Source organism: Rhodococcus sp. NCIMB 12038, from assembly GCF_002165735.1.
GTDB lineage: Bacteria > Actinomycetota > Actinomycetes > Mycobacteriales > Mycobacteriaceae > Rhodococcus_F.
The window spans coordinates 1-115,343 of record NZ_NHML01000034.1; the positions used below are offsets into that span (position 1 = coordinate 1).

Here is a 115,343-nt window from a genome sequence, read left to right on the forward strand (position 1 = left end):
CAGCAAGGGCCACGTCTACGACGCCCAGGTCCGCGAACTCGCCGAACGCGGCGCGGACGTCGTCGGTGGTCACCGTGCGGATGGTGGCCNNGNCGTCTGCGCCGCGTTCGGCGAGTTCGCGGACCTGGGCGTCGTAGACGTGGCCCTTGCTGAGTGCGGCCTGGAAGATCGACGGGTTGGTGGTGACACCGACGACGGACTTGGTGGCGACGAGTTCGGCGAGGTTGCCGGACTCGATGCGGTCACGGGAGAGGTCGTCGAGCCACACCGAGACGCCGGCTTCGGAGAGCTTCTGGAGGTTGGGGTTCTGAGTCATGGCGTTCTATCCCTTCACGCGTGCGAGTGAGCGCTGTGCGGCTGCGGTGACGGCTTCGGCGGTGAAGCCGAACTCGCGGAACAGGGTCTTGTAGTCGGCGGAGGCGCCGAAATGCTCGATGGAGATGATTTCGCCCGCGTCACCGACGAAGCGGTACCACGGCATGGAGATGCCGGCCTCGACGGCGACCCGCGCCTTGACCGTCGGGGGGAGCACACCGTCGCGGTAGGCCTGGTCCTGGGCGTCGAACCACTCGACGCAGGGCATGGACACCACCCGGGTGGGGATTCCGTCGGCCTCGAGGGCCTCGCGGGCCGCGACGGCCAGCTGCAGCTCGGAGCCGGTGCCGATGAGCACGACCTCCGGTGCCCCGGTGGACGCGTCGGCGAGGACGTACCCGCCGCGGGAGACACCCTCGTAGCTGGTGCCCTCGAGGACCGGCAGGTCCTGGCGGGTCAGGGCGAGACCGGCGGGAGCGCGGGTGGCCTCGTCGGAGCCCTTCTCGAGAACGGCGCGCCATGCGTGCGCGGTCTCGTTGGCGTCGCCCGGTCGCACGACGTACAGGCCGGGGATGGCGCGCAGCGCCGCGAGGTGCTCGATCGGCTGGTGGGTGGGACCGTCCTCGCCGAGTCCGATGGAGTCGTGCGTCCACACGTAGGTGACGGCGGTCTTCATGATCGCGGCCAGCCGCACGGCGGGACGCATGTAGTCGCTGAAGACGAGGAACGTGCCGCCGTAGGGGCGGGTCGGCCCGTGCAGGGCGATGCCGTTGAGGATCGAGCCCATGGCGTGCTCGCGGACACCGAAGTGCAGTGTGCGGCCGTACGGTTCCGCGTTCCACATGCTGGTGGAAATGGACTTGGGACCGAACGAGTCGGCGCCCTTGATGGTGGTGTTGTTGCTCTCCGCGAGGTCGGCGGAGCCGCCCCACAGCTCGGGCAGCACCGGTCCGACGGCGTTGAGGACGGCGGCGGACGCCTTCCGGGTGGCGAGACCCTTCGCGTCGGGCTCCCACGTCGGCAGGACGTCGGCCCAGCCGGCGGGCAGGTCGCGTCCGATCAGGCGGTCGAGCAGCTTCTTGCCCTCGGGGGCGCGCTGCGTCCACTCGTCGTACTGGGCCTGCCATTCCTTGTGTGCCTGCGCGCCGCGCTCGACGACCTTGCGGGTGTGCGCGATGACCTCGTCGGCGACCTCGAACGTCTTGTCCGGATCGAAGCCGAGCGCCGTCTTCACGGCCGCGACCTCGTCGGCACCGAGGGCGGCGCCGTGTGCCGCGCCCGTGTTCATCTTGTTCGGTGCCGGGAAGCCGATGATCGTGCGGAGCAGGACCAGCGACGGCTTGTCGGTGACCTCGCGGGCCTTGTTCAGGGCCTCCTCGATGGCGACGACGTTCTCGCCGCCCTCGACGATCTGCACGTGCCAGCCGTACGCCTCGTAGCGGGCGGCGGTGTCCTCGGACAGCGCGATGGCGGTGTCGTCCTCGATGGAGATCTTGTTGTCGTCGTAGATCAGCGTCAGGTTGCCGAGCTGCTGCACACCGGCGATGGACGACGCCTCGGAGGTGACGCCTTCCTCGATGTCGCCGTCGGAGGCGATCACGTAGATGTGGTGATCGAACGGGCTCTCGCCGAGCGCGGGCTCGGGGTCGAACAGGCCGCGCTCACGGCGGGCGGCCATGGCCATGCCGACGGCGGAGGCCAGACCCTGACCCAGCGGTCCGGTGGTGATCTCGACGCCGCGGGTGTGGCCGTGCTCGGGGTGGCCGGGGGTCTTCGAGCCCCAGGTGCGCAGCGACTCCAGGTCTTCGAGTTCCAGCCCGTAACCGGCGAGGTACAGCTGGATGTAGAGGGTGAGGCTGGAGTGTCCACAGGACAGCACGAACCGGTCGCGGCCGATCCAGTCGGCGTCGGTGGGGTCGTGGCGCATGACGCGCTGGAAGAGGGTGTAGGCGAGGGGGGCGAGGCTCATCGCCGTGCCGGGGTGGCCGTTGCCCACCTTCTGCACTGCATCGGCGGCGAGCACCCGGATGGTGTCGACGGCCTTGGTGTCCAGTTCGGTCCAGTCGGCGGGATGAACCGGTTGCGTGAGGACGTGGATGTCGTCTGTGATCGACACGGGCAGAAGTCTCCTGACATGGGTGAACGTGGAGCCTGAGGATGCGTGGGCCTCTTGTGCGACTCCAGCCTAGTGCGCGGTCGTATCCGGGTCGATTCGGTTCGCGCATTACGGCGGTCTACCATCGTTTGTAGTAGAACGGCCGGCCGTCGCGAAGGACTTCGGGAGCAGTCGCCGGCATTCGGATGTGGAATTACGCGTGGTGCGAGGAGAGAACGTGCGGACAGGGCATCAGCCGAGCGGACACGGCTTCGGCAGCCCCAGCCCCGCCCCCCGCGCGACCGGCACCGACACGGTGCTGGGTCGCGCCACGGGCAAGGTCCTGGCCTACATCGCGTTGACCAAGCCGCGGGTGATCGAACTGCTGCTGGTCGCGACGATCCCGGCGATGCTGCTGGCCGACCGGGGCAACGTCGACATCCTGCTGATCCTCAGCACGCTGTTCGGCGGGTGGATGGGTGCGGCGAGCGCGAACTCCCTCAACTGCGTCGTCGACGCCGACATCGACAAGGTCATGAAGCGCACCGCGCGGCGGCCGCTGGCCCGCGACGCGGTGCCGACGTCGCACGCGTTCGTGTTCGGCATGACGCTCGGTATCGCGTCGTTCCTGTGGTTGTGGTGGCGGGCGAACCTGCTCGCCGGGTGCCTGGTCGTCCTGACCATCGCGTTCTACGTGCTCGTGTACACGATGGTGCTCAAGCGCCGGACCTGGCAGAACGTCGTCTGGGGCGGCGCCGCGGGCTGCATGCCCGTCATGGTCGGCTGGTCGGCGGTCACCGGATCGCTGAGCTGGCAGCCCATCGTGCTGTTCCTGGTCATCTTCTTCTGGACGCCGCCGCACACGTGGGCGCTCGCGATGCGCTACAAGGAGGACTACAAGGCGGCCGGTGTCCCGATGCTGCCGGTGATCGCTACCGAGGAGCACGTCACCAAACAGATCCTGCTGTACAGCTGGGCGATGGTCGTCACCTCGCTCGCGCTGGTCCCCGCCGCGGGCGTCGTCTACGCCGCCGTCACCCTCGTCGCCGGCGCCTGGTTCCTGCTCATGGCCCACCAGCTGTACCGCAGCGTCCGCGGCGGAGCGGCCGTGAAACCGCTCCGCCTGTTCCTGCAGTCCAACAACTACCTGGCCATCGTCTTCGTCGGGCTCGCCGTCGACTCGGTGCTGGGACTGCAGACCATCGGCAGCCTGCTGAGCTGAGGCTGCGCCTCGGTTCAGCCTGCCGAGCTGAGGCTTCGCCTCAGGGCACCAGCACGATCGATCCCGTCGTCGCCCGCGCCTCGAGGTCGCGATGCGCCTCCTCCGCCCGCTCGAGCGGGTACTCCGCTCCCACCCGGACCGTCAGTGCGCCGTCGGCGAGGGCGGAGAACACGTCCCCGGCCCGCCACGTCAGTTCCTCCCGGTTGCGGATGTGGTGTGCGAGGGTGGGCCGGGTGAGGAACAGTGAACCCGCCGGGTTCAGCCGCTGCGGATCGAACGGCGGCACCGGCCCGCTCGCCGCGCCGAACAGCGCGACGGTTCCCCGGATTCGCACCGACGCGAGACTGGCCTCGAACGTGGACGCGCCGACACCGTCGTAAGCTGCCGCGACGCCCTCGCCGTCGGTCAGTTCCCGCACCCGGGCCGCGATGTCGTCGTCGTAGCGCAGCACCTCGTGTGCCCCGGCGTCACGCGACAACTGCTCCTTCGCGTCGGAGGACACGGTGGTGATCACCCGGGCGCCCAGCGTCGTCGCCATCTGCGTGAGGATCAGACCCACTCCGCCCGCACCGGCGTGGACGAGCACGGTGTCGCCGGACCGGATCGGGTACGTGGAGTGGGCCAGGTAGTGGGCGGTCATGCCCTGTAGCAGCGCGGAGGCGGCCTGTGGGGCGGGCACGGAGTCGGGAACGGCGATCGCGGCCGCCGCGGGCACGGCCACCTTCTCCGCGTAGCTGCCGGGAGCGGCGCACCAGGCCACCCGGTCGCCGGGTGCGAAATCCGTCACGTCGCCGCCGACGGCCTCCACGACGCCGGAGCCCTCGTCGCCGGGAATGTAGGGCAGCGGCCGCGGGTACAGCCCCGTCCGGAAGTACGTGTCGATGAAATTGATGCCGATCGCGTCGGTGCGAACGAGCAGATCCGTCGCTCCGATCCCGGGTTCGGGAACCTTCACCGGTTCGAGGACGTCGGGACCACCGGGACGGGAAACCTGGATAGCGCGCATGGTTTCAGTTCTACACGGCGCGGCCTGCCGCACGGAGCCTGGCGGACACGCCGCGTCTACCGCCCAGTATTCTCGGACCATGAGTACCGACACCCATGCGGAACAGGCCCCCTCGAGCCCGGCGCCCTCGCTGCCGTCCCACACGGTCGACGCGATCAAGAAGTTCGTCGCCGAGCACGGCGGTTCGGCCAGCGCCGTCATCCAGCCCATCGGGCTCGCCGGCGTCCGGATCACCCTCGTCGGAGCCGACGGCACCCTCGGTGACCAGGTGGTCGCGGATCTCGCCACCGCGAACGCCGTCGTCGCCTCGCTCGACGACGTCACCGTCTCGGAGTGGGACCGCGCGATCACCAGCATCGTCACACCCCGCAAGGGTCACTTCCAGAAGATGGCAGGCTGGGTCGCCCGGCAGACCCGGTTCCCGAAGGCCCGCAACGAGCGCTAGACGCTCGCGGTGTCGGGCAGTGTGACGTACTCGCGGGTGCGTCCCGCAGCCCACACCGCCGCGGTGGCCGCGGTGCACAGCCCGGCCCCCGCGACGTGGAACGCCACCAGAGCGGCGGGAACGTCCGTGAAGAACTGGACCAGCCCGATCAGCGCCTGCGCCACCACCAGCGCGAGCAGAACCTGCACCCGGACCTTCACCGCGCGCGTGGCGCCGACGGCGTACAGGCCGAAGCACAGGCCGACCAGCAACGCCAGGTAACCCACCAGCAGTTGTGCATGCAGGTGCACGAGCGTGACGATTTCCACCTCGAGGCGGGGAACGACGCGGTCGAGACTCTTGTCTCCCGCGTGCGGTCCCGCACCCGTGACCAGCGTTCCGGCGGCGAGCACCCCGGCCAGCGCGACAGCCGACAGTGCTGTGAGCCAGCGCAGCGGTGCCGGGATCACGTCGATCGCCGGGGCGTCGTCCGGCTCGCAGATCTTCGCGTACATCACGGTCGCCAGCCACACCATCGCCATCGAGGCGAGCAGGTGCACCGCGACCGTCCACCACAGCAGTCCGGTGAGCACGGTGACACCGCCGATGACGGCCTGCACGACGGTGCCGAGAGGCATCATCCACGCGTAGACGAGGACCTCCTTGCGGCGGCGGGCACGGGTGACCGCGAGGACGATCAGGGCCGCGGCCACGACGACGACGAACGTCAGCAGCCGGTTGCCGAATTCGACCGCCTGGTGGACGACGGCGACCTCGCCGTGCCCGACCGGCACGAAGCTGCCGGGGAAGCACTGCGGCCAGGTGGGGCAGCCGAGGCCGGACGCCGTCACCCGGACCACGGCCCCGGTGACGGCGATGCCGCCCTGCGTGAGGATCACCGCGAACGCGATGACACGCTGCACGGTCAGCGACGGAAGGGGGAGACGGTCTACCAGGCTCAGAAACCCGCGATACAGCACGGCATCGATGGTAGAGGGCGGTCAACTACACCGTGTCGTTGGGCTGGTGGCGGCGCGGCCGACTCCGTGCTACTCGCCGCGAATGCGCAGGATGCCGGTCACCGTGCCCTGCCAGAAGTCGCCGGTGTCGGTGACGAGTCCGGACATCTGCAGGGTGTCGTTGACCGCGGTCCCGGGGAGTGGGCTGGTGTGCTCGACGGAGCCGTCGGATGGGTCGATCGCTGCGAACGCGAAACCGTCCAGCGGTGTCGTGACGTCGAACCCCTGACGGATCACGGTGTACAGCAGACCGTCGCCGGTCGACAGGTGCGGGACCGCGGCGCTGCGGACGTCGTTGCTCCACACCTGGTGGCAGCCGATCGGGTCGATGTCGACCCGCGTCATGCCGCCGGTGAAGGGCGCGTTCGTGGGCACGGCCGGTCCCGCCCCGTCCGGAACGGTGGGATACGGGTAGCCGTACGTCCCGGCGACGTACACCGAGTTGCCGATGCCGATCGGTGAGTTCTCACTGCCGCCCGGGTTGCCGAGCACCGGGAGGCTGCAGATCTCGTCACCGGAATCGGCGCGGAACACCCGGAGATTCACCTGCGGGTCGGCGTTGTCGACGATCGCGACGAAATCGCTGCCCGTCGACGGTCCGAAGTAGGTGGGGGTGGAGCCGGTGCCGTGGCTCAGCTGCCCCGGCTTCCGGTCCGGTCCGCGGTCGTACTCGCGGCGCCAGTCCATTCGGACCTCGCCGTCGCGGAGCGCGAACTGGTACAGGGCGTGCGTGGTCGCGACCGCGGCGCCTGCCGGAGAGGTGGAGATGCTGTTCTGCACCTGCTCGCCCGCCGCCAGCGGCAGGGTGTGCGCGACACCGCCGCGATCCACAGCTCCGACGACGCCGCCGCCCGTCGCGAACCAGACATTGCCCTGCCAGTCCGGCGTCAGCCCGGTCACGTTGTCGCCCTGGGGAACACTGCCGGACAGGTCGACGTGCGAGTCGACGGCGATCCGCCACCGGCCTGCGGGGTCCTTCGAATGTCCGAGGCGCAGTAGCTGACGGTTGCCGTCGACGACGACGAGGCGGTTGTCGTTGTCGAGGAACGCGTACACGCCGCCGAGCAGGCTGCCCTTCGCCAGCGCGAACGTGGCGAGCGAGCCGCCGAACGGCGCCGCGGGGGCCGCGGGGTCGATCAGGTGCACGGTGGGAACCTGGCCGGCCACGGACGTGCACAGGGCGACGACGAGCCGGTCGGAACCTTGCAGGAGGGTCGGGCACGCCGACACCAGCGGGTACGCGGACAGCGTGACGGGGCCGGTGCCGGGACCGGGCAGCGGCGTCACGTCGGTGGACCCGGCGTCGCCGTGCATCGTGGACGTGCCCGCGGGTCCGAGGAACGGATTCGGCGACGCGGGCGGACCCCACTGCGGTGCGGCGCCCGCGGGCAGCGCGCCACCGCAGAGGACGGCGAGCAGGACGGCGAGAACGGTGCCCGCGCGGCGGGCCGTGGTTCGACGGATCACGTGAATCGGAACGTCCGTGCCGCCAGGGCCCCCGCGGCCGCGCCCCACACGGCGAGGACCACGACGCTGAGCAGGTCCACCGATCCGGTCAGTGCGGCGTCGAGCGCGTGCGCGAGCGCTCCGGACGGAATAAGCCGGGCCCCGGTGTGGAGGAGCCAGGGGAGGTCGCCGGTGGCGAACACCACACTGCCGACACCGACCATCACGAACCACAGGATGTTGGCGAGGGCGAGGACGATGTCGGCGCGGAGGGTGCCGCCGAGCAGCAGGCCCATCGCCGCGAACGTCACGGTGCCCAGGGCGATGATCACGGCGCCGAGGACGAGTCCCCACGCACTCGGACGCCAGCCGAGAGCCAGCCCGATCGCACCGAGGAGGACGGATTGCAGGGCGACGACGATGACCACCGCGGCGCTCTTCCCGGCGATGATTCCCCACGTCGGCAGTGGCGTCGCGCCGAGCCGTTTGAGGGCGCCGTAGCGGCGGTCGAAACCGACCGCGATCGCCTGCCCGGTGAACGCGGTGGACATCACGGCCACCATCATCACGGCGGGCACCACCTTGTCGACCCGCGATGTTCCGAGGTCGCCGATGGGCAGCAGGCACAGCCCGATCAGCAGCGTGATCGGGATGAACATCGTCAGCAGCAGTTGTTCGCCGTTGCGCAGGAGCAGTTTCAGCTCGAGTGCGGTCTGCGCCCGCAGCATGACCGCCGCGCTGCTCGGGCGGGGATCGGGGGTGAATGTGCCCGGGGCGAAACGATTCTCCGTCAGACGGTCACTGGTGCTCATCGTCATCCCCTCAGTTCCCGGCCGGTGAGTTCGAGGAAGACGTCCTCGAGGCTGCGCTGGTCGACGCGGATGTCGCTGATCAGGGCGTCCAGATCGGCGCACCACGACGCGACGGAGGCCACCACCTTCGGGTCGATCGGCCCTTCGACGAGGTAGGTGCCCGGTCCGGACTCGGCCACCCGGAAGCCGTCGGGGAGGGTCCGTGCGAGTGGTCCGGTGTCCAGACCGGCGGGTGCGGTGAGCCGCAACTGGCCTTCGGCGCCGCGGCTGGTGACCTCGGCGGGCGTTCCGGCGGCGACGATCGACCCGTGGTCGATGATGACGAGCCGGTCCGCGAGTTCCTCGGCCTCGTCCATCAGGTGCGTCGTCAGCAGCACGCTGACGCCGTCGCGGCGCAGCGCGTCGATCAGTTCCCACACCAGCAGGCGGGCCTGGGCGTCGAGTCCGGCGGTGGGTTCGTCGAGGAAGACCAGTTCGGGGCGGCCGACCAGCGCGCAGGCCAGGGACAGTCGTTGCTGCTGCCCGCCGGACAGCCGGCGGTACGGGGTGCGCCGCGAATCCTCGAGGCCGAGGCTGCGCAGCAACCAGTCGGGGTCGAGGGGGTCGGCCGAGTAGGCGGCGACGAGGTCGAGCATCTCGCCTGCGCGGGAACCGGGGTACGCGCCGCCGCCCTGCAGCATCACACCGATCCGGGCCCGGACGGCGCCGGCATCGGCAATCGGGTCGAGTCCGAGGACGCGGACGGTGCCGCTGTCCGGGCGGACGAAGCCCTCACACATTTCGACGGTGGTGGTCTTACCCGCGCCGTTGGGACCGAGCAATGCGACGACCTGTGCCGGTTCGACGGTGAGATCGAGCCCGTCGACGGCCCTCACACCGTCGAAGGTCTTCACCACGCCTTCCAGGCGTACAGCAGGTTGCGCCGATCCGGGCGTTCGCGAGGTCACGGGGAATCAGCGTAAGCCCTGGCCGGGTGTGACCCGGCCGGTGCCCCGGCTTTCCGCGCCGGCGTCGTCCCGGGGCGGATCCTGCGGTTCCGGCACGGCCGGCTGCCGGCCCGGACCGACCCGCCACGGGAGGCGGTTGCGGGTGATCACGATCAGCGTTCCGGCCGTGAAGATGGTGGCGATGGCGGCCTGGACGATGACGAAGGGCTGGTACTCGCCGCCGTTCGGCATCAGGATGACGCTGACGATGGACGAGAAGACGATCGCGGGGACGCGGAATGCGGGCGCCGTGGCCCAGGCGGCGAGCGGCAGGACCGCCCACAGCAGATACCAGGGCTGCACCACGGGGAACAGCAGGACGACCGCGCCGAGGGACAGTCCGAGCGCGCCGACCGCGTGGATGCGGCCGACGAGGGTGGCGACGAGCATCCGGAGTGTGATGAACGCCGCAGCGACGGCGGCGATCGGCCGGGTCAGGCTCAGCACCGCCGTCGTGTGATCGCCGAGGCCCAGCAGGACCCCGGCCAGTCCGGTGCCCAGGCCGAGGAGCGTGGGTATCGACATCCAGCTGCGCACCGCGTTCGCCGTGCCGAGCGTGTGCACCCAGCCGATGCCGAGTCCGCTGGACGTGCTGATGACGAGTGTGACCACCAGGGCCACGCCGCCGAGCAGGGCGGCCGCGTAGAGCACCGCTTTCGGGGTTCCGCCCCATCGCCTGGCCAGCGCCATCCCGACGAACCCCAGCGCGAGCAGGGACGGGATCTTGATCGTCGACGACAGGGCGATGAGCGCCGCCCCGGACAGCAGCAGGAGGAGTGACTGCCCTCGGATCGGTTCCGACCGTTCGACGGCCCGCAGCGCCAGTTCGATCCCGGCCAGCATGAGGCCGAGCATCAGCGCCTCGTTGTGGATCCCGGCGACCAGGTGGAACAGCAACAGGGGATTGGCGGCCCCCAGCCAGAGGGCGCTGACCTCGGCGACGCCGCAGCGGCGCGCCAGGCGGGGGAGCGCCCACACGATCATGGCCACGCCGGCGAGGGCGAGCAGCCGGTGCAGGAAGATCCCCGCGACGATGTTCTCGCCGGTCAGCCAGCTGATTCCGCGCCCCATCCAGAGGAACAGCGGGCCGTACGGCGCCGGTGTGTCCCGCCAGATCGTCGGCACGGTGCGGGTCAGGACGTGATCGACGCCGAGAGCGCCCGCGGGACCGATGGCGTAGGGGTCGAGCCCGCGGGCCGCGATCTCGCTCTGCGCGAGATACGAGTACACGTCCTTGCTGAACATCGGCGGTGCGACGGACAGCGGGATGATCCACAGCAGGAGGGTGCGGTCGAGCTGGGACCGGTTGAGGCGGCGCACCGCCCCGGACTGCAGACTGCCGATCGCGAACCGTCCGAGCAGCAGCCACGCGAGCACGATCATCACGGTGCCGGTCATGGTGAGCGTCAGCGCGACGCTGGGGATCCGGGCGGGAAGTCCGATGATGCGCAGCCCCTGGACGGGGTTCTGCAGTACCGGCTGGGCGCCTGCGCCCAGTGCTCCCACTGCCATCAGGACGGCGCCGGTCGCGCCGAACCGGCGGATGCCGCGGAGCTGGGCGGTCTCCTGCCCGTTCAGGCCTGCGGTCTCCGGTTCGTCGCCGTGCAACGCGGCCGCCACCGACGAGCGCGGGGTGGGGCCGTCGATGCCCAGCGCCCGCCGGAAGAGCTCGGCCGGATGTCGGAGAGCGGCGCGAGCCGTCAAGGTCGGCTCCGCGCGGGTCGGCTCCGGGTTCTCGGGGGTCTGCGGCACACAAGGCAGCGTAGCGGTGCGCCGAACACGGCCGGTTCGGCCAGTATTCCCGCGCCCGGGCGGCACATAATCACAGGTGTAAGGCAGGGCACCCTTAGTAGACCTGCGATCGGAATTCCGTCACACTGGTGTTGTGAAAACGGATACGACACCACGTGCAACGAAGGAAAGCGCAGTTCACGCGCCTTCTTCGGCGGCGCCTGTCGCAACCGCGTCACCCGTCGCCGTGGGCCACGAAGGGCACACCCGCGCGGCCGTCGTGAAGCTCCTTCTCGAGGAGGGGCCGATCACCGCGTCGGAAATCGGAACCCGCCTGGGCCTGAGTGCCGCCGGCGTCCGCCGCCATCTCGACGCACTCCTCGACTCCGGCGAGGCGCGCGAGGCGTCCTCCGTCGCCGTGCGTCACCGCGGACGGGGACGGCCCGCCAAATACTTCCAGATCACCGCCAAGGGCCGAGGCAGGCTCGGTCACGCGTACGACGACCTCGCGGGCGCGGCCATGCGCCAGCTGCGGGAGGTCGGGGGAGACGCCGCGATCACCGAGTTCGCTCGTCGCCGAGTCCAGGCCATCGTCGGCGACGTCACCCCGGCCGCGGATCAGAGCGCCGAGGGCCTCGAAACCACCGCCGACGCCATCGCCGACGCGTTCACCACCGCCGGATTCGCGGCCTCGACCCGCCCGGTGGGCAACGGGGTGCAGATCTGCCAGCACCACTGCCCCGTCTCGCACGTCGCCGAGGAATTCCCGGAACTGTGCGAAGCCGAGCAGGCAGCGTTCGCCCAACTGCTCGGCACCCACGTCCAGCGGCTCGCGACCATCGCCAACGGCGACTGCGCCTGCACCACCCACGTTCCACTCGTCCCGCCGTCCGGTCCCAAATGAACGTTTCACCGATAGATCGCTTCACCGATAGATCCTCTAGTCAGCAATTCCACCGGCGACCAGCCCTCGCCGGTCTCGTAACAAGACTCCGGAAGGAGCTCGCATGACCGTCACATCAGACCAGGTGACATCCACTGCGTCGGCCAACGCCGAGCCGCTCACGCAGGAAGAGACCATCGCGTCACTCGGGCATTACGGGTACGGCTGGTCCGATTCCGACGAGGCCGGTGCCAGTGCGCAGCGCGGTCTGTCCGAAGACGTCGTGCGCGACATCTCGGCGAAGAAGAGCGAACCGGACTGGATGCTCGACATCCGCCTGCGTGCGCTGAAGACCTTCGACAAGAAGCCGATGCCGAACTGGGGATCGGACCTCGAGGGCATTCACTTCGACAACATCAAGTACTTCGTGCGCTCGAGCGAGAAGCAGGCCGAGAGCTGGGAAGACCTGCCCGAGGACATCAAGAACACGTACGACAAGCTGGGCATCCCCGAGGCCGAGAAGCAGCGCCTCGTCGCCGGTGTCGCGGCTCAGTACGAGTCGGAGGTCGTCTACCACTCGATCCGTGAGGACCTCGAGTCGCAGGGCGTCATCTTCCTCGACACCGATACGGGCCTGAAGCAGCATCCCGATCTGTTCCGGGAGTACTTCGGCACGGTCATTCCGGCAGGCGACAACAAGTTCTCCGCGCTGAACACGGCCGTGTGGTCGGGTGGCTCGTTCATCTACGTCCCGCCGGGCGTGCACGTCGACATTCCGCTGCAGGCCTACTTCCGCATCAACACGGAGAACATGGGCCAGTTCGAGCGGACCCTGATCATCGTCGACGAGGGCGCCTCCGTGCACTACGTCGAGGGCTGCACCGCGCCGATCTACAAGTCCGACTCGCTGCACTCCGCGGTGGTCGAGATCATCGTGAAGAAGGGTGGCCACTGCCGCTACACGACCATCCAGAACTGGTCGAACAACGTCTACAACCTGGTCACCAAGCGCACCAAGGTGGAGGCCGGCGGATCCATGGAGTGGATCGACGGCAACATCGGGTCCAAGGTCACCATGAAGTACCCGGCCGTCTGGATGATGGGCGAGCACGCCCGCGGCGAGGTTCTCTCCGTGGCATTCGCCGGTGAGGGCCAGCACCAGGACACCGGTGCCAAGATGCTGCACCTCGCGCCGCACACGTCGTCGACCATCATCAGCAAGTCGGTGGCCCGCGGCGGCGGACGCGCGTCCTACCGCGGACTCGTCCAGGTCAACAAGGGCGCCCACGGCTCCAAGTCGACGGTCAAGTGTGACGCCCTGCTGGTCGATCAGATCAGCCGCTCGGATACCTACCCCTACGTCGACATCCGGGAGGACGACGTGACCATGGGTCACGAGGCCACCGTGTCGAAGGTGAGCGACGACCAGTTGTTCTACCTGATGAGCCGCGGGCTCACCGAGGACGAGGCCATGGCCACGGTCGTGCGCGGCTTCGTCGAGCCGATCGCCAAGGAACTCCCGATGGAGTACGCCCTGGAACTGAACCGCCTGATCGAACTGCAGATGGAAGGGGCGGTGGGTTAGTGACCACGCCAGAAACTGGTGTCCAGAATCTCGGAGTCACGGGAGCCGTCGCGGGCGAGAATCCGCGGATAGCGCGGACGTCGACCGGCTCGCCGATCGCCAACAAGGGCGAGGTCTTCACGTCGTTCGACGTCAAGGCGTTCGAGATCCCGGGTGGTCGTGACGAGGTCTGGCGGTTCACCCCGCTGCGCCGTCTCCGCGGACTGCACGACGGAACGGCCGTGGCGAACGGCGCGGCCGGCGTCGACGTCGCAGGCCCGGACTCCGTGAAGGTCGAGACCGTCGGCCGCGACGACGACCGGCTGGGCAAGGCCGGGGTTCCCGCCGACCGGGTGGCCGCACAGGCGTACTCGGGTTTCGAGACGGCGACCGTCGTGACCGTCGGCCGTGAGGTCGAGGTCGCCGAGACGATCAACATCACGATCACGGGCCCGGGCGAGGGCAAGGTCGCCTTCGGGCACCTGCAGATCCGGCTCGACGCGTTCGCGAAGGCGACCGTCGTCATCGACCAGCGCGGCAGCGGCACGTTCGCCGAGAACGTCGAATTCGTGCTCGGCGACAGCGCCCACCTCACCGTCGTCGCCGTCCAGGACTGGGCGGACGACACCGTGCACGTCGCGTCGCATCACGCGCGGCTCGGCCGGGACGCGGTCCTGCGGCACAACGCCGTCAGCCTCGGCGGCGACCTCGTCCGCCTCTCCGCGACCGTCAAGTACGACGGCCCCGGCGGCGACGCCGAACTGCTGGGTCTGTACTTCGCCGACGCGGGACAGCACTTCGAGCAGCGACTGCTGGTGGATCACTCGCAGCCGCACTGCAAGTCCAACGTGGTCTACAAGGGTGCCCTGCAGGGTGATCCGGAGTCGGGCAAGCCCGACGCCCACACCGTGTGGGTCGGCGACGTGCTGATCCGTGCGGCGGCCGAAGGTACCGACACGTTCGAGCTGAACCGCAACCTCGTCCTCACGGACGGAGCCCGCGCGGACTCGGTTCCGAACCTGGAGATCGAGACCGGCGAGATCGTCGGTGCCGGCCACGCCAGCGCCACGGGTCGATTCGACGACGAGCAGTTGTTCTACCTGCGCGCCCGCGGAATCCCCGAGGACGCGGCACGGCGACTCGTCGTGCGCGGCTTCTTCCACGAGATCATCAACAAGATCGCCGTCGCCGAGATCCGCGAGCGTCTCGAGGCTGCCGTCGAGGCCGAACTCGCCGCAGTCGGCGTCTGAGCCGCGCCGCCGGACCATTACTTCCCATTTCTTCGAAGGATCACAATGTCTACCCCTGACGCTTCCACCCCCGAAACCTCGGTCCTGGAAATCAAGGACCTGCACGTCGACGTCGCGAACACCGACGAGAACGCCGAACCGATCAACATCCTCAAGGGTGTGAACCTGACGGTTCGGTCCGGCGAGACGCACGCGATCATGGGACCCAACGGGTCCGGCAAGTCGACGCTGTCGTACGCCATCGCGGGTCACCCCAAGTACCAGATCACGTCGGGCTCCATCACCCTCAACGGTGAGGACGTCCTCGAGATGAGCGTCGACGAGCGCGCCCGCGCGGGACTGTTCCTCGCGATGCAGTACCCCGTCGAGGTCCCCGGCGTCTCGATGTCGAACTTCCTGCGCACCGCGGCCACTGCCGTCCGTGGCGAGGCCCCGAAGCTCCGCCACTGGGTGAAGGAAGTCAAGGAGGCGCTGACCGAACTCGACATCGACCCCTCGTTCGGTGAGCGCAGTGTCAACGAAGGTTTCTCCGGCGGGGAGAAGAAGCGCCACGAGATCCTGCAGCTCGGCCTCCTGAAGCCGAAGATCGCGATCCTCGACGAGACCGACTCCGGACTCGACGTCGACGCCCTGCGCGTCGTCTCCGAGGGCGTGAACCGCTACAAGGAGCGCGAGCACGGCGGAATCCTGCTGATCACGCACTACACGCGCATCCTCCGGTACATCAAGCCGGAATACGTCCATGTGTTCGTCGGCGGTCGCGTCGTCGAGTCGGGCGGGCCGGAACTGGCCGACGAGCTCGAGGCGAACGGCTACGAGCGCTTCACCCAGGCTGCAGCAACGCAAGGAGCATAAACGCAGATGACCACCTCGGTGCGCGTATTCGACGTCACCCGGATCCGGGAGGACTTCCCGATCCTGGCGCGTACGGTCCGTGACGGAAAACCGCTGGTGTACCTCGATTCGGGTGCCACCTCGCAGCGCCCGAACCAGGTGCTCGACGCCGAGAGGGAGTTCCTCACCACCTGTAACGCCGCCGTGCACCGAGGCGCTCACCAGCTCGCCGAAGAGGCCACGGACGCGTACGAGAACGCGCGTGCGGCGATCGCCGAGTTCGTCGGCGCCGACAGCGACGAACTCGTGTTCACCAAGAACGCGACGGAGTCCCTCAACCTCGTCACCCACGTCCTCGGCGACGATCGCTTCGAACGGCACCTCGGTCCCGGCGACGAGATCGTCATCACCGAGCTGGAGCATCACGCCAATCTGGTTCCGTGGCAGGAGCTTGCGCGCAGCACCGGTGCCACGTTGCGCTGGTACGGCGTCACCGACGACGGCCGCATCGATCTCGACTCGCTCGAGCTGACCGATGCCGTCAAGGTCGTGTCGTTCACCCACCAGTCCAACGTGACCGGGGCGGTGGCACCCGTCGAGGAACTGGTCCGCCGCGCCCGCGCGGTCGGCGCGCTGGTGGTGCTCGACGCCTGCCAGTCCGTCCCGCACATGGCGGTGGACTTCCACGCGCTCGGAGTCGACTACGCGGCGTTCTCCGGGCACAAGATGCTCGGCCCGTCCGGCGTCGGTGTCCTGTACGGGCGCCGCGAACTGCTGAACGCGATGCCGCCGTTCATCACCGGTGGCTCGATGATCGAGAGCGTCACGATGGAACGCACCACCTACGCGCCGCCGCCGCAGCGGTTCGAGGCCGGCGTTCCGATGACGTCGCAGGTGGTCGGTCTCGGCGCAGCGGTCCGGTATCTCGACGAGATCGGGATGGACGCGGTCGCCGCGCACGAGCACACCCTGGTCGAGGCGGCGCTGGCAGCGCTCGGCGCCATCGACGGCGTGCGCATCATCGGACCCACGACCGCGGAGGATCGCGGCGGGGCCGTGTCGTTCGTGGTCGACGGAATCCACGCCCACGATCTCGGCCAGATCCTCGACGACGAGGGCGTCGCCATCCGTGTCGGCCACCACTGCGCCTGGCCCCTGCACCGGCGTTTCGGTGTCGCGGCGTCGGCGAGGGCGTCGTTCGCGCTGTACAACACGGTCGACGAGGTCGCCGCTCTCGCGGCGGCGGTGCGGCGTGCCCAGGAGTTCTTCGGGGAGGTTCCTGCATGAGAATGGAACAGATGTACCAGGAAGTGATCCTGGACCACTACAAGCATCCCCACGGCCGCGGTCTTCGTGAGCCGTTCGGCGCTGAAGTCCACCACGTCAACCCCACGTGCGGCGACGAAGTGACGCTGCGCGTGGAACTCGCCGACGACGGCACGGTGGTGGATGTGTCGTACGACGGCCAGGGCTGCTCCATCAGCCAGGCGTCGACGTCGGTGCTCACCGATCAGGTGGTGGGAATGCCCGTCGAGCAGGCGCTGCAGACCGTTGCCGCGTTCAACGAAATGGTGAGTAGCCGCGGTACCGTCGAGGGGGACGAGGACGTCCTCGGGGACGGCATCGCCTTCGTCGGCGTCTCGAAGTACCCGGCCCGCGTGAAATGCGCGTTGCTGGGATGGATGGCATTCAAGGACGCGGTTGTTCAGATAGTGGACGACCGGGTCGTGGACGAACAGGATTCGGCCGTTCCGACAGCAGACGGCGAACCCGCTCGAATCGGAGGACAGGCATCATGAGCGAGACGCAGACGCCGCAGGCGGACGCCACAGCCGCACCGGAGCAGGCGCCGGCGGACCAGGGCGGCGAATCCGCGCCCGCCGCATCGGGTGTGATCACCGACCCGAAACGCCTGGAGGAGCTCGAGGAGGCGATGCGTGACGTCGTCGACCCCGAACTCGGCATCAACGTCGTCGATCTCGGCCTGGTGTACGGCATCACCGAGGCCGAGGACGTCGTGACCCTCGACATGACCCTCACGTCGGCGGCCTGCCCGCTGACCGACGTCATCGAGGACCAGTCGCGCGGTGCGCTCGTCCGCAGCGGTCTGTGCAACGAACTGAAGATCAACTGGGTGTGGCTCCCGCCGTGGGGCCCCGACAAGATCACCGAGGACGGCCGCGAGCAGTTGCGCGCCCTCGGATTCACGGTCTGACCACCCACCACCATTGACACGGAGGGGCTCGGCGAGATGGTTCTCGCCGAGCCCCTCCGTGTCGGTTCAGGCGCGTTTGCGCCGCGTCGGTTCAGGCGCGTTTGCGTTCGGAGGTGGACGACTTCGCGGTGGCCTTCTTCGCCGCGGTCTTGGCCGGGGCCTTCTTCGCCGGCTTCTTCTTGGCGGGTGCGGCCTTCTTCCCGGCGGCATCGACGCTGCGCTGCAGTGCGGCCACGAGATCCACCACTTCCGCGTCCTCGCCGCTCTTCTCGACCTCGGCGACGGGAATGACCTTCTTGCCGCCCGACTCGATCATCTCGTCGAGCAGTTCACGCAACTGCACCTGGTAGTCGTCGGTGAATTCGGTGGGGTCGAAGTCGTCGGCCATGCTGTCGACGAGAGTCTCTGCCATCGCGAGTTCCTTCGCCTTCGGCTTCTCGACGTCGTCGAGTGACGAGAACTCGGCCGCGCGTACCTCGTCCGGCCACAGCAGTGTCTGGATCACCAGCACCCCGTCCCGAGAGCGCATCGCGGCCAGTCTGGTGCGCTGACGGAGCGTGAAGTGAACGAGGGCGGTCCGGTCGCTGTTTTCGAGGGCCGTCGCGAGAAGGACATAGGCCTTCGGAGAGCTGGAATCCGGTTCGAGGAAGTAACTCTTCTCGAACAGAATGGGATCGATCTGTTCGGTCGGCACGAACTGCAGAACGGGAATCTCGTGTTTCTCGGCGGCGGGTAACTTGCCGAAATCGTCGTCGGTCAACACCACCCGGACGCCGTCGTCGGAGTCGTAGGCCTTGTCGATATCGGCATATTGGACGACGTTGCCGCATTCGGAGCACACGCGGTTGTATTTGATCCGGCCGCCGTCCTTGGCATGGACCTGGTGAAATCTGATGTCGTGATCTTCGGTTGCCGAATAGACCTTGACCGGCACGTTCACGAGTCCGAACGCTATCGAGCCCTTCCATATCGACCGCATGCGTTCCATGATGGTCTCCTTTTCGCATTCTCGCGACAGTTCATCGAACTTCCCGGCGGAGCGTGGAACGGAAAATCACACCGCGGATATCGCCGGAGGATGCGAGAAACATCCGGCCCATCGCCGACAGGGTTCCGCGCAGATTCGACCGTTCGGACAGATATGCGGCCTGGAGTCGTGGCGGCAGATCGAAGAAATGGTCGAAGAATTCGGGGACGTGTTCCGGCCCCAGATCCAAGAGGACGCGAAGCCCGACCGATCGCAGCGACGCCACGGTCCGTGCCTTCCACGGCCACAGTCGTGCGTTCGACCCGTCGCGAAGGTCCCGGGCCAGGGCGTCTGCGTACAGAAGTGACGCGGCGACGCTGTAGCCGGTGCCGGGGTGCATCAACCCGGCGCGGGCTCCGAAGCGCACCTGGTCCGAGCTGTGGGAACGACCGGCCTCCGGTGGGGGCTCCACGGCGAATCTGACGCGCTCGACGTCCGCATGAGACGGCACGGCGACGCCGCGCGCCCGGAGTCGGTCGTGGAGCCTGGTGGCGAGTTCGGAGATCGGCAGTGGGGGCCGGCCGACGAGGCAGGTCTCCTCGAGCAGGAACCGGTCGCGGGCGAGCGGGACCCCGTAGAGGAAGGACGGCGTGTCCGTGGGGGGCGTGCCGTTGTCGCGGCGCCAGTCCATGAATACTGCGGCCTCGCCGCCCAGCGCATGCGCGGCGGTGCCGGGATCGACGACGACTCCGTACGCCGTCTGCTGGGCGAGGTCGGGGCTGTCGCCCGTGCCGCGGGCGTCGACGACGACGTGCGCGTTCAGCGTCGAGCCGTCGTCCAGTTGGACGGAGGTGGGGGACAGGTCGACGGCTCTACCTGCGATAATAGTTCCGCAATTGGCACCGAGTATTGATTGCAGCCTCGATGTATTCAAAACACAGTAGGTGCGATCGATGATGTGGCGGCGGGTTGTCCACGCCGCCGGGCGGTCGGTTCTCGTCGCGACGGCATCTCGCGGGAGCCAGCCGGGGAGTTCGTCTTCCCAGGCGGCGTACGTAGCGGTCCACGATCGGCGGGGGAGCGGATCGATCGACACGACTGCCGACCCGAGGGCAGTGGCGCGGTGGGCGAGGGCACGGCCGGCGGGGCCGAGGCCGACGATCGCGACGTCCCAGATCGGCGGACGGGGAGTGGCTGTCACGTCGCCAGCCTGTCACGGCCGTCGCGCAACGAGGGCAGGGCCGGAGGTCGCCGGGGGATCGGATGCGGCGGCCGACGTTAGCGGGATCACGGACGGGCGTGGTCCGAGTGGGCCGCGGTCGGGTAAAATTGCTGGTTCGTGTGTTCTTTGCGCAGTTTTTCTCATTCAGCGCCTGTGTCATTTTCCTAGGAGTCTTGTTGATCACCGCTACCGACCTGGAAGTTCGAGCTGGAGTGCGGACGTTGCTGTCTGCTCCCGGACCGGCTTTGCGGGTACAGCCCGGCGACCGCATCGGGCTGGTCGGCCGTAACGGTGCCGGCAAGACGACCACCCTCCGCATCCTCGCCGGGGAGGGAGAGCCGTATGCGGGCGCCGTGGTCCGCACCGGCGACCTCGGGTACCTCCCGCAGGACCCGAAGGAAGGCGACCTCGACGTCCTCGCGAAGGACCGGGTGCTGTCCGCGCGCGGTCTCGACTCGCTGCTGCGGGACATGGAGAAGCAGCAGATCCTGATGTCGGAGGTCGTCGACGACGCCGAACGCGACAAGGCGGTCCGCAAGTACGGCAACCTCGAGGACCGGTTCTCCGCCCTCGGCGGATACGAGGCCGAGAGCGAGGCGGCACGCATCTGCAACAGCCTCGGATTGGCCGACCGCATCCTCGGTCAGCAACTGCACACCCTGTCGGGTGGTCAGCGCCGCCGTGTCGAACTGGCGCGCATCCTGTTCGCCGCGTCGGACGGCAGCGGTGGACGGTCGGACACGACCCTGCTGCTGGACGAGCCGACCAACCACCTCGACGCCGACTCGATCACGTGGCTGCGGGGATTCCTGCAGAACCACGAGGGCGGTCTGATCGTGATCAGCCACGACGTCGATCTGCTCAACGACGTCGTCAACCGGGTGTGGTTCCTCGACGCCGTGCGCGGCGAGGCCGACGTGTACAACATGAGCTGGAAGAAGTACCTCGACGCCCGCGCGACCGACGAGCAGCGTCGCCGCCGTGAGCGCGCGAACGCGGAGAAGAAGGCGAGTGCGTTGCGCACGCAGGCCGCGAAGCTCGGCGCGAAAGCCACCAAGGCCGTGGCGGCGCAGAACATGGCGAAGCGCGCCGACAAGCTGATGTCGGATCTCGACGCGGAACGCGTGTCCGACAAGGTGGCCCGGATCCGGTTCCCCGAGCCGGCCGCGTGCGGCAAGACGCCGCTGATGGCGGAGAACCTGACCAAGGTCTACGGCTCGCTCGAGATCTTCACCGGCGTGGACCTCGCGATCGACCGTGGGTCACGCGTCGTCGTTCTCGGCCTCAACGGTGCGGGTAAGACGACGCTGCTGCGCATCCTCGGCGGTGTCGAGACGCCGGACGCCGGCGGACTCGTCCCCGGTCACGGCCTGAAGATCGGCTACTTCGCACAGGAACACGACACTCTCGACGACAATGCGTCGGTGTGGGAGAACATTCGCCACGCGGCGCCGGACACGGGGGAGCAGGAACTGCGTTCGCTGCTCGGTGCGTTCATGTTCACCGGCCCGCAGCTCGAGCAGCCGGCGGGAACCCTGTCCGGTGGTGAGAAGACCCGCCTCGCGCTCGCCGGGCTCGTGTCGTCGGCGGCGAACGTCCTGCTGCTCGACGAGCCGACCAACAACCTCGACCCCGTTTCCCGCGAACAGGTGCTGGACGCGCTCCGCAGCTACACCGGGGCCGTCGTGCTGGTGACCCACGACCCGGGTGCCGCCGAGGCGCTCGACCCGGAGCGGGTCATCCTCCTGCCAGACGGCACCGAGGACCACTGGTCGCAGGACTACCTGGAACTGATCCAGCTCGCCTGAACACCTCTCCGTAGATATCGCCGTCGCTGCGCTCTACCGTGGAAACCACCGTCGCTCGCCGACTGGAGGAGTTCATGGCTGACATCGGGGTCTTCGCCAAGAGCGCTCGGATCACGGGACCGTCGCGCGCCGATCTGCAGGCGGAGCTGAAACAGCGCTACCAGGCCGGGGCGAGCATTCGTTCCCTCGCCCGGGAAATGGGGCGATCGTACGGGTTCGTCCGCAACATTCTCGCGGAGTCCGAGGTGGAGCTCCGCGGACGAGGCGGAGCTCACCGTCGTAAGACCTGACCGGTGCCGGTGGGAGTGCGGGGTCAGTCGCGGCGTCGGACGGATTCCTCGACGAGGTCGAGCACGGCCGACAGGTTGTCACCGGCGTGCCCGGAGGCGATGCGTGCGACGAGACCGTCGAGCACCAGATCCAGGTAGCCGATGAGGACGTCGGTCGGCACGTCGTCGCGGAGGCGGCCCGCGGACTTCTGCCGCGCGAGGCGCGCCATCGTCGCCTCGGTCAGTTCCGCCGACCGTTGCGACCAGCTTCTGCGGAAATCGGCATCGTTTCGCAGCCGCCGGGCGATTTCGAGTCGGGTTCCCAGCCAGTCGAACTGGTCGGGCTGCGCGAGCATGTCCCGCATCACCTGGACGAGACCCTCGTGGGCGACCACGTCGGCCATCCTGGTCGCGTCCTCGTGGGCGAGCGCCAGGAACAACCCGTCCTTGTCCTTGAAGTGATGGAAGATCGCCCCGCGCGACAGTCCGGTCACTTCCTCGAGCCGGCGGACGGTGGCGCCGTCGTAACCGTATTCGGCAAAGCATCGGCGGGCGCCGTCCAGGATCTGACTGCGCCGGGCCGCGAGATGGTCTTCACTGACCTTGGGCAAAGTGCCTCCTTCGTCGGCCTGTGCACTGTTTTCGGCCCTTCGCGAGAAAGGTGACCTCAAGCACTGAGCGCGCACGACCAGTCATTCAAGACGGTGAGATCCGCTCGAAGTGGTCGTGCGCGCTCAGTGCCGGTTCAGGCCGGAAACACGCACAGGCGCGGAGCGCCTAGAGCGCCTAGGGCGCCTAGCCCTTGATCATGTTGCGGAGCACGTACTGCAGGATGCCGCCGTTGCGGTAGTAATCCGCTTCACCGGGGGTATCGATGCGTACGACTGCGTCGAACACGACCTTCTCGCCGTTCTCCCGCGTTGCCGTGACCTTCATGGTCTTCGGGGTGACGCCCTCGTTGAGCTTCTCGACGCCTTCGATGTCGAAGGTTTCGGTGCCGTCGAGCTTCAGCGACGCAGCCGACTCGCCGGCCGGGAACTGCAGCGGAACGACGCCCATGCCGATGAGGTTGGAGCGGTGGATGCGCTCGAACGACTCGGTGATGACGGCCTTGACGCCGAGGAGGCTGGTGCCCTTGGCGGCCCAGTCACGCGACGATCCGGAGCCGTACTCCTTGCCGCCCAGGACGACCAGCGGGATGCCGGCCTTCTGGTAGTTCTGCGACGCGTCGTAGATGAAGGCCTGCGGGCCGCCGTCCTGCGTGAAGTCGCGGGTGTAGCCACCGGAGACGTCGTCGAGGAGCTGGTTGCGCAGACGGATGTTCGCGAACGTTCCGCGGATCATCACCTCGTGGTTTCCGCGACGCGAGCCGAGCGAGTTGTAGTCCTTGCGCTCGACGCCATGGGAATCGAGGTACTGCGCGGCGGGGGTGCCGGACTTGATCGGACCTGCCGGGCTGATGTGGTCGGTGGTGACCGAGTCGCCGAGCAGGGCGAGGACGCGAGCGCCCTTGATGTCCTTGACCGGAGCCGGATCCTTCGGCATGCCGTCGAAGTACGGAGCCTTGCGGACGTAGGTCGAGTTCTCGTCCCACTCGAAGGTGTCACCCTCAGGGGTCGAGAGGTTCTGCCAGCGGCTGTCGCCCGCGAAGATCGTTGCGTAGGACTTGCGGAACATGTCCTGGCTGATCGCCGTCTTGATGGTCTCTTCGATCTCCTGCGTGGACGGCCAGATGTCCTTCAGGAACACGGGGTTGCCATCGCTGTCGTCGCCGAGGGAGTCGGTTTCGAAGTCGAAGTCCATGGTTCCCGCAAGGCCGTAGGCGATGACGAGCGGCGGGGAGGCCAGGTAGTTCATCTTGACGTCGGGGGAGATGCGTCCCTCGAAGTTGCGGTTGCCCGAGAGCACCGCGGTGACCGACAGGTCGTTGTCGTTGATGGCCTTGGACACTGCCTCGGGCAGCGGGCCGGTGTTGCCGATGCACGTGGTGCATCCGTAGCCGCCGAGGTAGTAGCCGAGCTTCTCGAGGTACGGCCAGAGGCCGGCCTTCTCGTAGTAGTCGGTGACGACCTGTGAACCGGGTGCCATGTTGGTCTTGACCCACGGCTTGGTGGCGAGGCCCTTCTCGACGGCGTTACGCGCAAGCAGCGCAGCGCCGAGCATGACCGACGGGTTGGACGTGTTGGTGCAGGAAGTGATGCCGGCAACGACGACGGCGCCGTGATCGAGAACGAACTCGCCTGCGTCGGACTTGACGGTAACCGGCTTGCTCGGGCGGCCTTCTGCGCCGTTGGCGGCGGAGAGAACGTCGACTGCTCCGTCATCGGCAAACGACAGAACTGCGGGGTCGGACGCCGGGAAGGATTCCTCGACGGCCTCGTCGAGCTGGGTGTGCTCGGTCGGATAGTTCTCTTCCACGTAGTTGTGGATGTCCTTGCGGAACGCGGTCTTCGACTCCGACAACAGGATTCGGTCCTGGGGGCGCTTCGGGCCGGCGATCGACGGAACAACGGTTCCCAGATCGAGCTCGATGTACTCGGAGAAGACGGGCTCCTTGTCGGGATCGTGCCACAGGCCCTGTTCCTTGGCGTAGGCCTCGACGAGGGCGAGCTGCTCGTCGCTGCGGCCGGTGAGGCGCAGGTAGTCGATCGTCTCGCTGTCGATCGGGAAGATCGCTGCGGTGGAACCGAATTCGGGGCTCATGTTGCCGAGGGTTGCGCGGTTCGCGAGCGGAACCTCGGCAACACCCTTGCCGTAGAACTCGACGAACTTACCGACCACGCCGTGCTTGCGGAGCATCTCGGTGGCGGTGAGCACGACGTCGGTCGCGGTGACGCCGGGCTTGATCTCACCGGAGAGCTTGAAGCCGACGACGCGGGGGATGAGCATGGAGACCGGCTGACCGAGCATGGCTGCCTCGGCTTCGATGCCGCCGACGCCCCAGCCCAGCACGCCCAGGCCGTTGACCATCGTGGTGTGCGAGTCGGTGCCGACACAGGTGTCGGGGTATGCCTGGCCGTTACGTGCCATGACGGTCGGTGCCAGGTATTCGATGTTGACCTGGTGAACGATGCCCATTCCCGGGGGGACGACCTTGAAGTCGTCGAATGCGCCCTGGCCCCAGCGGAGGAACTGGTAACGCTCGCCGTTGCGCTCGTATTCGAGGTCGACGTTGCGCTCGAGTGCATCGGCCTGGCCGAAGATGTCGAGAATGACCGAGTGGTCGATGACCATGTCGGCGGGGGAGAGCGGGTTGACCTTGTTGGGGTCGCCGCCGAGGGCGGTGACCGCCTCACGCATGGTGGCGAGGTCGACGACGCAGGGAACGCCGGTGAAGTCCTGCATGATCACACGAGCCGGCGTGAACTGGATTTCGATGCTCGGCTGAGCCGAGGGATCCCAGCCTGCAATTGCGCGGATGTGATCCGCGGTGATGTTGGCTCCGTCTTCGGTGCGGAGAAGGTTCTCGGCGAGAACCTTCAAGGAGTAAGGCAATTTCTCGGTGCCGGGGACGGCCGCGAGTCGGAAGATCTCGTAGGAGTTCTCACCGACCTCGAGGGTTCCCTTTGCTCCGAATGAATCAATACTGGTGCTCACGTCAGCTCCACTCGTCTATGTGAGGGTCGCCACCGACGGGGCTGTGTCGACGGCTGCAGGCACTGCGGGCACGGCTGATCCGTGTGCGCTGTCGTGCTAGCGATGACGGAATCGGCCCCTACCGCGGTACCTCCGGTAGTCTAACAGTACGCTTGTCCTGTGAGAATTCGGGGCGGAAACGGGCCTGTGCCCCCGGCGATTCTCCACTATCGCGGCGGGACGCGGCCGGACGGAACGGAACTTCGGGGACACCTCACGTAGTGTTCACGCGAGGCTTACGTTCCTACAGCAAACCCGGATGAGAGATGCCTGCCCCTATCGCCACCGCACTTCCTGCCAGTGTCACGGTTCCCGTCCATTCGGCCCTCCCGTTGTCGACGGACCTTCCGGAAGACATCGACGTCTCCGACGTGGTCGCGGACGTGTCCGACGACGGTGTGTCGGCACCGTCCGACGAGACCGGTGAACTCGCCGCCGTCGTCGACCGCGCGGCCGAGCACGGCATCAAGCTGAGCATCGTGGTGCTGGACGAGGATCCCGGCCGCGACTCGCAGCTGCGCGACCTCGCGACCGAGGTCGGAGCGGAGGAGGGCGGCACCGTTCTGGTCCTGAGCCCCAGCTGGGTCGGCACGTACAGCGACTCGATCAGCCGGGTGCTGCTCGAATCGGGTCAGGACCGCACGTACACCGGCGACGCGGTGGTCTCCGCGAATCACTTCGTCGACGAGGTGGTCGAGCCGGGGCCGCCGTGGGCCCTGTTCACGGCCGTCATCGTGGCGATCGTCGTCATCGCGTCGGCCGCGACGTTCTTCGCGAAGTCGCGCCGGGCGTCCGCCTCGAACGGCGGCGGCACCGCGAATAAGGGTGACAGTGCCCCGGGTGCCGGCACGACGTACGAGCGACAGAAGCCCTGACGCCTTCCGAATTCCCCGGATAACTCGGCGGCAATTTCACGGTTCGCCCGTGTGAGGCCGCTGCCTGCGTCGATGCGCGTAAATAGCGCCGACGATTCACAGTTCGGCATTTCCGCTGGTCAAATTACTCATGTGTTATTTGTGACTAAAGTTTCCATAGAGTCCGGAAGTGTCGTACGGTGCATTTGGCGCTCTTGGGGAAGAAGTGTCGCAGGCTGGTGATTGACGTCCAGAGTGACGGCGTTCCGGCGTAGTTCGGTGTCGCCGAAACACGGAAGGTGTGGCTGCCGCAATTTCTCCCCACGACGAGCACAGCGCGGCCTGCGCGATCGGTGCAGAACCGAGGGAGAGAGTTGTGAAGCGACAAGCACGAGCTGGAGTGGGGCACCGTAGCTTCTCCCGCAGGCGCGCTCGCGCGGCGCGCCTCCTGATCGGACTGGGCATCGTCGGCGCCCTGGTCGGCAGCACGCCCGGCCTGGCCGCCGCAGTACCGCCCCCGCCGCCGAATCCGTCCGACTCCGACATCGCACAGGCCCAGACCCAGGTGTCGGCGGGCCTCGGGCAGGTCAGCGAATTGATCAACCAGGTCGCCTCCGCGGATCAGCAACTCGCCCAGCTCGACAACGAGGTCGCCATCAAGCGCGAGGACGTGAACCGGGCGCTGGTCGACCTGCAGAACGCCCGCAGCGCCGCCGATCTGGCCGCCAGCGTGGTCGGGGCGTCCCAGCAGGCGCTGCGCGACGCCGGCGCACAGATCGAGCTGGCGCAGAAGGACTTCGACAAGTACGCCCGGTCGAGCTACACGCAGGGCACCAACGTCTCCGCGATCTCGACGTACCTCGGCGCCCAGGGGCCCGGTGACGTCCTGGACCGCGCGCAGGTTCTGAAACTTCTCGCCACCAGCCAGAACGCGGTGCTCGAGGGTCTGCAGCGCGCCCGGACCGCCCAGGCCAACAAGGATTCCGCCGCGCGCGAGGCGAAGCAGCAGGCGGACGTGGCCGCCGACCAGGCAGCGTCGAAGAAGTCGCTGGCGGAGCAGGCGATCGCGATCGCCCGGTCGGCGTTGCAGGACCAGGCGGCCAAGAAGGCGCAGATCGAGAGCAACCGGGCGGCCGCGCAGGCCCAGCTCGACGCCGCCCGCGGGAACGTCGCGGGGCTGGAGGGGCAGCGTGAGGCGTACGCGACGTGGGAGGAGCAGAAGCGCGCCGAGGACGCGCAGAAGGCTGCCATCGCCGCCGCGGCCCGGGAGGCCGCGACGCAGGCCGCCGCGCGGGTCGCCGCCAACGAGGCGGCACGCCAGCGGGCCGCGGAACTCGCCGCGGGGCAGCGGGCGCACACCACGATCGAGGACGATTCGGAGGACGAGGACTCCGCCACGACCACGCCGAAGTCCACCCCTAAGTCGAAACCGTCGACCAGCGGTGAGGACCTGACGGGCAGTGAGGCCATCGAAACCGTCATCGACCGCGGCCTGTCCCAGATCGGTGTGGAGTACGCGTGGGGCGGCGGCGACGAGGAAGGCCCCACCCTGGGTATCCGCGACGGCGGTGTCGCCGACAGTTACGGCGACTTCAACAAGGTCGGTTTCGACTGCTCCGGTCTGATGATCTACGCGTTCGCCGGGATCGGCATCTCGCTGCCGCACTACACCGGTTATCAGTACACCGCGGGCGAACAGGTTCCCTCGGAGGAGATGCAGCGCGGCGACATGATCTTCTGGGGCCCGAACGCCAGCCAGCACGTCGCTCTGTACCTCGGAGACGACCAGATGCTGGAGGCGCCCGAGTCGGGAGACGTCGTCAAGATCTCCCCGGTGCGATGGGACGGCATGACCCCTTACGCTGTCCGTATGGTGTCGTGATCCATGATGTCGATGAAGTAGTCCGCGGTGCGGATCGTGCTTGGTTGCGGCGGGGGTTGCTTGCACCTGGAATAGTTGAGCAAGTACGTGAACGGGCGGAACGATCTAGGTGAAAGCGGTGGATTCTTGGTGACCTCACGTGATGATGCGGTATCGGAGGGTGCAGCCCGGAAGGAGTCGCCCGCGAAGGCCGCTCCCGAAGGTGTGCAGAACGGGGGTGCGGCCAACGGATCGGGTCCCCAGAACGCCACCGCGCCGAAGGCACCCTCACAGGATTCGGGCCCGCAGACCTCGATGACGAAGTCGGTCGCGCCCAGTCTCGCCGCCGACGTCCAGACGCTGGAACGCGCGATCTACGAGGTCAAGCGCGTGATCGTCGGGCAGGACCGGCTGGTGGAGCGGATCCTGGTCGGTCTGCTCGCGAAGGGGCACGTGCTGCTCGAGGGTGTGCCGGGTGTGGCGAAGACCCTGGCCGTCGAGACGTTCGCGAAGGTGGTCGGCGGGTCGTTCTCGCGCGTCCAGTTCACCCCGGACCTGGTGCCCACCGACCTGATCGGTACGCGCATCTACCGGCAGGGGCGGGAGGAGTTCGACACCGAACTCGGCCCCGTCGTCGCGAACTTCGTGCTCGCTGACGAGATCAACCGCGCACCGGCGAAGGTGCAGTCGGCGCTGCTCGAGGTGATGGCCGAGCGGCACGTCTCGATCGGCGGCAAGCGGTACCACATGCCCGACCCGTTCCTGGTGATGGCGACGCAGAACCCGATCGAGAACGAGGGTGTGTACCCGCTGCCGGAGGCGCAGCGCGACCGCTTCCTGTTCAAGATCCTCGTCGACTACCCGACGGTGGAGGAGGAGCGCGAGATCGTCTACCGGATGGGTGTCGACGCGCCGGAACCGCATCAGGTTCTCGATCCCGAGGAACTGGTCCGGCTGCAGAAGGTCGCGAGCGGTGTGTTCGTGCACCATGCGCTCGTCGACTACGTGGTGCGGGTCATCGCGGCCACCCGCACGCCGGCGGAGTTCGGTCTCCCCGACGTCGACGGCTGGATCGCGTACGGCGCGTCTCCGCGTGCGACGCTGGGCATCATCTCCTCGGCGCGGGCACTGGCGTTGCTGCGCGGGCGTGACTACGTCGTGCCGCAGGACGTGCTGGAGGTGATCCCGGACGTGCTCCGTCACCGTCTCGTGCTGTCCTATGACGCTCTCGCCGACGAGGTGAGCCCGGACGACGTGATCTCCCGTGTGCTGCAGACGGTGGGTCTGCCGCAGATCGCCGCGCAGCCGACGGCCGTGCCGGCCGCTCCCGCCGGTCACAACGGACCGCCCGTCCCGTCCACGTCGGTGCCCGGACCGACGGCGATGAGCCAGCCACGGTGAGTGCGCGTACCGCCGGTGCGCAGAGTTCCGGCCCGCCGCCGTCGTTTCGCTCCGGCGAACTCCGTGATCCGAAATTGTCCGCCGCGCTGCGGACACTGGAACTGACCGTCCGCCGCCGCCTCGACGGTGTGCTGCACGGCGACCATCTGGGCCTGATCCCGGGTCCGGGCTCCGAGCCGGGTGATGCGCGCGAGTACCAGCCGGGTGACGACGTCCGTCAGATGGACTGGTCGGTGACCGCCCGGACGACACACCCGCACGTCCGGCAGTCGGTCGCGGACCGGGAGCTGGAGACGTGGCTCGTCGTCGACCTGTCGGCGAGCCTGGACTTCGGTACCGCCGGATGTGAGAAGCGGGACCTGGTGGTGGCCGCTGCCGCCGCCGTCACGCATTTGACCAGTGGCGGCGGCAACCGGATCGGGGCGATCGTCTCCACCGGCGCCCAGACCACCCGGATCCCGGCCCGCGGCGGCCGGATCCACGCGCAGGCGATGTTGCGTCAGATCGCGACCACCCCGCACGCCCCGGACGGAGTGCGGGGCGACCTGCAGGGGGCGGTGGAGTCGTTGCGCCGGCCGCAGCGCCGCCGCGGTCTGGCCGTCGTCATCAGTGACTTCCTGGGACCGATCGACTGGGAGCGGTCGCTGCGGGCCATCTCGGGGCGCCACGACGTACTCGGTGTCGAGGTGCTCGACCCGCGAGATCTGGAATTACCCGACCTGGGGGATGTAGTGCTGCACGATCCGGAGTCCGGACGGACCCGCGAGTTCACGACCACGCCGCAACTGCGCGCCGACTTCGCGCGCGCCGCGGACGAACACCGCCTGCAGGTGGAGCAGTCGTTGCGGCGCTGCGGTGCCCCGCTGCTCGGTCTGCGGACCGACCGGGACTGGATCTCGGACGTGGTGCGGTTCGTGTCCGCCCGGAAACACAGTTACGGGACCGCGACGAACCAGAGGTCCCGCCGGTGAGTCTTTCGCAGTTCACCTCACCGTGGTGGTTGCTGTTCCTCCTGGTCGTCGTGGCGTTGGTCGTGGGATACGTGTGGGTGCAGCGGCAGCGGCAGAAGCACACCCTGCGGTTCACCAACTACGCGCTGCTCGAGAAGGTCGCACCGTCGCGGCCGGGCCGGGCCCGGCACATCCCGGCGCTGCTGATGGTGCTGGCGCTGGTGTTCTTCAGCGTGGCGCTGGCAGGCCCGACGGAGGACAAACGGGTTCCGCGGAACCGGGCCACCGTGATCCTCGTCATCGACGTGTCGTTGTCGATGAAGGCGACCGACGTGGAACCGACCCGGCTGGCCGCTGCGCAGGACGCCGCGAAGTCGTTCGCCGACGGGCTCACCCCCGGCATCAACCTCGGTCTCGTCGCGTTCGCGGGCACCGCGTCGGTGCTGGTGTCGCCGACCACCAACCGGGAGGCCACCAAGGTCGCGATCGACAATCTGCAGCTGAGCGAGCGGACCGCCACCGGTGAGGCGATCTTCACGTCGCTGCAGTCGATCGACACGCTGGCCGCGGTGCTCGGCGGCAGTGACCAGGCGCCGCCCGCCCGCATCGTGCTGCTCTCCGACGGCAAGCAGACGGTCCCCGAGAACCCGGACGATCCACGCGGCGGGTTCACCGCGGCCCGGCAGGCGAAGGACAAGGACGTTCCCATCTCGACGATCTCGTTCGGCACCAGCTACGGCAAGGTCGAGATCGAGGACGAACGCATCCCGGTACCCGTCGACGACCCGTCGCTGCGGGAGATCGCGAATCTCTCCGGCGGCAGCTTCTTCACGGCGTCGAGCCTGGAGGAACTGCGGGACGTCTACGACACCCTCGAGGAGCAGATCGGGTTCGAGACCACCCGCGGCGACGCCAGCCGCCCCTGGCTCGTGCTCGGTGTCCTCTCCGCCACGGCGGGGCTGATCCTCGCACTGGTCCTGCGCCAACGGCTGCCGTGATCTGCGTTCCGGCGGAGTTCCCGGCACCAGCGCCCTGCTGACGGCCGCCCCGCGTTTCCACTCCTGTACATCTGAACAGATAGGTTTATCCGCATGTCTACCCCAGAAACTACCGACGCGTCGGTGAGGACGGTGTCTACTCCCCGGTCGGTGCTCGTCACCGGCGGCAACCGCGGGATCGGCCTCGCTGTCGCGCAGCGCCTCGCGGCGGACGGGCACAAGGTCGCGGTCACGCACCGCGGCTCGGGTGTGCCCGAGGGCCTGTTCGGCGTCCAGTGCGACGTCACCGACACCGAGTCGATCGACCGCGCCTTCAAGGAAGTGGAGGCACACCAGGGTCCGGTCGAGGTCCTCGTCGCGAACGCCGGCATCACCGACGACACGCTGATCATGCGGATGACCGAGGAGCAGTTCACCTCCGTCGTCGACGCCAACCTGACCGGCGCGTTCCGCGTCGCGAAGCGCGCCACCCGCTCGATGCTGCGGTCCCGGTTCGGCCGGTTCGTGTTCCTCGGGTCGGTCGTCGGCCTCGCCGGCGGTCCCGGCCAGGTCAACTACGCGGCGTCGAAGGCCGGTGTGGTCGGCATCGCGCGGTCGCTGACCCGCGAACTCGGGTCCCGGTCGATCACCGCGAACGTTGTGGCCCCGGGATTCATCGACACCGACATGACCGCGGTCCTCGACGACAAGTACAAGGACATGATCACCGGCGCCGTCCCGCTGCAGCGGCGGGGCAAGCCCGAGGAGGTCGCCGCGGTGGTGAGCTTCCTGGCCTCCGACGATTCCGCGTACGTCTCCGGCGCGGTGATCCCCGTCGACGGCGGCCTCGGCATGGGCCACTAGAACTCCCACACCACTTCCCGGACTTTTCTTCACAGGAGGACACCTCATGGGCGGATTGCTCGAAGGTAAGACCATTCTCGTCACCGGCATCATCACGGACGCGTCCATCGCGTTCCACGTCGCCAAGGTCGCCCAGGAACAAGGCGCCAAGGTGATCATCACCGGATTCGACCGGCTCCGGCTGATCGACCGCATCGCGCAGCGGCTGCCGCAGCCGGTGCCGCCGGCCCTCGAACTCGACGTGCAGAACCCCGAGCACCTCGCGAGCCTCGCCGACCGCATCCGCGAGATCGCGCCGGAGGGTGTCGACGGCGTCGTGCACTCCATCGCGTTCGCGCCGCGGTCCTGCCTGGGCAGCCCGTTCTTCGACGCACCGTGGTCCGACGTCGGCGTGGCGTTCGAGGTGTCGGCCTACTCGTACGCGTCCCTGTCGAAGGCGCTGCTGCCGGTGCTCAACGACAACGCGTCGATCGTCGGCATGGACTTCGACCCCGCGCGCGCAGTGCCGTTCTACAACTGGATGGGCGTCGCCAAGGCCACCCTCGAGTCGGTGAACCGCTATGTCGCCAAGGAGGTCGGCGAACGCGGTATCCGCTCCAACCTCGTGGCGGCCGGCCCGATCAAGACCCTCGCCGCCAAGGCCATCGCCGGCACCGCCACCGACGACGCCAAGCAGATGAACGAGCTGAACACGGCGTGGGACGAGCGCGCGCCCATCGGCTGGAACGTCGACGACCCGGAGCCGGTCGCGAAGACCGTGTGCACCGTGTTGTCCGACTGGCTGCCCGGCACCACCGCGTCGATCATCTACGTCGACGGCGGCGCCCACGCGATGGCCGGCTAGGGCACTACCCGGGGAGTGCGCCCCGAACGGCACCACGGAAGATGGGGATCATGAGCGCTGTGAATTCGACGGACGGTTCCGGTTCCCGGTTCGACGCCCTTCTTCTGTTGTCGTTCGGGGGTCCGGAGAAGCCCGAGGACGTGCGTCCGTTCCTGGAGAACGTCACCAGGGGCCGGGGGGTGCCGCCCGAACGTCTGGACGCGGTCGCCGAGCACTACCTGCATTTCGGGGGTGTGTCGCCGATCAACGCCCTCAACCGCGACATCATCTCCCGCGTCGAATCCGAATTGGCAAGCGCCGGAATCGATCTGCCCGTCTACTTCGGTAACCGGAACTGGCATCCGATGGTCGAGGACACGGTCGCCCGGATGGGCGCGGACGGCGTCCGCTCGGCCCTGGTGTTCCCGACGTCGGCGTGGGGCGGGTACTCGGGGTGCCGGCAGTACCACGAGGACGTCTCCCGGGCGCGGGCCGCGGCCGGGGACGGGGCGCCGCACCTGTTGAAGCTGCGCCAGTACTACGACCACCCGCTGCTGATCGGGGCGTTCGCCGACGCCGTCCGCGCGGCCGCCGCGCAGCTCCCCGCCGAGCACCGGGCAGACGCCCGGCTGGTGTTCACCGCCCATTCCGTGCCGGTCTCCGCGGACGTCAACGCCGGTCCGCCCGCGGAGGGCGGTCGCCTCTACAGCAGGCAGGTGGCCGAGGCCGCCGCGCTCACCGCCCGGGCCGCCGGCTTCGACGACTTCGATCTGGTGTGGCAGTCCCGGTCCGGGCCACCCCAGGTGCCGTGGCTCGAACCGGACATCTGCGACCACCTCGACGCCCTCGCCGGCGACGGCGTGCGCGCGGTGATCGTGTGCCCGGTGGGATTCGTCTCCGATCACCTCGAGGTGGTGTGGGACCTGGACACCGAGGCGCGGGACAAGGCCGCCGAACTCGGAATCGACTTCGTGCGCGCGGCCACACCCGGGACGGACCACCGGTTCGCGGAACTCGTCGTCGAACTCGTCACGGAGCAGCTGACCGGTGCGTCCGCTGCGCGGCTCGGAACCGAGCCGCTGCTCGGGTCCACCCTGGACGGCGCGTCCTGCGCGGTCGACTGCTGCAAGGCCGTCGTCAGGCCGTCAGGCCGTCCCGCGCACACGCATTGACGGCGGCGGTGCGCGCCGAGCGCACCGCCGAACGCAGCGGCCGCAGCAGATCCTCGAGGGTGGCCGCGCCCGACGCGGACACCGTGCGGGCCGGGGCCATCTGCTCGGCGACGGTGAGGATCGCGGCCACCTGATCGGCCGAGTCCAGGATCCGCAGCGCCCGCGGCGCGATCGTCGTCGGATACCGGTGCAGCGCGGACTTCGCCAGCGCATCGGCGATCAGTGCGCGCGGATCGGCGCCGAAACCGGAGTCGAGCATGTGCAGGGCCTCGAGCGCGGCCGCGGCGTCGCGCACCGCCTCCCGCATCGTGAACTCGGCCTCACCCAGACCGGTGTGGTGGGCGTCGAGGGGGAGCCGCTCGATCGTCGACACCGTCCACCGCAGCACGTCGGGACCCTCGACGTGCGGGACGAGCCCCGTCCCGGGACGGCCGGGCGGCCCGACGAGGACACCCTCGCCGGTGCCGGTCGCGGCGGACGCGAACCCGGTGCCCGCGGGCAGCCCGCGCACGTCCCCCGGCCCGGGCAGGACCAGCCGGATCTCGGTCTCGGGTTGCGACAGGGAACGGCGCATCGTCTGCAGCAGCGCCGTCACTCCGGCGTCCTGCGGGTCGGGCCACGGCAGCCCGGTGCGCCGGGCCGTGTCCTGATCCTCCGCGCAGGCGAGATGCATCGGCGCCCACGCGTGGAGGGCGTCGATGACGTCGTCGGGTGCACTGTTCCCGGCGAGCCAGGAACTGGCCCACACGGTGAGAGTGGCGCTGGGTGAAGTCACGATAAACGAGCATATGTCGGCGTGGCGGCGTGTGTGTAACGGCGCCGCTGGCATAGCGTCAGCGCCCGTGAGCGGAGGCGACAGATACGGCGACATCTTTTCCGGACACCCACGCGCGAGCAAGCCGGTGACGCCGACGGTCCCGGCCGAGCGGGACCTCGTGGTCGAGGACGCGGGCACCGGGTTCTGCGGTGCGGTGGTGGGGTTCGAACGCACCTACGACGGCGATTTCGTCCGGCTCGAGGACGGGGCGCGGCGCACCCGGTTGTTCGCCATGCGGGAGGCGGCGTTCCTGATCGACGGGAAGCCGGTCACCCTGGTGCGGCCCGCGGCCAAGCCCGCCGGTCCGGCGGCCACCCGGTCGGCGTCGGGGTCGACGAAGGTGGAGGGACTGCGGGCCCGGACCGCGCTGGCCAGCCGGATCTGGGTGGAGGGCGTGCACGACGCCGCCCTGGTGGAACGGGTGTGGGGGCACGACCTCCGCGTCGAAGGGGTCGTCGTCGAGCACCTCGAGGGTCTCGACAACCTCGGGGAACGGCTCGCCGAGTTCCGCCCCGGACCGGGACGGCGGGTCGGGGTGCTCGTCGACCACCTCGTCACCGGATCCAAGGAAACCCAGCTCACGCAGGGGCTGGGGCCGAACGTGCTCGTCACCGGGCACCCGTTCATCGACGTGTGGGAGGCGGTCCGCCCGTCGGCGGTGGGCATCTCGGCCTGGCCGAAGATTCCGCGCGGTGAGGACTGGAAGACCGGGGTGTGCCGCGAGTTGGGCTGGGGGACACCGCGCGACGGGTGGCGCCGGGTGTACTCGGCCGTCGACACGTTCCGCGACCTGGAGGCGCCGCTGATCGGGGCGGTCGAACAGTTGGTCGACTTCGTCACCGTCGGTTCCGGAGATTCTGGTTAGATGGTGTTGTGGCTGCATTGATTTGGCTGGTAGCGGGGGTGCTGCTCGCCGCCGCGGAAGCGTTGACGGGGGACTTCTTCCTCCTCATGCTGGCGGGCGGTGCGCTGGCCACTGCCGGGGTCACCGCGATCACCGACTTCCCGGTCTGGGTCGACGCGGTGATCTTCGGAATACTGTCCCTCGCCCTGATCCTCGGGGTGCGCCCGGTGTTGTTGCGCAAGTTCGAGACACCGCCGCCGACCCCGACGGGCATCGCGGCGCTCACCGGCAAGCAGGCCCTGGTGCTCGAGGAAGTCGCCGAGCACGCGGGGCAGATCAAACTCGGCGGGGACGTGTGGACGGCCCGCCCGCTCGACAGCACGGAAGTGTATCCACCGGGAACGACCGTGACGGTAATGCAAATTGACGGCGCGACCGCCGTCGTATGGAGGGGACCGTAGATGGCAGCACTCATCGTGTTGATCGTGCTCGTGTTGTTCGTTGTGCTGGTGGTGGCCAAATCGGTGGCGCTGGTGCCGCAGGCCGAGGCCGCGGTGATCGAGCGGCTCGGCCGGTACTCGCGGACCGTGTCGGGTCAGCTGACGTTCCTGATCCCGTTCGCGGACCGCATCCGGGCCAAGGTGGATCTGCGCGAACGGGTGGTGTCGTTCCCGCCGCAGCCGGTGATCACCCAGGACAACCTGACGCTGAACATCGACACCGTGGTGTACTTCCAGGTCACCAACCCGCAGGCCGCGGTGTACGAGATCAGCAACTACATCGTCGGTGTCGAACAATTGACCACCACCACGCTGCGCAACGTCGTCGGCGGCATGACGCTGGAGGAAACGCTCACCTCGCGTGACTCCATCAACGGGCAGCTGCGCGGGGTGCTGGACGAGGCCACCGGCCGCTGGGGTCTGCGCGTCGCCCGCGTCGAACTCAAGAGCATCGATCCGCCGCCGTCGATCCAGGAGTCGATGGAAAAGCAGATGAAGGCGGACCGCGAGAAGCGGGCCACCATCCTCACCGCCGAGGGGCACCGGGAGTCGGCGATCAAGACGGCAGAGGGCGACAAGCAGTCCCGCATCCTCGCCGCGGAGGGCGCGAAGCAGGCGTCGATCCTCACCGCGGAGGGTGAGCGGCAGTCCCGGATCCTGCGGGCGCAAGGCGACCGGGCCGCCAAGTACCTGCAGGCGCAGGGTCAGGCGAAGGCGATCGAAAAGGTGTTCGCCGCAATCAAGTCCGGCAAACCCACCCCCGAACTCCTCGCGTACCAGTACCTGCAGACGTTGCCGCAGATGGCGCAGGGCGACGCGAACAAGGTGTGGCTGGTGCCCAGCGACTTCGGCGACGCCCTCAAGGGTTTCGCGAAGACCCTCGGCGCGCAGGGGCAGGACGGGGTGTTCCGGTACGAGCCGTCCACCACGGAGGAGGATCTGCCCAAGCCCGAGGACGATTCGGAAGAGGTCGCCGACTGGTTCGAGACCAAGTCCGACCCGGCCATCGCGCAGGCCGTCCGCGCTGCGGAGGTCGAGGCACGGCAGCCCGTCGACGGTCCGGGACCGCTCACCAAGCCCGGCGGCGCCGACGAGCATGCGCCGCTGTATCCGGGGGGAGCGCCCGGGCAGTTGCCGCCGCCCGTCCCCCCGCACGGCGGCTGACCACCCCGCCTGTTCTGACGCCGCCTACCCGGCCGCGGCGTAGCGGCGCAGCAACGGCCGGAGCACCCGGAAGAGCTGTTCGGGTGCGTGGTCGAGGTAGAAGTGATCGCCCGCCAGGAGGTGCACCCCGGACAGCCGGGTGGTGTGCCGATCCCAGGCACGTAGTTCCCGCTCGCCGACCAGCGGATCGGAGTCCCCGCCGAACACGTGCGCCGGGCAGGTGAGCGGCGGGTCTGCGGCGTCGCGGTAGCCGGTGCACAGGCGCAGATCGTCCCGCAGCGCGGGAAGATGGTGGGCCGGGAACTCCGGCAGGTCCGGGAGGCCGGCGGGAACACCCCCGGCGGCGCGCAGCATCGCGATCAGGGTCGCGTCGTCCAGGTCGTCGACCGGCGGCAGCGGCGCGGGCAGGTGCGGGGCTGCGTACCCGGACAGCAGCAGCGCCCGCGGGAGAGGGCGACCGGTCGCGCGTCGACGGCACGCGAGCCGGTACGCCACCAGCGCCCCCATGCTGTGCCCGAAGAACACGTGCGGCGCCGTGAGCTGTTCGTCGAGTTCGCAGTCGAGTGCGGCGACGAGGGATTCGACGTCGGTGAACCCGGCCCTGCCTCCGCGCCCGGGCAGGTGCACCGGCCGCACCGACACGTGCGGGTTCAGGGCGCGGTGCCAGTGCCGGTACGTCGTGGGCCCGCCGCCGGCGTGCGGGAAGCAGAACAGCTGGAGCGGCATGGCGTTACGCGGCCGCGGCGAGCGCGGCGAATTCCTCGGCGAGAGCCGCCACGGTGGACCGGATCTGGTCCTCGGTGTGGCAGGAGGTGACGAAGAAGCGCAACCGCGCGAGGTTCTCCGGCACCGCCGGGTAGAGGATCGGGTTGACGTTGATGCCGCGCCGGAGCAGCGCGCCCGACAGCGCGAGGGTGCGCTGCGAATCCCCGACGATGCAGGGGATGACCGGGGTGTCCCGGCTGTCCCCGGTGTCGATTCCGGCGTCCGCGGCGAGTTGCAGGAAGAGCCGGGAGTTCCGACGCAACCGGTCGAGGGCGTCGGGTTCGGCGCGCATCTGCCGGATCGCCGCGAGGGACGCCGCGGCATTCATCGGCGTCATCCCGACGCTGTAGACGAAGCCGGGCGTCGTGTACTTCAGGAAACGGATGAGTTCGGCGCTGCCCGCGACGTAGCCGCCGCAGCCGGCCAGCGCCTTCGACGTCGTGCCCGACCACAATTCCACGTCGCCGCGGTCGACGCCGAAGTGCTCGCCGATGCCGCCGCCGGTGGCGCCGAGCACTCCGATGCTGTGGGCCTCGTCGATCATCATCAGCGCCTGGTGCTTCTTCTTCACCGCGATCATCGCGGGCAGGTCCGGGATGTCGCCGTCCTGGCTATAGACGCCCTCGATGAGAACGAGGACCCGCCGGTACTGCGAGCGGATCGCGGTGAGCAGGGCATCGAGTGCGGCATGGTCGTTGTGCGGGAACGGCCGCCGGGTGGCGCCGGACAGTGCGCAGCCCTGCAGGATGCTGTCGTGCGCGAGGCTGTCGTGGACGACGAGGTCACCCTCCCCGAGGAGGTGGCCGATGACCGTGACGTTGGTGGCGTGCCCGCTGACCAGGGCGATGGCGTCGTCGGTTCCCAGCAGCCCGGCCAGTGCGGCCTCGAGTTCGCGGTGCACCGGTTTCTCCCCGGACAGCACGCGGCTGGCCGAGCAGGAGCTGCCGTACCGGGCGACCGCGTCCTGGACCGCGGAGACGACGGCCGGGTGCCCGGACATGCCGAGGTAGTTGTAGCTGGAGAAGTTGAGAACCTCCTCGCCGCCGATCGTCGACGTGTCCCGGGTGACGCCGTCATTGACGAGGAAGTACGGGTTGGTGACGCCGAGCCCCTCGGCGGCGGTCAGCCGTGCGTCGAGCGCTTGCACCTCCGGGAAGTCGGCGATGCGGAACTCGGGTGCCACCGCCGGTTCCGGATTCGGGACGGGCGCCACGGTGCGCGGCGACCCGGGGATACGGTGCGCCGTGACGCGGTCGATCACCTCGCCGAGCGTGCGGCCCGGTGTGAACCAGTCCGGTTCGACGACGAGCCCGGGGAAGGCGCGGCGCAACCCGCCGAACAGGTCGGTGATCATGATCGAGTCGAATCCGAGGTCGCCGGCGATCGTCTGCGTCGCCGTCAGCGCGGCCGCGGGAAATCCGCTGACCCGTGCGACTTCCGCGCGCACCCGGGCCGCGGTGTCGCCGGTCGCCGCCGCGTGACCCGGCCCGGTGTCCGGCGGCGACGCCGGGGCGGACAGGACCGTCCCGGGGACCCCGGCGGCGGCAGCGAGTACGGCGGCCTGCTCCCGGAAGAGGGCGATCAGATGGTCCATGGTGGTGTCCTCGGTCTCTGCAGTGACAGTGGGTTCGGCTGTGACGGTGGGTACTGCGGGTTCGGTGGGTGCGTCCTCGGGTGTCCAGAAGCGGGCGGTGGTCGCGAACGGGTAGCCGCGCAGTCGCCGGCGGACCCGGGCGCCCGGCTCGTACAGCGCATCCCACGCCGGGTCGTGGCCGTCCCGGTACAGGGCGGCGACGGTAGCGGGAAGCTCGTCGCCGGTGGCGGCCGGGCCGGGGCACGGCGCCAGGTGCCGCGCCGGCGAGCCCGGATGGGCGCGGGCGGTCAGCGACAACAGGATTCGTGCGGGGCCCACCTCGATCAGGTGGGTCGGATCGCAGGCCAGGGCGGCCGCGGTAGCGTCTGCGAACCGCACGGTCGCCGTGATGTGGTCGGTCCAGTAGGCCGCGTCCATCGGTTCGCCGACGTCGAGGAGCCGACCGCGGGTGGTCGAGAAGATCGGGATCTCGGCCGGGCTGTACGTGCAGGCGGCGGCGACCTCCGCGAACGCGTCCCGGATCGGCGCCATCGCGGGGGAGTGGAAGGCGTGCGAGACGGTGAGCCGGCGGACGGGGACTCCGGCCGCGGTCAGCGCGGCGCCGATCCGGTCGACCGCGTCTGCCGCCCCGGACAGCACCACGTCCCGCGGCCCGTTCACCGCCGCCAGTGCGGCCGCGGGTTCGCCGGCGAGCAGGCCGGCGACGTCGTCCGCGGTGGCCCGTACCGCCAGCATCGTGCCGCCGGCGGGCAGTTGCTGCATGAGCCGTCCCCGCGCGACGATCAGCCGGCACGCGTCGTCGAGGCCGAACACGCCGGCGTGCGCCGCGGCCGCGTATTCGCCGACGCTGTGACCGAGCAGCCACGCCGGTTCGATGCCCAGTTCCCCGAGCGTCCGGGCCAGCGCGTATTCGACCGCGAACAGGGCGGGCTGCGCGAACTCGGTGCGGTGGATCTCGTCGCCGGCACCGAACAGCACGTCCCGGACCGAGCGGCCCAGATGCGGCGTCATGCGCTCGTCCACGTCCGACAACGCCCGCCGGTACGCGCCGTGGTTCTCGTGCAGGGCTAGGGACATTCCCGGGTACTGCGCGCCCTGACCGGTGAAGAACCAGCCGACGCTGACGGGGCGGGCCGTCCCGGACAGCGACTCGAGCAGGTGTTCGTCACCGGCCGCCGCGCGCAGCGTCGCGGCGACCTCGTTCCGGTCGTGGGCGGGGAGCGCGAGACGGTGACGCCCGGATGCCTTGACCGTGTTGGTGCTCCAGCACACCCGGCCCAGTTCGGCGTCGGTGTGGGCGAGCAGGTCGTCGGCCAGGGCGGCGGCGCTGCGGGCGAGGCCGTCCCGGTCGTTCGACGACACGGTGAGCACGCCGCCACCGGTGCTCGCCGCGGGCGGGTCGCCGGCGGGTGCCGCGGTCAGCAGCAGGTGGGCGTTGGTGCCGCCGAGGCCGAAACTGCTGACGGCGCCGTGCACGTCGCCGCCGGGTAGTGGCATCGGCTCGGACAGGATCTGAAGACCGTTGTCCGCCAACCGGAGTCGCGGGTTGACGTCGGCCGCGCCGCGGCTGGGCGGCACCACCCGGTGGTGCAGCGCCAGGGCTGCCTTGATCAGTCCGGCCACCCCGGCCGCGCCCTCGGTGTGACCGAGATTGCCCTTGATCGACCCGATCGCGCACGGCTGCGGGCGGGGCACCGCGTGGACGTGACCGAGGGCCTTGATCTCGATCATGTCGCCGAGCACCGTCCCGGTGCCGTGCGCCTCCACGAACGCGACCTGTGCGGGCGTGACACCCGCACGCCGGTACGCCTTTTCGACGACCTGCTGCTGGGCCCAGCGGTTGGGGGCGGTGATCCCGTTGCTGCGGCCGTCGTTGTTGACGGCGCTGCCCTTGATCACGGCGTAGATCGGCAGGCCCTCCGCCTGCGCGTCCGCGAGCCGGCGCAACACGAGTACCGCGACACCCTCGCCGCGGCCGATTCCGTCGGCCGCCCCGCTGAACGGTTTGCACCGGCCGTCCGGCGCGGACAGCCCGGCCTGCGTGTAGAAGACGTTCACCGTGGGGGTCAGCGTGAGATTGACGCCCCCGGCGAGAGCCTGGTCGCAGTCCCCGGACCGCAGCGCCGCGCAGGCCAGGTGCACCGCGACGAGCGACGACGAGCAGGCGGTGTCGATCGCCATGCTCGGGCCCTGCAGGTTCAGCTGATAGGACACCCGGTTGGCGGTCATGAAATAGCCGTTGCCGCTGCCGAGTTGCGGAGTGATGCGCAGCAGGTCGCGCATCTGGAGACTCCACTCGTTGGCCATGACGCCGACGTACACGCCGGTGTTCGAACCGGCCTGGGCCCGCGGATCGAGTGCGGCGTCCTCGAACGCCCGCCACGCCGACTGCAGCAGCAGCCGCTGTTGCGGGTCCATCGCCGCGGCCTCGCGGGGTGCGATGCCGAAGAAGTCGTGGTCGAAGGCGTCCGCGTCGGCGAGGAATCCGCCGCTGCGGTTGTTGACCGAGCCGGGACCACCGGCGGCGTCGAACACGGTGTCCGCGTTCCAGCGTCCGGCGGGGACGTCGGTGATGCCGTCGCCGCCGCCCATCAGCAGCGTCCACAACGCGGTGGCGTCGCGGGCCTGCGGGAAGCGGCAGTCGAGGCCCACGATCGCGACGTCGGTCATGAGGCCTTCCGTTGCCGCAGTGTGGTTTCGGCGACGACGAAGACGGCCAGCTCGGCGATCGTCGGATAGTCGAACACCACGGTCGGATCGAGTTCGAGGTCCCACCGGTCCTCGATCTCGCCGCACAGGCTCACCGCGGACACCGATTCGATTCCCAGCTCGGCGAGGGGGAGGTGCGGATCGACGTCGCACACCGGCCGTTCGGTGTGGTCGGCGACCCGGCCTGCGAGCCAGTCGATGACGGGGGCGAGGTCGCGGCGGGTGATCTGCTGGGGGACGGGCATCGGGTTCTCCTGGTCGGTGATCGGGGTCAGGCGGGCACGGCGGTGATGGTCCGGAGGCGCTGCACCGCCGGGTCGATGTCCTCGTGCAGGACGGCGTCGACGCGGGACCGGAGGAACGAGGCGCGCATCGATCTGCGCTGGACCTTCCCGCTGGTGGTGCGGTGCACGCCGCGGCGGTCGACCAGCACCACGCTCGGCGCGTGGACGTCGAAGGTCCGGGCGACGCAGAGCCTGATCCGGCGGGCGAGTGCGGGCAGTGTCAGGTCGTCGATCAGCGCGGTCCTGACCTCGTGGATCACCAGCAGCCGCTCGTGCTGCCCGGTGTCGAGCGAGAACACCACCCCGGCGGAACCGGTGAGCGCCGGATGCAGGTCCCGCACGGCCTCCTCGACGTCCTGCGGGTACAGGTTGCGGCCGTTGACGATCAGCAGGTCCTTCAGGCGGCCGGTGACGTAGAGGTGCCCGTCGTCGAACACCCCGAGGTCGCCGGTGCGCAGGTACGGTCCGTCGCCGTCGAGGGCGGCATGGAACTTCTCCGCGGTCTCGTCGGGCCGATTCCAGTAGCCGGCGGCGACGCTGCCGCCGGAGATCCAGATCTCCCCGACCCGGCCGGGCGGTTGCTCCCGGCCGGTGTCCGGGTCGACGATGCGGATGTCGCACCCGAACGGCCTGCCGCTGCCGGCCAGCCGGGCGCCGCCGGCCTTCGGGGCCAGCTCGTGGCCCTCCAGCGCAGCCGCGTCGACATCGAGATATCTCGGGGCGCAGCCGACCTCGCTCGCGGTGGCGAGCAGCGTCGCCTCGGCCATGCCGTACGCGGTCAGGAAGGCGCCCGCCCGGAAGCCGACGGGCCCGAGCCGGTCGATCACGGCGTCGAGGGTGCGAGGCCGGATGGGTTCGGCCCCGTTCAGGGCCACCCGCACCGAGGACAGGTCCAGTCCGGTCAGTTGGTCGTCGGGGATCCGGCGGGCGACGAGGTCGTACGCGAAGTTCGGGCCGAGGGTCATGTCGGCGCGGTACCGGTCGATCAGCTGCAACCAGCGCACCGGCCGTTTGAGGAAGGCCGTCGGCGACATGAACGCGAGGTTGCCGCCGGCGTAGAGCGGCGACAGCAGCATGCCGATGAGGCCCATGTCGTGGAAGTGCGGGAGCCAGCCGGCGACGGTCACCGTGTCGTCGCCACCGGTGGCGACGGCGATGGCGGCCGCGTTGTGCAGCAGGTTTCCGTGGGTCACCATCACGCCCTTCGGTTCGCTGGTGGAACCGGAGGTGTACTGGAGGAAGGCCAGGGTGCCCGCGTCGAGGACGGGCAGGCGCCAGCGGTCGGGGTGACCGAGTTCGGCGGTGTCGGTGGTGGCGACGGAGACCGTGGCGTCGAGCCCGGACTCGCGGATCCAGCTGTCGAGCGGTTCGGCGACCGCGGACGTGGTGAGCACGAGGCGCACGTCGGCGTCCGCGAACATCGTTGCGACCCGCTGCATGCTGCGCGCGTCGTGCGGGACCGGGGCGGGCACGGCGACCACCCCGGCGTAGAGGCATCCGAGAAACGCGCGGAGGAAGTCGATTCCGTCGACGTACAGCAGCATCACCGGGTGTGCGGACTCGGGCCGCGTCGACAGCCACACCGCCAGCGCGCGGGCGTCGCGGTCCAGTTCGCGGTAGGTCACCGCCTCGGCGACGAGTTCCCGGCCGACCTCACGGTGGTAGACGTAGGACCGGTCGTCGCCGTACACGGCGACCTGGGCGCGGACGTGTGACACGAAATCGGTAGGCACGGATGTTCTCTCCCTCGGACTGGACGAGTACGACTCTCGTCCGCGCCGAGGCGGGAACCCAGCACCCCCAGGGCTGGTCTCGCGCACCCCCGGGGTGAAGGTTTCCGGACCCGGAGGGGTTACGTGATGAGGGCGCGTCCCGTTCCGCACACCGCGATCGCCCAGAGCACGCTGGTGAACGTGCCGATGATGAATTGTTCCGACGCGTGCGGTTCGCGCAGTTCCGGGTAGCGGGCCAGTCCCTTGACCGCCAGGACGACGGCGATGCCCTCCGGCCAGGCGGCGAGGATCGAGACGGCGACGGCGGCACGCTCGAGGAGGCCGATGATCCGTCCGCCGCGCAGCGGGCCGGCGTCGGGCCGCGGGTCGGATCCGGCGTCGGGCTGGCGGCGCGCGATGCGGAACGCGGCCAGTACGAGGGGCGCCCCGCCGGTGGTCGCGGCCGCGACGCACAGGACGAGGGTCGCGGCGAGGGCGAACCCGGTGACCGGTGCGGCGGCGGACGCGGCGACCGCCGCGACGGCCAGGGCGAGCACGACCACGATCGGCGCCGCCCACTGCGACATCCAGCGGGGGGCTCGGGGTGCCGCGAGCACCAGCGGTGCGAGCGCGGCGACGCCGAGGGCGAGGAGGGCGAGGGTCGTCACGTGTCCGCCTTGCGTAGGAGTCGTTCGGCCAGTCGTCGTCCCGCGGTCTCGACGTGCCAGCCCGCGGTGGAGAGGCGTTGGGAGACGGCCTGCTTGCTGATGCCCAGCGCGCGGGCCGCTTCGGTCTGGGTGGCGCCGCGGCGCATCTGCTCGACGGCCTCGCGGCCCTCCTCGGTGCGGCGCGCGACGAGGACCGCGACGAGGGCGAGCGCGGTGTCCGCGTCGGCGGCGGCGTCCGGGTCGGTGCCCTCGACGGCCACCCGGCCGGGGGCGCTCTTGGCGCGGTCGACGGCGATCCGCGCGGACTCGAACGCGGGGCCGCGTCCGGCCCGGGTCTCGGCGGGGAGGGGTTCCTCGACGGGTCCGGCGCCGATGCCGATGCTCCAGTGTTCGCGGGCGACGAGGTCGAGGGCGAGGTCGACGACGGTCGCCGGGTCCGCGACGACGGCCTGGACCTCGTCGCCGGCGGTCCGCTGGAACGGGCGGACGAGGTCGCGGTTCGCGAATTCGGTGAGGAGTTGGGCGACACGGTCGATGTCGCGGCGACTGCCGCGCTGGTCGACCGTCAACACGAACATGAGTCAAGGTTAGAAACTGGATATATCGATGTCAAGACTCAAAGCTTGACTTTGAGAGATCAAGGCTGCGGGATTGACTCGTCCTCGGCGGGGCGGTCGACGGCCGGTTCCGGCACCTCGTCGCCGGAACCGTCCAGCGGCCGCCGGGAATCCACCACCAGCCCGGCGATGCCGAGGGCGATACATACCGCGGACAGCACCAGAAGTCCCGGCTTCGTCTCCCCGGTGAGGGCGTCGCCGAGCACGACGATGCCGACGGTTCCGGGCAGCACACCGATCACGGTGGCCAGCACGTACGGGACCAGCCGGATCGAGGACACGCCGGCGCAGTAGTTCACCACGGAGAACGGGACGAACGCGATCAGCCGCAGCGACCCGACGGCGAGCCAGCCGCGCCGGGCGATCCGCTCGTCCACCCGCCGGATCGTCGGGTTGGAGATGCGCTGCCACACCACGTCCCGGCCGACGGCACGCACCAGGTAGAGGGCGAGCACCGCGCTCAGTGTCGAGGCCAGCACCGCGATCGCGATGCCCAGCCACGCGCCGAACAGCAATCCGGCACTGAGCGTGAACACCGTGCGCGGGAACGGGAACACCGTCACCACCGCGTGCACGGCGAAGAAGACGAGAGGGAAGGCGGGACCGACGGAGTGCGCCCATTCCCGCACCTGCAGCACGGACGGATGCGGGGCCAGCAGCGCCACGACGACCAGCGCGACTGCCAGTACTGCGACGCCGATCACCCTGCGGTCCCCGAGGCGTCTCTTCACAGGGCACCAGGCTACCCGGGAGACCGGTGCGGGGCGCCGCGCGCCGGTCAGGGCAGGCGGCGGCGCCCGGTCACGGTCGCCTCGACACACACCCGCCCGCCCGACGTCCCGGCCACCCGGGTCGCCGCCACCGCGCGGCCCGCCCGGATCACGTCCGCGGTGAACGTCGTGTCGCAGTCCAGGGGAACCGAGCGGAAATAGTTGATCCGCACGGACGCGGTGTCCATGTCCGCGCCCTGCCTGCTCAGGGCCGCGCTCGCCGCGAGGTCCATCGCGCAGGCCTGGACGCCGCCGTGCACGAACCCGAGTTTGTTCGCGATCAGCGGGTTCGCCGGCACCACCACCCGGGCACCGGCGTCCTCGATCCGCCCGCCGATCCAGTCGAGCGGCGCGACCCCCGGTTCCGGGAAGTCGGGAAGGGGCGCTCCGTCCGGCGCCGGCGCAGGCAGGTCCACGAAGTTGCCCCACAGGGTGCCGGTGGCGATCAGGGTGCCCGCCGCATCGTGGACGCTCGCGGTGGAGGTGCCGCCGTCGGCGGTGACCGCGAGGAGCCGGCTCTCCGCCCGCAGCGTCGGGCCCTGCCACCGCCGGGGCGTGACGACGTCCATCGACAACTCGGCCGTGACCAGGCCGTCGCGTGTTCCGCGCCGGTCCCACACGGTGAATCCGAGGAGGTCGTCGAGCAGCACGGTGAGGACGCCGCCGTAGGAGATGTCGGCGGTCTTCGCGGCGAGCGCGGAGATGTCCATGCTCATACGATTGAGTGGTTCGCCGCGGTCGTCGACGTCCCGGGTCGGTGCACCGAGCCCGAACAGCCGCTGGGTGTTCGTGCGACCGGTCACCGCCGGTTCGTGCGCAATGCTCATGACCTGAGGTTATTCATCGTGTGGTGATCCTCACGATAGGGGGCGCCGAACTGCGGCTAGCATCACAGTCACACAACGTATTGATCGATCGCTCATCAGGGAGAGGAAGCCGACACCGTGTCACTAGCTTCAGAAACCGAGGAAGCTGCGCGGGCATACGCCGACTGGCAGCACTCCGTGGCCGGAGTCCTCGCGAAGTCGCGTCGGATCGACGCCGCGGAACTCGGTCCGGAACCCCAGAAGCTCCTCGAGACCGTCACCTACGACGGTGTCACCGTCGCACCGCTGTACAGCCCCCGCGACGAGCGCCCGGAGCAGCCCCTGCCCGGCACCTTCCCTTACGTGCGCGGCGCCGACGCCACCCGCGACGTCAACGCCGGCTGGCTGGTCAGCGCCCGCTTCGGTGACGGCGCGGAGGCGGCGGACGTCAACCGCTCCGTCCTGGACTCCCTGGAGAACGGTGTCAGCGCCCTGTGGCTCGCCGTCGGCGGCGCCGACCTTCCCGTCCGGTCCCTGGAGACGGCCCTCGACGGTGTGCTCCTCGACCTGGCCCCGCTGACCCTCGACGCCGGCACCGACGCACCGCTCGCGGCGCGGGCGCTGTTCGCGCTGCTCGACGCGCGTGCCGCCGCCGGAGACGGGGTCACCGACCGCACCGCGGTGCGCGTCGACCTCGGGGTCGCACCGCTCACGAGCGCGTTCGCCGGCACCGCCGACGTGGAACTCGGTGACGCGGTGACCCTCGCCACCGAGGCCGCCGCCCGGTCCGAGAGCGTGCGGGCGATCGCCGTGGACGGCACCGCATTCCACGACGCCGGCGCCTCCGACGCCGAGGAACTCGGCGCGTCGATCGCGGCCGGTCTCGAGTACCTGCGGGTGCTCACCGCGAGCGGACTGACCATCGGGCAGGCGCTCGGGCAGCTCGGCTTCCGGTTCTCGGCCACCGACGACCAGTTCCAGACCATCGCCAAGTTCCGTGCCGCGCGGCTGGTGTGGGCGCGGATCGCCCAGGTGTGCGGCGCCTCCGACTTCGGTGGCGCCCCGCAGCACGCCGTCACGTCCGCCGCCATGATGGCGCAGCGCGACCCGTGGGTGAACATGCTCCGCACCACCCTCGCCGCGTTCGGTGCCGGTGTCGGCGGCGCGGACGCCGTCACGGTGCTCCCGTTCGACTCCGCACTGCCCGCCGGGGCGCTGGGGGTGTCGAAGACCTTCGCCGCGCGCATCGCCCGCAACACCCAGCTGCTGCTGCTCGAGGAGTCGCACCTCGGCCGGGTGCTCGATCCCGCGGCCGGGTCCTGGTACGTCGAGGACCTCACCCAGCAGGTGGCGGCCAAGGCGTGGGAGTTCTTCCAGCAGATCGAGGCGGCCGGCGGTTACCTCGCCGCCCTCGACGCGGGCCTGATCGGCGAACGCATCTCTTCCACTCGCGCGCAACGTGATTCGGACATCGCGCACCGCAAGACCACGGTCACCGGGGTCAACGAGTTCCCGAACCTCGGCGAGGCCCCGCTGCCCGCGGGCGCCTCCGACACGGGCCGCGTCGCCCGGTACGCCGCCGCGTTCGAGGCGCTGCGGGACCGCTCCGACGCGTACCTGGCGGCCCACGGTGCGCGACCTGCCGTCTTCCTGGCCCCCCTCGGACCCGTCGCCGAGCACAACGTGCGGACCACGTTCAGCGCGAACCTGCTGGCGTCGGGTGGCATCGAGGCCCTCAACCCCGGACCCCTCGCGATCGGTGACGGCAGCATCGCCGCCGCCGCGAAGGATTCCGGCGCCGGGATCGCCGTGATCTGCGGTACCGACAAGCGGTACGCCGCCGAGGCCACGGCCGCGGTGGAGGAACTGCGCGCCGCCGGAATCGGCACCGTGCTGCTCGCCGGCCCGGAGAAGGTCGTCGCCGACGCGGACGGCGCCGCCCGGCCCGACGGATTCGTCACCGCCCGCATCGACGCAGTCTCGGTCCTGTCCGGCCTGCTCGACACCATCGAGAGCCCGAGCGACTCCTCGGGCGACACAGGGAGCAAGAAGTGACTACTCGCGAGGTCAAGCACGCGATCGGCAGCTTTGCCGAAGTGCCACTGGAGGATCCGCAGTCTCCGCAGCCGTCCGCTCCGACGCCGGAGCAGACGGACGAGCTGATCGCGTCCGCCGCGGCGGCGAACCACTACAGCCCGGAACAGGTGGTGTGGTCCACCCCCGAGGGCATCGACGTCAAACCGGTCTACACCAAGGCCGACCGGGACGCCGCCGAGGCCGAAGGCTACCCGCTCGGCAGTTTCCCGGGCGCCGCGCCGTTCGTGCGCGGGCCGTACCCCACCATGTACGTGAACCAGCCGTGGACGATCCGCCAGTACGCGGGCTTCTCCACCGCCGCCGAATCCAACGCCTTCTACCGCCGCAACCTCGCGGCCGGGCAGAAGGGTCTGTCGGTGGCGTTCGACCTGGCCACACACCGCGGCTACGACTCCGACCACCCGCGCGTGCAAGGCGACGTCGGCATGGCCGGGGTGGCGATCGACTCGATCCTGGACATGCGTCAGCTGTTCGACCACATCCCGCTCGACAGTGTCAGCGTCTCGATGACCATGAACGGTGCGGTGCTGCCGATCCTCGCGCTGTACGTCGTGGCCGCCGAGGAGCAGGGTGTCGCCCCGGAGCAGCTGGCCGGAACCATTCAGAACGACATTCTGAAGGAGTTCATGGTCCGCAACACCTACATCTACCCGCCGAAGCCGTCGATGCGGATCATCTCCGACATCTTCGCGTACACCAGCGCGAAGATGCCGAAGTTCAACTCGATCTCCATCTCCGGCTACCACATCCAAGAAGCCGGAGCCACCGCCGACCTGGAGTTGGCGTACACCCTCGCGGACGGTGTCGAATACATCCGCGCCGGCCTCGACGCGGGCATGGAGATCGACAAGTTCGCGCCGCGGCTGTCGTTCTTCTGGGCGATCGGCATGAACTTCTTCATGGAGGTCGCGAAGCTCCGCGCCGGCCGCCTGCTGTGGAGTGAACTGGTCGCGAAGTTCGAACCGAAGTCCGCGAAATCGTTGTCGCTGCGCACCCACTCGCAGACGTCCGGCTGGTCGCTGACCGCGCAGGACGTGTACAACAACGTGGCCCGCACGTGCGTCGAGGCGATGGCGGCGACCCAGGGGCACACCCAGTCGCTGCACACCAACGCACTCGACGAGGCCCTCGCCCTGCCGACGGACTTCTCCGCCCGCATCGCCCGCAACACCCAGTTGCTGCTGCAGCAGGAGTCGGGGACCGTCCGTCCCATCGACCCCTGGGGCGGTTCGCATTACGTCGAGTGGCTCACCCACCAGCTGGCGAACCGGGCGCGCGCGCACATCGCCGAGGTCGAAGAAGCCGGCGGCATGGCGCAGGCGATCAGCGAGGGCATCCCGAAGCTGCGCATCGAGGAGGCCGCGGCCCGCACCCAGGCCCGTATCGACTCCGGCCGGCAGCCGCTGATCGGCGTCAACAAGTACGTGCCGGACGAGGCCGACGAGATCGAGGTCCTCAAGGTCGAGAACTCGCGGGTCCGCAAGGAACAGCTCGAGAAACTGGACCGGCTGCGCGCCGACCGGGACTCGGGAGCCGTCGAGGCGGCGCTCGCGGAACTGAGCCGCGCCGCCGCCGCCACCGAGGGTGGTATGGAGAACAATCTGCTGGCGCTGGCGATCGATGCGGCCCGGGCGAAGGCCACGGTCGGGGAGATCTCCGAGGCGCTGGAGAAGGTATACGGGCGTCACCAGGCCGAGATCCGCACCATCAGCGGGGTGTACCGGGACGAGGCCGGGAAGGTCGACAACATCAACAAGGCAACCGAACTCGTCGAGAAGTTCGCAGAGGAGGAGGGCCGGCGTCCCCGTGTCCTCATCGCGAAGATGGGGCAGGACGGTCACGACCGCGGCCAGAAAGTGATCGCCACGGCCTTCGCGGACATCGGATTCGACGTGGACGTCGGACCGCTGTTCCAGACCCCGGAAGAGGTCGCCAACCAGGCGGCCGACAACGACGTCCACGTGGTCGGTGTGTCGTCGCTGGCCGCAGGTCACCTCACGCTGGTGCCTGCGCTCCGGGAAGCACTCGCGGCGGCGGGACGCCCCGACATCATGATCGTGGTCGGTGGCGTCATCCCGCCCGGCGATTTCGCCGAACTGTACGAGGCCGGTGCCGCGGCGATCTTCCCACCCGGGACGGTCATCGCGGACGCCGCCAGCGGTCTGCTCGAGAAGCTGGCCGCGCAGCTCGGCCACGACCTGACGGGCACCCCGGAATAGCATGGGGCGGCCTCCAGTCGACATCGATGCCCTCGCCCAGGCCGTGCGCGCCAATCAGCGCGCCGGCCTGGCGAAGGCCATCACCCTGGTCGAATCCACCCGCACCGATCACCGGGAGGCGGCGCAGCGGCTGCTGCTCGAGCTGCTGCCGGAGTCGGGGAAGGCGCACCGGGTCGGGATCACCGGGGTGCCCGGCGTCGGGAAGTCCACGTTCATCGACGCGCTCGGGATGCACCTGATCGGGCAGGGGCACCGGGTGGCGGTCCTGGCCGTCGACCCGTCGTCGACGCGCACCGGCGGGTCGATCCTGGGCGACAAGACGCGGATGGCGCGGCTGACCGTCGAGAAGGACGCCTACATCCGGCCGTCCCCGACGTCGGGGACCCTCGGCGGGGTCGCGAAGGCGACCCGCGAGACGATCGTGCTGCTCGAGGCGGCCGGTTTCGACGTGATCCTCGTCGAGACGGTCGGTGTCGGGCAGTCCGAGGTGACGGTCGCGAACATGGTGGACTGCTTCTGCTTCCTCACCTTGGCCCGCACCGGCGACCAGTTGCAGGGCATCAAGAAGGGTGTCCTCGAACTCGCCGACCTCGTCGCCGTGAACAAGGCGGACGGCAAGCACGAGCGGGAGGCGAAGGGCGCCGCCCGGGAACTCGCCGGGGCGCTGCGCCTGATCTATCCGCACGACGCCGTCTGGACGCCCCCGGTGATCACGATGAGCGGTCTCGAGGGTGTCGGTCTCGAGGACTTCTGGAACACCGTCTGCAAGCACCGTGAGGTGCTGACCGCGGCCGGTCAGTTCGAGGAGAACCGGCGCCGCCAGCAGGTGGACTGGACGTGGACGATGGTCAACGACCAGCTGCTGCGCCGCCTCGCGTCGAACACGAGGGTCAAGGCGATCCGCGGCGACGTCGAACAGCGGGTGCGGGACGGGTCCCTGACGGCGGCGCTGGCCGCCGCCGAGATCCTCGACGCGTTCGACGGTACGGACTCCTCAGCCGACTGATTTCGCGAAGCGCCCGACCCGGTCGACGAGATCGTCGAAGAATGCGGCCGGGTCGGTGCTCACCGCGATGTCGACGTTGGGTTCCCGGTTCCAGTGGCCCACCCAGTCGGCGACCGTGGTGCCGCGGGTGAGGCGGCCGTGCAGTTCGACGTCGACGGTCGCGGGCCGGGTCCGGGTGATCGCCGGGTTCAGTGCCACGGCCGCCGCGAACGGGTCGTGCATGTGCGCGAGGAATCCCTGGTCGTGGGTGCGGTGGAAGTCCATGTAGAACCGGATGGCGTCGGACAGGTGCCGGATCACGGCGTTGCTCGCGGTCGAACGCACCTGCGGGCCGTCGTCGGGGGAGATGATCTCGGCGGGGGTGCTGCCGGCCGCCTCCGCGAGCCGCCGCACGTGGTCCGGTGTCATCTCGATCGTCTCGGTGACGTCCAGCCCGCACAGGATGGGACGCCTGCCCTCGGGGAGACCGGAGAAGGCGTCGAACACTTCCTTGGCCGCCTCCGGGTCCACCGACACGTTCCATTCGCTGGTGGGGGTGGTGTTGCCGGGGTGGTTGAACGCCCCGCCCATCACGACGAGGCGCCGCAGCAGCCGGGGCAGTTCCGGTTCCTCGCGGATCGCGAGGGCCAGGTTCGTCAGCGGCCCGGTCACCAGCCCGGTCAGCTCCCCGGGAGCGTCCCGGACCAGGTCCACCCACAGGGTGGTCGCGTCCCGCTCGGACAGCGACCGCCCGGACGCGGGCAGGACGGCGTACCCGATGCCCTGCGGGCCGTGCGTGTCCTCGGTGGTGCGCAGCGGACAGGTCAGCGGCACCCGGGCACCGAGCGCCACCTCGACGTCCGGTGCCCCGCACAGTTCGAGCCAGTTCAGGTTGTTCGCCGCGACCTGCTCGACGGGCACGTTGCCCGCGGTGCTGGCGATGCCCGCGATCTCGGCCTCCGGGCTGGCCAGCAGATACAGCAGGGCGAGGGAGTCGTCGATGCCGGTGTCGACGTCGACGATCAGCCGCTGCCTGCTCACGCCGTCACCACCGTCGGCCGGTGGTGCACGGGGAACGCGACCGACCGGGCGATGAAGCACTTCGCGTGCGCCCGGGCGTGCAGCGACTCGGCGCGCGCGGTCATCGCCGCCTCCGCGACGGTCACCGTGGGATGCAGCACCACCTCGGTGAATTCGCCTGACCCGTCCGGGTGTTCGACCATCGTGCCCGTCGGGTCGTCCCGGTAGTCGACGACGACCACACCGGCCGCGGCGGCCAGACCCAGATACCAGAGCATGTGGCACTGCGACAGCGACGCGACGAGCAGTTCCTCCGGATTCCAGCGGGTGGCATCGCCGCGGAACGACGGGTCGGCGCTGCCCGGCAGATCGGGTTTCCCGCCGGCCGCGATCACGTGGTCCCGGTCGTAGGTGTCCGGGCCCGACGTCCCCGTCCCGCGGTTGCCGGTCCAGGTGACCGTCAGCGTGTAGTCGTGTGTGCTCACCCGGCCATTCTTCACGGCCGCGCGATGAGTTTCGCGGGCGGGCACGGTCTGTTTACGTAGAGCACGAGACGGCGACCGGAGGAGACGGACATGGCACGGGATACGGCACCGGACTGGGTCGCGGGGGAGCGGCGCGACCTGGCGTCGATGCTGGCGGGACTGACGCCGGAGCAATGGGATGCGCCGTCGCTGTGCGCGGGGTGGCGCACCCGGGAGGTGATCGCGCACATCACCATGCCGTACCGCCTGTCGACGCCGCGGATCCTGCTGAAGATGGTGAAGGCGCGCGGCAAATTCAACCGGATGTCGGACGCGCAGGCCCGCGAGGACGCTCGGACCCTGACCGCCGACGCGCTGCTGCGCACACTGGAGGAGAACGTCACGCACCCGTGGAAGCCGCCGGGCGGCGGCTTCGAGGGGGCACTGTCGCACGACGTGATCCACGGTCTCGACGTGTCGGTCGCGCTCGGCCTGGGCAGGTGGGTCCCGGACGACCGCCTCGACCGGGTCCTCGGCGGCGTCGGCCCGAAGCACGTGAAGTACTTCGGCGTCGACCTGACGGGCGTGCAGTTGACCGCGGACGATCGGGCCTGGACCTTCGGTGCGGGTGCGCCGCTGCGCGGTTCCGCCCAGGACCTGCTCCTCGTGTTGTGCGGTCGCCGGTTGCCGCCGGGGCATCTGGGCGGGGAACCGAGCGCACGGTTCACGGCGACGGGGTGAGCCCGGGCCAGGCGGGGGCGTCGCCGCCCCAGGGCCGGGCCGGGAACGGGTAGTCGTCGAATTCGGCCAGGGCGGGCCGGGCCGTGACCAGGTCGCCGTGCGCGGTGAGACAGCGGGGTCCGGGCACCGCCGGCGGCGGCGGATCCTCGATTCGGCCGTCCGCGGTCAGCAGCCATGCCGCGGTGCGGGTCAGGGACACGTCGACGGAGCGAGCCGCCACCGCCGGGGGTCGCGACCGTGCGCGCGGTCGAACCGGTCGACGGCGCCGGTGAGGGCGGTCAGCGAACCGGCCGCCAGGTAGTCCCCGGGGTCGGACAGCGGGGGAGTCACGGCCCCACGGCAGCGAGCAGCCGGCGGCACCGGTCGTGCAACGCGGCCCGCAGCGGGGCGGCGCGGGCGGCCAGCGCCGCCTGCTCCCGGACGTATTCGGCGCGGCCGTGCGGGGTCTCGATCGGGATCGGGGTGTAGCCGTACCCGCTGAGGTCGTACGGGCTGGCCCGCATGTCGAGTTCCCGTGCGGCGAGGGCCAGTTCGAAGCAGTCGACGGTCAGGTCCGAGTCGATCATCGGCGCCAGCTTGTGGCAGTACTTGTACAGATCCATGGACGCGTGCAAGCACCCGGGCTGCTCCCGCTCCAGCTGGTCGGCCCGGGTCAGCGGCACACTGTTCCGCGGTTCGGCGGCCGGGGTGAAGAAGCGGTACGCGTCGTAGTGGGTGCAGCGCAGTTGCAGTGACTCCACCACGGAGTCGGTGCCGCCCGCCCCGAGCCGCAGCGGCACACTGTCGTGCCGCACCTCCTCGGACCGGTAGACCATCGCCCACTCGTGCAGACCGAAGCAGGACAGGTGCGTGGGCCGCGCGGTGGTCGCCTCCATCAGTCGTGCGGTGAAGGCGACCGTGTCCGAGCGGCGCCGCAGGAACTCCGGGTCGACGGTGACCCCGGCGTCGGTGCGGTGATATCCGCGGAGTTCGGCGTACTCGTCCCCGCCGGTGAGGACGGTGCCCCATCCGGCGTGCCAGCGGAGCAGTTGGTTCGGCCGGTAGCTGTAATACGTGAACAGGAAGTCGTTCACCGGGTGGCTTTCCCCGCGGTCGCGCCGCTCCACGTGCGGCCCGATCAGCGCGGACACCCTCGCCCGGTGCCGGTCGCGGCGAGGGATCCATTCCGACGCGTCCAGAACGTTCATCCGATCAGCTCGTTCGCTGTCCCGGATTGACGCCGTTGTTGCGGTGGGTGCCGTCGCGGACGGTGCCCACGTATTCCTCGACGAGGTCCTCGAGGGCGACGATGCCGACGATCTGCCCCGACGGGTCCGCCGCCGCACCCAGGTGGGAGCTGGCACGGCGCAGACTGGCCAGTGCCTCCGCGAGCGGGGTGGTGGTCGACATCCGCGGCAGCGGGCGGATGTCCGACCGCGGAATCAGGGTGTCGGGTCCGGCCTCCTCGTCGAGGATGTCGTCGAGCACGTCCTTCAGGTGCAGATACCCGACCAGTGACCCGTCCTCGGCGCGCACCGGGTACCGGGAGTACCCGGTTTCGACGACGGCCTGCTCGATGGCGCCGAGCCGGGTGCCGCCCTCCGTCAGGGGGATGGTCCGTGCCTCGCTCAGCGGGATCATCACCTCGGTGACCGTTCGGTCCGTGGTCTCCAGCGCCTGGGTGAGCCGGCGGTGTTCCTCCGCGTCGATCAGTCCTTCGGACCGGGATTCGCCGATCATCTCGGACAGTTCGACCGCCGATACGGTGACGTCGAGTTCGTCCTTCGGCTCCACCCGCAGCATCCGCAGCGTCAGGTTGGCGCACAGGTTGTAGAACGAGATCAGTGGCCGGGCCAGCTTGATGAACATCAGGTGCACCGGGATCAGCAGCATCGCCGTCCGCTCCGGGCCCGCCAATGCGATGTTCTTCGGCACCATCTCACCGAGCAGGATGTGCAGCACCACGACGAGCGCCAGCGCGATCGTGAACGCGATCGGGTGCAGCAGTCCGGCGGGCAGCCCGACCGCGTCCAGCGGGACCTCGAGGAGATGTGCGATCGCCGGTTCGGCAACCTTGCCGAGCAGGATCGAGCAGATGGTGATGCCGAGCTGCGCGGCAGCCAGCATCAGCGACAGGTTCTCGCCCGCGAGGATCACGGTGCGGGCGCGTTTCTTACCCTGCGACTCGAGGGCCTCGAGCCGGTCGCGGCGGGCCGAGATCAGCGCGAACTCGGCGCCGACGAAGAACGCGTTGCCCGCGAGCAGCACGAACGTGAGCAGCACACCGAACAGGTCACTCATCGTCGTCCTCCTCGCTGCGGGTGTCGGTGGTCTCGTCGGGTTTCGGGGTGAGCAGCACCCGGTCGATGCGCCTGCCGTCCATGTGGGTCACGGTGGCGACCCACCGGCCGCCGGGGTCGTGCGCCCCCTCGTACAGCGGGAGTTGCACCTCGTCGCCCTCGTCGGGGATCCGTCCGAGTTCGGTGAGCACGAGACCGCCGAGGGTTTCGTATTCCCCCTCGGGTGCGGTGTAGCCGGTGGTCTCGGAGATCTCGTCGACGCGCAGCAGCCCGGAGCAGGACCAGCTGTCGCCGATCCGCTGGACGTCGATCTCCGGTTCGTCGTGCTCGTCGCGGACGTCGCCGACGATTTCCTCGATCAGGTCCTCCATCGTGACCATTCCGGCGGTGCCGCCGTATTCGTCGACGACGAACGCGACCTGCATGCCGTCGGACCGGATCCGTTCCATCAGGGTGTCGCCGTCCAGGCTGGACGGCACCACCGGCACCCTCTGGGCCAGCGTGTTGAGGCGGGTGGTGCGGCGGCGTTGCGCGGTCACCGCGAACGCGTGCTTGATGTGGACGATGCCGACGGCGTCGTCCAGGTCGCCGTCGACGACCGGAAAGCGGGAGAAGCCGGTGCGGGCGGCGGTGTCGATCAGGTCGGCCACCGTGTCCGTGGTGGACAGGGTTTCGATCTTCACGCGCGGGGTCATCAGTTCCTCCGCGGTGCGTTCGCCGAACCGCAGCGAGCGGTTGACCAGCAGTGCGGTGCCCTTGTCGATGGCGCCGCGCTGCGCGGACGTCCGCACGAGCGAACCGAGTTCCTGCGGGGACCGCGCGGACCGCAACTCCTCGGCCGGTTCGATGCCGAGGCGTCGCACCAGCCAGTTCGCGCTTCCGTTGAGCCCGTTGATGGCCCATTTGAAGATCAGCGAGAACGCGGCCTGCATCCCGGCCGTCGCCCGCGCCGTGGGCAGGGGGTGCGCGATGGCGAGGTTCTTCGGGACGAGCTCGCCGAACACCATCGAGAACGACGTCGCGAGAATCAGGGCGATCACCAAAGACGTTGCTGCGGCGGCCGATTCACTGAACCCGATCGCGGACAGTACCGGGGTGATGAAGCGGGCGAGGACCGGTTCGGACAGGTAGCCGGTGATCAGCGTGGTGATCGTGATGCCGAGCTGCGCCCCTGACAACTGGAACGACAGCGTGCGGTGGGCGTGCTGCACCTGCCGGGCCCGCCGGTCACCGGTGCGGGCGTGCGAGTCGACGGTGCTGCGTTCGAGGGCGGTGAGGGAAAACTCGGCCGCCACGAACAACGCGGTACCCGCGGTCAGGGCGAGAAAGCCGAGCAGAGCGAGAATGCTGAGCGCGATGTCCATGGGTCATCGCCGCCGAGCGGAGGAACGGGGGTCGCCGGGTTTGTCACCCGGCTCGATAGAGGAGCCCTCCGAACCGGCGGAATCGGAGTCCGATTCCACGGAGCAGGAGGGGACGACACTCCCGGAGACGGCGGGGGGAGCGCTTGCTGCGTATGTGGGTGCCGCGGGCACCGGAGTCCTCTCGTTCGGCCTCGACGGCCCGGACGGGTCCGGCGCCGAGAACTGGTGTGGTTGAGCGACCCATGATACCGGGGGATGTCCGGTTCCGTGGAACAGGACACCCACCGGCACTTCAGGATGCAGTCGTCACCAGCCGGAAGGCAGCGGGCGGCCCTCGGCGAACCCGGCGGCGGACTGCACACCGAGAACGGCCCGCTCGTGCAGTTCCGCCAGCGTCCGCGCGCCCGCGTACGTGCAGGTGCTGCGCACCCCGGAACAGATGTGGTCGATGAGGTCCTCGACGCCGGGACGTTCCGGGTCCAGGCGCATCCGGGAACTCGAAATACCCTCCTCGAACAGCCCTTTCCGGGCCCGGTCGAACGCGGTGTCGGTGGCGGTCCGCGCCGCGACCGCGCGCTTGGAGGCCATCCCGAAGCTCTCCTTGTACGCGTTGCCGGACTGGTCCACGCGCAGGTCGCCGGGCGACTCGTAGGTGCCGGCAAACCACGACCCGATCATCACGTTCGACGCGCCCGCGGCCAGGGCGAGCGCCACGTCGCGGGGGTGACGGACGCCTCCGTCCGCCCACACGTGCGCACCCATCGCGCGGGCCTGCGCGGCGCATTCCTCGACGGCGGAGAACTGCGGCCTGCCCACCCCGGTCATCATGCGGGTCGTGCACATCGCGCCCGGCCCGACCCCGACCTTCACGATGTCGGCGCCCGCGTCGATCAGGTCCCGGGTGCCGGCGGCGGACACGACGTTGCCTGCGACCAGCGGCACCCCGAGATCGGCCTTCTTCAGTGCGCCGAGGACGTCGATCATCTTCTGCTGGTGACCGTGGGCGGTGTCGACGACCAGCAGGTCGGCCCCGGCGTCGACGAGGGCGCGCGCCTTCGCGGCGACGTCGCCGTTGACGCCGACGGCCGCGGCCACCCGCAGATTCCCGTTGCCGTCGACGGCGGGCTGGTAGATGCCGTCCCGGATGGCGCCGGTGCGGGTGAGGACGCCGGCGAGTGTGCCGTCCGGGTGCACGATCACCGCGAGGGCGTCGTGCGTGCCGTCGAGGAGTTCGAACACCTCGCGCGGCGACGCGGAGACGGGGGCGGTGACGAAGTCGGTGAGCGCCACCGCGCGCAGTCGCGCGAACCGGTCGACGTCCGCGCAGGAGGCTTCGGTGACGACACCGACGGGGCGGTCGTCCTCGACGACGACAACGGCGCCGTGCGCTCGCTTCGGCAGCAGCGCCAGCGCGTCGGACACGGCCGCGTCGGGGCCGAGGGTGACCGGGGTGTCGGCGACCAGGTGCCTGCTCTTGACGAAGGACACGGTCTCCGCGACGGCGCGGGCGGGAAGGTCCTGCGGGAGGACCACCAGACCGCCACGGCGGGCGACGGTTTCGGCCATGCGGCGCCCGGACACCGCCGTCATGTTGGCGACGACGATCGGGATGGTGGTGCCCGAACCGTCCGCGGTGGCCAGGTCGACGTCGAATCGCGACGTGACCTCGGTGCGGTTCGGCACCAGGAACACGTCGTCGTACGTCAGGTCATAGGGAGGGCGATGCCCGTCGAGGAACTGCACATTTCAGGACGATACCGGGGAAATTGCAGCGGTGTCGGATGTCCGCTGGGCCTGCGACCTGGACAGTCCGATCGTGGCCACCAGCATCACGGCGACCGAGCAGCCGACCACCACGAGTCCGGGGCCTTCGACCCGCAGGCGTTCGTCGAGGACGGTCATGCCGAGGAACACGGCGGCGAGCGGTTCGGCGATGGTCAGCGCGGGCAGCGACGCGGACAGCGGCCCCACCTGGAAGCCGCGCTGCTGCAGATACACCCCGGCCAGCCCGGCGGCGACCAGCGCCCACGCCTGCCAGCTGCTCAGCACCGCCCACAACCCGCGGGGGACGAGTTCGACGACATACTTGGTGAACGCGACGGCCACCCCGTACAGGATGCCGCCCGCCCCGCCGAGCAGCAGGGCCCGCCACCCGGGGTCGATCTTCGTCATTCCCGCCGCGGCCGCGACCGCCACCACGGCGAGCAGGATGCCGAGGGGCACCACCCATTCCCGGAACGGGGCGTCGATGTTGCCCTCGGTGGGGTCGCCGATCACCAGGAAGATCGCGAGCGCGACGGCCAGCGCGACGGCGAGCGCCCAGGTGGTGCGGCTGAGCCGGTACCCGGAGAATTTCGCCGACAGCGGCAACGCGAACAGCAGCGCGGTGACCAGCAGCGGCTGCACCACGAGAACCGACCCCAGCGCCAGCGCCACCGCCTGCATCACGTAGCCGCCGCCGTCGCCGAAGATGCCGGCCCACCAGCGGGGACTGCGCAGCAGGGTGGACAGGAACGCGGCGTCCTCGGGGACCTCGGACGCCGCACTCTGCTGCGCGACCGACGCGCACGCGAACAACAGCGCCGCGATCAGCGCGCACACGACCGACGCGAACGGCAGGGACATGCCTCTCAGTGTGCCCCGCGGTTGCGGTGTCCGTGGGGAGTTGACGCAGGTCCGGGTTTCCGGCCGCGGCGTGCACCCGACCGGGCCGCCCCGCTGTCGCCGGGCCTGCCGCGGCGGGCGGCGCGACCCGCGGGGTCGTGCGCCTGCCTGCCCTTCCTCGGGGTGTCCTGCGCGGGCGCCCGGGTGTCCGGTGCGGCGACCGCCTTGCCGGTGGGGCGGCGGGCCCCGGTGAGCTCTGCCAGCACCCGGTCACCCGGCCGCACCGGGGTGCCGGTGATGTCGAGACCGGCCTTGCGGGTCAGCTTCTCGACCGCGTCCCGCTCGTCCTCGGTGACGAGGGTGACCACGACGCCGGACTCGCCCGCGCGGGCGGTGCGTCCCGCCCGGTGCAGGTAGTCCTTGGCCTCGGTGGGCGGATCGACGTGGACGACGAGCGTGATGCCGTCCACGTGGATGCCGCGGGCCGCCACGTCGGTGGCCACCAGGACGGGGGTGGTGCCGTCGGCGAACGAGGCCAGGGTGCGGGTGCGGTTGTTCTGGGCCTTTCCGCCGTGCAGGGCGCCGGCCGCGACGCCGGCGGCGTGCAGTTCCTGCGCCACCCGGTCCACGCCGTATTTGGTACGCACGAACATCAACGTCCGGCCCGGTCGTGAACCGATATGTGCCACAACGGAATACTTGTCCTGCCGGTCGACGTACAGCAGGTGGTGCCGCATCGTCGGCACCGCCGCCGCGGCCGGCGCAGTCGAATGCGTCACCGGGTCGTGCAGGTACCGGCGGACGAGGGTGTCGACCTCCCCGTCCAGGGTCGCCGAGAACAGCAGCCGCTGCCCCCCGGCAGGGGTCTTGTCGAGGATCGCCGTGACCTGCGGCAGGAACCCCAGGTCGGCCATGTGGTCGGCCTCGTCGAGTGCCAGCACCGTCACGTCGTCCAGGGACACCGAGCCCTGCGCCAGGTGGTCGGCGAGGCGACCCGGCGTCGCGATCAGCAGGTCGACACCCCGCGACAGCGTCTCGACCTGCCGTTTGATCGGAACCCCGCCGACGACGTTCGCCACCCGCAACCCCACCGACAGGGCCGGCTCGTCCAGGGCGCGTTCGATCTGCAGCGCCAGTTCGCGGGTGGGCACCAGCACGACGCCGCGCGGGTACCCACGCCTGCCGGCGGCGCCCTTGAGGCGCACGAGCATCGGCAACCCGAACGCGAGGGTCTTCCCGGACCCGGTCGGCGCCCGGCCCAGCACGTCCCGGCCCTCGAGGACGTCGGGAATGGTGGCCGCCTGGATCGGGAACGGTGCGGCGATGCCGCCGCGGGCGAGGGCGTGGGTCATCACCGCGGGGAGACCGAGCGCGAGGAACGTCTCACCCACCGGTGCGGGCGAGGCGAACTCGTCTTCGGGCATATCCAGAAGGCTACCGCCTCCGCGGCGGGGCACCCGACCGCTCGGCCGTGGTCTGCCCACGGCGCGGCCCGGCCGTGACGTACCTGCGGTACGCCACGGCCGGGGACGGTCGATCGGGGAGGGTCAGGCCTGCACTTCGCTGCGGTCACCGCTCCAGAGGGTGTGGAACTTGCCCTCGGCGTCGACCCGCTCGTAGGTGTGGGCGCCGAAGAAGTCCCGCTGCCCCTGCGTCAGGGCGGCGGGCAGCCGCTCGGCGCGCAGGGCGTCGTAGTAGGACAGCGACGACGCGAACGCCGGCACCGGGATCCCCAGCAGGGTGGCGGTGGACACCACGCGGCGCCAGCTGTCGATGGCCGTCTCGATGGCGTCCCGGAAGTACGGGGCCAGGATCAGGCTCGGCAGCTTCGGGTTCTCGTCGTACGCGTCCTTGATGCGGTTGAGGAACCGGGCGCGGATGATGCAGCCGCCACGCCAGATCGTCGCCAGGTCGGCGGGGTGCAGGTCCCAGTCGTATTCGGCGCTGCCCGCCGCGATCTGGTCGAATCCCTGCGCGTAGGCCACGACCTTCGACGCGTACAGGGCCTGCCGGATGTCCTCGGTGAACTGTGCGGCGTCGGCGGGCTTGTCGGCCAGCCGGCCGGAGGCGAGACCGACCGCGGCCTTGCGCTGGTCGCGGGCACCGGACAGGGCGCGGGCGAACACGGCCTCGGCGATGCCGGTGACGGGGACACCGAGGTCGAGGGCGGACTTGACGGTCCAGCGGCCGGTGCCCTTCTGCTCGGCGGCGTCGACGATCACGTCGACGAGGGCCTTGCCGGTCTTCGCGTCCTTCTGCCGCAGCACCTCCGCGGTGATCTCGACGAGGTAGCTCTCGAGGTCGCCCGCGTTCCATTCGGTGAACACGTCGGCGACCTGGTCGGCGTCGTAGCCGAGGGCGTCGCGGAACAGGTTGTACGCCTCGCCGATCAGCTGCATGTCGGCGTACTCGATGCCGTTGTGGACCATCTTCACGAAGTGCCCGGACCCGTCGGGGCCGATGTGCGTGCAGCAGGGGGTGCCGTCGACCTGCGCGGCGATCGACTCGAGCAGCGGGCCCAGCGCCTGGTAGGACTCCTTCGGTCCGCCCGGCATGATCGACGGGCCGTTCAGTGCGCCCTCCTCGCCGCCGGAGATGCCGGCGCCGACGAAGTGCAGGCCACGATCCCGGAGGGAGGCCTCGCGGCGGATCGTGTCCGTGTACAGGGCGTTGCCGCCGTCGATGATGATGTCACCGGGCTCCATCGCCGAGGCGAGTTCCTCGATGACGGCGTCGGTGGGGTCGCCGGCCTTGACCATGATCAGCACGCGGCGCGGCTTCTGCAGCGCAGCCACGAACTCCTCGATGGTTTCCGTGCGGACGAAGTCGCCCTCGCCGCCGTGCTCCTCGATGAGGGCGTCGGTCTTGGCGATGCTGCGGTTGTGCAGCGCGACCGTGTGACCGTGCCGGGCGAAGTTGCGGGCGATGTTCGAGCCCATGACGGCCAGTCCCGTGACGCCGATCTGCGCGCGGGCACCCTCAGTGTTGTCGATAGTCATGGATACAGCATTCCCTCTCGCTCGGCGGTAGTGAAATCGGCGGCTACGAAAAGCTCGACCGGCTAAGCCAAACACACGAAGGCCGGCCGTCGCATGTGCGACGGCCGGCCTTCGTGTCACGGCGTTGTTCGACTAGCTGCGGCGCTCACGGCGCGGGCCGTCGAAGCCGTCGTACGAGCGACGGTCGGTGCGGCTGCGGAACCCGCCGCCGGTCGACGCGGGACGCCGCTCCGACGTGGCCGCGGGGCGCCGATCGTCCCGGCGATCGTCCCGCCGGTCGTCGCGGCGGAACCCGCCTGCGGCGCCGCGGTTGTCGCCGAAGTCGCGGCGCGGAGCGCTGCGGTCGAAGCTGCGCTCACCGGATCCGCGGTGGCTGTCGCCGCGGTCCCCGTAGTCGCGCCGGGGTGCGCTGTCCCCGAAGTCGCGGCGCGGAGCCCGATCGGAGAAGGACCGGTTGTCGCGGTCACCGCGGTACCCACCGCGGGTGTCGCCGTCACGCTGGGGGCGGTCGCCGCGGTAGCCGCCGGACCGGTTGTCGGACTGCTCGCGGCGCGGGCCGCGGTTTTCGTAACCCCGGCCCTCGTTGCCACGCCCTTCGTAACCACCGCGGCCTTCGAAGCTGCGACCGCCAGACGGACGGTCGCCGTAGCTGCGCTCACCGCGGTCACCGGCGTCGCGGCGCGGGCCGCCCCGGTCGGAGGAGCCGCGACCGTCGAAGCCGCGGTTGCCGCGGTACCCGCCGCCGTCGCGTCCGGCGTATCCGCCTTCGCGGCGGGGTCCGCGGTCACCGAACTTGCGGTCGCCGCCGCGCTCGCCGCGGGAGTAGGTGTCGCGCACCGGTTCGCCGCTGGGCGCCTTGGCGCCGGTGATGCTGGCCAGCTTCTCCGAGCCGGGGGTGACGGGCACGGCGGTGGCGTCGACGCCCGCCATGCCGGTCAGGCGGCGGAACGTGCGCTTCTGGTTGGGGAGCACGATCGCGACGACAGTGCCCTTCTCGCCTGCGCGGGCGGTCCGGCCCGCGCGGTGCAGGTAGTCCTTGTGGTCGGCGGGCGGATCGACGTGCACGACCAGGTCGATGCCGTCGACGTGGATGCCGCGGGCGGCGACGTCGGTGGCGACGAGCACCGGGGTGCGGCCGTTCTTGAAGCGTTCGAGGACCCGGGTGCGCTGGTTCTGCGCCTTGCCGCCGTGCAGGGCCTCGGCGGCGATGCCCACCGCGCGGAGGCGGTCGGTGATGCCCTCGCAGCCGAGTTTGGTGCGGGCGAACATGATCGTGCGGCCTTCGCGGGCACCGATTTCGGCGAGCACGTTGTCCTTCTGGCCGCGGTCCACGAGCAGCACGTAGTGCTCCATCGTGTCGACGCTGGCGCGACCGTCCTCGGTGGAGTGCTGCACGTGGTCGGGCAGGAACTGGCGGACCAGCGACTGCACCTCACGGTCGAGGGTGGCGGAGAACAGGAGACGCTGGCCGTCGGCCGGGGTCTCGCCGAGGATGGACCGGACCTCGGGCAGGAAGCCCATGTCGGCCATCTGGTCGGCCTCGTCGAGGGCGGTGATCTCGACGGAGTCGAGGATGCAGGTGCCCTGACGGAGGTGGTCGCCGAGGCGGCCGGGGGTGGCGACGAGGATGTCGACGCCGCGGCGCAGCTGGTCGACCTGCTTGGTGAACGGGGTACCGCCGACGGCGGGGCGGACGGTCAGTCCCATCGCACCGGCGTACGAGTTGAGGGAGTCGACGACCTGGAATGCGAGTTCCCGGGTGGGGACCAGCACCAGTGCGCGGGGCCGCTTGGGGGCGGGCCGGTCCTCGTGGCGGGCGAGGCGGGCCAGCATCGGCAGCCCGAACGCGAGGGTCTTGCCCGATCCGGTCTGTGCGCGGCCGAGGACGTTGGTGCCGGCCAGCGCGTCCGGCACGGACAGCGCCTGGATCGGCGACGGGACGGTGATGGAGTTGCGGGCGAGGGCCTGCACCAGGGGTGCGGGCAGGCCGATCTCGGCGAACGTCACGGTGGCCGTGTCGGCCTCGGTGGCGTTCTGGTCAGGGGTGTCGGTCTCGGCCTGCTCGAGTGGGGCAGACGTCGTCTGGACAGCGTTGGTCACGCGGGTACCTCTCCGGGCATAGGGCGCGTCGCGGAGCGGGGGCTGTCATGCAGCACGCACAAAGGGACGAGCCAGGGCACATGTCACCTGGTCAATCCATTCGCGGAAGTGCGGGGAATTGGGCTGTGTGCCGTTTCAGTGTTGATGGGCCGCAGTGGCGACCGCCGACCAGTGTACGCGACGGGGCACCCGGTTATCGAACCCGGCGGAGTGTGAGGTGGGCGACTATACGGCGCTGAACAACCGGCTCAGTTCGGTGAGCCAGGGGACGGCGACGGCGATGGTCGGCACCACGAGGATTGCCAGGGACGCCGCGTAGGCGGCGAGCGCGACCCGGGTGCCCTGTTCCGTGGACGCCAGGCGCTGCACCCGGAGCAGGGTGCTGGGACCGCCGGCGGCCATGGCGCCCTTCGGGGCGATCGACCCCGAGCAGGCGACGAGTGCGCGGGCCAGGGCGGTCGGCCCGGTGGCGCGGACGGCGGAGTCGTCGGCGAGCATCTCCACCAGTAGCTGCACCGATCCCAGCGCGGACTTGCTCCGCACCACGGTGGGGAAGGCGGCGTTGACGGCGGTGAAGGCCTCGAGCACGAGGTCGTGCCGGGCCCGCAGGTGGGACCGCTCGTGGGTGAGGATCGCGGTGATCTCGGCGTCGTCGAGGTTGGTGAACGTGCCCTGGCTCAGCACCACCCGCTGCCGCAGCCCGGGCAGGCAGTAGGCGATGGGCTCGGTGACGTCGAGGACCCGCAGGTCGGGGGTGCGGGCGAGGGGGGACGTCGAGTCGCAGCGGTCGAGGAGGTCGACGAGCATGCGGTGCCGGGCGCGCCGGCGCCGGGTGCGGACACCGACCTGCACGATCGCGAAGATCAGTTTGGCCCCGACGAGGAGGGTGAGCGCGAAGACCACCACGTACAGCAGCCACAGGGGCAGGCCGAGGGCGTCGATCTCGGCGACCGGTGCGGTGGTGGGGCGGCCGTCCGGTCCGGGGACGAGGAGCTGGCTGGCGATCGCGAGTCCCGAACTGAACGCGGACAGTACCGCGGCGAGGGCGATCGCCTGCCACAGCACGAGTGCTGCGCGGGGGGCGTGATGCGGCCATCGGGCGCGACTCAGCAGCGCAGGGACAGGCCCTGCGAGAAGAAGTGCGAGTACTCCGAAGACCAGCGCGGTGGTGGCGTCCATGTCCTACTCATCATGCATGACGAACGTCAGCCGGCGCGAACGGTTCCCGACTGATTGTCTCCTGTGGTGCGTTCCTTGGCCTCGAGCGCGGCGAGGGCCTCGCGCAGCGCGTCGGCCTCGTCGGCGCCGACCTGGCCGACGAAGTGGACGAGTGCGGCGGCCCGGCTGCCGGACTTGTCGGCCTGCTGCAGGGCGTCCACCATGAGGCTCGCGACGAGTTCCTCACGCTGGTGCACCGGCAGGTACCGGTGGGCGCGGTCGTCGCGCTGCTGGATGACGAGGTGCTTCTTCGCCAGCCGCTGGAGCACTGTCATGACAGTGGTGTACGCGAGTTCACGGCGTGCCGCGAGTGCCTCGTGCACCTGCCGTACCGTCTGCGGTTCCGAAGTGGACCACAGGTGATCCATCACTGCGCGTTCGAGTTCGCCGAGTCCAGCCATAATCCGATTCTACGGATACGACGACGCAGATACGTACTACTGGTAGTAGTAAAACTGCGTCACGGCGTGTGGTATTGGCCATAGTCCGAACGGGTGGATTACGGTCGGGTTGGCTAGCGGCCGACCCGCCGGGCAAGCTTTCGTTCTCGACATCGCGGAGAGTGGGGACCTGGCGGATGAAGACCGACGACAGCGCGGCAACCGGACACGGTACGGCAGCGAGGGTCAGGGGTCAGACGGGGCGGGCCGCGGAACGGGTCTGGGGCGGGGTGCGGGGCGCGCCGGTCAGCATCGCGCTGCTGGTGGTGATCTGGATCCTGGCGATCGCCACGTCCAGCGTGATCAGCGGCCCGTCCCAGCACGTCGCGATCGGGATCCGGGCGTTCCAGAACGGCTGGGTGTGGACGCTGCTCACCGCCGGGCTGTGGGGCGACGACGTCCTCGCGTACCTGTCGACGACCGTGCTGCTCCTGGTGGTGGCCGCACCGCTGGAACGACGGATGGGGTCGGCGCGGTTCACCCTGGCCGCGGTCGCCACCCAGGTGCTCGGCGGGTTGCTGGCGCTGTCGGTGGCCGCGGTCGCGAAGGTCGTCGACGCGAACTGGGGTTTCCGGCTGCACGTGGGGATGGCCGTCGGTCCGAGCACCTGGATCGTCGGCGCCGCGATGGTGGCCAGTTCCAACATGGGCACGCTGTGGCGGCGGCGGATCCGCGTCGGTGTCCTCGTGTTCACGATCACCCTGGCGCTGTTCAGCGGTTCGCTGCAGGACGTGGTGCGGCTGGCCGCGGCCGTGGTGGGGCTGGTGATCGGCCGCTGGATCGTGGGCCGCTCCGCGCGCGGCGAGCGGATCGCGGGCACCCAGCGGGAGGGCCGGGTGCTCGTCGCGATCGTGGTGGCGGCCAGCGCGATCGGACCGATGATCGCCGCGCTGTCCGCGGAGGCGGTCGGCCCCCTCGCCGTGCTGCGCGACCTGTTCCGCGGCGTGCCCTATACGGCGGGCGAGGTCCGCGACCTGTGCGAGGTGTCGGCGGCGGACCCCGAATGCCGGCGCGGGCTGCTCGAACTGCGCCTGTCCGGGGTCGGGCCGACCCTGCTCAGTCTGATGCCGTCCCTGTTCCTGCTCACCCTCAGCGACGGCCTCCGACGGGGCCGTCGCTTCGCGTGGGTGGCGTCGGTGATCGCCCAGGTGATCCTGCTGGTGCTGTCGCTGCTGAACTTCGCGGTCCGGTTCGTCGACTCCCTCGACGAGGACTCCCTGTTCTACGGTCTCGCCGACCCGAACCTGTACCGGACGCTGGTGCCGTTCCTGACCCCTCTGGCGATCCTGATCGTGCTGCTCGCGACCCGGCGGTTCTTCGACGTCTCCGCCCCGGCCGGGACGTACCGGCGGCTGGCCGGTGTCCTGGTGGTGCTCGTCGCCGGGCTCGCCGTCCTCTACGTCCTGGGCGGACTGTGGGCGCGGCACGGGTTCGACCCCCGGCCGGGCATGACGACGCTGCTGGCCGACTTCCCGGAACGGCTGATCCCGCCCGTGTACCTTCAGTGGCTCGACCCGCGGCTGCTGCCGGAGAGCATCCCCGCGACGCTGCTGTACGAGTGGACCGGGGTGGTGTTCTGGGTCGCCCTCTGCGCGCTGGTCGCCGCGACGTTCCTCAGCCCCGCCATCGGCTCGGACTCGAAGTCCACCGAACGCGCCCGGGCCCTCCTGAAGTCGGGGAGCGGGAGCCCGCTGTCCTGGATGACGACGTGGCGCGGCAACAACTACTGGTTCTCCGCCGACGGCACCAGCTACGTCGCGTACCGGGTCATCGCCGGTGTCGCGCTGACCACCGGCGACCCGGTCGGCCCACCGGACCGGTTGCGGGACACCGTCGAACACTTCGCCGAGTTCGCCGCCGCCAACGGCTGGATCCCGTGCTTCTACTCGGTGACCGGTGAGGTCCGCGACATCACCGACGCCCTCGGCTGGAGCGGAATCCAGGTGGCGGAGGAGACGGTGCTGGATCTGGGGCAGATCGCGTTCACCGGCAAACGGTTCCAGGACGTCCGCACCGCCCTGAACAAGGCGAAGAAATCGGGGATCACCGCCGAATGGGTCAGCTTCCCCAGCGCCCCCCGCGCGATCACCGACCAGATCACCGCGATCTCCGAGGAATGGGTGGCCGACAAGGGCATGCCCGAAATGGGTTTCACACTCGGCGGACTCGACGAGGTCGACGACCCGGAGGTGCGCTGCCTGATCGCCGTCGACGAGGACCGCACCGTGCACGGCATCACGTCGTGGCTGCCGGTGTACCAGGACGGGCGGGTCGTCGGCTGGACCCTCGATTTCATGCGGCGGCGGGCGGAAGGGTTCCGGCCGGCGATGGAGTTCCTCATCGCGTCCGCGGCACTGAAACTGGAGGAGGAGGGCGCCCAGTTCCTCAGCCTGTCCGGCGCCCCGCTCGCGAAGGTCGAGCAACCGGACGGCGACGCCGACGAGCGGGAACGGTCGGAGTCGTCGAGCCTGTCGGCGGTGATGGACAGCGTGCTCGATCTGCTCGGCCGCACCCTGGAACCGGTGTACGGGTTCCGGTCGCTGCTGGCGTTCAAGTCGAAGTTCCAGCCCCGGTACGTGGCCATGCACATGACGTTCGCCGACCCGGCCGCGCTCCCCAGCATCGGCAACGCCGTCGGCAGGGCGTATCTGCCGACGGTGTCGCTGGGGCAGAGTTACCGGCTGGTGCGGACGATGATCGGCGGACGGCGCTGACGGCCGCTACTTCGTGTCCGGCCCGCCGATCGCGCCGTACACGTGGCGGGTGCCGATCGGCACCACCAGCGGGCGGTCGGACACCGGGTCCGCGATGACCGCGGCCTCCAGACCGAACACTTCGAGCAGCAGTTCGGCGGAGATGATGTCCTTCGGCGCGCCGGACGCGACGATGGTGCCGTCCCGCATGACGATCAGCTGGTCGCTGTAGCGGATCGCGAGGTTCAGATCGTGCAGCACCATCACCACGGTGCGGCCCAGTTCCTCGTGCATCCGGTCCACCAGGTCGAGGACCTCGACGGAATGCGCCAGGTCGAGGTAGGTGGTGGGTTCGTCGAGCAGCAGGATGTCGGTTCCCTGCGCGAGGGCCATCGAGATCCAGGCCCGCTGACGCTGGCCGCCGGACAGCTGGTCGACGGGGCGGTCCGCGAGGTCGGACACCCCGGTCAGGGCGAGTGCCTCGGCGACCTCGCCCTCGTCGTCGGAGGACCACTGCCGCAGCCACGACTGGTGCGGGTGCCTGCCGCGGGCCACCAGGTCGGCGACGGTGAGCCCCTCGGGGGCGACCGGTGCCTGTGGGAGCATGCCGAGGGTGCGGGCGACGTCCTTGGTGCGCATCGACCCGATGGCCTTGCCGTCGAGCAGCACGGAACCGTTGCGCGGCTTCAGGAGTCGTCCCAGCGCGCGCAGCAGGGTGGACTTGCCGCAACCGTTCGGCCCGATCACGGTGGTGATCACCCCGGTCCGCACCTCGAGGTTCAGGTGGTCGACGATGACCCGGTCGCCGTACCCGAGGCTCAGGTTGTCGGCGATCAGTCGAGAGTCAGTCTGCACGGTCATGCGGAGACCTTCCGATTGTTGCGAACCAGCAGATACAGCAGGAACGGGCCACCGAGTGCCGAGGTGACGATACCCACGGGCAGTTCGACGGGCAGGATGGTGCGGGCGACGACGTCGCTGCCGACCACGAGTACGGCGCCGGTCAGGGCCGACGCGATGAGCGGCGGACCGGCGGACCGCACCAGCCGCAGCGCCACCTGCGGCGCGGCGAGTGCGACGAACCCGACCGGGCCTGCCGCGGCGGTCGCGATGCCGGCGAGGGCGACGGACATGAGCAGCAGCCGGGCCTGCGACCACTGCAGCCGCACTCCCAGCGACACCGCGTTGTCGTCGCCGAGGCGCAGGGCGCCCATCGTGAACGAGGAGATCACCGCGTAGCCGCCGACGAGGACGACCGCGATCGTGACGGGCCACACCTGACTCCAGGAGGCACCGTTGAGGGAACCGTTGAGCCACACCTGGGCCCGCGACGCGTCGTTGATGTCCGCCGAGATCAGCAGCCACCCGGTGACCGCGATGAGCATGGCGTTGACACCGATGCCGATCAGGATCAGCCGGTACCCCTCCACCCCGCCGCGCCACGCGAGCAGGTAGATGACCAGGGCGGTGAGCAGTCCACCGACCAGGGCGGCGAGCGGGATCCCCAGGGTGGCGAGGATGCCGACGAAGCTGCCGCCGCCGCCGAGGACGATCAGCGCGACCGCGGCGGCGCTGGCACCGGACGTGATGCCGAGGATGTCGGGGCTGGCGAGGGCGTTACGGGCGATCGACTGGGTGATGGCGCCGGCCAGGCCGAGGGCCATGCCGATGAACACCCCCGTCAGCGACCGCGGCAGGCGGAGGTCCATGACGATGAAGTTCTGGGCCTTCGTGCCGCCGCCGAACAGCACCCGCGTGACCTCGGGGATCGACAGCGGGTAGTCACCGCGGCCGATGTTGAGGCACAGCACCAGGAACAGGGCTGCCAGCAGGGCGACGTTGACGGCGATGCCGAGGGGGCGCAGGACCAGGGAGATCGGTCCGAGGCGGAACGCGGGGCGGGCCGGTACCCGGGCCGTCGGCGCGGCGCCGAGGTCGGGGCGCACGTCGTCTCGAGTGCTCACAGGCTTGCCAACTTTCTGCGCCGAACCAACGCGATGAAGAACGGCGCCCCGAACACGGCGAGCACGATTCCCACCTGCAACTCACCCGGCCGGACCACGACACGTCCGATGACGTCGGCGGTCACGAGCATGACGCCGCCGAGGAGCCCGGCGTAGGGGACCAGCCACCGGTAGTCGGGGCCGGTGACGGCCCGCGCGACGTGAGGGACGACGAGGCCGATGAACGCGATCGGACCGCATGCCGCGGTGGCCGCACCGGTGAGGAGGGTGATCGCGACGATGCCGAGCGCGCGGCTGGCCGCGATGTTGGTGCCCAGCGACCGGGCCACGTCCTCGCCGAGGCTGAGAACGTTCAGGCCGGGGGTGCTGACGAGGGCGAGGATCAGTCCGAGGAGCAGGAACGGCAGCACCTGCCACAGCACGTCGAAACCGCGGCCGGCCACCGACCCGACCACCCAGAACCGGTAGGAGTCGAGGCTGGACTGGTCGACGATGATGATGGCGTTGGTCATCGCCTGCAGGAAGAACGCGACGGCGGCGCCGGCCAGCGCCAGGCTCAGTGGGCTTGCTGCCCCGTTGCCGATCGACGACAGCCCGAACACGATCACGCTCGCCGCGAAGGATCCCGCGAACGCGAACCACAGGTATTCGCTGGGTGCGCTGAACCCGAACAGATACATCGACAGCACGACGAGGAACGCGGCACCGGCGTTGAGGCCGAGGAGTCCGGCGTCGGCGAGCGGGTTGCGGGTGTGCCCCTGGATGAGGGCGCCCGCGACACCGAGCGCCATCCCGACGACCAGGCCCAGCGCGGTGCGGGGGCCGCGGAGTGTGCGCACGATGATGTCGGTCTGTGAGCCGTCCGGGTCGAACAAGGCGTGGAAGATCTCCGCGAACGACAGCGGCCGCGCCCCGACCGCGACGCTGGCGAGCAGGACCAGCCCGAGCAGGATCACGAGGACGCCCAGCCCGATCAGTCGGCGGCGCCGGATCGCGGCGACGCTGACGTCCTTCTCGCGGACGGCGAATCCCTCGTCGGTGGCGGTGCTTTCCCGGACGACCTCGGTGCCGGTGCGCCGGAACGCCCGCTGCAGCGACCGTTTCGGGCCGATCGCGTCGCCCGTGGGGGTGTCGCGGGTGACGAGGCCGACCCAGCCCTTGCCCGAACTCTGCCCGGTGTTGCCTTCGCGGAATCCGCGGTTCCACAGGGCGAGTCCCAGCGCGATCGCAACGGCGGCGCCGCCGAACACGACCCGGTCGGCCTCCCCGCCGCCGTTGTCGTCGCGGAGGGAGTCGACGATGTACCACCCGAGAACGAGCGGGATGGCCACTATCCCGATGTCGAGCAGTCCCGCGAGTGCCCGGAGGTACAGCGGGGCGGGACCGCGCGGCACGTCGCGCTTTCCGTAGGGCTCGTCGGTCGGCAGGTGCGGGGTGTCGCTGCCGAACTGTCTCGTCGTCGTCACTGGCGGGGGAAGCTCCTGACGTGTGTGCCTGTGCACGGGATCTGCACTGATTCAACTACTTAGGTTACGGAACCCTATCCCCGTTGCCGCATCCGGCGGGGCGTCCCGGGCGTCGCGGTTCGTGGGGGTGCCTCACATCACATGATGTCAAGTCTTGATATTTGGTTAGGCTCACCTATGTTTGGTGGTGTTCCATCCCGACCGATTGGAGTGCACGGTGACTTCGACCCTGTCCGCCCCCGCGACCGCACTGGACGTGTCCTGCACACGACTTCGCGCACTGAACGCCGAATATCCGCGCATGTACGCGGTCGCGACGATGGCGGACGAGGGTAAACGCAGGTGGTGGTCGCTCGCGGACGACCTCGACGGCGACCGGGTGTCCCGGATGTGGGCGCGCTCGCTCGAGGACGTCCCCGATCCGGACGTCGCCGCCATGCAGGTGGCCACCGCACTGATCCACGCGGTGGTCGGGCGTGTCACCGCCCTCGTCGTGCTGGAGGGCCGGGCCTGGGATCCGGGGCTCGAGAACCTGTGGATCCACATGGACAGCGACGAGGGAATCGACTGGGCGGGTGTCGCCGACGACACCATGCGCGTTCTCCCGGACGATTCCTACGCCGGCGCGCCCCGGACGGTCACCGTGCCGTGCGAGCGGGCGCTGCTGCTCTGGACCGTGCATCGCAGTCTCACGTCGCTGCACGCTGTGTTCGACGCGATCGCCCGGCTGACACCGATCGACGCGACCCGATTCTGGGGGCTCGTGGGGGAGTCCGTGCTCGGTGCCGCGACGTACGTGCCGATCCTCGCCGGTGGTGGCGAGGCCGCCGCGCAGCGCCGAGGTCAGGGCATCCTGGACGCCTTCGTGGCCGCAGGGGTGCCGGTCCGCTCGAAGAGCCGGATCACGCGCCCGCACTGCGGTCGGCTGCGCTTGCTTAATTAGGGAAGCCTTGCCTATACTCATACCAGACGTCGAACTGAAACGCCGGCGCCGAGAACCGAACTACCGGACCGCGCAGGAGTCCTGAGGGCTGCAGTGACTCCCAGGTCCATCCCACGGCGGGCCTCACGCTGAACAAGCGTGAGGCCCGCCGATCTTTTTGCCCCACCTGCTTGCCCCGCCGCCCGTCCCGTCGTGTAGGCAGGAGTGCGGGTGCGCCGTGAGAGCGCACCGCGATCCGATGGAGAGTGCGATGGTGGATTCCGGGCAGCAGCAGGCATCGAACGGCGACGGGCACGGCGACACCGCCGCGCTGGCCGATCAACTGGGCAAGGGATTCGACGCCCTCATCGGACTCGAATACCTCGAACTCGGCCCCGACCGCGTACGAGCACAGTGGACGGTCACCCCCGACCTGCAGCAACCGGCCGGCATCCAGCACGGCGGCGTGTACTGCTCTGTCATCGAATCGGTCGCCAGCACGGCAGGCTCGGTCTGGCTCGGCGGCCGCGGCCACGTCGTCGGCGTCAACAACAACACCGACTTCCTCCGCGCCACGCGGGAGGGAACGCTGACTGCCGAGGCCAGCCCTGTCCATCGCGGCCGCACCCAGCAGTTGTGGGAGGTCCGGATCACCGACGAGCAGGATCGACTCGTCTCCAAGGGGCAGGTCCGGCTCGCGAACATCACCGACACCGGACGCCTCGGCAACTGACACACCCGGACACGGCGGAGGGGACGGACCATTGGGTCCGTCCCCTCCGCCGTGTCCGGCTCAGATGGATGGCTGCGTCACCCGGCGGCTTTGCGTTCCTCGCCTGGCGACGATTTCTCCGCCGTCTCCTTCTCCCGTTCGTGCCGCTCCAACTGCTCCATCGCGTTGCGGGCGAACACCCACTGCTCGGTGGACGCCATCTGCGCGCGTCCGCGACCGAGGAACGTCACCGTCCACGACAGCAGCGTCGACAGCCGGCTGCGGAACCCGACGAGGTACATCAGGTGGATCCCCAGCCACGCCACCCAGCCGATGAATCCGCTGATCTCGAGTTTGCCGACCTTCGCCACCGCACTGAACCGCGAGATGGTGGCCATACTGCCCTTGTCGAAGTACTTGAACGGCGGCCGGTCCTGCGGCTTGTGCCCGCTCAGACCGGCCTTGATCTGATGGGCCGCGTACTTGCCGCCCTGCATCGCGACCTGCGCCAGACCCGGCAGCTTGTCCAGCGACATCATGTCGCCGATCACGAACACGTCGGGGTGCCCGGGCACCGACAGGTCCGGGTTGACCAGGACGCGTCCGGCGCGGTCGATCTCGGCGTCGGACTGGTCCGCGATCTGCTTGCCCAGCGGGCTCGCCTGCACACCGGCCGACCACACCTTGCACTGCGACTCGATCCGGCGCTGCGTGCCGTCCTTGTCCTTGACGACGAGGCCGTCCACGTCGACGTCGACGACCATCGCGCCGAGCTGGATCTCGATGCCGAGCTTCTCCAGCTGCTGGCGGGCCTTGCGGCTCAGCTTGCCGCCGTAGACGGGAAGGACGTCGTCCGCGCCGTCCAACAGGATCACGCGGGCCTCACGGGGATCGATGTTGCGGAACGCCCCCGAGAGGGTGCGCCGCGACAGTTCCGCGATCTGGCCGGCGAGCTCGACACCGGTCGGGCCTGCCCCGACGACGACGAACGTCAGGAGCCGGGCCCGCTCGGCGGGATCGCTCGACAATTCGGCCTGCTCGAACGCACCGAGGATCCGGCCGCGCAACTCCAGTGCGTCGTCGATCGTTTTCATGCCGGGCGCGAACTCGGAGAAGTGATCGTTGCCGAAGTACGACTGTCCCGCGCCTGCGGCGACGATCAGGCTGTCGTAGGGGGTGACGGTGGTCCGGTCCAGGAACCGGGAGGTGATCGTCTTCGCCTCGAGATCGATCTTCTCGACATCGCCGAGCAGCACCTGCGTGTTCTTCTGCTTCCGCAGCACGAGCCGGGTGGCGGGGGCGATGTCGCCGACGGAGAGGATGCCGGTCGCCACCTGGTACAGCAATGGCTGGAACAGGTGGTGAGTGGTGCGCGCGATCATGGTGATGTCGACATCGGCGTTCTTCAGCGCCTGTGTGCCGAACAACCCACCGAAGCCGGATCCAATGACCACGACGCGATGGCGGCGTGACTCAACCGACTGGATACTCATTCCGTGCTCCTCGAAAAATAGGCGACTCCTGTCACGGTAGTCGCCTTGTCCCCGAGCGTCTCAGTAAGGCGTGCTTCCCTGCACCCGCGTCCGGAATCGATCCAGAACTCGACGTTCCCCCGCACCACGCACGAAGCGGGCAGCCCCTTCGTGAGGGACTGCCCGCCTGCGGTGTGCGTACGCGGCTATTCGGCCCGACCGATCCGCTTCCTCCCCGTGGGAGTCCCGGTGGAGTCCGGGGGGATGAAATCCGATTTGATCGAAAACACGAACAGAGCCGTCACCCCGACCACGACGACAAGAATGGTCAGGACTACGACCACGTAGCCGAAACCGACACCAATTGCTGTCAAGTCCATCAGACCTACCTCCTCAGTCGCTGCTCACGCTACTGCGCAGGGTAGCCGCAGTCACCGCGTCGGCGGGGTGGAACGATTACAGTGCCCCCTCGAAGGCGCCGCCCGACGTGGTGGCCGGTCCGCGACCGTCACGTCAGGTGGTCGAACTCCCCGGTCACCCAGGCGCAGTGCCGGGTCGCCGAATATTCGAGCGCTTCCCGGCCGTCGCGGTCGATGACATTGTCGAAGTTGCCGATGATGCGGTCGAATTCGAGGTGTGACAACTGGTCCGCGATGCGCCGCACCACCGCTGCGGACAGCGGCAGCCGGTTGGGGTACGACCGGAGGAACGACACCGTGCGGCGGTCCGGGTTGGGGAACACGCCGTCGCCGGTGAGTAGCACACCCCGGCCGTCACCCCCGTCTCGCCAGTGCGCGACGGCGCTGCCCGGGAAGTGCCCGCCGATCTGGTGCAGGGTCAGCCCCGGCGCCACTTCGTGTGTGCCGGACCAGAACACGATCGGGCCGTCGGACCGTGCCAGCCAGGAGCGGTCCGCGTCCGCCACCAGGATGGGCACGTCACCGAGCGCCTTCGACCACTGCGTCTGGACACCGAACATGTGCGGGTGACTGCCCGCGACGGCGATGACGGGGCCGTGCGCGGCGACGGCGTCGACGGCCGCGGCGTCGACGAATCCGATCGGATCCCACAGCAGCGACCCGGCGGGCGTGCTGATCACCAGGGACTGTTGGCCGATCGCGGTCTTCGGGTCCACGTACAGGCCGTGCAGTCCCGGCTCGACCTCGTGTTCGACGGCGCGATACCCCGCGCCGGCCAGCGCCTCGACGGTGGTCCACTCCTGCCCACCGAGCGGAATGTACTGGCGTTCGTCGGCGCAGATCGCGCACTCGTCGGGGAGCGGGGTGTTCGGGTCCTGTTCGACGCCGCACGTGGCACAGAGATGAAATAACACCCCTCGATGATGCATGCTCACGGCACGCCCAGGAGCCGCAATCCGGCAGCCGTCGCGGCAGCGGACAGGACGATGACGACGAAAGGCGCCTTCCGCCAGGCGAGTAGGCCCGCGACGACAACCCCGGTGGGACGCGCCACTCCGGCGAGGTCGTTGCCTTCGGTGAGCGCCGCCGTGCCCACCAGCGCGGTGAGCAGGACCATGGCCGCCGACGCCATGATCCGCTCCACCCAGGGCCTGGCCGCGATCCGCGGCCGCAGCACCGGCCCGGCGAACCGGAACGCGAACGTGCCCGCCGCGAGCACCCCCACCGACCCGATCAGCACGAGGTGCCCGGTCACCGCAGCACCGTCCGCCGCGCACCCGCGAGCAGACCCACCAGCGCCGCGAGCACCGGAAGCCCGGCGGGCAGGACCGGCGTGGCCGCCAGGGCGACGACGACGCCGATCAGGGCGGGCACCCGCACGTCCCGATCACGCAGCGCCGGCAGCACCAGGGCCAGCAGCACCGCCGGGAACATCGCGTCCAGACCCAGCGCAGCGGGGTCGCCGATCGCGTTGCCCGCCACTGCGCCGAGCAGGGCCCCGAGCGGCCAGCACACCGCGATCCCCACACCACACGCCCAGTACGCGGCGCGTCTGCGGTCCGGGTCCGTCTCCCCGAGCGCGAACACCACCGACTCGTCGTTCATCAGATGACTGCCCACGATGCGCCGGGGCCCTCGCCCGAGCACGTCGCCGACCGCCAAACCGAACGGCAGGTGCCGGGCGTTTACCAGCAGTCCGGCGAGCGCCGCCGCGATCGGGCTGCCGCCTGCCGCGACGATCCCGACGAACAGGAACTCCGCGGAACCGGCGAGGACCAGCACCGACAGTGCGACGGGCAGCCACGCGTCGAGTCCCGAACCGACCGCGATCGCGCCGTACGACATGCCGACCAGTCCGTCGGCCAGGCACACGAGCGCGATGTTCCGGAGGATCCGCGAGCCGAGTGTTCGCTTCATCGAACGCATGACTTATATACTGAACAGATGGCACGTCGTTCGTCAAGGCGAACGGACCGACCGAAATAATGAACGCACTCGGGAAGGTGATCATGGACGGGCAATCCCCGCTGGGATACATCGGACCCTCGCTGCGCCGCGAGCGGGAGCGGTCGGGCATGTCCCTGACCGAGGTCGCCCGTCGCGCCGGTGTTGCCAAATCCACTCTGTCCCAACTGGAATCGGGAGGCGGCAACCCGAGCGTCGAAACCCTGTGGGCCCTCTGCGTGGCGCTGGACGTGCCGATGTCGCAACTCCTCGATCCGCCCCGCCCGCGCGTCCAGGTCATCCGGGCCGACGAGGGACCGGAATTGATCTCCGACCGGGCCGACTACCGCGCCACGCTCGTCGCGTCCTGCCCGCCGTCCGCGCGCCGGGACCTCTACCGCCTCGTCGTCGAACCCGGACCCGCCCGCGAATCCGAACCACACATGCCCGGTGTGGTCGAGCACGTCATCCTCAGCGCCGGGCGCGCACTCGTCGGCCTCGCGAGCGCCCCCGTCGAACTCGGGCCCGGTGACTACATTGCCTACCCGGGCGACGTCGCACACGTATTCGAGGCTTTGGAGCCGGGGACCCGCGCCGTGCTGGTGTCCGAGCACAACTGACGGCACCTCCGAAAACTTTCTCGTGCACAGTGTCGATTCGGGGGGCCGGCGTTCGTATAGGAGGTGAAGGCCGGCCACAGCACATCCCGAGGCGCCGACCGCCCGATCCGAGGAGGAACCCGACATGACCCAGTACCTGTTGAGCGTGTACCAGCCCGACGGTCCCGCTCCCGAACCCGACACCCTGGCGAAGATCGCCGACGACCTCGACGCCCTCAACCAGGAGATGGTGTCCGCAGGCGCGTGGGTGTTCAGCGGGGGACTGTGCGCGCCCACCACCGCGACCGTGCTGCGGGCCCGCGGCGGCGACGTCCTCGTCACGGACGGCCCCTACACCGAAGGCAAGGAACACCTCGGCGGGTTCACCATCGTCGAGGCCCCCGACCTGGACGCCGCGCTCGGGTGGGGTCGCAAACTCACCCGGGCGACGACACTGCCCATCGAGGTCCGGCCGTTCGCACACCACGCCGGGGCCGGAAGCCACTGACGTGATCGACACCGCCGACATCGAAGACGTGTTCCGCACCGAACACGGTCGCGCGGTCTCCGTCCTGGTCGGCGTGTTCGGCGACATCGACCTCGCCGAAGACGCCGTCCAGGACGCCTTTGCCGAGGCGGTGCAGCGCTGGCCGTCGGCCGGGCTGCCCCCGAGCCCCGCCGGATGGATCATCACCACCGCCCGGCGCCGCACGATCGACCGGCTCCGGCGTGAGGCGTCCCGCCACGACCGGCACGCGCAGGCCGCGCTGCTGCTCGCCCGCGACGAACCGACGGAGGAGGGCGCCGTGCACGACGACCGGCTACGCCTGATCTTCACCTGCTGCCACCCGGCGCTGGCACCCACCGCCCAGGTCGCACTCACCCTGCGACTCCTCGGCGGACTCGGCACCGCGGAGATCGCCCGCGCCTTCCTGGTGCCCGAGCCGACCATGGCGCAGCGGCTCGTCCGGGCCAAGGGGAAGATCCGGGACGCCCGGATCCCGTACCGGGTGCCGGACGAGACCGATCTCCCGGACCGCCTCCGCACCGTCCTGGCCGTCGTCTACCTGATCTTCAACGAGGGATACACGGCGAGTTCGGGGGACCGGCTGACCCGGGCGGATCTGTGCGCCGAGGCCATCCGTCTCGGCCGGGTCCTGGCCGCCCTGATGCCCGGCGAACCGGAGGTTACCGGGCTGCTTGCGTTGATGCTGCTGATCGAATCGAGGCGCGCCGCCCGCACCGACGCCGACGGGCGACTCGTGCTCCTACCCGACCAGGACCGCGGCCGGTGGGATCGCGACCTGATCACCGAGGGGCAGTCGCTGGTGCGGGACTGCCTGCGACGCAACAGGCCGGGCCCGTATCAGATCCAGGCCGCGATCAACGCCGTCCACAGCGACGCCGAGAGGGCCGCCGACACCGACTGGTGGCAGATCCTGCAGCTGTACGACCAGCTGATGTCGCTGGCGCCGAGCCCGGTGGTCGCGTTGAACCGGGCCGTCGCGGTGGCGGAAGCCCGGGGACCGGCGGAGGGGCTGGCGCTCGTCGACCAGCTCGACCTCGACGACTATCACCTGTACCACGCGGTGCGCGCCGATCTTCTCCGTCGCGTCGGACGCCCCGGCGAGGCCGCGCGCGCCTACGACGCGGCCCGCGATCGTACCGACAACGCGGCCGAACGGGAATTCCTTCGGGCACAGCGTGATTCGATCGTATGACCCGCGCCGGTCAGAGGGCCAGTCCGGGCGGCAGGCACAGCGACCCGAAACACGTCTGCGTTCGCACGGTGACAGGGAAAGGTTCCGCCGTCGACGGCTTCGCGTACGCGGTCTCCGGCAGCGGTGCCGAACCCCACACCTCGTCACCGGGGCCCGCATTCTCACTGCAGATCCAGTGGATCAGATAGTCACCGTCGGGTACCGCCTCGAACACGAACTCCTGCGGTCCCGGTCCGATCACCACGTTCGACCGGTGAAACACCGCCACGGACTCGGGGTTCACGATGTCGTCCGCCGCCCTCAGTCCACCGAGTCCGCACACGATGTCCGCACCGGTGTCGTTGGTGAGCGTCGTCGTGACGGTGCTCCCCGCGACGGCGGCGGCCAGGGTCACGTCCGGCGGGTCCGCGGCGGCGGGCGCGGCCAGGAACAGGGCGAGGGGGCCTGCGGCGATCAGCACGATCGCGACCCGGGGCACGAGTGTCATCAGCGGAACCTTCGTTCTCGGCGGTCTCACTCCGGACGTCACCGTATTGATACCCGCCGCGGAGGCCGGTAAACGGTGCGAGGGGACGTCCGCCGAATCCCGCTCACCGGACCGGTGCCGCGGCCTACGATTGAATTTCGAGGCCCTGCGGCCGAAGCCCCCCTCGACGTCGCCCAGCCGAATACACCCTGGGACTCCGACAGTCGGTCTCGCCAGGAGAGCGAGCACGCCGGCGCGTGAAGCATCGGAGGGATGACATGAGCGGAACACCCGCACTGAAGAAGGCGCTGAGCCAGCGGCAGTTGACGATGATCGCGATCGGCGGGGTGATCGGCGCGGGCCTGTTCGTCGGCTCCGGCGTCGTCATCGGCGACACCGGGCCCGCGGCGTTCGTCACCTACGCCCTCGCCGGGGTCCTGATCATCATGGTCATGCGCATGCTGGCCGAGATGGCCGTGGCCAACCCGTCGACCGGATCGTTCGCCGACTATGCCCGCCGGGCGCTGGGCAACTGGGCCGGCTTCTCCGTCGGCTGGCTGTACTGGTACTTCTGGGTGATCGTCGTCGGGTTCGAGGCCATCGCCGGCGCGACGATCATCCAGTACTGGATCGACATCCCGCTGTGGCTGTCCGCGCTGGTTCTGATGATCCTGATGACGGCGACGAATTTGTTCTCCGTGTCGTCGTTCGGCGAGTTCGAATTCTGGTTCGCCGGCATCAAAGTCGCCGCGATCGTGGTGTTCATCGCGCTGGGCGCACTGTTCGTGCTCGGCGTGTGGCCGAACAAGGCGCTCGACTTCTCCAACCTGTGGAGCCACGGCGGGTTCCTCCCGTTCGGCGGCATGGCCGTCACCGTCGGCGTGGTCACGGTGATCTTCTCCATGGTCGGCGCCGAAATCGCGACGATCGCCGCCGCGGAGTCGGCGGATCCGGAGCGTGCCGTGACCAAGGCCGCCAACTCGGTGATCGTGCGGATCGCCGTGTTCTTCGTCGGCTCGACGTTCCTGCTGGCCACCATCCTGCCGTGGGACGACGAGCAGATGGCCGCGTCCCCGTTCGTCGCCGCGTTCACCGAGATGGGGATCCCGTACGCCGACGACATCATGAACGCCGTCGTGCTGACGGCGGTGCTGAGCTGCCTGAACTCGGGCATGTACACCGCCTCCCGCATGCTGTTCGTCCTCGCCGCACGCCGGGAGGCACCCGCGCAGCTGGTCAGGGTGACCCGCCGCGGGGTGCCCGCCATCGCGATCCTCGCCTCCTCGGTCGTCGGCTTTCTGTGCGTGATCGCCGCGGCCGTCTCACCCGACACCGTCTTCGCGTTCCTGCTGAACTCCAGCGGCGCGATCATCCTGTTCGTGTACCTGCTTATCGCCGTCTCCCAGATCGTGCTGCGGTACCGCACCCCAGCCTCGGAGCTGCGGGTCAAGATGTGGCTGTTCCCGGTGTTGTCGATCATCACCGCCGCAGCGATCGTGGCGATCCTCGTGCAGATGTATCTGCAGGAGGACGTGCGGTCGCAACTCGTGCTGAGCCTGGTGTCGTGGGCGGTCGTCATCGTGCTGTTCCTCGCCAACACCTGGTTCGTGCGTCGGCGGCCCGCCGTCGAGGGGGCCGCCGCGACCACCCGGCCTCACCGGGTACTGGTGCTGGCCAACCAGACCGTCGAGTCGAAGGAAATGCTCGACGAACTACGTCGCATCGGCGCGGATCGGGAAGCCGTCTACTTCGTGGTCGTGCCCGCCAGCCCGATCGAGACCGGAACCGCCGCCACCCACGGCCCGCTCGACGTCGCGGAAGCGACCCGCGAGGTCGCCCGGCAGCGACTCGACGACACGCTGACGACACTCCGCTCCGAGGACCTCGACGCCGACGGCGAGGTGGGGGACTACCGGCCGCTGCGCGCCCTGGCTGCCGGCGTCGAGTCGTTCCATCCGGATCAGATCGTCATCTCCACGCTGCCGCCCGAAGAGTCGGTGTGGCACCGGTTCGACGTCGTGGACCGAGCCCGCGCCGAGCACGGGGTGCCGGTCACCCACGTCGTCGCGCACCCGATCGGCGCCGGGAAACCCGCTCGATGACGATCATCGCCGGATTCAGCTCGAGCCGTCAGGGGACCGCGCCGCTGCACCTGGCGGCGCGAATAGCACGCTGGACCGGCGAGACGGTCGTGGCTGCGGCGATCGTGGAACAGCCGTGGCCGGCGAAGGACGACCCCATCGACCGCGAGTACCTGCGTTACGTCACCGCGGAGGCGTCGCGGGCACTCGACGGGGTGGTCGCCGGGCTGCCGGGGGATCTGGACATCCCCACCGTCGTCCACCGGTCGACCTCGATTCCCACCGGGCTCATCGAACTCGTCGCCGCCCACGACGCCACCCTCGTCGTCGTCGGGTCGTCGTCGTCCGGTCTGCTGGGCCGGGTGGCGCTGGGTAGCGTCACCGAACGGCTCGTGCACACCGCGGCCGTACCCGTCGCGATCGCGCCGCGCGGCTACCCACCGGTGCCCGGACCGATCCGCAGGCTCACCGCCGCCTACGGCGGCGAAGCCGACGTCAACGGCCTCATCGCCGCCACCGCCGAGATGGCCGCACGGTGGCCGGTGACCTTGCGGATCGTGTCGTTCACGGTGCGGCCCGTGTCCCGGTTCGGCGGCGCCATCGAGCAGTCAACCGAGGATCTCGTCGTCCGGCAGTGGACGCGCCGCACCACCGACGACATCGCCCGGCAACTCGACGCGGTGCGCGCCCGCATCCCGGTTCCCGACGTGGACGTGGAGATCGGCAGCGGCACCGATTGGCGCGCGGCGGTCGAGGCCGTGCCCTGGGAGCCCGACGACATGCTCGTGCTGGGGTCGGGAGCCGCCGGACCCGCCGCCCACGTGTTCCTCGGTTCGGCTGCCTCGAAAATCCTGCGGCACGCTCCCGTGCCGGTGATGATCGTGCCGCGGCACACACCCGCGACATAAGCGTCAGCTGTCGGCCACCGCCGCGGCCGCGGATGCCCGGCGACGCCTGGACGCGGTGATCCGGCGGCCGATCACGCCCTGCCGCGGCGCGAACAGATAGACCAGCGCGAACGCCGCGCCCTGGGACAGCACCACCATTCCGCCGCTGGCGGTGTCGAGGTGATAGCTCAGGTACAGGCCGATGACGGCGCAGGACGCCGAGATCGCCGGGGCGATGACCAGCATCCGATGGAAGCTGTCGGTCAACAGGTACGCCGTCGCCCCGGGAATGATCAGCATGGCCACGACCAGGATGACACCGACCGCCTGCAGGGCCACCACCGCGGTCAGGGCCAGCAGCCCCAGCAGCGCCGCCCCGAGTAGCCGCGGGTTCAGGCCTAGGGCGTGCGCATGGGTGGGGTCGAACGCGTACAGCGTGAAGTCGCGGCGCTTGACGATGAGTGCGACGAAGACGAACGCCCCGAGGATCGCGATCTGGACGAGGTCGGACCGGCTGACACCCAGCAGGTTTCCGAAAATGATGTGGTTCAGGTCGGTTTGGCTGGGGGTGACCGAGACCAGCACCAGACCGAGGGCGAACAGGGTGGAGAACACGATGCCGATCGCGGCGTCCTCCTTGACCCGGCTGGTGTCGCGGACCAGCCCGATCAGTGCCACGGCCAGGAAACCGAAGATCACCGCGCCGATCGCGAACGGGGCGCCGACGATGTAGGCCAGGACCACACCGGGCAGGACGGCGTGCGAGACCGCATCACCCATCAGCGACCAGCCGATCAGCACCAGCCAGCACGACAGCACCGCACACACCACCGCCGCGATCAGGGTGGTGATCAGCGCGCGGACCATGAAGTCGTAGCGCAGGGGGTCGACGAAGAAATCGATGACGTCCATTGATCCTCAGGTCCTTGTCATCACGTCGAGGCCGAAGGCGGCCGCCAGATTCTCCGGTTGCAGCACGACCCCGGGGTCGCCGTGCATCAGCACCGTGCGCAGCAGCAGGATCGCCTCGTCGGCCAGGTCGGGTAGCGCGTGCAGGTCGTGGGTGGAGACCAGGATCGCCGCACCCGCGTCGGCGAGTTCCCGCAGCAGCGCGGTGATGGTGGCCTCGGACCGTTTGTCGACCCCGGCGAACGGTTCGTCGAGCAGAAGGATGGTGGCGCCCTGCGCGATTCCCCGGGCGACGAACGTGCGCTTCTTCTGACCACCGGACAGTTGCCCGATCTGCCGGTCCGCCAGGTCCGTGAGTTCGACGCGTTCGAGAGCATGGTCGACGGCGTCGCGGTCGGCCTTTTTCGGCCGACGAGTCGGTCCCATGCGCCCGTACCTACCGGTCATCACGACGTCTCGCACCGAGAGCGGGAACGTCCAGTCCACGTCCTCGCTCTGCGGAACGTAACCCAGCACCCCGGCCTTGCGCGCCGCGGCCGGCGCCGCGCCGTCGATGCGGACCGTGCCGGTGTCGGGTTTGACCGTGCCCATGATCGTCTTGAACAGGGTGGACTTTCCGGAGCCGTTCATGCCTACGAGTCCGCAGACGCGTCCGGGGCGAAGGGCGAGGGAGACCCGGTCGAGCGCGAGGACGTCGCCGTAGTGGACGGTGACGTCCCGGACCTCGACCGCCGGCGGCGTGGTCACGACTGCTGCCCGTTCAGTGCGGAGGTCAGGGTGTCGGCGTCGTGCCGGATCAGATTCAGATACGTCGGCACGGGCCCGTCCGCCTCGGACAGCGAGTCGACGTACAGGGTGCCACCGAACGCCGCGCCGGACGCTTCGACGACCCGTTGCATCGGCGCATCCGACACCGTGGACTCACAGAACACCGCGGGAACCCGGTTCTGCTTCACGAACTCGATCGTCGACGCGATCTGCTGGGGAGTGGCCTGCTGCTCGGCATTGACCGGCCAGATGTACTTCTCGGTCAGTCCCGCGTCGCGGGCGAGGTACGAGAACGCCCCCTCGCACGTGACCAGCGCCCGTTCGTTGACCGGCAGCGCGCCCAGTTCGGCGACCAATTCGTCCTGCACCGCCTGCAACTGCGCCTTGTACGCGTCGCCGTTGGAGCGGTAGTCGGCGGCGTGAGCGGAATCGAGTTCGCTGAACGCGGCGACTATGTTGTCGACGTAGAGCTGCACGTTCAGCGGTGACATCCAGGCGTGCGGATTCGGTTTCCCCGCGTACGCGTCCTCACCGATCGCGATCGGCTCCACGCCGTCACTGACGACCACGTGCTCGACGTCCACCCCGTCGACGAACTGGCCGAACCAAGCCTCCAGGTTCATGCCGTTGTCGAGGATCAGGTCGGCCTGCGCGGCCTTCTTGATATCGCCGGGAGTGGGCTCGTATCCGTGAATTTCGGCGCCCGCCTTGGTGATCGATTCGACGGTCACGTGCTCGCCGCCGACGTTCGCGGCGATGTCGGCGAGCACGGTGAACGTGGTCAGCACCACCGGTTTGTCGTCGGCGGGGCCGTCGCCCTTGCCGCACCCGGACAGCAGCAGCGTCGTGGCCAGCACTGTCAGTACCGCGACAGCGGTCACCGGCTGTCGTCGCGCACCCACCTTCAAGGACGTTGTTTTCACGCGGCGAATCATAATGTTCGGCGCGCCGAAACCACAAGTGTGGATCGGCGAGCTCGCCAAATCGCCTGCGCGACAAGTGCTTCCGCATCCTCGACGCGACGCTCGAGGCTGTGCAGTTGCGCGATCGCATTGCGCGCGGTGATCTGCTGATGGGTGTTGGTCAGTTGCCCGCGCCAGGTGCCGAGGAAGGTCCAGGCCCAAGACAGCAGGGTAGCGACCCGGCTCCGGAACCCGACGACGTAGACCACGTGCACGGCCAGCCACATGATCCACGCGAGGAACCCGGTCAGCTCGACACCGCCGATCTTGGCGACCGCGTTGAATCGGGAGATGGTGGCCATCGAACCCTTGTCGCGGTACCGGAACGGCGGCCGTTCCGGCACCGGGCGTCCCTTGGCTGCCGAGGCGACCTCGGCGGCGATCCGCTTCGCGGCGTAGCGGCCCCCTTGGATCGCGACCTGGGCGACGCCGGGCAGGCGATCACGCGACATCATGTCGCCGACGACGAACACGTCGGGATGGCCCGGCAGGGTGAGGTCTTCTTCGACGGCGACGCGGCCGGCGCGGTCTAGGGCGGCGCCCGACCGGGCGGCGAGTTGGGTGCCGAGAGGGCTTGCCGCCACTCCCGCGGACCAGACCTTGCAGACGGACGCGATGTGGTGCTCGGTGCCCTCGGCATCCCGGACGGTCAGTCCGTCTGCGTCGACGTCTGTCACCGACGCACCCAGTCGCACCTCGACGCCGAGCTTTTCGAGGGTTTCCGCCGCCTCCGAACCCAGGTTGTCGCCGAACGGCGGCAGTACCGCGGAGGCCGCGTCGAGCAGGATGATCCGCGCGTCGCGGGGGTCGAAGTTGGTGTAGGCCCCGACCAGGGTTCGGTGGGCGAGTTCGGCGATCTGACCGGCCATCTCGACGCCGGTGGGCCCGGCACCGACCACGACGAACGTGAGCAGGCGTGCCCGCTCCTGCGGGTCCGCCGTCACCTCGGCCTGCTCGAATGCGCCGAGAATGCGGCCGCGGAGTTCGAGGGCGTCGTCGATGGACTTCATCCCCGGTGCGTGTTCGGCGAAGTGGTCGTTGCCGAAGTAGGACTGCTGAGCCCCGGCGGAGACGATGAGGCTGTCGTATCCGGTAACGGTGGACTGCCCGAGGTGTTCCGACGTCACGGTGCGTTCGGTCAGGTCGATTCCGGTGACGTCGCCGAGGCGGACGGCGGCGTTGGCCTGGTGCTTGAGGATCATCCGCGTCGACGGGGCGATCTCCCCCTCGGAGAGGATGCCGGTGGCCACCTGATAGAGGAGAGGCTGGAACAGGTGGTGGGTAGTGCGGTCGATCACCGTGACGTCCACATCCGCGCGGCGGAGGGCCTTGGTCGCGAACAACCCACCGAAGCCGGATCCGATCACCACGACGCGGTGGCGTGCGGGCGGGGTCTGGGGGTTGCTCATCGTGAGCCTTTCCGATCACGCTGGGAGGCGACGATCTCGGTGTCGGGGCATTTTGCAGCCGTTGACCAGGGAGTAGGGCGGGTGCTGTGGTTCGTAAATGTCTGCCGGAAATTCGGCTGACAGGCATCAATGGTGAACAATCGACGCGCCGAAACCAAGGTGAAAGAATGAAATTCTCTAGACTGAGCCGATGAAGAAGAATGTTCCGGGCACGCCGTATGCCGAAGGCCCGCGATCGAATGATGTTCGGGCGGGGGCGCCGATCGACGGCATCGACCGGATCCTCCTCGATCAGCTTTCGCGGGACGCCCGTACCCCCAACAACGCCCTCGCCGCGCTCGCGGGCATCGCCCCGTCGACCTGCCTGGGTCGGGTGCGCTCCCTGATCGACCGCGGGGTGATTCGCGGCTTCCATGCGGACATCGACCCCGCCACCCTGGGCAGGGACCTGCAGGCGATGATCGCAGTTCGCGTGCAGGCCAATGCACGACAGCACCTCGGGCAGCTCGCCGAGCAACTCGCCACCCTCGACGACGTGCTGAACGTGTACTTCATCGCCGGCGCCGACGACTACCTGATCCACGTCGCGACCGGGAGCAGTGAGGAACTGAGGCGTTTCGTCCTCGACCACCTCAGTGCGCATCCTGCGGTCGCCTCGACCGAGACCATCCTGATCTTCGAGCATGTGCGCCCGCGACTCCGGGCGCCTCAGGTCGAGCCGTCTTCCGGCCGCTGAGGCACCCGGAGTCGCGGTCAGGCCGCGGTGAGGGCCTTGATGCGGTCGGGGCGGAAACCCGCCCAATGATCGTCACCGGCCACGACGACAGGGGCCTGCAGGTAGCCGAGACCCCGCACGTAATCGTGGGCGTCGAGGTCGCGGGTGATGTCGACGACCGTGTACGCGAGGCCCTCCTTGTCCAGGGCGCGGTAAGTGGCGGTGCATTGCACGCAGGCCGGTTTGGCGTAGATCGTGATGGTCATCGTGCGCTCCGCTCTGTGTTGCTGTGTGTGCCGGCGGGGGACCGGAAGCATATGCGCTGCGGCCCCGGTTCGCCCGGCGAGCGGCGATGGCGGAGCCGCTTGCTGCGGTACGGTCCCGGCTCGGTGCGGTCCGCAGCACTACGGTGTCGTTGTCGATCGATCAGCTTCGGGCCGCCTCCCCGCCCCGGTGCCGGACGAGTAGCCGAAACCGACGCCGTATCATCCGCCCGATACCGAGGAGAATGCCGATGCGCAGCTTCATCCATCTGGTCCTGTTCGCGTGCGCCATTGCGGTCGCGATCGGTGCCTTCCTTCCCGTCGCCGGCGGCATTACGCCGGGCGACGTCGCGGTGATCGATCTCCGGGACGGCTTCCCCACCGGAATCACCGACGTTGAGCAGATCGAGAATCAGGCCGTGACCTTCTACAAGTCGATGACGGCACTATTGCTGGGCGCTGCGGGCTTGCTGCTGGTCGCAGCGTTGGTGGGTTCCCGTGCGGCCGAGTGGTTGGGCGTGATGGTGGGGATCGGCACGCTCGCGGTGTTCGGATGGCGGCTCAATGACCGTGTTGGTGACTACCTCCGGGACAACTACGACTCCGTGCTCACCGATCGCTGGGGGCTGTACCTCGCCGGCGGTGGCCTGGTCGTCGCGTTTGTGGCGTTACTGGTGCCGAAGGGACGACCGGCGGCGGCGTGATTCGGCTGTCTGACTCGGTTCACGGGGACTGCACCCCGGCCGACTAAGCGGCCATTCCACTCGCGGCGGCGGCCGCACACACCGCTGGGATCGGCCTGCCGATCCGACTGCTGGGCGGGCAGTCGCGGGGCGAGAAACAGAAGATCGGCACTGCAACGGGGCACCCACGAAGACCTCACCGGGCGTGAGCGCCCGCGTACCGAGGGACGAGGCACCTCAGCGCCGGCCTCGCGACCTCAAACGGGGGTGTTGACCGGACTGACCGACGACGCGGTCGGTGATGGTCGAGGGCGCCGCGCACGCACCGGTGTTCACGTGCGAGGTCCGCAACCCGGACCACTCGGCAACCGGACGTAGTACAACGAAGACCCTCGCGAAAACCGTTGCGGCAGTGTCCCTTGTCGGTTCTCTTCTCAACTCGGCATTGTTCGCTTGAACACGTTGAACGGCATGTCCTGCTTTCCCAGTTGCCATCGGCAGGAATAGCGCCGTTTGCAATCGAATTCGGATACGCCATATCTGGAATGGGCAGCGGGATTCCAGCGAGATGAACGAGATTCCAAGTGCACGCCCCTTGGGCATCGAGACCCATTACACCAAAGGTTGCCGGTGAGACGTTGTCAGTGAAGCCGTAAACGGTCTGGTCACCGCGGTGTTTGCGTGCAGAGGTGCCTCTCGCCGCATTGATCGAGGGCTCTCCCAGTGGGACGGATCGGAGACACCTTGCGCGCAACTATTCATGCATTCTTGCGCGCAAGGAAGCTAGCACGTAAGTTCGCTTGTAGGACGGTTGTTTACATTCAAGCCGCTTCGAGGTCGCGGGCTGTGAGGCAACGCCGACGACCGGGATGGAGAGAGGACAACGTGTGATGCCCGATTCTCGCGGACCGGGAAGTCGAAATACCCGCACCGAGAGGTCCGAAACACCCACCCCGCCGCCTGTGCGCACCGAACACCCGACTTCCGGTACACACACCGCGACGCCACGAATTACCTCGACACTGGAGCCGAAGAAGGGACCGGACAAGGAGCCCCTCAATACCCGCGTGCTCGTGAGTACATCGCGGCGGCTGGGGTGGTTCACTCAGGAGTACGGATATTCGGTGACCAATGTCGTCGACGTTGCGCTGCAGGAGTTCTTCGCACGCAACGGCGTGCCCGACGTGGACTCCAACGGCGAGATCGCTGAATAGATGAACGGGGGAGGGCGAGCAATGGCAGACGACCAATACGCACTGTTCGAATTCGATGACACCACAACAAACGTCGACCCTGCTGACGTTCCCCCCGAACCCGAATCGGACGAACAACCCGACGTTGCCGAAGATATCTCGACCCCCCCACCCCCGGAAACGCACGGTGCCGTAGCCGCCACCCCACCGGCGTGGGAGACGCTCCCCGCGGGAGACGAAGCTGATGGCCACGCCTTGATCGTGACCGTTGAGGGAACGTACACACCGTCGGGCCGTGAGCTGACCGGTCCGGTCGATTCGGTCGACAAGCTCGACAAGCTGATTCGTTGGGCCGCCCTGACCCCGCTGGGTGCCCCTCCGCAGGTGTGGATCGTCAATCACGGTGCGTGCGAGGCGTTGGGGTGGGTGATCGACCCGGGCTCGGAAGACGACTTCGAGGACATGGAGGCGCTGCGCACCCGTGCCGCTTCCGATCTGACCGCGGTCCTGCAGGCCACCCTGACGCCGATGCTGAATGCGGGATGGGAGTTGCGGGGCGACCCGGGGCACGTGGTGCACCTGTCCCGGTCCGTCGGCAAGTTCACCTCGATGGTCGATGTGGTGATCGAGCCATACGTGTGGACATACTGGAACAAGGATTTCGGCTGGAACAACCGGGTCGGCGAGATGGGCATTCTCGGCTCACCCACCGCCGGAACGTATCTCCCGGACGACGACCTCCCGGCAGCACGCGAGCTGGGACGCAGGCTGGCATGGTCCGCGAAGAATCTCGGGGTGCTCCCCGGACCGACACCCGCACGCACCGGCGCCGCGATCGTCGACAAGATCAAGCGGGAACGCACCCGCTCGGGGAAGGGCCTCGTCGTGGCGACCGCAGGCCCGGTACCGCCCCTCGACGGCGCCCCACGCGGCGACCTCGAACCCGCGGTCGGCTGGACCAGGGTCCCCGACGCCGAGGACCTCGAAGGAACGAGCCGGGTGGTGTCCATCGACCAACGCGCCGCCTACCTCGCATCAGCGGGCATGCTCGAATTCGGGTACGGGCAGCCCGAGCATCTGACCGGTGAGGCGGCCGCCGCTGCGGCGGTGGGGGACAAGGGTGCCCCGTTCGGGCTGTGGCGGGTCACGCTGCCACCCGGGCAGACGCTGTCGCTGCCCGGCAAACTGCCGTTGCCGCACCCGCACATGCTTGAAGACCAGCCCGTGCAGACCTGGGTCACCACGGTCAGCCTCGACGGATTGTGCTCGCCGGTGGCCGATGGTGGGATCGGCGCCGATCTCGACGATCTCGACATCACCGAGGCCTGGGTGTATCCGCAGCAGGGTCGCGTGCTGGACAAATGGGCGAAGATCCTGCGCGAGGCCCGACGCACCGCCGTGGACATCGACGACGCGCCGACGAAACGGTTCGTCGGATCCTGCTACAAGGGCTACATCGGGCGGATGGTCAACCCCGACATGTGGACTGCCACACGGATGCAGCACCATCACCAGCCGCTGTGGCGGGCGTCGATCATCGCGCACTGCCGGTGGCGCGGCCGCCGCGTCGCGATGCGAATCGCCCGCGAGCACGGCCGCTGGCCGATCCGCACCGTCACCGACTCCTGGGTGTATCTCCTCGCCGATAGCGAGGACATCGCCGACCCGAGTGAGGCGCTCGGGAAAATGTCGGTGGAGAAGGACACCATCGTCACGGACACACTCCTGTCCGCCTTCGCTTCCGCCGAGGACGTTCACGACGTGAATCTGGCGATCAAAGCGGCTTTTGCCGAGGACGAGGACGAGTAATGGCGCTGCATCTTCCGAAGCCGCGGACCACGAAGCCGCCCCAGGAAACGGTCGGTCTCGACGGCCTCAAGGTCTCGGTCGCGGGCGCCGCAACAACCGGCGTCGAAAAGTCGAAGCAGGTCAAGAGCGGGGGACTGGCAGGGCTGACCAGCAAGGTCTCGGTCACGCAGCTACGCAAAGAGCTCGGCAACGAGGGACTGCGCCAGGCGGCGATCGACGCCGGCCGCACCCCGCCGTCGGACCGCACACTGCGCCGGTGGGCCCAACTTGGCCGCATCCCGCACGCCGACGTCCTCGAGCGTGCACAACGCCGCGCAGCGATCGAACGCCTCGGCGGCATCGACGCCGTGGCCGCCAAGATCGGTCGATCCCGATCCGCCGTCTCCCGGTATCGGTCCGGGGAAACGAACGAACTGCGCGCCGATGCCGGCAAGAAACTCAGGAACGTCAAGGCCGAGGACATCATGAAACGCGCCGGTGTACTCCGCCCGGACGGAACCCCGAAGAAGGCCGTCATCCGGGTCAGGGGCGGAGTCATGGTCCGCAACGGCGCCGACGAGGGATACGACTACCGCGTCCGCACCCTGGATTTCGCCAACTCGGACACCCCGTTCAGCAGCGACGAATCCCGTGAACTCGCCGCCGCACTGGCCAACGACGACCACGCCCGCGTCGTGGCACTCCTCGAACGCCATGCCACCCTCGACTACCCCGAGAACAAGGGCTTCGACAAATACAGCGATCAGTTCGGATTCCATTTCGACCACATCGACTCCGTCCACATCGACTGGATCTGACGACCCAGAGCACAGCAGCGGGGCACGAGTCGAACCCGACCACTATGCGCGGGTGCGTTCTGAACAGCGCCGCCGCAGAGATCTGGGGGCACGCCCAACAAACCGTCCCAGACGGTCAACACCCTTCACGGGCAGCACGAGGTTGCCGACTGCCTCGGTACCGCGACCCTGGGAAAGCCCACCCCGCCGGTCCCGGTCACAGCTCCCACAGTCCGAGCAACGCGGCTCGCAGGCTCGGGGAACGGACGTAGTGATCGGTGTGTAGCCGGGATCCCGGATGTCCAAGATCGGTGAGCGCCTTCGCTGCGCCGGCGAGGGGCAAGGCCGGCAGGTCGGTGCGGGTGCGCAGGAAATACAGCACCGCGCCGCCGGACCGCGGGACCCGCATGGCATCGGAGGTCACCACCACCGGTGGGTAGACCCACTGGTCGTCGGCGGAGACGAGGACGATCACATCGCCGCGGCGGATGGTGCCGGGTTTGTCGAGGCGGAGGGAGTCGAGTTGGTATCTCACTGCCGGCCCACCGGTGGCGTGGCGGCCCCGTTGCTTGTCGAGCACCCGTTTCTCGGTGGGGGTGGGTTCGTAGTCGACGGCATGTTTGACGTACATCCGGGTGACCTGGGCGGGCAGGAAGTCCGCTTCGGCGCGGATCCGGCCGGTGACACCGGGAAGCGGGACGGCCCGGCCGATCTCCCACTCCCGGATGGCGTCGTCGAGGAACACTTGATCGACTTCGGTGATCTCGGTGAGAGCGTCGATGAACTTCCGTACCGAGGCGATGATCTCGGGGTCGTCGGTGATGACCACACCGTCGTCGGAGAGGGTCGAGTTCTCGGAGGCGTTCGCCGACCCGATCACCGCCCGCGTGGTGGTGGCGATGACTTTGGCGTGCAGGGTGGAGGCAGGAAAGTACCCGGACGCCCTTGTTCAGGTAGTGCGCGAGGGCTGCGGGGGAGGTGGCGTGCGCCTTTATCGCGGCCCTGGACGCGTTGACGACGAGAACGTCCCCGGCTCGCAGCGGCAGCAGGTCGGGTGCGTCCTGGCCGAGGTAGCCGATCGCCGCGTACCGGGCGCCGCGGGTGCGGATCGCTCGGGTGATGTGTGGCCACGGACTCGGCCCGTGGAAGGTGGTACCCATACCGACAGACGGTAATCGGCATGCAGGGGACAGGTGGGGCAATAGCCTGCCAGAAGCGCAGGTAGTGCGGAGCCTGATGCTGTGCAGTATCTTTCGGTATGGATGCGATCGTCCCGCGGTGACGTCGGGAATGCGCGCTGCTGAATATGTCGACGGTGTGGTCGCCAGTGGTTCGCGATATATGGGAGGGCCAAGTCCTGGAGAGTGTACGAGGTCGTCACGCACCTCCTCGGGGTCGGTTATGCGGTCGATGCCGCGGGTGTCACCTTCTGAGCCGATTCGGTTCGGTAGTGGTGGTGTTGTCGCCGCGGGATTGTTGCTCCGGATCTGCCTCCAGATCTGCTTCGGGAACGCGGTGAACGACAACAGGTCCGACCGTGCGGCGTGGAGGTGGTCGGCGACCTTCGGCCGCTTCTCAGACAGAGCGTCGATCACCCGATCATATTGGGCGTGAACAGAAACGGAGTGCGGTTGGTCGTAGACCGAGTGCAACCAGTCCGGGAAGTACGAACCCGCGCGCAGCTTGGGGATCGCGACGTTGAGAGTGCCGGCCCGGGTGGGGGCACCGCCCGGCAGGAAGTGCTTGGGGGAGCGAAGTCGCGGTGCCGGTACCCGTTTCGGGAGTTGGTACGGGCATCGGAGCGTTCGCCGAAGCCGGCACCACACAGTCTGTCGGCCTCGGCACGCATCCACGCATCAACGCATCGATGAACGTGGACAGCAGGTTGCACAGCAGCTCGGGGCCAACACCCGGGTGACTTTGGTCGGTCTCTCGCAGAGTCACGCGCTGGCCGCTTTCTTGGGCTACGACACGCCGGTCAGGTCGGATCCGGTTCGTACACCATTCTGCTGGACGCAACCGCGAGTAGCATGACACTGCAGCAGGGTCGGGATTGATCCATCACGAGAGGCTAACGCCGTGCGTCGTGCAGCAATTCGTCGTCCCTTCGTAGCCTGGGCCGCGGCATCCGTGGCGGTCCTCGCGATCCCGCTCTGCTCGTCCGCCACTGCGACCGCGAACGCACCGTCGGTCCCGGTAGCGACGACCACGGCGTTCCAGGTCCCGGTCCGGTTCGTCGCAGGATGTCTGCTGCTGACCACGTTGGCCTGTGACTACCCGCCGCCGCTGTCGACCGTGACGCCGTCAGCAACGACGGGTGCATCCGGCGTAGTGACCTTTGCGGCGGAGCGTTCAGCGACGAACTCGAGATACTGCGTCGCCGTGTCGGTGAACTGGCGGAACCTGACCACCGGCGTCGCCGGCACCACCGCCCTCCGACTCGCGGAGCCCGAGCACAGTCGGCCCACCGCACCGGAGAATCGGTGCCGATACGCCCCTACGACGGTCGTCACCGGCAGCGGCACGATCGCCGCGGTCGCCGACGTCGGCGCATATCCCCCTGTCGATGGGTACCAGATACTGGTCAACCCGGGGCTCGGCACCTTCCCTGTCCCGTAAAGCATGTGATACATGCACTATTCGGGCAGTCCGATCTCGCGAGCGACTGTGTCGATTATCGGGTCGTCGTCGGCCGCTTCTGTCACCTGCCGGTGGAATTCTTGGAAGCGTTCGTGACGCTCCTTTGGATCACCGCTCTCTGCCGGCGGTGCGAAGTCCGGATTGGTCGAGTTGATCATCAGTTCTAGCTGGGTGAGTACCTTCTGCTTCTTCGTTGCGCTCACAGCTGACCTCCCTGTCTCGTGGACCGATGGTACCTGTGACACAACCACGCGACCGTGGCACTGTGCCGGCGGATCTGTTCGCGTATCGGCTCGTGTTGCGTCAACCCCGCGCACATGCGGTTGCCGACCAACGTCGTCAACCGCACCGAATACCACTTGCGCCGCCGCAATCTCGCCAGCCCGTTCGCCGACGTCCGCGGTCCCGCGGGACGTACCCGGGCTATCGCCGCCGCGATCCGCACCGGTCTCGCCCGCGGCGACGATCCCGACAGCATCGACAGGTCGAGCTCGGGTGCGGAGGCCAGGTATTCGATCTGCGCCAATGTCACCGGGACGGTGGAACCCCCGATGGGGGTGCTGATGATGATCTGTTGGGTGGACGGGAGGACGATCGAGAAGTAGGCGCTGCCGTGCTCGGGATAGAACCCACGGGTGACAGTGGACCCGTCTGCTGACACCGTGGTGATGCGATTCGGGTCGATCTCGTTCGAGTATGCATTCTGCGGTGACACCTCGGGTTGACCGCTGGCGACGACGATCTCCAGGCGTGCCCGGTCGAGCCGGGCCATCTTCTCCTGGGTCAGCTCCGGGCCGTTCCCATCGGTGAAGGCCCCACAGGATCGCATCAGCGGGACGGCCGGGATGACGGGTGCCGTCACCGCCAGGGACCGGGTGGTGGCGATCGCGGTCAACTCGTCGAGGGTCAACGGGATGCGCCCGCTGTGCCGGCCGCCCGCCCTCGGGTCGGTGTTGTCGGCATCATTGGCCGTGGTCACCATCCGGGTGACGTCGGGAAGCTACGCGACGACAGTGCGTTCGAGCGTGCGGACACCGTTGACCTCGTACCAGGTGTCCAGTAAGTCGAGCACCGTGCCGTCCGGGCGGGTGTCGCGTCGATCCACCGCTCCTGCGGCAGATCGATCGAGGAGGGCTCGGACATCGTTCTGGCCCTGCACCGCCCGCACGCGATCGACGGACAGCTCGGGATGGCCACCGCCGACTAGCTCACCGGATCGATTTCGAGGAAATCGTCACGGGCCGGCACAGGCCCAGTTCATACGCTCATGGCATGGCATCTTGTAAGCACCGATGAGCGAATTAGACTGTTCCAACAACGTTGCAGGTTCCGGATCTAGATGAGGGTTTCCGGGGTGGTCATTCGCTACGTGCGATCGCCCCATCCTGTATGTCCTTTTGTGTCGCATTCGGATAACGGACAAGTCGACGGCGCGCACTTCCTTCGCGCCGTGTGTACACGTGGGCTGACGCCGGCAGGTTCCGGCTGCGCGAGTGTGCAAAAGATACCCGTGGGGGTATTGTCCTCGGGACTGGAAGATACCCGGGGGTATAAAAGGCCGATCAATACCCCCGGGGGTACAGTGGGCGGCAAGTCGAGGAAAGGAACTCGCCATGGTCGGCGTCGACGACGACAACATTGCCTTGGTGCTCAACCGGCTGCGCCGTGCCCACGGTCAGCTCGCCGGGGTGATCTCGATGATCGAGCAGGGCCGCGACTGCAAGGACGTCGTCACCCAGCTCGCCGCGGTCTCCCGGGCCCTGGATCGGGCCGGGTTCAAGATCGTCGCTTCCGGCCTGAGGGAATGCCTCACGGGCGAGACCGCCGAGGGCAAGGAGCCGATGACCGAGGCTGAACTCGAGAAGCTCTTCCTCGCCCTGGCCTGAGCCTCGCGCACCCGACTGCTCACAGAAACGGGCGACCGTGACCGACACCCTCCTCCAGCTGGGGGAGACGGTGGTCCCGCTGTTGGACCGTCTCGGCGTGCCTCAGCTCACCGTGTCCACCCCTACGAGGCGATGGCGCACCGGGCTCCGCGCCAAGGGCGATGACTGGTGCAGTGTGCAGGGTGGTCGACAGTGCGGGTGTTATGAGCGTGTCCGGCCTGTCTGTCCAGCTATCGAGTGACCGGCGACGGTCGCCGGGGACCGGTAGCCAGGCCCGCCCGGGGGCGCGAGGCTGAAGAACACAGCGTGACTTGTCATCTCACGCATGTGGGGTTTGCGTTCTTCCGCGTAATGATCGAGTAGCGATTCCGGTAGTGCAGTCGCCAGACTGCTGCCGGATTGGTCAGTTCCCTCTCGTCCTCACCTGGAAGTGCAGTCGACTGCGCGACGGCCTGGATCGCAGTGGGACCGCACCCGATCGTGTGTCGGCCATTCGTTGATCACTTCGGTGTCGATCATGATCCATCGATCCTCGCAGGTCTTTCCCTCAGGCAGATGCTCAGCTCGGTGGTGTGGACCCTGGGAAAGTCGCGCTAGGGCGGTACGGCCCGGTATCGCTAAATACCTTGGCTGAGTATGCTCTTCGCGAAATCGGCGAAGAGGGCAACAGGCGCCGGTCACGCTGGCCGGGCCCAGGTCGGACTCGCGGCCTCGCGTTCGGCACTACCCGAACCTCGCGGGGGGATATCGCGCCTCACTATCCGGGAAGCGGTGTCCGCGGCGAGGCGTGGTGCACCTCATCTCCCCAAAATGGGCACCCGCACTGTGACAACCAGCACTGTTGGTTGTATACCCCCGGGGGTATAGGCACGATGGTTACAGAGCCCACACGAACCGCCCGTCGGAAGGCAACCGGATGATTCTCGAGCAGTACTACATCGAATGCTTATCCCACGCGTCGTACCTGGTCGGCGACCAGAGCACAGGCCGAGCTGTCGTGATCGACCCACGCCGCGACATCACCGATTACCTCGTCGACGCACGTCGCCACGGGCTGACCATCGAGGGCGTGATCAACACACACTTCCACGCGGATTTCGTTTCTGGCCACCTCGAACTGCGCGAGTCCACCGGTGCATGGATCGGATTCGGGGACGCAGCCGAGACCGACTACCCGATTCGCCGATTCCGGCACGGGGAACGCCTGTCCCTGGGCGACGTCGACATCGAGGTGCTGGCTACTCCAGGCCACACCTGGGAGTCGATCAGCCTGCTGGTACGAGAGCGCCCATATACAAATCCTGTCGCGGTGCTGACCGGGGATGCGCTGTTCATCGGTGATGTCGGTCGCCCAGACCTGGCCAACCTCGCAGGCGGATCCGCGACCGACCTCGCCCGGGCCATGTATCGCACCATCCATCACACCCTGCTTGCTCTGCCCGACTCGACTACGGTGATGCCCGCCCACGGCGCGGGATCCGCCTGCGGCAAGAACCTGTCGCGCGAATTGACCTCGACGATCGGCGAGCAACGCCGCACCAACCCCTCGGTCCAGCCGATGAGCGAGGAGGCGTTCGTCGCCCTCGTCACCGACGGGCAGCCAGCGGTGCCCGCATACTTTGCCGCCAACGCTGCGCTGAATATGAGCGACCGCCCTCTGCTCGCTCAGCACCGCCGCGTCCCTGCGATGACTGCAGCCCAAGTCCGCATTGCACTTGCCTCTGGCACCCGTGTAATCGACGCCCGCACCCCCGACGACTTCGGCGCCAGTCACCTGCGGGGCACGGTGAACGTTGGGTTCGACGGCCGATTCGCCGAGACCGCGGGCATGGTGGCAGAGATCGGAGAAGAGATCGTGCTGATCACCTACCCGGGACAGGAACAGGACGCGGCCATGCGACTGGCTCGCATCGGCTCGGACCGCGTTGTCGGCTATCTGACCGTGGACGCCGGCGAGCCCTTCCCAGCGGAAGTGGCGGATCTGACGCAAGCGGCCCCCAAAACCACCGCTCACGCACTGGACGAGTTACTCGCCGCGAACGCGGTGGCCCTCGTCGACATTCGCAATCCGGGAGAACGTGAGCTCGGGGCTATTCCGAGCGCCGCGTCGATCCCCCTGGCACAGCTACGACTCAGGCTCGACGAACTCCCCGCCGATCGGCCGATCGTCGTGCACTGCGCCGGCGGCTGGAGGTCGAGCGTAGCGGCCTCCCTCCTACGCGCACACGGCTTCGAACAGGTCTGCGACCTTGTTGGCGGCTACAACGCATGGGCGGCACGCACCGCCGCCTGACCCCGCCGGGTCCATGTAGACCGAAACCCCGGCCAGCCAGAGAAGTTTCCTTCCAGCCACCGTCCGACCACCAACGTCATAGGCCCCTTGTCGGGGCACGACATCGATCTAACGGAGACATGCCATGTGTTACACCATCAACTGCTCGAGCTGTGAAAAGACGACGTGGGCAGGGTGCGGCCGGCACGCTGACAGCGTCCTGCGGTCCGTGCCGGCAGCCGACCGGTGCACTTGCGCCGCCCGGCCCACCCCTCAGCCGAAGTCGGGATTCATCCGCGCGCTCTTCGGACGTTGATCGCGCGAACTCCGCTATCGCGCCGACGAGGCGAATATTGATCGCCGGCCCGCAACCGACACCCAACCCACAGTCGGACTGACCTCCGGCGTTTCACGTGCGAAGACGGAAAGTGGACCATGACCCTCACCGCAGCGCTCATTCTCGGCGCGGTCATCGGCGTCCTACTCGGGCTACTCGGCGGCGGCGGATCCATTCTGGCCGTCCCAGCCCTCGTCTATGTCCTCGGACTCGATATCACGCAGGCGATTCCGATCTCTCTTCTCGTCATCGGCATCGCTTCCGCCGTGGGAGCCCTACCCAAACTTCGCGCGCACCAGGTCCAGTGGCGCCTCGCTGGTATCTTCGCTGCAGCGGGCATTCCCGCGACATTCGTCGGCAGTACTGTCGGGCAGCTACTCCCGCAATCGATGGTGATGATCGGCTTCGCAACGGTGATGATTGTTGCCGGTTTGCGAATGCTGCTCGCCCACGGGGGCACAGGGGCTTCGTGCACCACCGGAGATTCCGGAATCAACTGGCGCCGCTGTGCTTCCCGCTCGATTCCGGCCGGATTCGCGGTCGGAATCCTGACCGGGTTGTTCGGTGTCGGCGGCGGATTCCTCATCATCCCGGCCCTGGTGTTGATGCTCGGCGTCGAAATGCAGGTCGCCGTTGCCACCTCATTGATAATTATCGTGGCGAACTCGGCCGCCGGACTCATCTCGCACCTGGGCGGCGCGAGTATCGACTGGGCGATCACCGCCGCCTTCGCTGGAACCGCGGTCATCGGATCGCTGATCGCCAGCCACTTCGGCGCCCGTATGCAGACCGACCGACTCCAGCGCTGGTTCGCGTATCTCATCTTCTCAGTCGCTGCATACGTCGTGTTCGATACCATCTGTCCGAGATGAGCGGGCCGCTCCAGTCCAAAGATGTTTCGGTACTCGAGTGAGAACTGATCACAAGGAATGTCCGGTGTGGTCGAGGAAGCGTGCCACGTAGCTCGAGCCGATCCGAGTCGGCCCGGACTCGGTCGCCACACGGATCTCGTCGAGGGTATTTCGAGCCGGGCAGCGGGGACGAGATCGAACGCGCCTACTACCGCGGATTGCTGACCGACGATGAGATCGGCCGGCTGACGGAACGAAACAAGGGCGCCCTCGAGCAGGCGGCACGGTCTGTGTGATTTTCCCGGATCGACTCCTTCCAACGACGCCAAGCGGTCTTCGCCGTGCGTTCGCCGTCGTGCAGTAGTTCGGCAACGACCTGGTCCGGCGGCGAGGTCACCGGATAGCGCTCACGGCGAGCAGCCCGGATCGATGATCACCACGACCGCACGTCAGACTCCAGCCACGCGTGGATCGGTGGCGTGGGTGGGCGTAGGCAGCGGCATTGCTACGAATGCCGAAGCCGTCCTACATTGGGGTATGTGTGAGGGAGTGCCGGTGATCGCCGTGCGTGATCTCCGGATGCGGTACGGCGACAACGATGTTCTGACGGGCGTCGATTTCGATGTGTATCCGGGTGAGGTGCTCTGTTTGCTCGGGCCCAATGGCGCTGGGAAGACCACCACGATCGAAATCCTCGAGGGGTTCCGGATTCGGTCCTCCGGGCAGGTCACGGTACTCGGAATGGACCCCGCTTGGGCCGATGAACAGTGGCGGGCCCGTACCGGAGTGGTGCTGCAGTCCTGGCGCGATCACCCCCGGTGGACGCCGCGGGGGCTGCTCACCCAGCTCGGCGGATACTATGCGCCGTATTCCACCCCCGACCGGGTCCGGCCGCACGAGGCGGAGTTGCTGTTGGAGGCGGTGGGGCTGACCGCGCTTGCCGACCGCAAGATCGCGACCCTCTCCGGCGGTCAGCGGCGCCGCCTCGACGTCGCGATCGGCATCGTCGGTCGCCCCGAGGTGTTGTTCCTCGATGAGCCGACCGCGGGATTCGACCCGCAGGCGCGGCGCGAGTTCCACCAACTCGTGCGTCGTCTCGCCGATTGGGAGCACACCACGATCGTGCTCACCACACATGACCTCGACGAGGCCGAGAAGCTCGCCGACCGGGTGCTGATCCTGGCCGGTGGCAGAATCGTGGCCGACGACAGCGCCGACACCCTGGCCCGGAGGGTGTCCGGTGACGCCGAGATTTCGTGGTCACGCAATGGTGAGCGATTCGCGGTCTCGGCCGCCGATGCGACCGCCTATGTGCGTGAGTTGCTGGCCCGGCACGACGACATCCGGGATCTGGAAGTGCGCCGGGCCAGCCTCGAGGACGCCTACCTGGCTCTGGTCCGGCAGCACGAGGCCGGTCACGCGGAGGCCGCGGTACGGCTGTTCACGAGGGAGGTCGCCGGATGACGCCGCGGGTGTGCGCAGTGCGGTTGGGTCTACGCCGGGGCTGGACCGAGTTCGTGCAGAGTATCCGCAGCACCCAGGACCAAGAGTTCTACCTGTTTCTGGCGGTGCTGGTGGTGGGTTACCTGTACTTGCGCCGGGACACCCCGGTCGAGGGCACCGGTCTGACGGTGCCGTCGGTGGCGTTACCGAGCATCCTCGGAGCGCTCATCGCCGTCGGAGTGGTGGTCGGTCCGGCGTTCAGCCTGGCGATGGAGAAGGAGGACGGCACGCTGCTGCGGGCCAAGGCGGTTCCCAACGGCACGGTCGGCTACTTCACCTCGCATCTGCTGTTGCAGTCGTTGAAGCTGCTGCCACAGATTGTGGTGATCCTGGTACCGAGCTTTCTGCTCTTCGACTCGCTCATGGCTGAGCCCGCCGGCTGGTTCACCGTCTCCTGGGTGCTGGTGCTGGGTTTGCTGGCGGTGATGCCGATCGGCATGTGCATCGGAGCGCTCGTTCCCACCATGCAGAAGGTGAACACGTGGGGAATGTTGCCGGTGATGCTGCTGGCGGGCATCTCGGGGATCTTCTATCCGATCCAGCAGTTGTGGGGCTGGGTGCAGGTGCTCGCGCAGATTTTTCCGATGTACTGGCTCGGACTGGGGATGCGCTCGGCGTTCCTACCGGATACGGCCGCGGCGCTCGAGATCACCGGGACCTGGCGAACCGGGCAGACGGTGGTCGTGCTCGGTGTGTGGGCGGTGCTGGGTGCCGCGGTGACACCGAAGATTCTGCGCCGGATGGCGAGGCGGCAGACCGGGTCGCAGGTGCAGGCGGCCCGCGACGCCGCGGTGCAATGGGTGCGGTAACCGGCGGTGGACGAGGCGGTGCGCGAACGGTGTGGAGTGCGCGCACGACCTTCCTCTACGGCCACACCCGCAGACAGACGGCAATCCGAGAATCTGCCACTGCCGGGGCGGCGGGCGGCTTAGGGTCGACAGAACCGGACATCTCTGTTTCGTTGGAACGGAGTCGAGCAATGGAGGACACCACGCTCCTGTGCTTGCCCTACGCGGGTTCGGGAGCCTCGTTCTTTCGGGGCTGGCGCGGGTTGGCCCCGAAAGGCGTGTCCGTCGTGCCTCTGCAGCTGCCAGGGCGGGAGGAGCGGTTCGTCGAGCCGCTGTTGACCGATGTCGCAGCGGCCGTCGAAGATCTGTTGTCCCGAGCGCTCTGCGAGTGCCGGGACGCCGAGAGGATCGCGGTGTTCGGGCACAGCCTGGGAGCCGTTCTCGCCTACGAGCTGACGCATCGGCTGGTTGCGGAGGGCGATGTGCCGGTGACACGACTGTTCGTCAGCGGGTCACCGGGACCGCGCCATGTTCGCGAGATTCGCGCAGCACTGCTCGATGATGCCGAGTTCCTGGCCCGGGTCCACGAACTGGCCGGATACTCGCACCCTGCTTTGGAGAACCCTGAATTGCGTGATTTGTTGTTGCCGGTCCTGCGCGCCGACGTCGACATGCACGAGAGCTATCGGCCCCCGCCGCACCCGCGTCTGGACATTCCGATCACCGCCCTGCGCGGTCGTGACGATCACTTGGTCAGCTCGGTGCAGGCAGCCGAGTGGCAGGCGGCTACCACGGCCGACGCCTCGGTGCTGGAACTCGACGGCGGCCACATGTACCTCACCGATCACCCGCACGCTCTACTGCGCCTCGTCGCTGCCCAGCTCGCGGAATCGGGTTCCCGATGAGTCCGGACCTGGACGGCAAGGCGTCCGTCGTGACCGGAGCGGCCAGGGGCATCGGCCGGGCGTGCGCGGTGACGTTGGCCGCCGGCGGTGCGGACCTGATGCTGGTGGACGTCGCGCGGAATTTGCCGGGTGTTCCGTATCCACTCGGCACGCCGAGCCAGCTCGAGTACACCGCGGAGTTGTGCCGCGCCCAGGGGGTCTCGGTGCTGACGAGTGCGGTCGACGTGCGCGTGCTGGGTGAGGTCAGAGACGCGGTGGACGCCGCGCACGAACGGTTCGGCCACATCGACATCCTCGTCAACAATGCCGGAATCGCGGCGCCCTCGGGGTCCCTGGCCCATGAGATCGACGAGGACGAGTGGCAGTTGATGCTCGACATCGATCTCTCCGGGGCCTGGCGCACGATCGCCGTCGCCGGAAAGATCATGGTCGGGCAGCGCAGCGGCAGCATCATCAATATCTCGTCGACAGCGGGCATTGTCGGCTACCGCCGTTTCGCAGGTTATGTCGCCGCCAAACACGGATTGATCGGACTGACGAAGGCCGTTGCGCTCGACTACGCCCCGAGCGGGGTCCGGGTGAACGCCCTGTGTCCTGGTTCGGTGCGCGACAGTCCCGCATTCGAGGGCAGAATGCTGGCCGAGATCGCGCGCTCGCTCGGTCTGGAGGTCGAGGAACACGAATCCGTATTCGTGCAGTCGCAGCCGAACAACGCTCTCATCGAACCCGAGGACGTCGCATCCGCCGCGCGATGGCTTGCCTCCGACGACTCGCAGCATGTCACCGGCACCGTCGTGACGGTGGACGGCGGGTTCACCGCGCGATGACGGCGGACGGAGGTGGCGCTCCGGCGCTTATGATGTGGACCGTTCTTCGGTAGAGTTACCTTATGCACCAATCCCATTGGGGTCGGGCTGGGCTGGCGCGCGCGGCGTACGGCCATGCGCAGTCGGTGCGAATAGCCAGGGGTGTCGATCCTGATGCGACAGCGGAGCTGCTGGAGTCCGCGCGGGCGCGGTGGTGGGGGGATGAGGTTGCGGCCCCGCGCTTGTGGATCGAACGGGTGGACGGATCTGCCGCGGACGCCGCCGCACGGTGTCGTCGAGACCGTGAGTTGCGGCGGCCGGTCGGCACGAACGGGTGCGGGGTCAGGGCCGTTCTGCTGCTCTACTCGGACGGGGTGGCCGACCTGGTTCTCGCAGCGGACCGCCGGGATCTGGATTCGACGTCGCTTGCCACGATGAGTGAGGTCCTGACCGGTGACCTGGGGGTGGACGCCGTATCGGCGGGGCCGCTCGGCGAGCACCATGACGGCGACGCCCTCGATCCGTTGCCGTCGGCGAGTATGGGACGCCATCGATTCCCTTGGGCCGCAGCCGCCCAGCGTTCCGGGCCGGTGTCCTACGAGTATGCGCTGGGGCGGATCGATGGGGACATCACTGCCACGATCACCGTCGCGGCCGCACTGGTCCTGGGCCGGTACGAGCACCGTGACAGCGTGCGGGTGGCGGCCTGGTGCGAGGATCGAGATCGTCCGCCGTGCGTCCTGGGTGGTTTCTACCACTGCGTGGTGCCGACGGTCGACTGCTCCGAAAACGCTGTGCTGCAGGAAGTTGTCCGCAGCACGATCGATTCGCTGGATCAAAACGCTCGTGCCCCGCTGGACACCGACGCCGCCTACGGTCCGCGCGGCATTCGCGAGGTCGGCGTCGGTGTGCTGGGTGGGACGACGACGTTCCCCCGGGCCGCCCGGGACTGGCTGGCCTGCCAGTCCGCGCCGCTTCCGCTGACCCTCGCCCCGGTCGTCGACGCCACCGGAGCAGTCCTGCTCCAACTACACCGTCAGCAGGATGTGGTGGATGACGAGGCCGCACGGCAGTTCGGGCGGCACGTGATGCACATGTGTCATCAGCTGCGCGGTGCGGGTGCGAACGTTCGCGTCGGCGACCTCCCCGTGGGTGACGAGCAGACGAATTCTGGGGCGGGTCTCGACGTGGTCGCGCCGCCCGTACCCGGTCCCGGACGGATCGAGGCGTTGTTCCGGGTCCGCGCGAAGGACCAGCCCGACGCGATTGCAGTGGTACACGGTCATCGCCAGCTCACCTATGCCGAGCTCGACGACCAATCACGTTGGGCGGCAGCTGGCCTCCGGATCCGTGGGATCCGCCCGGGGGACCGGGTCGGTCTGTGCCTGGATCGGTCCGTGGAGTTGATCGTCGCCATGCTGGCGGTGCTCGACGTGGGGGCGGCATACGTCCCGATGGATGTGCGGCATCCCGCGGACCGGCTCGCGTACACCGTGGACGACGCCGACGTGCAACTGGTCGTCACCGACGTCGAGGACCCGGCGTGGAGCCGCGAGATCCGGGTGGTCTCACCGCGGGAGCTGGTATCGACCCGAGATGACACCACGGATACGGACGGGAACGGGCCCGGCACGGACGCGGCGGCGTACGTGATCTACACCTCCGGTTCCACCGGTCGACCGAAGGGTGTGATGATTCCGCACCGCGCTGTGTTGGCGCTTCTGGCGGCAACTGCTGCGGACTTCCGGCTCCACCCCGAGGACACCTGGTCGATGTTTCATTCGTCGGCCTTCGACTTCTCGGTCTGGGAGATCTGGGGTGCGTTGCTCACGGGAGCGCGACTGCTCATCGTGCCCTACTGGATTTCTCGGTCGCCGGTCGAATTCCATGCACTGCTCGCCGACGAGCGGGTGAGTGTCCTGAGTCAAACCCCCTCGGCCTTCGCTCAACTCGCCGAGGCGGACCGGGAGCTCGACCGCCTCGATGCGCTGCGCCTGGTCGTCTTCGGCGGCGAGTCGCTCGATGCGCGGACGCTTCTGCCCTGGATGGACCGGTATCCGGAGTCGAGATGCCGACTGGTCGACATGTACGGAACAACGGAGACGACCGTGCACGTCACGGCGCACACCGTGACGCGCGGCGACGCGGTGGCCGGCACCCGGGTTGTGGGACGGCCGCTGCCCGGCTGGTACGTGTTCGTGCTCGACGAACGAGGACGACCGGTTCCGGGGGGTGTGGACGGGGAAGTGTACGTCGGCGGTGCGGGGGTCGCGCTCGGGTATCTCCGTAGGCCCGAGCTCACCGCGGAGCGTTTTCTCCGTGTCCCGTCGTGCGGGAACCGAAGGCTGTACCGAACCGGAGACCGGGGTCGACTCCGTCGCGACGGCACGCTCGAACACCTCGGCCGGCTGGACACTCAGGTACAGATCCGCGGCTTCCGGGTCGAACTCGGTGAGGTGCGCAGTGTGCTGCTCGACGATCCCTCCGTCGTCGATGCGGCGGTGGTGACCAATGGAAGTGACGACGCGCCAGGCGGATTCGGTCTCGACGCGTATGTGGTTTCCTCGGACGAGCACGGCAAAGCGATTCGGCAGCGGGCCGAGAAGTTCCTCCCGGAATACATGCTGCCGCGCACCATCACAATGGTCGACGCCCTTCCCCTCACGATCAACGGCAAGCTCGACGTGGCCCGGCTTCCCGAACCCGATCGGCCCGCGCCGCGCTCCCCGATACCCCACGGATCCCCGGCAGGTGGGCTGGCCGGAACGCTCACCGACATCTGGGAAGCGGTGCTGGGGGTACCGATCGCCGCCGACGACAACCTCTTCGAGCTCGGCGGCAACTCGTTGTGCGCCATCAAAGCCGACAGCATGATGCGCCGTCAGGGGTTGCCGGTGCTTCCGATGCGGGAGTTGTATCTGCATCCGAGTATCAACGGCATCTGTGCCACCCTCGACAGGCTTTACCCGTCGCCGGACAGATAGGCCTCGACGATCGCGCCGATCTGCTGTGCGGGTCCGGGTTGCATCATGTCATTGTGGGCGCACCTCACCTGATGTTCGCGGATGTTTCCGGTGATCGACGGTCGCCAGGCATCGAGGGCCGTGTCCGTTTCCGGCGTCGTTGCCGCGGCGGTGACGAAGAGCACGTCCCCGTTGAAAACCTCGGGAGTGAAGTGAGTGAGCATTCGAGACGAGCGTTCGTATCCCTCGTTGATTCGGTGCAGGTGCTCGGGTGTCAGAGCCGCCGCAGGCCCATACGCTTCTTCGAGGACTTCTGCCGCTCGCGCGTAGGTCAGCTCGCCGTCATCGTTCGTTGCGGCCTCGACGCCGAGACCTTCGAGTAGCTGATCGACACCCAGCTGCGCTGGTGGGGTGTCGTCCGGGTTCCCTGGGTAGCTGTCGAGGAGGATGAGGGAGGCAACATCGTCGCCGTCGCGGCGCAGCTCCGTCGCCACCGCGTAGGCGATGGTCCCGCCCAGCGACCAGCCGAGGAGATGGTAGGGACCCGCCGATTGGACCGTTCTGATTTCCTGGACGTATCGGTGGGCCAGCTCCTCGATCGAATCGAGCTCCGGTCCACCACTGATCGACGGCAATTGCAGACCGTAGACGGGTCGACTCGGTGTGAGGTGCCGCACCAGCGCCGTGTATGCCCATGCCAGACCGATTCCGGCGTGCACACAGAACAGTGGTCGTGCGGTGCCGGTCGGGCGGAGCGGCACCAGTACTCGCAGTGCCTCGTCCACCGTGTCCGGTGCGGATCGAGCGTCGATCCGCGCGGCGAGCCCGGCCGGGGTGGGATCGAGAAACAGGGCCTGCAATGGGACGGTGCGACCGAGCCGCTCCTGCAGGGTGGTCAGCGCCCGGATCGCCGTCAAGGAGGTACCGCCGAGGGCGAAGAAGTCGTCGTCGACACCTATCCTTCCGGACCGTCCCTGCTCGGTGCCGAGGATCTCCGCGAAAGCATCGACCACGTCCCGCTCCAGTGGTGTCCGCGGTGGCCGGAACCGCGCTGCGCGCGACTGGAACTGTGGATCGGGAAGGGCGGCACGATCGAGCTTTCCGGTGGGGGTCAACGGGATGTGGTCGAGCTCGACGAAGGCCGCCGGCACCATGTGCGCGGGCAGCCGCCGGGACAGGTACTCGCCGAGATTCTCGGTGTCGAGGGTGGAACCGGGACGAGCAACGACGTAGGTGATCAGCACGGTGTCTCCGCCCGGGGCGGGCCGGCCGAGAGTGACGGCGAAATCTACGTCCCGCCGCGCTGTCAGTGCGGAATCGATCTCGCCCGGTTCGATCCGGTATCCCCGAACCTTGATCTGGAAGTCGGTCCGACCGAGATGTTCGAGCGAGCCGTCGGGGAGCGTCCGTACCAGATCCCCGGTGCGATACATCCGTTCGCCCGCGCCGGCGAACGGGCAGGCGACGAAGGTCCGTGCGGTGTCGGCCGGGCGAGCGTGGTATCCACGGGCCAGCCCGGGACCGGCGAGGTACAGCTCGCCCGGCGTTCCCGCTGGGACGGGATGCAGCCGGCTGTCGAGTACCGCGGCAACGAATCCCCGGGCGGGACGGCCGATGGAGACCGGGCCGTCCGGCGTCAGCTGTTCGCTGATGTGCGACATGATCGTCGTCTCGGTGGGGCCGTAGGCGTTGAACATGCGCCGGCCGGTGGCCCAGCGCGTGGCCAGTACCGGTGGGCACGGCTCGCCCGCAACGGTCAGGACCCGTAGTGACTCGAGTCGACTGGGGTCGAGGGACGCGAGCGCGGTCGGGGTGATGAAGGCGTGACTGACGCGCGCGTCGTCGAGGAGTCGGGTCAGTTCTGGGCCGCCGTAGGTCGAGGGCGGCACGATCACGACGTGGGCGCCGGCACAGAATGCCATGGTCAACTCGAAGATTGAGGCGTCGAAGCTGGGTGAGGCAAGGTGCGACACTCGTGCGCCGGGTGCGACCGTCAGTTGCGTGCGTTCGTGTTCGGCCAGGTTCGCCAGCCCGGTGTGGGTGAGCACGACGCCCTTCGGTGTCCCGGTCGACCCGGAGGTGTAGATCAGGTACGCGGGATGGGCGAGCTTCACTGGAGCGAGTCGATCCGCATCGGTCAGGGCGGTCCGCTCATATGCGGAGAGGTCGGCATGGAAGGCGGGGTCGTCGAGAATCAGCCAGGGCACCGTATCGGGGAGGTGTGCCCGATACGTGGACGACGTCACCCCCAGTAACGCTCCGCAATCTGTCAGCATGTGGTTGATGCGGTCGGCCGGGTACGTCGGGTCGACCGGCACCGGGGCGGCGCCGGATTTCACCACCGACCACAGGGCCACCACCGATTCGATCGAGCGTGGGAGAGCCGACGCGACAAAGGTTTCCGGTCCCGCCCCGCGATCGATCAGAAGTCGGGCCAGCCGGCTGGAACACTCTTCGAGTCGACGGTAGGTGATTTCGCGTCCCTCGCAGCTCACGGCCACGGCATCGCAGCCCATCCGGGCCGCATCGGACAGCAGTTCCGGCCACGGCCGGGGATCCGGTCCTCGGGCGCCGACGTCCGGTTCGCGCTCCACGGCATCGACGATCTCGATGTCACCGACCGGCCGGTCCGGGTCGTCGGCAACCGATTCGAGGATGCGGATGAACCGTTCCGCGAACCTGGCGACCGTGGGGGAGTCGAACAGGTCGGTGGCATAGGTGAAGGCCGCAGCGATTCCCGCAGGTGCACCGCCGCTGTCGAATTCCTCGACGACCAGGAGTTCGAGATCTTCCTTGGCGATTGCCGTCGCAACGGCGACTGCCTCGCCCTCGACCTCGGGCAGGGTGAGGTGCGCGGGCCGGGCGGGGCTCTCGACCTCGAGCGACACCTGGAACAGCGGGGAGTGTGAGGTGGAGCGAACCGGGGTCAGCGCCTCGACGAGTCGCTCGAACGGCAGGTCGGCGTGGGTGAACGCGCCGAGATCGGTTTCGCGAGTGTGCGCGAGGAGAGCGGTGAACGTATCGGCGGCGTCGACACGAGTACGCAGGACGAGGGTGTTGACGAACATGCCGACCAGGTCGTCCAGTGCCGGTTCCGGCCTGCCCGCAACAGCGGTACCGATGGCGATGTCGGCGGTCCCGGTCAGCCGCGACACCAGCGCGGCCAGCGCCGCGTGCACCGTCATGAACAGGGTGGTGTTTCGGTGACGCGCCATCGATCGCAGGGCGCCGTGCACGTCCGCGTCGATGCGGAAGTCCCACCGGTCGCCGCGCAGGCTTCGCTGCAGTGGGCGTGGCCGGTCCGTGGGGAGGGGCAGAACCTCGGGCAGTCCGTCGAGCGTGCGCGTCCAGTACTCGAGCCCGCTCGCGAGCCGGCTGTGCAGGCCGGCCGGCGTCCCGAACAACTCGTGCTGACGGAGCGAGTAATCCGCGTACTGGACGGGCAGCGGTGCCCAGCGGGGCGGCTCGTGACGCGTCCGGGCGGCGTAGGCAGTGACGAAGTCCCGGGTCAGCGGGGCCATCGATTGGCCGTCGGCGCTGATGTGGTGCAGGACGAGGACGAGGACGTGGTGTTCGGGCGTGAGACGGAGCAGCCTGCAGCGCAACGGAGGGTCGACGGTGACGTCGAACCCCGTGGTCACGAACCGGAAGATGCGGGCCGTCAGGTCGTCATCGGTGGCACTGATGATGTCGGCGTGCGGGACTGCATCCCTGGGGGGTAGTACGTGCTGGACGGGCTGACCGTCGCGCAGCGGGTAGATGGTGCGGAGTGCTTCGTGCCGTGTCACGACGTCGGTCAGGGCCGCCGAGAGTGCGTCGGTGTCGAGCGCCCCGGTGAGTCGAAGCGTGACGGGAATGTTGTAGGCGGGTGAGGCGGTGTCGTACTGGTTGAGGAACCACATCCGGTGTTGTGCGGGTGACAGCGGGAGCACGGGGGGTCGGGGGCCGGCAATCAGCGGTCGCGGGGAGTCACCCGTCCGTCGCGCCAGCTGGTGGGCGAGGGTGCGTGGCGTCGGGTTCTCGAACAGATCGCGGACGCCGAGATCGGTGTCGAGGGCCGCATCGACGCGCGCGACCGCTCGCGTGGCGCTGAGCGAGTTGCCGCCGGCATCGAAGAAGTTGTCGTCGACACCGACGTGGGCGATGCCGAGCACCGCGGCGAAGACGTCCGCCACGATCTCCTCCACGGGAGTCGCGGCGCGGCGCGATCGGCGGGTGGTCGAGTCGATCCGAGGGTCGGGAAGCGCGGCGCGGTCGAGCTTGCCGACACGCGTCAACGGGATCTCGTCGATCGTCACGACGGCGGCGGGGACCAGGTACGAGGGAAGACGATCGACCAGGTAGGTGCGCAGCTCGGTGGGCTGGGGGTCGGTGTCCTCGGCGGGCAGCACGTACGAGACGAGAATCGGGTCTCCGGCAGGTCCCAGCCGGCTGACGGTGGCGGCGTAGTCGACGTCGGGGTGCAGGGCGAGTGCGTTGTCGATCTCACCCGGTTCGATGCGGAAACCGCGGATCTTCACCTGGAAGTCGCTCCGGCCGAGGTATTCGAGCGCATGGGTGTCCCTCGTCCAGCGCACCATGTCACCGGTCCGGTACATCCGTTCGCCGGGTGCGCCGAAGGGGTTGGCGACGAACGACGTGGCGGTGAGGCCGGGACGCCGGTGATAACCGCGGGCAAGCCCGCCCCCGGCGATGTAGAGCTCACCGGGCACACCGGCCGGGACCGGCTGCAACCGGCAGTCGAGGACGAGTTCGGCGACCCCGCCGATCGGGCCCCCCACTGTCACCGGAGATCCGACGGTCATCGGCTCACTGATGTTGCACATCACGGTGGTTTCGGTAGGGCCGTAGCCGTTGCGCAGTCGGCGACCCGGGGCCCAGCGGGTCACCAGTCCGGGCGGGCACGCCTCGCCTCCGACCACCACATCGGTCAGGCAGTCGAGGTCTTCGGGGTCGGTCGACGCCAGCGCCGCTGTGGGAACGAACGCGTGGGTGATCCGTTCGGAGGCCAGCAGCCGGGCCAGTTCGCTGCCGCCGTACACCGTCGGGGCGGTGATCACCATCGTCGCCCCGACCCCGAACGCCAGCAGATAGTCGAAGATCGAACCGTCGAATGTGGGCGAGGAGAAGTGCAGGACACGCGACCGTCGATCCGTCCCCGTCAGCTCGGCTT

100 protein-coding genes and 2 pseudogenes (1 of these 102 running past the window's edge) are annotated in these 115,343 nt (G+C 68.9%); 49 read left to right on the forward strand and 53 right to left on the reverse strand.

Annotated features, from left to right (window positions below; genetic code table 11):
• Together CA951_RS35050 and tkt are read right to left on the reverse strand one after the other, a co-directional pair.
• Positions 1 to 316 (reverse strand): transaldolase family protein (locus CA951_RS35050; RefSeq protein WP_306300872.1); only part of this gene is annotated, 316 nt, incomplete at its 3' end.
• 6 nt (positions 317 to 322) lie between these two features.
• The gene (tkt, locus tag CA951_RS35055) at positions 323 to 2,431 is read right to left on the reverse strand and encodes a transketolase (RefSeq protein WP_087561251.1); all 2,109 of its coding nucleotides are present in this window, start codon (positions 2,429 to 2,431) and stop codon (positions 323 to 325) included.
• A 217-nt stretch (positions 2,432 to 2,648) separates the two neighbouring features.
• Here tkt and CA951_RS35060 point away from each other — a divergent pair, with 217 nt between their 5' ends.
• Positions 2,649 to 3,632 carry a heme o synthase gene (locus tag CA951_RS35060; RefSeq protein ID WP_087561337.1) on the forward strand — a complete coding sequence of 328 codons (984 nt, stop codon included), beginning with the start codon at positions 2,649 to 2,651 and terminating at the stop codon, positions 3,630 to 3,632.
• 40 nt (positions 3,633 to 3,672) lie between these two features.
• On the opposite strand, the gene CA951_RS35065 is transcribed toward CA951_RS35060, so the two are convergent.
• Positions 3,673 to 4,638 (reverse strand): quinone oxidoreductase, encoded by a 966-nt coding sequence (locus CA951_RS35065; protein WP_087561252.1) that lies wholly within the window; start codon positions 4,636 to 4,638, stop codon positions 3,673 to 3,675.
• Positions 4,639 to 4,717: 79 nt separating this feature from the next.
• On the opposite strand from CA951_RS35065, the gene CA951_RS35070 reads away from it, so the two are divergent.
• Positions 4,718 to 5,083 (forward strand): hypothetical protein, encoded by a 366-nt coding sequence (locus tag CA951_RS35070; protein WP_087561253.1) that lies wholly within the window; start codon positions 4,718 to 4,720, stop codon positions 5,081 to 5,083.
• On the opposite strand, the gene CA951_RS35075 is transcribed toward CA951_RS35070, so the two are convergent.
• The 5 genes from CA951_RS35075 to mptB all read right to left on the reverse strand — a co-directional run bounded on the left by CA951_RS35075 (position 5,080) and on the right by mptB (position 11,077).
• Complete coding sequence (locus CA951_RS35075) at positions 5,080 to 6,042, reverse strand: heme A synthase (RefSeq protein ID WP_087561254.1); 963 nt, start codon at positions 6,040 to 6,042, stop codon at positions 5,080 to 5,082. The genes CA951_RS35070 and CA951_RS35075 overlap by 4 nt on opposite strands.
• A gap of 69 nt (positions 6,043 to 6,111) precedes the next feature.
• Positions 6,112 to 7,548, reverse strand: coding sequence for a hypothetical protein (locus tag CA951_RS35080; protein WP_087561338.1), 1,437 nt, complete (start codon positions 7,546 to 7,548; stop codon positions 6,112 to 6,114).
• A complete protein-coding gene (locus CA951_RS35085; RefSeq protein ID WP_087561255.1) occupies positions 7,545 to 8,345 on the reverse strand; it encodes an ABC transporter permease in 801 nt (266 codons plus the stop codon). Before CA951_RS35085 ends, CA951_RS35080 begins: the two co-directional genes overlap by 4 nt.
• Positions 8,342 to 9,286 (reverse strand): ABC transporter ATP-binding protein, encoded by a 945-nt coding sequence (locus CA951_RS35090; protein WP_087561256.1) that lies wholly within the window; start codon positions 9,284 to 9,286, stop codon positions 8,342 to 8,344. Before CA951_RS35090 ends, CA951_RS35085 begins: the two co-directional genes overlap by 4 nt.
• A 6-nt stretch (positions 9,287 to 9,292) precedes the next feature.
• Complete coding sequence (mptB, locus tag CA951_RS35095) at positions 9,293 to 11,077, reverse strand: polyprenol phosphomannose-dependent alpha 1,6 mannosyltransferase MptB (RefSeq protein WP_087561257.1); 1,785 nt, start codon at positions 11,075 to 11,077, stop codon at positions 9,293 to 9,295.
• 133 nt (positions 11,078 to 11,210) lie between these two features.
• Here mptB and CA951_RS35100 point away from each other — a divergent pair, with 133 nt between their 5' ends.
• From CA951_RS35100 to CA951_RS35130, 7 genes are all read left to right on the forward strand, one after another.
• On the forward strand, positions 11,211 to 11,960 hold the full coding sequence (locus tag CA951_RS35100) for a helix-turn-helix transcriptional regulator (RefSeq protein WP_373414841.1): 750 nt from the start codon (positions 11,211 to 11,213) through the stop codon (positions 11,958 to 11,960).
• Between the two features lie 103 nt (positions 11,961 to 12,063).
• On the forward strand, positions 12,064 to 13,524 hold the full coding sequence (gene sufB / locus CA951_RS35105; protein ID WP_087561259.1) for a Fe-S cluster assembly protein SufB: 1,461 nt from the start codon (positions 12,064 to 12,066) through the stop codon (positions 13,522 to 13,524).
• Entirely contained in the window at positions 13,524 to 14,753 is a 1,230-nt protein-coding gene (gene sufD, locus CA951_RS35110) for a Fe-S cluster assembly protein SufD (protein ID WP_087561260.1), read from the forward strand. The genes sufB and sufD overlap by 1 nt, the downstream gene beginning before the upstream one ends.
• 45 nt (positions 14,754 to 14,798) lie before the next feature.
• Positions 14,799 to 15,608: a Fe-S cluster assembly ATPase SufC gene (gene sufC, locus CA951_RS35115; RefSeq protein ID WP_072942079.1), complete on the forward strand. Its 810-nt coding sequence runs from the start codon at positions 14,799 to 14,801 to the stop codon at positions 15,606 to 15,608.
• A 6-nt stretch (positions 15,609 to 15,614) separates the two neighbouring features.
• Positions 15,615 to 16,874, forward strand: coding sequence for a cysteine desulfurase (locus tag CA951_RS35120; protein ID WP_087561261.1), 1,260 nt, complete (start codon positions 15,615 to 15,617; stop codon positions 16,872 to 16,874).
• Entirely contained in the window at positions 16,871 to 17,386 is a 516-nt protein-coding gene (gene sufU, locus CA951_RS35125; RefSeq protein ID WP_087561262.1) for a Fe-S cluster assembly sulfur transfer protein SufU, read from the forward strand. The genes CA951_RS35120 and sufU overlap by 4 nt, the downstream gene beginning before the upstream one ends.
• Positions 17,383 to 17,802 carry a metal-sulfur cluster assembly factor gene (locus CA951_RS35130; protein WP_087561263.1) on the forward strand — a complete coding sequence of 140 codons (420 nt, stop codon included), beginning with the start codon at positions 17,383 to 17,385 and terminating at the stop codon, positions 17,800 to 17,802. Before sufU ends, CA951_RS35130 begins: the two co-directional genes overlap by 4 nt.
• A 91-nt stretch (positions 17,803 to 17,893) precedes the next feature.
• On the opposite strand, the gene CA951_RS35135 is transcribed toward CA951_RS35130, so the two are convergent.
• Both CA951_RS35135 and CA951_RS35140 read right to left on the reverse strand, forming a co-directional pair.
• Positions 17,894 to 18,790, reverse strand: coding sequence for a Ku protein (locus tag CA951_RS35135; protein ID WP_087561264.1), 897 nt, complete (start codon positions 18,788 to 18,790; stop codon positions 17,894 to 17,896).
• A 31-nt stretch (positions 18,791 to 18,821) separates the two neighbouring features.
• On the reverse strand, positions 18,822 to 19,970 hold the full coding sequence (locus CA951_RS35140; RefSeq protein ID WP_087561265.1) for a lycopene cyclase family protein: 1,149 nt from the start codon (positions 19,968 to 19,970) through the stop codon (positions 18,822 to 18,824).
• A 197-nt stretch (positions 19,971 to 20,167) separates the two neighbouring features.
• Here CA951_RS35140 and CA951_RS35145 point away from each other — a divergent pair, with 197 nt between their 5' ends.
• Positions 20,168 to 21,799 carry an ABC-F family ATP-binding cassette domain-containing protein gene (locus CA951_RS35145; RefSeq protein WP_087561339.1) on the forward strand — a complete coding sequence of 544 codons (1,632 nt, stop codon included), beginning with the start codon at positions 20,168 to 20,170 and terminating at the stop codon, positions 21,797 to 21,799.
• A 74-nt stretch (positions 21,800 to 21,873) separates the two neighbouring features.
• A complete protein-coding gene (locus CA951_RS35150; protein ID WP_043825986.1) occupies positions 21,874 to 22,089 on the forward strand; it encodes a helix-turn-helix domain-containing protein in 216 nt (71 codons plus the stop codon).
• A gap of 23 nt (positions 22,090 to 22,112) precedes the next feature.
• Here the strand turns inward: CA951_RS35150 and CA951_RS35155 are convergent, their stop codons facing one another.
• Together CA951_RS35155 and acnA are read right to left on the reverse strand one after the other, a co-directional pair.
• Positions 22,113 to 22,679 (reverse strand): TetR/AcrR family transcriptional regulator, encoded by a 567-nt coding sequence (locus CA951_RS35155; RefSeq protein ID WP_015890666.1) that lies wholly within the window; start codon positions 22,677 to 22,679, stop codon positions 22,113 to 22,115.
• 184 nt (positions 22,680 to 22,863) lie between these two features.
• Positions 22,864 to 25,665 carry an aconitate hydratase AcnA gene (gene acnA / locus CA951_RS35160; protein WP_087561266.1) on the reverse strand — a complete coding sequence of 934 codons (2,802 nt, stop codon included), beginning with the start codon at positions 25,663 to 25,665 and terminating at the stop codon, positions 22,864 to 22,866.
• 305 nt (positions 25,666 to 25,970) lie between these two features.
• Between acnA and CA951_RS35165 the strand changes: the two genes are divergently transcribed.
• From CA951_RS35165 to CA951_RS35200, 8 genes are all read left to right on the forward strand, one after another.
• On the forward strand, positions 25,971 to 26,579 hold the full coding sequence (locus CA951_RS35165) for a DUF6676 family protein (protein ID WP_087561267.1): 609 nt from the start codon (positions 25,971 to 25,973) through the stop codon (positions 26,577 to 26,579).
• A 379-nt stretch (positions 26,580 to 26,958) separates the two neighbouring features.
• Positions 26,959 to 28,440, forward strand: coding sequence for an NlpC/P60 family protein (locus tag CA951_RS35170; protein ID WP_179220430.1), 1,482 nt, complete (start codon positions 26,959 to 26,961; stop codon positions 28,438 to 28,440).
• 204 nt (positions 28,441 to 28,644) lie between these two features.
• On the forward strand, positions 28,645 to 29,820 hold the full coding sequence (locus CA951_RS35175) for a MoxR family ATPase (RefSeq protein WP_087561269.1): 1,176 nt from the start codon (positions 28,645 to 28,647) through the stop codon (positions 29,818 to 29,820).
• Positions 29,817 to 30,791: a DUF58 domain-containing protein gene (locus CA951_RS35180; protein ID WP_087561270.1), complete on the forward strand. Its 975-nt coding sequence runs from the start codon at positions 29,817 to 29,819 to the stop codon at positions 30,789 to 30,791. The genes CA951_RS35175 and CA951_RS35180 overlap by 4 nt, the downstream gene beginning before the upstream one ends.
• Positions 30,788 to 31,768: a VWA domain-containing protein gene (locus CA951_RS35185; RefSeq protein ID WP_087561271.1), complete on the forward strand. Its 981-nt coding sequence runs from the start codon at positions 30,788 to 30,790 to the stop codon at positions 31,766 to 31,768. Before CA951_RS35180 ends, CA951_RS35185 begins: the two co-directional genes overlap by 4 nt.
• Before the next feature lie 93 nt (positions 31,769 to 31,861).
• Positions 31,862 to 32,611, forward strand: a complete 750-nt coding sequence (gene fabG1, locus CA951_RS35190) for a 3-oxoacyl-ACP reductase FabG1 (RefSeq protein WP_087561272.1) — start codon at positions 31,862 to 31,864, stop codon at positions 32,609 to 32,611.
• Between the two features lie 46 nt (positions 32,612 to 32,657).
• Entirely contained in the window at positions 32,658 to 33,455 is a 798-nt protein-coding gene (gene inhA, locus CA951_RS35195; protein WP_005241845.1) for an NADH-dependent enoyl-ACP reductase InhA, read from the forward strand.
• Positions 33,456 to 33,496: 41 nt separating this feature from the next.
• Positions 33,497 to 34,606, forward strand: a complete 1,110-nt coding sequence (locus CA951_RS35200; protein ID WP_087561273.1) for a ferrochelatase — start codon at positions 33,497 to 33,499, stop codon at positions 34,604 to 34,606.
• Here CA951_RS35200 and CA951_RS35205 read toward each other — a convergent pair.
• Positions 34,572 to 35,381, reverse strand: a complete 810-nt coding sequence (locus CA951_RS35205) for a hypothetical protein (RefSeq protein ID WP_087561274.1) — start codon at positions 35,379 to 35,381, stop codon at positions 34,572 to 34,574. The two genes, CA951_RS35200 and CA951_RS35205, sit on opposite strands and share 35 nt — an antisense overlap.
• 67 nt (positions 35,382 to 35,448) lie before the next feature.
• Between CA951_RS35205 and CA951_RS35210 the strand changes: the two genes are divergently transcribed.
• Genes CA951_RS35210 through CA951_RS35220 form a run of 3 tightly spaced genes read left to right on the forward strand, consistent with a single transcriptional unit; the run spans position 35,449 to position 37,931 of the window.
• Positions 35,449 to 36,288, forward strand: a complete 840-nt coding sequence (locus CA951_RS35210) for a DUF3097 domain-containing protein (RefSeq protein WP_087561275.1) — start codon at positions 35,449 to 35,451, stop codon at positions 36,286 to 36,288.
• Positions 36,289 to 36,296: 8 nt separating this feature from the next.
• Positions 36,297 to 36,728 carry an NfeD family protein gene (locus CA951_RS35215; protein WP_087561276.1) on the forward strand — a complete coding sequence of 144 codons (432 nt, stop codon included), beginning with the start codon at positions 36,297 to 36,299 and terminating at the stop codon, positions 36,726 to 36,728.
• Complete coding sequence (locus CA951_RS35220; RefSeq protein ID WP_087561277.1) at positions 36,729 to 37,931, forward strand: SPFH domain-containing protein; 1,203 nt, start codon at positions 36,729 to 36,731, stop codon at positions 37,929 to 37,931. It abuts the gene before it with no gap.
• 24 nt (positions 37,932 to 37,955) lie between these two features.
• On the opposite strand, the gene CA951_RS35225 is transcribed toward CA951_RS35220, so the two are convergent.
• The 8 genes from CA951_RS35225 to CA951_RS35260 all read right to left on the reverse strand — a co-directional run bounded on the left by CA951_RS35225 (position 37,956) and on the right by CA951_RS35260 (position 47,877).
• Positions 37,956 to 38,657 (reverse strand): thioesterase II family protein, encoded by a 702-nt coding sequence (locus CA951_RS35225; RefSeq protein ID WP_087561278.1) that lies wholly within the window; start codon positions 38,655 to 38,657, stop codon positions 37,956 to 37,958.
• Between the two features lie 4 nt (positions 38,658 to 38,661).
• Positions 38,662 to 42,960, reverse strand: a complete 4,299-nt coding sequence (locus CA951_RS35230; RefSeq protein ID WP_087561279.1) for a type I polyketide synthase — start codon at positions 42,958 to 42,960, stop codon at positions 38,662 to 38,664.
• Entirely contained in the window at positions 42,957 to 43,244 is a 288-nt protein-coding gene (locus CA951_RS35235; protein WP_087561280.1) for an acyl carrier protein, read from the reverse strand. Before CA951_RS35235 ends, CA951_RS35230 begins: the two co-directional genes overlap by 4 nt.
• 26 nt (positions 43,245 to 43,270) lie before the next feature.
• Positions 43,271 to 45,016 (reverse strand): fatty acyl-AMP ligase, encoded by a 1,746-nt coding sequence (locus CA951_RS35240; RefSeq protein ID WP_087561281.1) that lies wholly within the window; start codon positions 45,014 to 45,016, stop codon positions 43,271 to 43,273.
• A 119-nt stretch (positions 45,017 to 45,135) separates the two neighbouring features.
• Positions 45,136 to 45,663 (reverse strand): hypothetical protein, encoded by a 528-nt coding sequence (locus tag CA951_RS35245; protein WP_087561282.1) that lies wholly within the window; start codon positions 45,661 to 45,663, stop codon positions 45,136 to 45,138.
• Positions 45,660 to 46,241, reverse strand: coding sequence for a hypothetical protein (locus CA951_RS35250; protein ID WP_087561283.1), 582 nt, complete (start codon positions 46,239 to 46,241; stop codon positions 45,660 to 45,662). Before CA951_RS35250 ends, CA951_RS35245 begins: the two co-directional genes overlap by 4 nt.
• Positions 46,242 to 46,300: 59 nt before the next feature.
• Positions 46,301 to 47,011 carry a TVP38/TMEM64 family protein gene (locus tag CA951_RS35255; protein WP_256974216.1) on the reverse strand — a complete coding sequence of 237 codons (711 nt, stop codon included), beginning with the start codon at positions 47,009 to 47,011 and terminating at the stop codon, positions 46,301 to 46,303.
• Positions 47,012 to 47,058: 47 nt separating this feature from the next.
• Complete coding sequence (locus CA951_RS35260; protein ID WP_087561285.1) at positions 47,059 to 47,877, reverse strand: PaaI family thioesterase; 819 nt, start codon at positions 47,875 to 47,877, stop codon at positions 47,059 to 47,061.
• Between the two features lie 117 nt (positions 47,878 to 47,994).
• Here CA951_RS35260 and CA951_RS35265 point away from each other — a divergent pair, with 117 nt between their 5' ends.
• From CA951_RS35265 to meaB, 3 genes are read left to right on the forward strand one after another with little or no spacing between them, the layout of a single operon-like run.
• The gene (locus CA951_RS35265) at positions 47,995 to 49,911 is read left to right on the forward strand and encodes a methylmalonyl-CoA mutase family protein (RefSeq protein WP_087561286.1); all 1,917 of its coding nucleotides are present in this window, start codon (positions 47,995 to 47,997) and stop codon (positions 49,909 to 49,911) included.
• Positions 49,908 to 52,172 (forward strand): methylmalonyl-CoA mutase, encoded by a 2,265-nt coding sequence (scpA, locus tag CA951_RS35270; protein WP_087561287.1) that lies wholly within the window; start codon positions 49,908 to 49,910, stop codon positions 52,170 to 52,172. The genes CA951_RS35265 and scpA overlap by 4 nt, the downstream gene beginning before the upstream one ends.
• Position 52,173: 1 nt before the next feature.
• Positions 52,174 to 53,178 (forward strand): methylmalonyl Co-A mutase-associated GTPase MeaB, encoded by a 1,005-nt coding sequence (gene meaB, locus CA951_RS35275; protein WP_087561288.1) that lies wholly within the window; start codon positions 52,174 to 52,176, stop codon positions 53,176 to 53,178.
• On the opposite strand, the gene CA951_RS35280 is transcribed toward meaB, so the two are convergent.
• The gene (locus tag CA951_RS35280) at positions 53,167 to 54,198 is read right to left on the reverse strand and encodes a nucleoside hydrolase (RefSeq protein WP_087561289.1); all 1,032 of its coding nucleotides are present in this window, start codon (positions 54,196 to 54,198) and stop codon (positions 53,167 to 53,169) included. The two genes, meaB and CA951_RS35280, sit on opposite strands and share 12 nt — an antisense overlap.
• A complete protein-coding gene (locus CA951_RS35285; RefSeq protein ID WP_087561340.1) occupies positions 54,195 to 54,662 on the reverse strand; it encodes an OsmC family protein in 468 nt (155 codons plus the stop codon). Before CA951_RS35285 ends, CA951_RS35280 begins: the two co-directional genes overlap by 4 nt.
• Positions 54,663 to 54,752: 90 nt before the next feature.
• Between CA951_RS35285 and CA951_RS35290 the strand changes: the two genes are divergently transcribed.
• Positions 54,753 to 55,382 carry a maleylpyruvate isomerase family mycothiol-dependent enzyme gene (locus CA951_RS35290; RefSeq protein WP_087561290.1) on the forward strand — a complete coding sequence of 210 codons (630 nt, stop codon included), beginning with the start codon at positions 54,753 to 54,755 and terminating at the stop codon, positions 55,380 to 55,382.
• Here the strand turns inward: CA951_RS35290 and CA951_RS35295 are convergent.
• The 5 genes from CA951_RS35295 to CA951_RS35310 are packed head-to-tail and all read right to left on the reverse strand — an operon-like array spanning position 55,366 to position 59,025.
• A complete protein-coding gene (locus CA951_RS35295; RefSeq protein WP_373414856.1) occupies positions 55,366 to 55,581 on the reverse strand; it encodes a hypothetical protein in 216 nt (71 codons plus the stop codon). The two genes, CA951_RS35290 and CA951_RS35295, sit on opposite strands and share 17 nt — an antisense overlap.
• Complete coding sequence (locus tag CA951_RS43640) at positions 55,572 to 55,712, reverse strand: hypothetical protein (protein ID WP_179220428.1); 141 nt, start codon at positions 55,710 to 55,712, stop codon at positions 55,572 to 55,574. The genes CA951_RS35295 and CA951_RS43640 overlap by 10 nt, the downstream gene beginning before the upstream one ends.
• Positions 55,709 to 56,569 carry a 3-methyladenine DNA glycosylase gene (locus tag CA951_RS35300; RefSeq protein ID WP_087561291.1) on the reverse strand — a complete coding sequence of 287 codons (861 nt, stop codon included), beginning with the start codon at positions 56,567 to 56,569 and terminating at the stop codon, positions 55,709 to 55,711. The genes CA951_RS43640 and CA951_RS35300 overlap by 4 nt, the downstream gene beginning before the upstream one ends.
• 4 nt (positions 56,570 to 56,573) lie before the next feature.
• On the reverse strand, positions 56,574 to 57,662 hold the full coding sequence (locus tag CA951_RS35305) for a hemolysin family protein (protein ID WP_087561292.1): 1,089 nt from the start codon (positions 57,660 to 57,662) through the stop codon (positions 56,574 to 56,576).
• A complete protein-coding gene (locus tag CA951_RS35310; protein WP_087561293.1) occupies positions 57,655 to 59,025 on the reverse strand; it encodes a hemolysin family protein in 1,371 nt (456 codons plus the stop codon). The genes CA951_RS35305 and CA951_RS35310 overlap by 8 nt, the downstream gene beginning before the upstream one ends.
• On the opposite strand from CA951_RS35310, the gene CA951_RS35315 reads away from it, so the two are divergent.
• Positions 59,018 to 59,260 carry a hypothetical protein gene (locus tag CA951_RS35315; protein WP_256974217.1) on the forward strand — a complete coding sequence of 81 codons (243 nt, stop codon included), beginning with the start codon at positions 59,018 to 59,020 and terminating at the stop codon, positions 59,258 to 59,260. The genes CA951_RS35310 and CA951_RS35315 overlap by 8 nt on opposite strands.
• A 71-nt stretch (positions 59,261 to 59,331) precedes the next feature.
• Here the strand turns inward: CA951_RS35315 and CA951_RS35320 are convergent, their stop codons facing one another.
• The 7 genes from CA951_RS35320 to CA951_RS35350 form a co-directional block, all read right to left on the reverse strand.
• Positions 59,332 to 60,768, reverse strand: coding sequence for a GuaB1 family IMP dehydrogenase-related protein (locus CA951_RS35320; protein ID WP_087561295.1), 1,437 nt, complete (start codon positions 60,766 to 60,768; stop codon positions 59,332 to 59,334).
• A 3-nt stretch (positions 60,769 to 60,771) separates the two neighbouring features.
• Positions 60,772 to 61,650: a DMT family transporter gene (locus CA951_RS35325; RefSeq protein WP_087561296.1), complete on the reverse strand. Its 879-nt coding sequence runs from the start codon at positions 61,648 to 61,650 to the stop codon at positions 60,772 to 60,774.
• A 5-nt stretch (positions 61,651 to 61,655) separates the two neighbouring features.
• Positions 61,656 to 63,053: a DEAD/DEAH box helicase gene (locus CA951_RS35330; RefSeq protein ID WP_087561297.1), complete on the reverse strand. Its 1,398-nt coding sequence runs from the start codon at positions 63,051 to 63,053 to the stop codon at positions 61,656 to 61,658.
• 123 nt (positions 63,054 to 63,176) lie between these two features.
• Positions 63,177 to 64,628: an NADP-dependent phosphogluconate dehydrogenase gene (gene gndA, locus CA951_RS35335; RefSeq protein ID WP_087561298.1), complete on the reverse strand. Its 1,452-nt coding sequence runs from the start codon at positions 64,626 to 64,628 to the stop codon at positions 63,177 to 63,179.
• A 132-nt stretch (positions 64,629 to 64,760) separates the two neighbouring features.
• The gene (locus tag CA951_RS35340) at positions 64,761 to 66,728 is read right to left on the reverse strand and encodes a DEAD/DEAH box helicase (protein WP_087561299.1); all 1,968 of its coding nucleotides are present in this window, start codon (positions 66,726 to 66,728) and stop codon (positions 64,761 to 64,763) included.
• Between the two features lie 225 nt (positions 66,729 to 66,953).
• On the reverse strand, positions 66,954 to 67,907 hold the full coding sequence (locus tag CA951_RS35345; RefSeq protein ID WP_087561300.1) for a M56 family metallopeptidase: 954 nt from the start codon (positions 67,905 to 67,907) through the stop codon (positions 66,954 to 66,956).
• 26 nt (positions 67,908 to 67,933) lie between these two features.
• Positions 67,934 to 68,347: a BlaI/MecI/CopY family transcriptional regulator gene (locus tag CA951_RS35350; RefSeq protein ID WP_015890703.1), complete on the reverse strand. Its 414-nt coding sequence runs from the start codon at positions 68,345 to 68,347 to the stop codon at positions 67,934 to 67,936.
• 176 nt (positions 68,348 to 68,523) lie between these two features.
• Between CA951_RS35350 and CA951_RS35355 the strand changes: the two genes are divergently transcribed.
• Positions 68,524 to 71,100 carry a rhomboid family intramembrane serine protease gene (locus CA951_RS35355; protein ID WP_087561301.1) on the forward strand — a complete coding sequence of 859 codons (2,577 nt, stop codon included), beginning with the start codon at positions 68,524 to 68,526 and terminating at the stop codon, positions 71,098 to 71,100.
• A gap of 6 nt (positions 71,101 to 71,106) precedes the next feature.
• Here CA951_RS35355 and CA951_RS35360 read toward each other — a convergent pair whose 3' ends face one another.
• From CA951_RS35360 to CA951_RS35370, 3 genes are read right to left on the reverse strand one after another with little or no spacing between them, the layout of a single operon-like run.
• Positions 71,107 to 71,940, reverse strand: coding sequence for an ABC transporter ATP-binding protein (locus tag CA951_RS35360; RefSeq protein WP_087561302.1), 834 nt, complete (start codon positions 71,938 to 71,940; stop codon positions 71,107 to 71,109).
• Positions 71,937 to 73,043, reverse strand: a complete 1,107-nt coding sequence (locus CA951_RS35365) for an iron chelate uptake ABC transporter family permease subunit (protein WP_087561303.1) — start codon at positions 73,041 to 73,043, stop codon at positions 71,937 to 71,939. Before CA951_RS35365 ends, CA951_RS35360 begins: the two co-directional genes overlap by 4 nt.
• Complete coding sequence (locus tag CA951_RS35370; protein WP_143543150.1) at positions 73,040 to 74,509, reverse strand: iron ABC transporter permease; 1,470 nt, start codon at positions 74,507 to 74,509, stop codon at positions 73,040 to 73,042. The genes CA951_RS35365 and CA951_RS35370 overlap by 4 nt, the downstream gene beginning before the upstream one ends.
• Positions 74,510 to 74,693: 184 nt before the next feature.
• Here CA951_RS35370 and CA951_RS35375 point away from each other — a divergent pair, with 184 nt between their 5' ends.
• Together CA951_RS35375 and CA951_RS35380 are read left to right on the forward strand one after the other, a co-directional pair.
• Positions 74,694 to 75,452, forward strand: coding sequence for a hypothetical protein (locus CA951_RS35375; protein ID WP_087561304.1), 759 nt, complete (start codon positions 74,694 to 74,696; stop codon positions 75,450 to 75,452).
• A 250-nt stretch (positions 75,453 to 75,702) separates the two neighbouring features.
• A complete protein-coding gene (locus tag CA951_RS35380; RefSeq protein ID WP_087561342.1) occupies positions 75,703 to 76,164 on the forward strand; it encodes a PaaI family thioesterase in 462 nt (153 codons plus the stop codon).
• Positions 76,165 to 76,241: 77 nt separating this feature from the next.
• On the opposite strand, the gene CA951_RS35385 is transcribed toward CA951_RS35380, so the two are convergent.
• The 4 genes from CA951_RS35385 to CA951_RS35405 all read right to left on the reverse strand — a co-directional run bounded on the left by CA951_RS35385 (position 76,242) and on the right by CA951_RS35405 (position 79,960).
• Positions 76,242 to 77,636, reverse strand: coding sequence for an NAD(P)/FAD-dependent oxidoreductase (locus tag CA951_RS35385; RefSeq protein WP_087561305.1), 1,395 nt, complete (start codon positions 77,634 to 77,636; stop codon positions 76,242 to 76,244).
• Positions 77,637 to 78,123: 487 nt separating this feature from the next.
• Entirely contained in the window at positions 78,124 to 78,948 is an 825-nt protein-coding gene (locus CA951_RS35395) for an MBL fold metallo-hydrolase (RefSeq protein ID WP_087561307.1), read from the reverse strand.
• A gap of 17 nt (positions 78,949 to 78,965) precedes the next feature.
• Positions 78,966 to 79,289 carry an AzlD domain-containing protein gene (locus tag CA951_RS35400; RefSeq protein WP_087561308.1) on the reverse strand — a complete coding sequence of 108 codons (324 nt, stop codon included), beginning with the start codon at positions 79,287 to 79,289 and terminating at the stop codon, positions 78,966 to 78,968.
• On the reverse strand, positions 79,286 to 79,960 hold the full coding sequence (locus tag CA951_RS35405) for an AzlC family ABC transporter permease (protein ID WP_087561309.1): 675 nt from the start codon (positions 79,958 to 79,960) through the stop codon (positions 79,286 to 79,288). Before CA951_RS35405 ends, CA951_RS35400 begins: the two co-directional genes overlap by 4 nt.
• Positions 79,961 to 80,043: 83 nt before the next feature.
• Between CA951_RS35405 and CA951_RS35410 the strand changes: the two genes are divergently transcribed.
• The 3 genes from CA951_RS35410 (at position 80,044) to CA951_RS35420 (ending at position 82,298) form a co-directional block, all read left to right on the forward strand.
• Positions 80,044 to 80,598 carry a helix-turn-helix domain-containing protein gene (locus tag CA951_RS35410; RefSeq protein WP_087561343.1) on the forward strand — a complete coding sequence of 185 codons (555 nt, stop codon included), beginning with the start codon at positions 80,044 to 80,046 and terminating at the stop codon, positions 80,596 to 80,598.
• Positions 80,599 to 80,722: 124 nt separating this feature from the next.
• Complete coding sequence (locus CA951_RS35415; RefSeq protein WP_087561310.1) at positions 80,723 to 81,085, forward strand: YciI family protein; 363 nt, start codon at positions 80,723 to 80,725, stop codon at positions 81,083 to 81,085.
• Position 81,086: 1 nt separating this feature from the next.
• Positions 81,087 to 82,298: an RNA polymerase sigma factor gene (locus tag CA951_RS35420; RefSeq protein WP_087561311.1), complete on the forward strand. Its 1,212-nt coding sequence runs from the start codon at positions 81,087 to 81,089 to the stop codon at positions 82,296 to 82,298.
• Between the two features lie 10 nt (positions 82,299 to 82,308).
• On the opposite strand, the gene CA951_RS35425 is transcribed toward CA951_RS35420, so the two are convergent.
• Entirely contained in the window at positions 82,309 to 82,785 is a 477-nt protein-coding gene (locus tag CA951_RS35425) for a hypothetical protein (protein ID WP_087561312.1), read from the reverse strand.
• Positions 82,786 to 83,042: 257 nt separating this feature from the next.
• Between CA951_RS35425 and CA951_RS35430 the strand changes: the two genes are divergently transcribed.
• Both CA951_RS35430 and CA951_RS35435 read left to right on the forward strand, forming a co-directional pair.
• Positions 83,043 to 84,866, forward strand: a complete 1,824-nt coding sequence (locus CA951_RS35430) for an amino acid permease (protein WP_087561313.1) — start codon at positions 83,043 to 83,045, stop codon at positions 84,864 to 84,866.
• A complete protein-coding gene (locus CA951_RS35435) occupies positions 84,863 to 85,753 on the forward strand; it encodes a universal stress protein (protein ID WP_087561314.1) in 891 nt (296 codons plus the stop codon). The genes CA951_RS35430 and CA951_RS35435 overlap by 4 nt, the downstream gene beginning before the upstream one ends.
• A 3-nt stretch (positions 85,754 to 85,756) precedes the next feature.
• Here the strand turns inward: CA951_RS35435 and CA951_RS35440 are convergent, their stop codons facing one another.
• From CA951_RS35440 to CA951_RS35455, 4 genes are read right to left on the reverse strand one after another with little or no spacing between them, the layout of a single operon-like run.
• Positions 85,757 to 86,644 (reverse strand): metal ABC transporter permease, encoded by an 888-nt coding sequence (locus CA951_RS35440; protein ID WP_087561315.1) that lies wholly within the window; start codon positions 86,642 to 86,644, stop codon positions 85,757 to 85,759.
• Positions 86,645 to 86,650: 6 nt separating this feature from the next.
• On the reverse strand, positions 86,651 to 87,388 hold the full coding sequence (locus CA951_RS35445; protein ID WP_087561316.1) for a metal ABC transporter ATP-binding protein: 738 nt from the start codon (positions 87,386 to 87,388) through the stop codon (positions 86,651 to 86,653).
• Positions 87,385 to 88,311, reverse strand: a complete 927-nt coding sequence (locus tag CA951_RS35450) for a metal ABC transporter substrate-binding protein (RefSeq protein WP_179220431.1) — start codon at positions 88,309 to 88,311, stop codon at positions 87,385 to 87,387. The genes CA951_RS35445 and CA951_RS35450 overlap by 4 nt, the downstream gene beginning before the upstream one ends.
• Positions 88,312 to 88,340: 29 nt before the next feature.
• Complete coding sequence (locus tag CA951_RS35455) at positions 88,341 to 89,780, reverse strand: NAD(P)/FAD-dependent oxidoreductase (RefSeq protein WP_087561317.1); 1,440 nt, start codon at positions 89,778 to 89,780, stop codon at positions 88,341 to 88,343.
• Between the two features lie 190 nt (positions 89,781 to 89,970).
• Here CA951_RS35455 and CA951_RS35460 point away from each other — a divergent pair, with 190 nt between their 5' ends.
• On the forward strand, positions 89,971 to 90,516 hold the full coding sequence (locus CA951_RS35460) for an Lrp/AsnC family transcriptional regulator (protein ID WP_087561318.1): 546 nt from the start codon (positions 89,971 to 89,973) through the stop codon (positions 90,514 to 90,516).
• A 17-nt stretch (positions 90,517 to 90,533) separates the two neighbouring features.
• Here the strand turns inward: CA951_RS35460 and nrdH are convergent, their stop codons facing one another.
• Positions 90,534 to 90,761 carry a glutaredoxin-like protein NrdH gene (gene nrdH, locus CA951_RS35465; RefSeq protein ID WP_087561319.1) on the reverse strand — a complete coding sequence of 76 codons (228 nt, stop codon included), beginning with the start codon at positions 90,759 to 90,761 and terminating at the stop codon, positions 90,534 to 90,536.
• A gap of 248 nt (positions 90,762 to 91,009) precedes the next feature.
• On the opposite strand from nrdH, the gene CA951_RS35470 reads away from it, so the two are divergent.
• From CA951_RS35470 to CA951_RS35485, 4 genes are all read left to right on the forward strand, one after another.
• Positions 91,010 to 91,462 (forward strand): hypothetical protein, encoded by a 453-nt coding sequence (locus tag CA951_RS35470; protein WP_087561320.1) that lies wholly within the window; start codon positions 91,010 to 91,012, stop codon positions 91,460 to 91,462.
• A gap of 1,052 nt (positions 91,463 to 92,514) precedes the next feature.
• Positions 92,515 to 92,655, forward strand: a complete 141-nt coding sequence (locus CA951_RS43645) for a hypothetical protein (protein WP_179220427.1) — start codon at positions 92,515 to 92,517, stop codon at positions 92,653 to 92,655.
• The gene (locus CA951_RS35480) at positions 92,656 to 94,443 is read left to right on the forward strand and encodes a hypothetical protein (protein ID WP_087561322.1); all 1,788 of its coding nucleotides are present in this window, start codon (positions 92,656 to 92,658) and stop codon (positions 94,441 to 94,443) included. It abuts the gene before it with no gap.
• Positions 94,443 to 95,240 (forward strand): hypothetical protein, encoded by a 798-nt coding sequence (locus tag CA951_RS35485; protein WP_087561323.1) that lies wholly within the window; start codon positions 94,443 to 94,445, stop codon positions 95,238 to 95,240. The genes CA951_RS35480 and CA951_RS35485 overlap by 1 nt, the downstream gene beginning before the upstream one ends.
• 196 nt (positions 95,241 to 95,436) lie before the next feature.
• Here CA951_RS35485 and CA951_RS35490 read toward each other — a convergent pair.
• Positions 95,437 to 96,379: pseudogene (locus CA951_RS35490) on the reverse strand (phospholipase D family protein).
• Between the two features lie 309 nt (positions 96,380 to 96,688).
• Positions 96,689 to 97,163, reverse strand: a pseudogene (locus tag CA951_RS35495) (transposase); the annotation flags it as partial.
• Positions 97,164 to 97,298: 135 nt separating this feature from the next.
• Here CA951_RS35495 and CA951_RS35500 point away from each other — a divergent pair.
• Positions 97,299 to 97,838 (forward strand): hypothetical protein, encoded by a 540-nt coding sequence (locus CA951_RS35500; protein WP_087561324.1) that lies wholly within the window; start codon positions 97,299 to 97,301, stop codon positions 97,836 to 97,838.
• Positions 97,839 to 97,855: 17 nt separating this feature from the next.
• On the opposite strand, the gene CA951_RS35505 is transcribed toward CA951_RS35500, so the two are convergent.
• Positions 97,856 to 98,062 (reverse strand): hypothetical protein, encoded by a 207-nt coding sequence (locus CA951_RS35505; protein ID WP_087561325.1) that lies wholly within the window; start codon positions 98,060 to 98,062, stop codon positions 97,856 to 97,858.
• Positions 98,059 to 98,841, reverse strand: coding sequence for a hypothetical protein (locus CA951_RS45250; protein WP_373414861.1), 783 nt, complete (start codon positions 98,839 to 98,841; stop codon positions 98,059 to 98,061). Before CA951_RS45250 ends, CA951_RS35505 begins: the two co-directional genes overlap by 4 nt.
• Before the next feature lie 631 nt (positions 98,842 to 99,472).
• Between CA951_RS45250 and CA951_RS35515 the strand changes: the two genes are divergently transcribed.
• From CA951_RS35515 to CA951_RS35560, 8 genes are all read left to right on the forward strand, one after another.
• Positions 99,473 to 99,745, forward strand: coding sequence for a metal-sensitive transcriptional regulator (locus tag CA951_RS35515; protein WP_087561326.1), 273 nt, complete (start codon positions 99,473 to 99,475; stop codon positions 99,743 to 99,745).
• Positions 99,746 to 100,661: 916 nt separating this feature from the next.
• Positions 100,662 to 102,038 (forward strand): MBL fold metallo-hydrolase, encoded by a 1,377-nt coding sequence (locus tag CA951_RS35520; RefSeq protein WP_087561327.1) that lies wholly within the window; start codon positions 100,662 to 100,664, stop codon positions 102,036 to 102,038.
• A gap of 414 nt (positions 102,039 to 102,452) precedes the next feature.
• Positions 102,453 to 103,226, forward strand: a complete 774-nt coding sequence (locus tag CA951_RS35530) for a sulfite exporter TauE/SafE family protein (RefSeq protein ID WP_087561329.1) — start codon at positions 102,453 to 102,455, stop codon at positions 103,224 to 103,226.
• 534 nt (positions 103,227 to 103,760) lie between these two features.
• A complete protein-coding gene (locus tag CA951_RS35540) occupies positions 103,761 to 104,669 on the forward strand; it encodes an ABC transporter ATP-binding protein (RefSeq protein WP_236580908.1) in 909 nt (302 codons plus the stop codon).
• Positions 104,666 to 105,517, forward strand: coding sequence for an ABC transporter permease (locus CA951_RS35545; protein WP_087561332.1), 852 nt, complete (start codon positions 104,666 to 104,668; stop codon positions 105,515 to 105,517). Before CA951_RS35540 ends, CA951_RS35545 begins: the two co-directional genes overlap by 4 nt.
• Before the next feature lie 170 nt (positions 105,518 to 105,687).
• Complete coding sequence (locus tag CA951_RS35550) at positions 105,688 to 106,401, forward strand: thioesterase II family protein (protein WP_087561333.1); 714 nt, start codon at positions 105,688 to 105,690, stop codon at positions 106,399 to 106,401.
• Positions 106,398 to 107,228 (forward strand): SDR family oxidoreductase, encoded by an 831-nt coding sequence (locus CA951_RS35555; protein ID WP_087561334.1) that lies wholly within the window; start codon positions 106,398 to 106,400, stop codon positions 107,226 to 107,228. The genes CA951_RS35550 and CA951_RS35555 overlap by 4 nt, the downstream gene beginning before the upstream one ends.
• Before the next feature lie 236 nt (positions 107,229 to 107,464).
• A complete protein-coding gene (locus tag CA951_RS35560) occupies positions 107,465 to 110,191 on the forward strand; it encodes an amino acid adenylation domain-containing protein (RefSeq protein WP_306300873.1) in 2,727 nt (908 codons plus the stop codon).
• Here the strand turns inward: CA951_RS35560 and CA951_RS35565 are convergent.
• On the reverse strand, positions 110,170 to 115,343 hold part of the coding region annotated (locus CA951_RS35565) for a non-ribosomal peptide synthetase (RefSeq protein WP_087561336.1) (this coding region is incomplete at its 5' end). 1,003 nt of the annotated region lie beyond the right edge of the window; 5,174 of 6,177 annotated nt are visible. The genes CA951_RS35560 and CA951_RS35565 overlap by 22 nt on opposite strands.

Bases quoted from the DNA above. Each gene is read 5' to 3' on its own strand.
- CA951_RS35065 (WP_087561252.1), bottom strand. From the start codon at position 4,638: ATGCGCGCTATCCAGGTTTCCCGTCCCGGTGGTCCCGACGTCCTCGAA.
- CA951_RS35070 (WP_087561253.1), top strand. From the start codon at position 4,718: ATGAGTACCGACACCCATGCGGAACAGGCCCCCTCGAGCCCGGCGCCC.
- CA951_RS35085 (WP_087561255.1), bottom strand. From the start codon at position 8,345: ATGACGATGAGCACCAGTGACCGTCTGACGGAGAATCGTTTCGCCCCG.
- sufB (WP_087561259.1), top strand. From the start codon at position 12,064: ATGACCGTCACATCAGACCAGGTGACATCCACTGCGTCGGCCAACGCC.
- sufC (WP_072942079.1), top strand. From the start codon at position 14,799: ATGTCTACCCCTGACGCTTCCACCCCCGAAACCTCGGTCCTGGAAATC.
- CA951_RS35120 (WP_087561261.1), top strand. From the start codon at position 15,615: ATGACCACCTCGGTGCGCGTATTCGACGTCACCCGGATCCGGGAGGAC.
- sufU (WP_087561262.1), top strand. From the start codon at position 16,871: ATGAGAATGGAACAGATGTACCAGGAAGTGATCCTGGACCACTACAAG.
- CA951_RS35130 (WP_087561263.1), top strand. From the start codon at position 17,383: ATGAGCGAGACGCAGACGCCGCAGGCGGACGCCACAGCCGCACCGGAG.
- CA951_RS35135 (WP_087561264.1), bottom strand. From the start codon at position 18,790: ATGGAACGCATGCGGTCGATATGGAAGGGCTCGATAGCGTTCGGACTC.
- CA951_RS35150 (WP_043825986.1), top strand. From the start codon at position 21,874: ATGGCTGACATCGGGGTCTTCGCCAAGAGCGCTCGGATCACGGGACCG.
- CA951_RS35165 (WP_087561267.1), top strand. From the start codon at position 25,971: ATGCCTGCCCCTATCGCCACCGCACTTCCTGCCAGTGTCACGGTTCCC.
- fabG1 (WP_087561272.1), top strand. From the start codon at position 31,862: ATGTCTACCCCAGAAACTACCGACGCGTCGGTGAGGACGGTGTCTACT.
- inhA (WP_005241845.1), top strand. From the start codon at position 32,658: ATGGGCGGATTGCTCGAAGGTAAGACCATTCTCGTCACCGGCATCATC.
- CA951_RS35200 (WP_087561273.1), top strand. From the start codon at position 33,497: ATGGGGATCATGAGCGCTGTGAATTCGACGGACGGTTCCGGTTCCCGG.
- CA951_RS35220 (WP_087561277.1), top strand. From the start codon at position 36,729: ATGGCAGCACTCATCGTGTTGATCGTGCTCGTGTTGTTCGTTGTGCTG.
- CA951_RS35225 (WP_087561278.1), bottom strand. From the start codon at position 38,657: ATGCCGCTCCAGCTGTTCTGCTTCCCGCACGCCGGCGGCGGGCCCACG.
- CA951_RS35230 (WP_087561279.1), bottom strand. From the start codon at position 42,960: ATGACCGACGTCGCGATCGTGGGCCTCGACTGCCGCTTCCCGCAGGCC.
- CA951_RS35235 (WP_087561280.1), bottom strand. From the start codon at position 43,244: ATGCCCGTCCCCCAGCAGATCACCCGCCGCGACCTCGCCCCCGTCATC.
- CA951_RS35250 (WP_087561283.1), bottom strand. From the start codon at position 46,241: ATGTTCGTGTTGACGGTCGACCAGCGCGGCAGTCGCCGCGACATCGAC.
- CA951_RS35260 (WP_087561285.1), bottom strand. From the start codon at position 47,877: ATGAGCATTGCGCACGAACCGGCGGTGACCGGTCGCACGAACACCCAG.
- meaB (WP_087561288.1), top strand. From the start codon at position 52,174: ATGGGGCGGCCTCCAGTCGACATCGATGCCCTCGCCCAGGCCGTGCGC.
- CA951_RS35290 (WP_087561290.1), top strand. From the start codon at position 54,753: ATGGCACGGGATACGGCACCGGACTGGGTCGCGGGGGAGCGGCGCGAC.
- CA951_RS35300 (WP_087561291.1), bottom strand. From the start codon at position 56,569: ATGAACGTTCTGGACGCGTCGGAATGGATCCCTCGCCGCGACCGGCAC.
- CA951_RS35305 (WP_087561292.1), bottom strand. From the start codon at position 57,662: ATGAGTGACCTGTTCGGTGTGCTGCTCACGTTCGTGCTGCTCGCGGGC.
- CA951_RS35315 (WP_256974217.1), top strand. From the start codon at position 59,018: ATGTCCATGGGTCATCGCCGCCGAGCGGAGGAACGGGGGTCGCCGGGT.
- CA951_RS35310 (WP_087561293.1), bottom strand. From the start codon at position 59,025: ATGGACATCGCGCTCAGCATTCTCGCTCTGCTCGGCTTTCTCGCCCTG.
- CA951_RS35325 (WP_087561296.1), bottom strand. From the start codon at position 61,650: ATGTCCCTGCCGTTCGCGTCGGTCGTGTGCGCGCTGATCGCGGCGCTG.
- CA951_RS35330 (WP_087561297.1), bottom strand. From the start codon at position 63,053: ATGCCCGAAGACGAGTTCGCCTCGCCCGCACCGGTGGGTGAGACGTTC.
- gndA (WP_087561298.1), bottom strand. From the start codon at position 64,628: ATGACTATCGACAACACTGAGGGTGCCCGCGCGCAGATCGGCGTCACG.
- CA951_RS35345 (WP_087561300.1), bottom strand. From the start codon at position 67,907: ATGGACGCCACCACCGCGCTGGTCTTCGGAGTACTCGCACTTCTTCTC.
- CA951_RS35350 (WP_015890703.1), bottom strand. From the start codon at position 68,347: ATGGCTGGACTCGGCGAACTCGAACGCGCAGTGATGGATCACCTGTGG.
- CA951_RS35355 (WP_087561301.1), top strand. From the start codon at position 68,524: ATGAAGACCGACGACAGCGCGGCAACCGGACACGGTACGGCAGCGAGG.
- CA951_RS35360 (WP_087561302.1), bottom strand. From the start codon at position 71,940: ATGACCGTGCAGACTGACTCTCGACTGATCGCCGACAACCTGAGCCTC.
- CA951_RS35380 (WP_087561342.1), top strand. From the start codon at position 75,703: ATGGTGGATTCCGGGCAGCAGCAGGCATCGAACGGCGACGGGCACGGC.
- CA951_RS35385 (WP_087561305.1), bottom strand. From the start codon at position 77,636: ATGAGTATCCAGTCGGTTGAGTCACGCCGCCATCGCGTCGTGGTCATT.
- CA951_RS35405 (WP_087561309.1), bottom strand. From the start codon at position 79,960: ATGCGTTCGATGAAGCGAACACTCGGCTCGCGGATCCTCCGGAACATC.
- CA951_RS35410 (WP_087561343.1), top strand. From the start codon at position 80,044: ATGGACGGGCAATCCCCGCTGGGATACATCGGACCCTCGCTGCGCCGC.
- CA951_RS35415 (WP_087561310.1), top strand. From the start codon at position 80,723: ATGACCCAGTACCTGTTGAGCGTGTACCAGCCCGACGGTCCCGCTCCC.
- CA951_RS35425 (WP_087561312.1), bottom strand. From the start codon at position 82,785: ATGACACTCGTGCCCCGGGTCGCGATCGTGCTGATCGCCGCAGGCCCC.
- CA951_RS35430 (WP_087561313.1), top strand. From the start codon at position 83,043: ATGAGCGGAACACCCGCACTGAAGAAGGCGCTGAGCCAGCGGCAGTTG.
- CA951_RS35435 (WP_087561314.1), top strand. From the start codon at position 84,863: ATGACGATCATCGCCGGATTCAGCTCGAGCCGTCAGGGGACCGCGCCG.
- CA951_RS35440 (WP_087561315.1), bottom strand. From the start codon at position 86,644: ATGGACGTCATCGATTTCTTCGTCGACCCCCTGCGCTACGACTTCATG.
- CA951_RS35455 (WP_087561317.1), bottom strand. From the start codon at position 89,780: ATGAGCAACCCCCAGACCCCGCCCGCACGCCACCGCGTCGTGGTGATC.
- CA951_RS35460 (WP_087561318.1), top strand. From the start codon at position 89,971: ATGAAGAAGAATGTTCCGGGCACGCCGTATGCCGAAGGCCCGCGATCG.
- nrdH (WP_087561319.1), bottom strand. From the start codon at position 90,761: ATGACCATCACGATCTACGCCAAACCGGCCTGCGTGCAATGCACCGCC.
- CA951_RS35470 (WP_087561320.1), top strand. From the start codon at position 91,010: ATGCGCAGCTTCATCCATCTGGTCCTGTTCGCGTGCGCCATTGCGGTC.
- CA951_RS35480 (WP_087561322.1), top strand. From the start codon at position 92,656: ATGAACGGGGGAGGGCGAGCAATGGCAGACGACCAATACGCACTGTTC.
- CA951_RS35485 (WP_087561323.1), top strand. From the start codon at position 94,443: ATGGCGCTGCATCTTCCGAAGCCGCGGACCACGAAGCCGCCCCAGGAA.
- CA951_RS45250 (WP_373414861.1), bottom strand. From the start codon at position 98,841: ATGGTGACCACGGCCAATGATGCCGACAACACCGACCCGAGGGCGGGC.
- CA951_RS35515 (WP_087561326.1), top strand. From the start codon at position 99,473: ATGGTCGGCGTCGACGACGACAACATTGCCTTGGTGCTCAACCGGCTG.
- CA951_RS35520 (WP_087561327.1), top strand. From the start codon at position 100,662: ATGATTCTCGAGCAGTACTACATCGAATGCTTATCCCACGCGTCGTAC.
- CA951_RS35530 (WP_087561329.1), top strand. From the start codon at position 102,453: ATGACCCTCACCGCAGCGCTCATTCTCGGCGCGGTCATCGGCGTCCTA.
- CA951_RS35545 (WP_087561332.1), top strand. From the start codon at position 104,666: ATGACGCCGCGGGTGTGCGCAGTGCGGTTGGGTCTACGCCGGGGCTGG.
- CA951_RS35550 (WP_087561333.1), top strand. From the start codon at position 105,688: ATGGAGGACACCACGCTCCTGTGCTTGCCCTACGCGGGTTCGGGAGCC.
- CA951_RS35555 (WP_087561334.1), top strand. From the start codon at position 106,398: ATGAGTCCGGACCTGGACGGCAAGGCGTCCGTCGTGACCGGAGCGGCC.